Genomic DNA, 111728 nt, shown 5'->3' on the forward strand with positions numbered 1-111728 from the left:
CGTCGGGGTACTTCTTCGGTGCTGCCACGGACGACTTCCTCCCCCACGGCCATCAGACCATGGTCAAGAAGCTCCATGAAAGCGGGGGTGGCTCACGAAGAGGACAGTGGGTCAGACACGCAGGACCGTTACGGTTGGCAACATCACTGCACTGCTGCGGACTGCATTGCCATGTTGTATGAGGACTCGACTATACAACGAATCGTATGCGAGTTTCACGAGGACTATGTGGTTGAACGCGCGAACAACGACATAGAACTAGTGAGTTGCAAGCATCGAGAGGGCACCCAAGGACCGTGGAATCTTTCCGAGATTGCGGTCTCAGGGGGTATCGCGCATCTTTTTTCGCGTTGGAAGACGCTTGGAGCGACGCGAGCCCGGCTGCTTACCAACGCCGGGCTCAAGCCGGGCGCGGCGGACGCTTTGGAGCTTCATCGAGCCTGCCTGAAGGCGGCAGATGGCGTGCCCTTTGACGGGGACATGATTGCCTGTCGTGACGAACTCGCATTTGCTCTATTGGCCGCACGTCGCCGGCGAAAGTTTGAGGGTATTCCTGAAACACCCAAGCCGCCTCGCCGTAGGGCGCTGAGGCCGACACCGCCAGCAGACCTGCTGGAAGAAGTCGAGCGATTCATGCGTGTCTTGCGGATATGTTCCGACTTGCCATCCAGAATGTACATCCGCACCCAACATGTAGAAGAGGTAATGCGGCCGGTACTAGACCTCTCTGGGCACGATTCCGCCGCCTGTGGTGATTGTTACGACGGCGTCGTTACGCTCATCGCCAATCGGAATAAGGCGAACGAACTTCGCGGCCAGTACGCTATGTGGCTCACGAACCCGCAGTATGGAAGTGCGCGTGCAGTCCAAGCGGCACTGGTTGAGGCGCGAACAATCCGGCGGGCGGACCTCGAAGACGTGCTTCCTGCACCGCGTCCACGGACCCTTCTTCGCCGGTGGACGACCTCTGGACACGATCGTCTAAGGGTGAAGTTGGCTGCCGGTGGCGTGCGAAGTACTCGGATCCGCGGCGCTCTGCGGCTGAGAGAAGCTTGGCTCGCTCAATGGGAGGAGGCTCGGCACGACCTCCCCGGAGACGAGGCTGAGAGACAAGATCTTGAGGCCCAGATCTTGGAGATCGCCGGCGATGTCGAAGCGGCCGTCGCCAACTCCGGCGCAGATTGGGGCGAGCGAATGTACGAGCAACTGCGTGAAAAGCTCCGCAACGGGGATGTTGTTCCATCGCCGTCTCTCACCCTGACGCCTGAACACCTTTTCGGGCTGGCGCTGAACCTTACGGCAGAATGCGAGATCTGGTTCAGTGAGGAGTTCGATGTCGAGAAGGCACTACGGGAAGCAGCGCAGCTAAACGCACGGCCTCTGCTTGACCTAGAGGTGGGCCGATGACTACGCCTCAACTTGAGGAAGAAGCCATGAACGCCGCCCTGCAAGCGGCGGCAAGACGTCAGATCAGCGACGACCGGCTAAACGCTCACTCTCCGTCGTCAATTGACGATCGCCTAGCCAAGCGGCGGAGGGCGTCGATGCTCCGCGAGCGACGCGAAGCGGAGTACCATCAAGCCCGCGTACTTATTCTGATCCACGCGCTTTCTGGACAGCGAGGTTCTCTCGACGGACTGACAAAGCTTGCCAAGCTCGACTTTCTTCTACGATATCCTGTATTTCTTGAGCAGTTGGCCGATATGGGTGTTGAGCGCCTCGCCCTTGACGAAACAACAAGGCCTACACCAGACGAGCGTAGAGCAGTTGAGTCTCGGATGGTCCGCTACAAATACGGTCCGTGGGACGATCGCTATTACGGCATCATCGGTGCCCTGGTAGGGCGAGGTCTAGTTGAATATGTTCCGGGCAGGCAGGGAAACGTTACCCTTCGTCCTACCGAAGGTGGGCGGGCTGTCGCTGAGGTTCTCTCACTTGACCCCGCTTGGCGAAGAACCGCGGCGCGATGCGCAGTACTTCGTAAAGCCTTTGCTAGGTCAAATGGAAACCAACTCAAGAACCTCATTTACGATCGCCTGCCGGATGTAGTCGATCGGCCACATCGTACGGAGATTTGATGAGCGTCCGCTTCCGCATCAGTTCTGTAGAACTTGCCACCGACGCAGGCAACTACACCTACTCCTTCGCCGGCCCGTGCACGGTGCTAGATGGACCGGTGGGAACAGGAAAAAGCAGTCTGCTGGAGCTTATCAAACACGTCCTTGGTGGAAACGCCGTTCTGACTCCCGTTGTGAGGAGTGAGGTTAACCGTGTGCGTGCTCAGATCTCGTTGAACGGGATACCGCTAGAGTTAACACGAGGGCTGGCCGGAAAGGCCGCTACGTCTGTGGAATTTCGAGACCCTCGCGACGGCCTCTTGGTGGAGCAGGTTCCAATTCGGTCAACGGCTGATCGTGCAAACGTCAGTGAAACCTTGCTTAGCATGCTCGGCATTCCTGTCGTAGCGATGCCGAGGGCGCGAACCAAGGCTACGGCAGCCTCCGTTCCCCTTACATTCAACGACATCTTCAGCTATCTCTATGTAGAGCAGCAAGAGATCGACCGGAGCATTGTTCACCACACTGAGGTATTTCGAGAGCCGAAGCGGCGAGCGGTATTCGAGTTGATGTTCGGGCTTCTTGATCCGGAACAGTTGGACATTGAGACGGAACTGGGTCGAGTTCGAGATGCGCTGAGGGCTGCTGAAGGCCGCGCAGCAGCGGTGAGAACCTTCCTTGAGACGGCAACTGATAGGGACGAACAGAGCCTTCGCGAGCGACAGTTGATTCTGGGCGAGCAGGCCGAAGAAGCCGCCCGAGGACTTGCAGCATTGCGGACTGAGATTGCCGCGACAACGCACGCCCACGAAGATTTGCGCTCACAGGTGCTGCGAGCGGAGGAAGATGCGCAGAAGTTTGCAGAGGCATGTCAGCTTGCGTACTCAGAGGTTGCGCGAAGGGAGCACGCACTCGCGCAGCTGCACCTGAACGTTGCTCGCGAAGATAAGGCCCGTACAGCAAGCCGGCGCCTTTCACCTCTTGAATTCGTTGTCTGCCCTCGCTGTACCCAGCACCTAGACGAGGGGCGTGCGCCAGCCCATGTCTGCCCGCTCTGTCTTCAGGCTGATCCCTTAGCTGGTGTCGAGTTCGAGGCTTCACTCGGGGATAGCGAGGAGCAGGTATTGGAGTTGGAGAGTCTCCTCGCGCGCGCGATGGCGGACGCCGACAGGGCTCAGGCGGTGTTGGACGAGGCGGATCAGCGGCTCCGGCGGCTCAAGGATGAATTGGATCTTGTGACGGCTCAAGCGGTTACGCCTCGCTTTAGCGAGGTGGAGCTTCTCAGTAGCACGAGGGGGCAGGCTCTTGCTGAGTTGGAGCACACCCAGAACCTTATCCGTTTTTGGGATGAGCTCAGATCTCTTGAGTCAAGGGTCAACGAGATGGAAGCGCGGAGGAATCAATTAGAGGAGCGGCTTGCGAAATCCAAGGCTCGATTGAAGACGCGCAGATCGGTGCTTAGTGAACTGAGTGAACTCTTCGAGCAGACGGTTGGAGAGCTCCAAGTTCCGTGGGCCACTTCTGCGTCGATTGACGGTAAGACCTATCTTCCTCTTGTCAACGGTGAGCGATTCGAGTCACTTGCGGTCGCTGGTGGCACGAAGACCATCGTAACGGTTGCTTATCATCTGACGATCCTTGGGCATGCGCTTGCGCAGCGAGACACGCTGCTGCCCCAGTTCATTATCCTCGACACGCCGCGAAAGAATCTGGGCGTCAATCCCAGCGATAAGGCGATGGGTGCGCGCATCTACGATCGAGTTCGTACTTTGGTCGACGCCTATCGCGATGACGTTCAGTTCATTATCGCCGATAACGATTTTCCCGAAAAGGCAGACTGGATTAGGTCACTTCACTTCGACTACGAGCGGCCCCTGCTTCCGCACGTCGTTCACCCCGGCGAGGAAGCGGCTAAGGCTGGGATGCTCGATACTGTGGATGCTATCCGAGGCCGATGAAGTATCGCTACTAGCTAATGTCGTAGTGATCCACTACCGACTCGACTCGGGAACCTGAGCGACGGATCTCCCGGCGCGTGCGCACCCGCGCCCCCTCTGGAATATCCAGAATCTTGGCCAATTCCCTGTCTGCCACTCGTTCATGCCAGGTATTCGTAACGACGGTACTCGCACTCTGAGGGGTATTCGGCGAGACGTAGGTGCCCCGTCCATGGGCTGTTACTAACAGACCCTCGTCCCGCAGGAACGCTATGGCCTGCCGCACGGTCCCTCGACTTGCCCGAAACTCGGCGGTGAGTGCACTCTCTGGCGGCAAGAGAGCGCCCGGCGGGATAGCGCCGCTTTCGATGCGCTCCCTCAGTTCGTCGGCGATGACGCGGTAGCGGGGTAGGCCGTAGTGCGGGGTGGGCACCTGCTCACCGTACCTGGCACTTGTCTTACCAAGTGCCAACCGAGCGACACGTTTCGACGTATGGACAACACGTCCACTTGTAGGTACGTTTCCCTGTGTGCGGCCAGGGTGACGGTTCGTATCAGGGGTGGTGGCGCGCCGGCCCTGGTCGCACCTGACGCGCGGCGTCCTGTCGGACCGGGTGCGGTAGCCGCGCGTACAAGTTGGCTCGGTGATACCCGGCCGGTCTGTGTCGGACGGTGCGCCGTGCCTTCATTCGGGCCGGTGGCCGGCTGCATTCCCCCGTGGCTGGCCACCGGTCCTCGCCTACCTGTGGAGGTGCGATGTCCGGCTCTCATCGTCGGCGCGGTTGGTTCTCGTCCTGGTGGTCCGGGAGGCGTCCGCCGGCTGTGGCCACCGACAGCAACGTCTCGCCGATGCGGTGCACGCCGACCAATGCCGTCCCGACGTGTTGGTGGGGTGCGGGACCGACCCGGGAGTTGCCTACGCTGCGGTACGCGCCGTTGATGACGCTGGCGCAGTCCTACCGGGGCAATGGTGGGCGGTGGCCGCGATGAGGCGGACGAACAAGCCGACCGAGATCACGAGTCACCCGGGCTGGTGCTCGCCGGATCGCTGCGGCCACTTGGTGCCGCCGTTGATGGCGCACATGGCCCGGCGTCACCGAGGGCCGATGTTCCGGGTGGGTGACGTCCGGTCGAGCGGAGCCGTCGTCACCTACCTCATCGGTGCTGACGCGCTGGCGCCGTTGGTCGCTGTGCACTCGTGGTGCCGGACGGGGAGCGGCTGGGCAGAGTTGTCGCTGCCCCAGGTGGCCGAACTGGTCGAGCATCTGCGCGATCTGTTGAAGCGGGCCGGCGGCGACCAGGGAGCCAACGATGAGTGACGGCCTGCCCATGACCGAGAGTGCCCCGCCGTCGGTCACATGCCCGGGATGGTGCCGGGGCTGCGGACCGAACGACCCGATGCACCGCGGCTTCCTCGCCACCATCGGCCGGGAGCGGACAGGCTGGGTCAGCCTTCAGCTACTCATCGACCGGTTCGCGCGTCGGGACCTGGCCGTCAAGCTCGACGCGACCCGCTACGGCGCGACGCAAACGGTGCTCCTCTCGGCGGCGCAGCTCGACCGGCTGATTGACGAGCTGGCGCGCGCCCGTGAGGTGATGCGGGCACCCGTCAGTCAGGGCCATCGAACGGGGGAGGGGCGATGAACTCGGGCGGCCGTCGGGGCGTCGCCGTTCCCCGTGCTCCTGGCCCTCGTCGTGGGCAGCCGCCGCGAGCAGCGGTAACGGTCCCTCCGGTTCCCCCACGGCCGGCGGGCGGGACCACCTGGCAGACGTTGGAACGTCTAGGGGGTACGGTGACCGGTGTGCATGGCCGGGACTGGCGCCCTCGATACCTGCAACTCGCGGAGGAGTTGCGGGTAAAGATCATGGCCGGAGAGATGGCCCCGGGCACCCTCATGCCGAGCGAGACCGAGCTGGCCGAGTCGTCCGGCCTCTCCCGCACCAGCGTTCGCAACGCTATCCGGCAGCTCCGGGAATGGGGCTTGGTCCGGGCCGAGCAGGGGCGCGGGACCTACGTCCGGGCGCCTCGGCAGCGGGTACGCCGTCGCAACAGCGAGCGGTACCAGTGGGAGAAGGATCGGGTCCTGCTCGACGAGGCCGAGCGGTTGAAGACCGGCGCTACCGAGCACGACACCGGCCTGACCGTCGACGACCTGAAGTTCCATGCGGAGTACTCCCGGGTGGAGGCGGATGCGGAGATGGCGGCGGCCTTGCAGGTCGAGCCGGGTACGCCGCTGCTGCGCCGCGTCTACTGGACCTCCTCCCGCCGCGAGAGCGCGCCGCTGACCGTGTCGTACTCCTACCTGCCGTACGACCTGGTGGCAGCGAACCCGGACCTGCTCGACGAGAGCAAGGAACCCTGGCCCGGCGGCACACAGCACCAGCTCTACACGCTCGGCATCGAGCTGGACCGGATCGACGACGAGATCCGAGCGCGTCCGCCGTCGCCGGACGAGGCCGAACTGCTCGACATCGACCCGGGCGTCTCCGTGCTCACCGTCCGGAAGACCTCGGTCGACACCACAGGCCGGGTCGTCGAGGTCGCCGACGTGGTGATGCCGGGTGACCGGACCGAGCTTGTCTACTCCCACAAACTCCAACGGTGGAAGACTTGACGCAGCTCGTCTCGGTCATCACTCCGGTCCACGCGCCCAGCATCGAGCACCTTGCCGGCGCCTACGAGTCCTTGGCGAAGCAGGAAATGCCAACCGCGTGGGACTGGCAATGGCTCGTCCAAGAGGACGGGCAGACCGGCGCCCTGGTCGACGTGCTGCCGGATGATCCCCGGATCAGTCTCGGCACCGGCCGCCCCGGCGGGCCCGGTGTTGCCCGCACCCTCGCCCTTTCCCGGGTTGCCGGGCAACTCATCAAGGTCTTGGACGCCGACGACCAGTTGACCCCCGGCGCGCTCGCCCGGGACATCGCCGCCTTCGACGCGCACCCGCAGATCGGCTGGACCACCTCGCGGGTACTCGATCTGCTGCCGGACGGGTCAACCGCCGGATGGGACAAGGATCCAGCCGGCGGAGTCGTCGACCGCGGCGCAGTCCTCTCGTTCTGGCAAACCAACGACTACCGCGCATCGGTGCACCCGGCGACCCTGTGCCTACGGCGGGATCTCGTCTTCGCCCTGGGCGGCTGGATGGCCCTTCCGGCCTCCGAGGACACGGGCCTACTGCTCGCCGCCAACGCCGTCAGCGCCGGCTACTTCACCCGGGAGTACGGGCTGCTCTACCGCAAGTGGCCCGGCCAGGTCACCAGCCAGGCTGCACACCGGGAACCGGCCGAGTATCAGGCACGTATGAGGATCATCGAGGCCAGAGCCAACGCCCTGGCCTCGATGCTGCCTAACGGTCTACCGCTCACTCCTCTGGTGTAGCCTCGTGCCCCGGCATCCCGTGGGTACGCCGCCGCTCCTTCATCTCCGCTTCGTAGATGTGCCGCCGACCGCCGGCTAGCTTCTCCCGCGCGTCCCGCTCAATCTCCTGGAACGCGGCGTAGTAGCCGTCGTCGAACTCCTCCACGATCTGGAACGTCCAACGGCCGGGTAGCAGGTTGCGGCCCAACAATTCGTGCTCGACCCGGTCGGCCGTCTCGTCGTGCCCGGCCTCGCGGAGCAGCTTCACCACCCGATCGAGGGTGAGATCCGCGCCGCCAACGAGCTGATGCGCCGAGTACAGGTGACCACGTACGCGGTGGATCGTCTCCAGTGCCTTGCTCAGCTCGCCCAATGCCTCGACGGTCGTGTCGTCAACATGCGCGGGTCGCGAATGATCGTCATCGACTGCTGGTGTCTGCTGGCTTGACATAGCACGGCGATACCCGCCTTTTGTGGGTTGAACCAGGCACCTGGCCTGCTTCGCTAGGCGGGTGCCGGTCGTGGGGAGGAGGCCCTCCCCACGACCGCGCGAGCTACACGATGGCTGGCGTGACGCCCAGGACGAGGATGATCACTACCAGGATCTGGATCATCACGGCCTGCGGGAGCCGCAGCGAAAGAGTCATCTCGGTCAAGCTTCACCTTCTTCGGTTCGATGCACTGGACAATGAGCTGCAGAGATGGGCCTTCGACGCTGAGTCGGGCGGGCTTGCATTCCCACCCGGATCGAAGGATTCTCCTTGGCCGACGCAGATCATCGCACGAGAGGGTCGGACGCCGCAATTCACCCCCTCCCGGTTGACCAACTGAGTCCCGATCCCGTGAGCCGCTGAGTGGCTCGTTTCGGTTCACGGTGGTGACTCGGTCGGGGCGGGCTGGGTCCCAACGCGGGCCGGGCCAACTTCGCCCGTCTCTCGCGGGCGAAGTCGCAGGTCAGAGTGTTGACTCATTCCTGCATCAAACGGAGTGGAACTTGTAAGCATTAATGGAAGGATTAGTCAGCGAGGTGCTCTTCGTGGCCTATCCCGATGCTTATCGGGACGTTTTTCGGCTCGGTCGCTGACGGCCTAATTCGAAACCATTCCTGCACCCTATGGTTGCGCATACTCAAGACTTTCTTTGTGCTCGCCGAAGTACCGGAGTTTTCGAGAGATCTAGCGGTATGCCATACTCTTGGTGGCAGCTCGCAGGGCAGCGTTACTAGCCTGACCTGCGGCGATGTGCCCCTTCGGTCGGTTCAATGCACTGGACGCGCCGACAGGTCGACGGCCTCTCCGCTTGCATCGGAGGGGCCGTCGCTCGTTCTCCCCGGCTGCTGTCCGCGGTGTCCCTGATGTGCACGCTCGTGGCGTGTCGCCCGCCCGCGAGGTCATTTCCCGTTGCTGAACGTGACGCAAAGCAGCTAAAGTTCGCACCCTCAGTCATCTCGCAGTGTCCGCGGACTGTCCACTGTGGACAGCGAAAGTCTGGCGACGCTTGAAGCGGTCTTGCCGCTGTTTTCGTTCACCTCCGGCCGTGATAGCGGGGCGTGGAGAGGCAACTTGTTGACTTGTCTGCCAAGTGCCGTCTACCTTGGAGTCTCAACTTGGCAGACATGCCAACAACCTGGAGGTTGAGCGATGGCTCTGCGTGGCGGTACGAGGTTCGCCGTGCGTTGTGAGGACGTGTTCCCGGCGGGATGCGCCTTGGTCCCCGAGTCCCTGGGTGAGGTCGAGGACTACGACGAGAAGACCGGCCGGCGTAGCCCGGCGAAGGACAAGCTGACCGGCCAGCGGGTGTGGCAGGTCCGCGTGATGGACCTGGACCCGGAGCTCGGCAAGCGCTCCCGGGAAACGACGGTCAAGATCTCCGCCGACTACCAGCCGGTCCCGCCGACGGGCGCCCCGTTCGAGGCGGTGGAGTTCGAGGGCATGACGGTGACGCCGTACGTGTCGAACAACGGCCGGATGGCGTACTCGCTGCGGGCGACCGGCATGCGCGCCCCGGCGGGCGTGGCCAGCAAGGCGGCGGCGTAGCCGCATCAGGTGGGGGCGGGGCTGTCAGGTCTTGGCGGACGGCAGCCCCGCCCTCTGTCTCTTTCCCCTGCTCTGTCGAGAGAGGTAGTGACGTGTCCAAGCGTAGGCGTTCGCCTGCCCCGGTTCAGCCTCGGTGCGGCGTGTGTCAGTCCCGGTTCGACCCGGCCGGCGGTGCGGCTGACCGCTGCCCGCTCTGGGTCGGGCAGCCCGTTCTTCCGTTCCCTCCGGTCCGGGATGGGTCGGGTCGGTTCGTGTCGCTGCGGGGTGCGCGATGATGCGCCGGCCGCGTGGCGAGGTGGTGCTGACGACCGGGGATCTGCTGGTGGTCCGACCGAAGCGGTTCGTTCTGCCGATGTGGGCGGTCGTGCTCGGCCTGGTGCTGCGCTGGCTCGCCCGGGGTTGCTGGTGGTGCCTGCGCCACCCCGTCACCGTCGGCCTGGTCGTGCTCGCCGTTGTCCTCTACGCCGACTACGGCTGGGCGGGCCTGGTCGTGCCGCTGGTCCTGGCGTCGGCGGGGTCGGCTCTGTGGCGGTGGCGCGATGAGGCGTCCTGGTGGCGGTGGTGCGCCGGGCCGCTGCTCGGCCGATTCCGTCAGCTCTTCATCTACCGGCGGGCGTGGCACGAGGCCATGACCCTCTGCGGCCTGGCCGACACGTACGACCGTCGCGCCGTCCTGCCCGAACTGCTGCGCGTGCGCTCGGATCAGGCACTCGACGTACTGACCATCCGCATGGTCCGCGGGCAGACCCCGGCCGACTTCCAACAGGTCACAGCGAACCTCGCGTACGCCTTCGGTCGGCGGCACGCCCGGGTCTACTCCGAGCGGCCCGACGACCCGCCCACCCGTACCGGCTATCGGGCGCGGCTGCTGGGATGGGTGGACCGGGTGCGGTTCCGGGACCGGCCGACCGTGGTCTACCTGGTCCTCGTCCGCACCGATGCCCTGCGGCCGGTCGTAGCACCGTTCGACGCCCCGGCCGTTCCGGACCTCACCGCGCTGCCGCTGGCCCGGCGGGAAGACCTAGGCACCTGGTACCTGCACCTGCTCGCCACGCATGTCCTGATCGGCGGGGCCACCCGGTCCGGCAAAGGCTCGGTGCTCTGGTCACTGGTCCGGTCGCTGGCCGGCGGCATCACCTCCGGTCTCGTCCGGCTCTGGGTGATCGACCCCAAGGGCGGCATGGAGTTCGCCATGGGCCAGCCCCTGTTCGCCCGGTTCGCCTGCAAGTCCTTCGAGGCCATGGCCGACCTCCTCGACGAGGCCGTGGCAGTCATGCGGGAGAGGCAAGCCCGGCTCGCCGGGACGGTCCGAGTGCACACCCCGACCGAGGCTGACCCCCTGGTCGTCGTCGTCATCGACGAGATGGCCGCGCTCACCGCGTACCTGCAAGACGTCGAGCTGCGCAAGCGCATCGCCGGCTCGCTCGGGCTACTGCTGTCCCAGGGTGCCGGGGTCGGCGTCCTGGTAGTCGCCGCGTTGCAGGACCCCCGTAAGGAGGTGCTGCCGTTCCGGGACCTGTTCCCGACCCGCATCGCGCTCGGCCTCACCGAGGCGGCTCAGGTCGACCTCGTGTTGGGCGACGGCGCCCGCAATCGGGGTGCCCTGGCCGACCAGATGCCACGGTGGGCCAAGGGCGTCGGGTACGTGATCCTCGACGGCACCCCGGAACCGATGCGGGTCCGCTTCTCGTACATCACCGACGACCACATCCGCGAACTCGCCCGCGAATACCCGGCTCCGGCCAACGCGGCGGACATCCTCGCCCAGGTCGGTCGCGAGTCGACGCCGGAACCGGTCCGGTCGGCCCTGCCCCGGCAGCGTCGCGGGCCACTGCTGCCGGACGCATTGCGCGACATCCTCGACGCCGACGGGGGTGAGTCGCGGTGACCGCCCCGACCTTCTACCGGCTCCGCGCACCGAGCCCGGACGGCGCGAGCAGCACGGCGGTGTCCGTCCGCGTCGGCCCCGACCGGCCCGACCCGTACCCGATCTATCTCGCCGTCGGCGGTGGCCGGCGCCGCATGCACCTGACCCCCGACGAGGCGTGGGCGCTGTGGCGCTGCCTCTCCGAAGCGGTCGCCTCCCTCGGCGATCCGCCCGACCACATCCGTACCCGCGTCACCCCGGACCGGAGGTAGCCCCGATGTCCCTCAAGCGCTTCTTCCTCGGTACTCACCGCATCAAGCCGCTGAACATCGACCTGGACGGCTCCCCGGACCGGCTCGCCGCCGCGCTGCACGGCCTGGCGCACATGGTCCGCCGTCGGGACGACCTCGACGGGCAGCGCATCCGCATCACCGTCACCATCCGCATCCCGGAAGGCGACTTCGAATGATCCGCCACCGAGCCGAGTCCGGCGTCCGGATGCTGATCCTGCTCGCCATCGGGATCATGGCCGGCGCCGCCGCGTTCACCCACGTCCACGACCTGACCGTGGCCCACGGCCAGCCCGACTGGATCGGCTGGGCCAACGCGGTAGCCGTCGAGCTGATGGCGATCTACCTCGGCCTGGAGATCCGCGCCCGCCGTCGCGCCGGTCGCCCGGTCGGCCTGGTCGGCGTGCTCCTGGTCGCGTTCGCCCTGCTCTCCCTCGCCGCCCAGGTCGCGGAAGCCGAACCGTCCGTGTGGGGCTGGATCGTGTCCGCCGTGCCGTCGCTGGCGTTCCTTGCCCTGGTCAAGGTCGTCCTGTCCAGCGCACCCGCCCCGGCACCCGAACCGGATCAACCGCCGGTCGACTGGACCTACGAGGTACCCGAGCAAGTCGTCACCGAGCCCGAGCCCCAGCAGCCGACCGCGCCCGCTCCGGCGGTTCGCCCGGCACCGGCCGCGGTGCTGCCTCCGCTCGGCGTCGTCCAGCCGAACCGACCCCAGGTCGTCGGGATCATCCGATGACCGCTCCCACCCTGCCCGGCCTCGCTCCCGCCGCCCCGACCCCGGCTGCTCCTCGGCCGGGGTCGCGGGCGGCCCGCATGGCGCTGCCTCGTTCGGTCGACGTGCTCAAGGAGATCGCCGCCGAGTACGGCGTCTGCGTGCGCCCCCTGGCTATGCGCCGCACGGATCTCGACACCGGCCTGACCGAGGTCATCGACCTGCCCTGCGGCGCGACCCGCGAGGACAAGTGCGCGCCGTGCGCGAAGAAGAACCGCCGGCTGCGGCAGGCCCAGATCCGCGAGGGCTGGCACCGCGACGACGAACCCCTACCCGGCCCGGAACCTGCGACCGAGGCACAGAAGTCCCTGATCCTGTTCCGCGCACACCTGGAGTTCTCCCGCGACGAGGCCGTACGCGGTGCCCAGTGGGACCAGGTGACCGACCTCGACGAGGCGATCCGCGAGGTAGAGGAAGCCATCGCCGCCGAGGGCCTGCGCGGGCGCGTCGGGCCACCCCACGCCGCCGCCGACGAGGACTCCGACGACGAGCCCGGCCGCCGGCGCAAGCGCTCCACCAAGCGGCGTCAGGACGCCCCCGAGCTACCTCGGCGCAAGGTCGAGCGGCGCACCGTCGGCAAGACCTACACCGCTCCGGACGGCGCGACGTTCCGGCCGTCGATGTGGCTGACGCTCACCCTCGACTCGTACGGCCCGGTCCGCCCCGACGGCACCCCGCTCAACCCCGACCGGTACGACTACCGCCGCGCCGCCTGGGACGCCGTGCACTTTCCGCGTTTGCTCGACCGGTTCTGGCAGAACTTGCGCCGCTGTGAGGGCTGGAACGTCCAGTACGCCGGCTGCGTCGAGCCGCAACGCCGACTCGCCCCACACGCCCACTTCGCCATCCGAGGGACCATCCCTCGGGACGTGCTGCGCACCGTGGCGGCGGCGACCTATCACCAGGTGTGGTGGCCGGCGGTCGAGATCCAGCGCTACACCCTCGACCGGCTTCCCGTCTGGGACGAGCAGGCGGCGGAGTGGGTCGACCCGGACACCCAGCAGCCGCTGACCACTTGGACGGAAGCCCTCGACGCCATCGACGAGGACCCGGACGCCGAACCGGTGCACGTGGTGCGCTTCGGCGCCCAGGTCGACGCCCGCGGCGTCATGCCCGGCACCGAGGACGCCGAGAGGACCATCCGGTACGTCACGAAGTACATCACCAAGCACACCGGCGATGTCCACAAGGCGACCACCGACCGGCAACGCAAGCACCTCGACCGGCTCTGGCAGCAACTCCAGCTCACCCCCTGCACCGAGCGATGCGCCAACTGGTTGCTCTACGGCGTCCAGCCTAAGAAGGCACACGCCAAGCTCAAGCCCGGCCGCTGCAAGGGCAAGGTCCACCAGCGCGACACCCTCGGCATCGGCGGCCGGCGCATCCTCATCTCCCGTGACTGGTCCGGCAAGACCCTCGCCGACCACAAGCACGACGTACGCGCCTGGGTCCGGGCACTGCTCGGCGCCACCACCGACAGCGCCACCGCCGGGCAGCTCGTCGACGACCAGGACGCCACCGTCGAACGGGTCCGGCACGCCTGGGAACTCGCCCGACCCGACGACCCCGACGTGGGACCGCTGGCCCACCGGCTCATGCGCTCCATCAGTGAGCGTGCCCGCTGGCGGTCCGAACTGCTCGCCGCCAAGGACCGGGCCGCGCAGGGGTCGGCAGATCTTTCGGCAACTCAGCACAGCGCACAGCACGACGGGGAGGGGACGCAGTGAACGAGGAGTTGTTGACCGTGCCGGAAGTGCTCGCCGAGCTGCGCGTACCGCGTTCGACCTGGTTCTACTGGCGGCAGACCGGCAAGGGACCACGGGTGATCAAGCTTCCGAACGGGCAGCTTCGGGTCCGCCGGTCGGCGCTCGGTCGGTGGCTCGGCGAGCTGGAGCAGGACGCGGCATGAAGAGCTACGAGGTCCAGATCTGGGAGATCGGCAAGCGCGCTGACCGGAAGGCTCGGCCCTGGCGGGTCCGCTGGGCGGTGAGCGGCCAACGCTTCGAGAACATGTTCCGTACCAAGGCCCTGGCGCACTCGTTCCGCGCCGAGCTGGTCCAGGCGGCCAACGCGGGGGAGCCCTTTGACCCGGCCACCGGCCGCCCGGTCTCCGAGGCCAGAACCAAGAACCCCACCACCTGGTACGCCCACAGCCGCGCCTACGTTGAGATGAAGTGGCCCCGCGCGGCGGCCAAGACCCGCCGCTCGATCGTCGAGGCGCTGACCTCCATCACGGTGACCCTGACCCGCCCAGCGAGGCGGGGCCGACCGGCTGACGCGCTGCTTCGCGAGGCGCTGTACCTCTACGGCCTCAACCCGCGCCGCTGGTCCGACGAGATCCCCACCGAGCACGCGGCGGCGCTGGCCTGGCTGGAAACCGCGTCCCTGCCGGTCGTCGAGCTGGACTCACCCGCGATGGTCCGTCGCGTCCTCGACAGCCTCTGCGTACGCCTCGACGGCAAGCCCGCGGCTGCCTCCACCGTCCAGCGGAAGCGAGCCACCTTCTACAACGTGCTCGGGTACGCCGTCGAGCTGGAGCTGATCGACTCCAACCCGGTCGACAAGGTCCAGTGGACCGCTCCCGAGGTCGCGCAGTCCATCGACCGGCGAGTAGTGGCGAACCCGGCCCAGGTCGCCACGCTGCTGGAGGCGGTGAAATCTCTCGGCAAACGGGCCGACAAGGTCACGGCGTTCTTCGGCTGCCTCTACTACGCCGGCATGCGGCCCTCAGAAGCGGCCGACCTGCGGCGGGAAGACTGCGACCTGTCGGGCCGGTGCGCCGGCTGCGGCGCGGACTTCGACGACCTGGCGGCGGTGAAGCCCTCCCGGTCCTGTGACCACGAGAAGATCGAATATCGCTGGGGTCGCCTGGTGCTCGCCGGCACCTCGCCGCGCGCTGGGTCGCACTGGACCGACGATGGCGGCTCTCACGAGCGGCGCGGACTCAAGCACCGGGGGAGGGCCGAGACTCGTACGGTCCCGATCCCGCCCCGGCTGGTCGAGCTGCTGTGCGCGCACGTCGACAATCACGGGATCGGTCCGGACGGTCGGTTCTTCCGGGGCCTGCACGGTGGGCCGCTCTCCGAGTCGGTCTACGACCGCTGGTGGAAGCTCGCCCGCGACAAGGCGCTGACCGAATCGCAGGTTGCCTCGCCGCTCGTCCGCCGTCCGTACGACCTGCGGCACGCGGCGGCCTCGCTCTGGCTGAATGCCGGCGTCCCACCGACCGAGGTCGCCCGGCGCCTGGGCCACGGCGTCGCCGTCCTGCTCCGGGTCTACGCCAACTGCATCGACGGCGGCGACGACACCATGAACGACAAGATCGGCGAGGCTCTCGGCTGATGGCCGAACTGAGGAGAGGGCAGACCTGCGGGAAGGTGAGCCCTAGGCTAACGCGATGTTGGCAGAGCGAGGAGTGATCGATCTAGACGAAGATGGTCGCCAGTCAGCGGTGGACCGCCCTGACCGCCTGATGCGCAGGTCAAAGATGGTCGTTCGGCTGGTCGCGGTCTTCCTGATCGGTGCTGTGCTTGGCGGTGTCGGTGTCAACGAGCTGCGAAACTCGCAGGAAGAGCGAAACCGGGTCGGGTCGGTATCACTCGTCGCAATCCCTGTGTCGGCAGGAGGCGGCGGCTCGGACGTCAAAGGCGTTTTCCAGATGGATGGGCAGCTGGCGGTGATCAACACTGGCCCTGCGCCGATCACGGTTGTTGCGGTTGCCGGGGAAGGACCGGGCGTTCTGGTACGTGGTACCGGAAAGTCTGTATTGCTACGTTCCGGCGGTACCCGCTGGGTCGACGTCAAGCTGAGGTTCGAATGTGCGACTGCGTTCGGGAGTGAGCCTTTTTCGATGCGCCTGTCGGTCGAGACCGCGGACCGGCAGACGAGTGAGGTCGCCTATACCGTCGCCGTGGCGGGGAGCGTCTGGCACCTCGGCGCCGAACGACCGTGTGAGCACCTCCTTCGAGACGGTCAATCGTGACGGCAGGTGGGCAGTGTCGGGGCGTGGGCGGATGGTGGGCGCTCGTATGCGAGCGCTGCGGTCGATGTAGAGAAAGAGCAGGTCAACGCCGCTAATCGGGACAGGATCACGGACGCCCTGTAAATCCGTCGCGAAAGCTACAGAGGTTCGAATCCTCTACCCGCCACCAGGGATCGGCAAGGCCCTTGACCTGCGGAAATGCAAGGTCGGGGGCCTTCGTCGTCTCCGCGCGGTTTTACCACGGTCGACCCTGCTAGTCCGTCTGATCGGGCATGTAGCTGGCACGTACTGATGGGAGACGAGATGCCAGAGGGAAGGCCACCGATCCCCATGGCGATACAGCGGGACGTCCTGGTCGAGGCCGGCCACCGCTGCGCGATCCCGACGTGTCGCCAGGTGCCAACGGAGTTCGCTCACATTGACCCTTGGTGCAAGGTCCAAGAGCACACCTTCGCGAACATCATCGCTCTCTGCCCGACGTGTCACTCCCGTTACGATCAAGGGCACATCGATCGCAAGGCAATGTTCCAGTACAAGGCAAACCTCTCTGTTTTGAACCACCGCTACGGCGACCTTGAACGCAGGTTGTTGGAAATCTTCGCGGCGGAGCCCGAGATGTCCGTGATCCAGCTACCAGGTGGCTTCAGGATCATGCTTAGCTACCTGATCCGCGACGGTCTGCTGGTGCCGGTCGACCTGGGAGGACCGAAGGGCTTCATCATGGGGATGCCCATGATGGAGCATTTTGGCCTCACCCAGAGCGGCCGAGAGTTCGTTACGCGCTGGGCGCAAGCTCAACCGGTGGGCTGAGCCATTGCCTTGCAAGGATCAAGCCTGTTTGTCGGCTGGCGTCGACTGGTGCGGCTGACCTGCTCAACTCGTCGGTTGCCGCCGCTCGTCATCCACGCCTGTCGGCCAGCTTGGTTTTACCGGTGGCCGTACAGCCCAACGGACGTGCGGCCACGTGGGCAGCGGCCATCACCGGGATGCGGCCCGCTTGGCGTCCATCAGCTCAAGCATCTCGTCGCTGAGTCCGTGGATCGTGATGTCGTCGCGGTGGCTCTCCCACCGTTCGCGGTCGAGCACCAGGTTGATCTGCTCCTGGCGGGCACCCTCGAAAGCCCGGATTGTGGTGCCGTTCGACTGATAGCCAAGCGACCACGAGACTCCCAGCGACGGCGCGTTGGTGGACCAGGCGGCGGACTCGGCGCGCTCCGCTCCCAGCCCGGCGAACGCGAGATGCAGGATGGCGCCCCGCATCTCCTTGCCGTAACCACGCCGCTGGAACCGCCGCGCGATCCATGACCCCGTCGAGACGGTCTTGGTGATCCCGAAGCCCTGCGCGCCGATCTCCTGCACCCCGACGCAGACGCCATCGACCTTCACAGCCATTACCAGGTTCCATCTGCCCGGCCGCCAGTCCGCCAGGGACGCCCAGCAGTACCGCAGGAACGACCACTCGGCCTGGGGAGACGGCCCCGACTCCCACCCCGCTACCGGCGAACGCGCCAGAAAGCGGTCCTGCGGATCGTAGATGCCGGCTGCCGCATGAATCGCCAGTTCGGCAAGCTCGTCCTCACCCGGTACAACCAGCTCAAGCACGGACGTCGTCACCCGCACACCGCGCACGGGCCAGATATCGGCCAACGTCATCCGAGCATCATGCCCTGCCCTGCCCTCTGCCGTCGCCCAAAGGGGTTGGCGGATCTCCTTGCCGGGCAGTCGTAGACAGTCCAGCCTTCCCGAACGGGGACGCCCTACCGGACGAACGACCTTGGCCCCGTCCGGAAGGCTGGTAGCCCTTGTGGTGCCGGCCCGCCCGCTAGGCCCAGCGTCCGGGACGTGCAGTCGCTCAATCGGCAGCATCCTGCGACCTCGGCCTCCTCGATTTAGGGAGTGGCTATGGCTGTCGTTCCGGAGGTTCAGACCCGACATCTGAATCGGCTCTGCGGTGTGGTGGCGATTGGGACGCCGAGAGGCAGGAGGCCGAACCGCCGGTACAGGCTGGATCGGGGCGACGGGGGCCGGAGACGCCGACGACACCTGCGGAACTTGATCGGACCCCGCTCCGCGTACTCACACGAGGACCGCACCTCGTAGGTCCCTGACCGCACGTCGTCCCTGAGTCGGCCACTAGCCCTGCCGCTGCGCCGTCGCCCCAGGTGGGCTGTCGGACCGGCATCTGTCGGGCATGGGAGGAGAGATGAGCCGGAGAGCCCTTGACTGATGATTGACACGGTTCGTCCGGCGTGAAACCTTGCCTCAGGTATCGATGATGGTAGAGGCTGTCCGGGGAGCGGGAGGCCGAGGCGCGTGAGCCGTCACTGTGGCTGCGCGTGAGTCGGTGGAGGGCCTGATGAGGGAATCAGACGATAAGGTGCGCTTTACGCCTGAAGTCGCTGTGCGCGCCTTTCGTGGCGGCGGCCGGACTGATCGTGACCTCATCCTGGGCCGGAGGGTCGGGGCACGCCTGACGAACGGATGATTCCTCTGTTCGGGGCGTCATGGAGGCACGCGCAGCGCTTTTGTGGGTGCGTGTGGTGTGGCACGATCGTGGAACCTCCACCCTCTCTGAAATTCTCTCGACAGGAGCAATCATGTCTGGTCGAAGGCTGGGCCGGCTGCTTGGCTCACTCCTTGTGCTCGCCGCCCTCGTGGGCGGCAGTGTCGGCGGTGTCGATTTCGGCGGCATCAACGGGGGCATTCAGACCCTGGACATCGTCTGGCAGTGACCGGCTTCTCCGGTCTGCCGTCGAGCACGACGTCCGCGCGTCAGTCGGGCACGACACCAGCGCATCAGTCGGGCACGACTCGCACGCATCAGTCGGGCGACTGTCGGGGTCGACGACGGGGGCGGCGCGCCGCCAATCCGAAGGAGCGGCATGATCCGTCGCGATCAGTCACGACGCAGGTCCTCTGAGGACGCCTGGATCATCACGGCGCCGATGGCGCTCGTCGCGGTGGCGTGCGCCACGATGACCGGCCTGCTCGCCGACGATCCCTTCGGCCGCTGGCCGCAGGCGCTCCTCTTCCTGGGCCTCATGATCGTCGCCGGGCTGCCCCTGCTGAGCCTGGTCGTACGCCGGCAGACGCTCGGCGTCACCCTCACCGAGCTGCCGCTGGTCCTGGCGCTCTACTTCCTGCCGCCGCTGACTGTGGTGGTCATCTACACGCTGACGGCGGTCATCACGCACATCCGGCACCGGTTCTCGGCGCCGAAGGTCTGGTTCAACGTGGCGCGGGCTGCCGCCGGCACCTCGCTGGGGGTGCTGGTCCTCCAGGCGTTCCCGCCCATCCAGGGGGTCGGGCCACGCACCTGGGTGAGCATCGTCGCCGCCGTCAGCATGGTGCTGTTGGTGAGCGTCGTCAGCGTGGTCGCGGTGCACACCCTCCTGCACGGCTGGCAGACCGGGCGGGGCGCGCTGCGCAGCGCAAAGGCCGGTCTGCTGACGGCGGCCATCAACGTGTCCGTCGGGTTGATCGTGCTGATCCTGGTCCGCAGCACGTGGTGGTCGCTGCTGCTGCTGTCCGCCCTCGGCGCGGGGCTGGTCCTGGTCTACCGGTCGTACGCCCAGTTCTTCCGGCAGCACCGCACCCTCAGCGACCTGTACGACCTGACCCGTGCCGTGGTGGAGAGCGGGCAGAGCGGAACGCTCGCCGACGCCCTCCTCGGCCGGGTGCGGTCACTCATGCAGGCCGAGTACGCCACACTCTGGCTCCCGGCCCAGGGCCGGCACCCGGAGACGCTGCTGACCGCACGGGTCGACGACCCCGGCCTGCTCGACGAGGCACGTACGCCCCAGGCGTTGCGGGAGAAGGTGCGGTCGGCCCGTCGTACCGTGGCCGTCGGGCACGGCGTGACGACGGACGACGAGTTCCGCGCGGACCTCGCGGAGCGGCGGATCAAGGACGCGGTTGCCGTGCCGCTGCGGTCCGGGCCGGTGGTGATCGGCACCCTGGAGGTGGCCAACCGGCTCGGCGACGGCAACCACTTCACCCCGGCCGACATAGCGGTCTTCGAGACGGTGGCCGCCCACGCCGCGGTGGCCCTGGAGAACACCCGCCTGGTCGACCGGCTGCGGCACGACGCCGAGCACGACACGCTCACCAAGTTGCCCAACCGCCGGCGGATGACGGCGGCGGTGGCGGAGGCGGTCCGGATCGCGGCGCCCGGTGAGGTGGTGGCGCTGCTGCTGTTCGACGTCGACCGGCTCCGCGAGGTGAACGAGTCGCTTGGCCACGCGGCGGGCGACAAGGTGCTGGTCGAGGTGGCCGAGCGGCTGCGCGCCTGCGCGCCCTCCTCGGCGCTCGTCGGCCGGGCCGGCGGGGACGAGTTCCTGGTGACGCTCCGGCTGGAGAGCACCGAGGCGGCGCTGGACCTCGCCGCCCAGCTCCGGGAACAGATCCGCGACGAGATGGTCTTCGACGCGCTCACCCTGGACGTGGACACGGTCGTCGGCGTGGCCGTCCACCCCGACCACGGCAGTGACGCGGTGGCGCTGCTGCAACGCGTCGACCTGGCCGCCACCGCGGCCAAGTCGGTGCCGGGCAGCGTGCAGCTCTACAGTCCGGCGCTGGAGTCCCGGTCGCTGCGCCGGCTCGGCCTCGCCGGGGACCTGCAACGGGCGCTGGACGAGGGCGAGCTGGAGGTCTACTTCCAGCCCAAGGTCACGCTGCGGGACCGCCGCCTGGTGGGCGTGGAGTGCCTGGCCCGCTGGGAGCACCCGGCGCACGGCACGGTGGCGCCGGACGACTTCGTGGCGGTGGCCGAACACACCGGCCAGCTCGGCCGGCTCACCGAGTTCGTGCTCCGGGAGAGCCTGCGGCGCAGCCGCGACTGGAGCCACGGCGAACAGCCGCTGTCCGTCGCGGTCAACCTCGCCGCGCGTACGCTCACCGACCAGCACTTCCCGGCGCTGGTACGCGATCTGCTGGCCGAGTACGGCGTGCCGCCGCAGCAGCTGACGCTCGAGGTCACCGAGGCGGGCGTCCTGGACGGCACCGAACGTCCCATACCCACCCTGCGCAGCCTGCGGGACCTCGGTGTCCGGCTCTCGGTGGACGACTTCGGCACCGGTAACTCGTCGCTGGCGCAACTGCGCCGGCTGCCGGTGCACGAGGTGAAGGTGGACCGGTCGTTCGTGCAGGGCATGGCGACCGATCCGGGCGACCTGGCGATCGTCAACGCGGTGGTGACGCTGTCCCAGCAGTTCGGCCTGGCGGTGGTGGCCGAGGGTGTGGAGAGCGAGCTGACCCTGGAGCTGCTCCAGGACATCGGCTGTGAGATCGGCCAGGGCTTCCTGTTCAGCCGCCCGCTGCCGTACGAGCGGCTGGAGGCCTGGTTCGGTGCCCAGGTCGACCCGGAGACGGTGGTGGCGGGGGAGCTGCCGCGCCTGCGAGTGGTGCCCTGACCAGGGCGGACACTCACCTGGGGGATCCGATTTCACCTCCGCGACGCGGTCGTGTACTGTTTCCCCTGCGCGACACCCCCCAGGGGTGATCGGGCAGGCCCCCTTAGCTCAGTCGGCAGAGCGTCTCCATGGTAAGGAGAAGGTCTACGGTTCGATTCCGTAAGGGGGCTCAGAGGGTCCGGCTGGACCCGCCACGGCGGTGTAGCTCAGATGGCAGAGCAAGCGGCTCATAATCGCTGTGTCGCCGGTTCAAGTCCGGCCACCGCTACTCTCGTCCTCCGGGCCCAGCCCGGTGGCCGGTGGGATGGGCGCCACAGGCGCCCACTTTGCATGTCCGCGTCGTCAGCACGTAGGCTGACACGCCGTAGTTGTTATCCGTGAGCGAGGAAGGCACTCCGCCGTGGCGAAGGCGACCGATGTCCGGCCGAAGATCACTTTGGCGTGTGTGGAGTGCAAGGAGCGCAACTACATCACGCGCAAGAACCGCCGTAACGACCCGGACCGCATCGAGCTGAAGAAGTTCTGCCCCCGGGACGGCAAGCACACCGTCCACCGCGAGACCCGCTGATCGCGGCCGGCGCAGCCGGCACCGCACCAGCTTCTCGAACGCCGATCCACCTGACGGGTGGCCTCCGGGCCGCCCGACCGGGCGGATCGGCGTTCGTGTTTTCCGTGTAGGTTCGGCGGCATGTCCCTGGACCCGTCCTTCGTCGGCCGTACGTACCCGCCGACCGCCCCCTACCAGGTGGGCCGAGAAAAGATCCGCGAGTTCGCCACCGCCGTCGGCGCGACCGACCCGGCCCACCACGACCCGGAGGCGGCGCGGGCGCTCGGTCACCGCGACGTGGTGGCGCCGCCGACGTTCCCGGTGGTCGTCACCATGGCGGCCAACCGGCAGATCGTCGAGGATCCGGCGCTCGGTGTCGACTACAGCCGCGTGGTGCACGGCGACCAGCGGTTCGCGTACACCCGGCCGGTGGTGGCCGGGGACGAGCTGGTGTGCGTGAACACCATCGAGGAGGTCACCAGCCGGGGCGGGCACGGCTTCCTGACCACCCGCACGGACGTGAGCACCGTGGACGGTGAGCCGGTGGTCGCCGTCTGGTCCAAGATCGTCGTACGCGGGGAGGGCTGAGGACATGGAGCTGCCCACCCAGACGTACCGGGTGACCCGCGCGGATCTGGTCCGCTACGCGGGCGCCTCGGGCGACTTCAACCCGATCCACTGGAACGACCGCACCGCCACCGGCGTCGGGCTGCCGGGCGTCATCGCCCACGGCATGTTCACCATGGCCCTGGTCGGCCGGGCGGTGGCCGGCTGGGCCGGCGCGCCGGACGCGGTGGTCGACTTCGGCGTCCGGTTCACCCGCCCGGTGGTCGTCCCGGACACCGACGAGGGCACCGAGATCGAGGTGTCGGCGGTGGTCAAGGAGGTCACCGAAGACGGTCTGACCAGGCTGGACGTCACCGCCACCTGCCATGGTGAGAAGGTGCTGTCGCAGGCCCGGGCACTGATCCGCACGACGCGCTGAGGGTCCGCCCGACGCGCGAGGGGTAGACCGGTTGGGAAAGTCGCACGACTACCCGTACACTGGTCCGCCGTGGGGCAAGTGACCCCCGCTCGGCACAGCGTGTCCGGGTGGAGGTGAGTTGCCGCACAGGGGTGTAGCTCAATTGGCAGAGCAGCGGTCTCCAAAACCGCAGGCTGCAGGTTCAAGTCCTGTCACCCCTGCGCCTCAGGCCTGACCGTTCCGTGGGTCGCGCCGCCCTCACCGGCGGCGCTCGGCCCGTGGTGGTGGCATCGGTGGGGTGGCTCCGAGGCGTTCGGGACCTCCCGGCCGGTCCGCCGGCCGCGGCCCGTCGCGGGACGGTTGGTCCGGCCGGCGTGACCAACACGCCGCGCACGCCGCCCGGCGTGCGACCCCATATCCCGCACGGAGGGCGAAGTGGCCAAGAGCAAGCGCCGCGGCGAGGACGACGGCGACGAGCGTCTGGACGACGACGCGACCGTCGACGGCGTAGCCGACGACGACGTGGCCGACGACGACGCCACCGACGCGGACGAACCGGTCTCCCGGGGTGGCACCGCGACCCGTAAGCGGGCGCAGGCCGAGCCGGCCGAGGGCCGGAAGACCCGCAAGGACACCGAGCGGATCGGGCTGTTCGCCCGCATCGCGCGGTTCTTCCGCGAGGTCGTGGCAGAGCTGCGTAAGGTCATCTGGCCGACCCGCAAGGAGCTGCTGACCTACACGGCTGTGGTGGTCACCTTCGTCGCGGTGATGCTGGCGATCGTGGCCGGCCTGGACTACGGCTTCGCCAAGGCGGTGCTGTGGGTCTTCGGCGAGCCCAGCTGACCTGCGGACAGCGATACTGACGGAAGTGAGCGAGCGTGCCTGAGTACGACGAGACCGCCGGAACCCCGGACGAGCAGTCCACGGTGGCGACGGCGGCCAACAACGAGTCGGTCGAGGCCGCCAGCGAGCCGGAGTTCCCGACCACCGAGCCGGCCCCGGACGAGGACTTCGACCCGGTCGCCGAGCTGCGCCAGAAGCTGCGCTACGCGCCCGGCGACTGGTACGTGGTGCACTCGTACGCCGGCTACGAGAACAAGGTCAAGACCAACCTCGAGACCCGGATCACCTCCCTCGACATGGAGGACTTCATCTACCAGGTCGAGGTGCCGACCCGGGAAGAGGTCGAGGTCAAGAACGGCAAGCGGTCGCAGGTGCAGGCGAAGGTCTTTCCGGGCTACATCCTGGTCCGGATGGAGCTGACCGCCGAGTCCTACTCCTGCGTCCGGAACACCCCGGGGGTCACCGGCTTCGTCGGCGCGACCGACCGGGCCGACCGGCCGGCGCCGCTGAGCCTCGACGAGGTGCTCAAGTGGCTGGCTCCGGCGGTCGAGACCGAGCAGAAGAAGGCCAAGCCCGAGGTCAAGGTCCTCGACTTCGAGGTCGGCGACTCGGTCACCGTCACCGACGGCGCGTTCGCGTCGCTGCCGGCGACGATCAGCGAGATCAACGCCGACCAGCAGAAGCTCAAGGTGCTGGTGTCGATCTTCGGCCGGGAGACGCCGGTCGAGCTGAACTTCAACCAGGTCGCCAAGATCTGACGTACGTCGGCACCGGCGGCCCGCCCTCTCGGGGGTGGCCGCCGGTGCGCCGTTTCGCCGCCCGCCGACCTCGGCGCGGAGGGTGGCCGACGGCTGCGCTACCCTAGAACGTCGGCTGTCCGCACCGTGCTGACCGTGCGCGCCCGCGGACCGGCGAGAATCCCAGTTCCAAGCCCCAGGAAGAGACATGCCTCCGAAGAAGAAGCTCGTCAAGACGTTCACGCTTCAGCTCCCGGCGGGCCAGGCTACCCCGGCGCCGCCGGTCGGCCCCGCGCTCGGCCAGCACGGCGTGAACATCATGGAGTTCTGCAAGTCCTACAACGCGCAGACCGAGTCTCAGCGGGGCGACATCGTCCCCGCCGAGATCAGCGTCTACGAGGACCGCACGTTCACCTTCGTGCTGAAGACCCCGCCCGCCGCCCGGCTGCTGATCAAGGCCGCCGGTGTGCAGAAGGGCTCGGGCGTCCCGCACAAGGAGAAGGTCGGCTCGGTCACCCGCGCCCAGCTGCGCGAGATCGCCGAGAAGAAGATGGCGGATCTCAACGCCAACGACATCGACCAGGCCGAGAAGATCATCGCCGGCACCGCCCGGTCGATGGGCCTGACCGTCGCCGACTGACCTCGCTCCACCGCTCCACCCGATCTTTCTGTTCGTGGGAGGGCCGCGCACGCCGCGCGCCCGCCAGAGACCACAGGAGTCACCAGAAATGCAGCGCAGCAAGAGCTACCGCAAGGCCGCCGACGTCATCGACCGGTCGAAGCTCTACACCCCGGTCGAGGCCGTCAAGCTGGCCAAGGAGACCACCAACACCAAGTTCGACGCCACGGTCGAGGTCGCGATGCGCCTCGGCGTCGACCCCCGCAAGGCGGACCAGATGGTCCGCGGCACGGTCAACCTGCCGCACGGCACCGGTAAGACCGCCCGCGTGATCGTCTTCGCCGCCGGCGCGAAGGCCGAGGAGGCCGTCGCCGCGGGTGCGGACGAGGTGGGCACCGACGAGCTGGTCGCCCGTATCCAGGGTGGTTGGCTGGACTTCGACGCGGCGATCGCCACGCCCGACCAGATGGCCAAGATCGGCCGGATCGCGCGGATCCTGGGCCCGCGCGGTCTGATGCCGAACCCGAAGACCGGCACCGTGACCATGGACGTCACCAAGGCCGTCTCGGACATCAAGGGCGGCAAGATCACCTTCCGGGTGGACAAGCACTCCAACCTGCACCTGATCATCGGCAAGGCCTCCTTTTCGGAGAACCAGCTGGTGGACAACTACGCGGCGGTGCTGGACGAGGTGCTGCGGGCCAAGCCGTCCGCGGCCAAGGGCACCTACCTCAAGAAGGTCACCCTCACCACCACCATGGGCCCGGGCGTCCCGGTCGACCCGAAGGTCGTGAAGAACTTCCAGGAGGGCTCGGCCGAGGGCTGAGCACGCGTACTCCCGAACGGGGCCCCGCCACCACGCTGTGGCGGGGCCCCGTTCGTCCGTCCGGTGTGGCACTGTCGGCCGCATGAGGTTCGATGGCGTCTGGCTCCGCTACCACAGGCGCGGCCCGTGGGTGCTGCGGCAGGTCGACGTCGCGATCGGCCCGGGCGAGGCGGCTGTGGTGCTCGGCCGCAACGGCGCCGGCAAGTCCACGATCCTCCAGCTCGCCGCCGGGGTGCTGCGCCCGGGCCGGGGCCGAGTCGCCGACCGGCCGGCGGTCGTCGGCTGGGTGCCGGAGCGCTTCCCCGCCGACCAGCCGTTCACCGTCGGGGCCTACCTGTCCGGGATGGGCCGCGTCGCCGGCCTGTCCGGCGCCGCCGTCGACCGCGCGGTGCGCCACTGGGTGGAGCGGCTCGGCCTGACTCGCTTCCACGACGTGCGCCTGCCGCGGCTGTCCAAGGGCACCGCGCAGAAGGTCGGCCTGGCGCAGGCGCTGCTGCGCCCGCCCGGCCTGCTGGTGCTCGACGAGCCCTGGGAGGGGCTGGACGCCACCGCCCGCGAGTCGGTCCCCGAGATCATCGGCGAGGTGCTGGCCGACGGCGGCACGGTGCTGGTCAGCGACCACCGGGGTGAGACGGTCCGGCTGCCCGGCGCCCGGCACCTGTCGGTCGCCGACGGCTCGGTGACCGAGGCGGCGTCGTCGGGCGGCGCGGCCGTCGCCGTGGTCGAGCTGGCGGTGCCGGCCGCCGGGCTGTCCGCCGCCGTCGCCCGCCTGCGCGCCGACGGCCACCAGATCCTTCGGGTACGCGAACACGCCGTCCCGCCTCCCGCCACGCCCCCGGCGCCGGAGGTGGCCCGGTGATCGCGCTGACGCGGCTGCGGCTGACCGGCTTCGTGCGTACCGGACGGGCGCTGGCGCCGGTGCTGGCGGGTCTGCTCGTCCTCGGCGTCCTCTACGGCGGCGGCCGGGCGGAGCCGGCGGAGGCCTACGGCGTCTCCGCGGTGGTGCTGTTCCCGGTGCTGGCCTGGCAGACCAAGATCCTGCTGGACGTGGAACCCGACGTGCAGCGCCGGATGGCCCGGGTGGTGGCCGGGCCGGCCCGGGAACGGGCCGCCGGGCTGCTCGCGGCGCTGGTGGCGGGGCTCGTCGTGGTGCTCGTCGCGCTGGCGCTGCCGTGGCCGCTCGGTGGGTTGACCACGGCGGTCGAGCCGGGGGAGCGGCCGGTGCTCGTCGGGGTGGCCCTGGGGCTCTGGGCGCACCTGCTCGCGCTGCCGGCTGCGGTGGCGCTCGGCGCGCTCGCCAGCCGGGCGGTGACCCGCAGCGCCGGCTACGGGGTGGCGGTGCTGGTCACCGGCGCGGTCGGGGTCGTGGTGCTCGGGCTCTCCGGCTCGCTCGTGCCGTGGCTGGCCCCGCCGGTCATGGCGACCGCGCGGGCGGTCACCGGGCCGGTGGCGGCCGGCGAGGGGCTGCTGCTCACCGGCTGGGCGGCGCTCTGGGCGGCGGTGGCGTTGACCGGCTACGCCTGGGCACGGCGCACCCGGGCCTGAGCCGGGGTGACCGGGAGCACCCCGGGCGATTTGGTGCTGCGGCGCACGTCGCGTAACCTGGTGCGGTAGTTCCACCCAAAGACCGCTGGTCACCGTGCTCCGGCACGGTCGAAGGTCCCGCGACGACGGGCGACCCGCGCAGGGCGGTAAGCGAAACTCGGTGTCACGCACGGTCCGCCGACTGTGCCCGTGTCCCCGGCCCTCGCCCCGTGCGCCCTGCGCCGGGGCTTTTTCGTTGTCGTGATGCCTCCGCCGCCGTCGCCGAGCCCCGGCTCGCCGTCGGCGTACCAGCTCCGAGCAACGAGAGAGGAGGGACATGGCGGACAAGCCGATCCGGGCCGACAAGGCCACGGCCGTCGCCGAGCTGACCGAGAGCTTCCGCAACGCGGGAGCGACCGTGCTGACCGAGTACCGCGGGCTCACGGTCTCGCAGCTCACCCAGCTGCGGCGCTCGCTCGGCAAGGAGACCAGCTACACGGTCGCGAAGAACACGCTGGCCAAGCGTGCCGCGACCGATGCGGGCATCTCCGGCCTCGACGAGCTGTTCTCCGGTCCTACCGCGCTGACTTTCGTTTCGGGCGACGTCGTCGAGGCGGCGAAGGGGCTTCGTGACTTCGCGAAGGCCAACCCGAAGCTCGTCATCAAGGGCGGTGTCTTCGAGGGCAAGGCCATTTCCGCGGCCGAGGTCACGAAGCTCGCCGACCTGGAGTCCCGCGAGGTGCTGCTGGCCAAGCTGGCCGGCGCCATGAAGGGCAACCTGAGCAAGGCCGCGGCCCTGTTCCAGGCTCCGCTCTCCAAGGCCGCCCGCGCGGCGGCCGCCCTGGCGGACAAGAAGCGCGAGCAGGAGGGCGCCGAGGCGGCCTGAGGCCCTCCCGGCGCACCACGTTCTTAGTTTTCATTGCGAGAAAGGACGCCAGACATGGCGAAGCTCAGCACCGAAGAGCTGCTCGACGCGTTCAAGGAGATGACGCTGATCGAGCTCTCCGAGTTCGTGAAGCAGTTCGAGGACACCTTCGAGGTCACCGCCGCCGCTCCGGTCGCCGTGGCCGGCCCGGCCGGTCCGGGTGCCCCGGCCGCCGAGGCCGAGCCGGAGAAGGACGAGTTCGACGTCATCCTCGACGCCGACGGTGGCAAGAAGATCCAGGTCATCAAGGTCGTGCGTGAGCTGACCGGCCTGGGCCTCAAGGAGGCCAAGGACCTGGTCGAGGCCGCTCCGAAGGCCGTTCTGGAGAAGGCCAACAAGGAGACCGCCGAGAAGGCCAAGGCCAAGCTCGAGGGTGAGGGCGCCAAGGTCACCCTCAAGTGACCTTGCTCCACCTGACGCGCGTCCGGCTCACGTGAGCCGGGGCACACCGCGTCGCGGCGGGCGGTGATCCGGGAGACCGGGTCACCGCCCGCCGTGTTGGTGCCACCCGCGGGCGAACGGCGTGAGCAGGGCGTACAGCGTCCTCTCATCGGCCGGTCAGCGACGTCTGCCGGTAGCCCGTCGGTGGGAAAGACACCCCGAGCGGTAACCGGCCCTTGACGCGGCACCGGCCTGCCAGGCACGCTGAACATCAGCAAGACCTTCCGCGCTTGCAACGGCCGCCTCTCGGGTAAGGGCAACGGCAGCACCGCCGCCGCGGCACCCGAGCGGACCGGCAGGAGCGTCGCGTTCCGAGCGGCCCGGTCGACCCGGTTTTCCGAGGTCCCAGGGCTTGTTCCGCGACGACCTGCGGGTTGGGCTGGACAGCGGTTAGCCTCTCGGCTACACTGCTAGTTTGCGCTGCCTTCCGACTTGACCCCTGCTCGGAAATGTCCGATTGTGGATATTTCTGGTGGGGTCATTGGAGTGCACGCGTACCAGCCGTTCTGCAGCACCGGTCCTCGGAAGGACGCATCTTGGCAGCTTCCCGCCCTGCGAAGACCAGTCGTACGTCGAGCGCATTCGCGCCCCGCCGAGTTTCTTTCGGTCGGATCACCGAACACCTCGAGGTCCCCAACCTCCTCGCCATCCAGAACGAGTCCTTCGACTGGCTCGTCGGCAACGAGGCTTGGCAGGGCCGGTCGGCGGACGACCCGCACGCACGCTCGGGTCTCGCGGAGATCCTCGACGAGATCAGTCCCATTGAGGACTTCTCCGGCACCATGTCGCTCTCCTTCTCGGCTCCGCGCTTCGACGAGGTCAAGGCCTCGATCGAGGAGTGCAAGGAGAAGGACCTGACCTACTGCGCGCCGCTGTTCGTGACCGCGGAGTTCACCAACAACACCACTGGCGAGATCAAGAGCCAGACGGTGTTCATGGGTGACTTCCCGATGATGACGCCGAAGGGCACCTTCATCATCAACGGCACCGAGCGCGTCGTGGTCAGCCAGCTCGTCCGCTCGCCGGGCGTGTACTTCGACAAGCAGCCGGACAAGACCTCCGACCGCGACCTCTCCAGCGTCAAGGTCATCCCGAGCCGGGGTGCCTGGCTGGAGTTCGACATCGACAAGCGCGACACGGTCGGCGTTCGCATCGACCGCAAGCGCCGCCAGGCCGTCACCGTCCTGCTCAAGGCCATCGGGTGGTCCGCCGAGCGCATCCGTGAGAAGTTCGGCTGGTCCGAGCTCATGATGACCACGCTCGAGAAGGACCACATCGCCGGCCAGGACGAGGCCCTGCTCGACATCTACCGGAAGCTCCGCCCTGGCGAGCCGCCGACCCGTGAGAACGCCCAGACCCTGCTCGACAACCTCTTCTTCAACCCGAAGCGGTACGACGTCGCCAAGGTCGGGCGCTACAAGTTCAACAAGAAGCTCGAGCTGGACGTGCCGATCACCACCGGCACGCTCACCGAGGACGACATCGTCGCCACCGTGGAATACCTCTGCCGGCTGCACGCCGGTGAGGAGGGCTACGAGGCCGACGACATCGACCACTTCGGCAACCGTCGCCTGCGTACCGTGGGCGAGCTGATCCAGAACCAGGTCCGGGTGGGTCTCTCCCGGATGGAGCGGGTCGTCCGCGAGCGGATGACCACCCAGGACGTCGAGGCGATCACGCCGCAGACCCTGATCAACATCCGCCCGGTGGTGGCGGCGATCAAGGAGTTCTTCGGTACGTCGCAGCTGTCCCAGTTCATGGACCAGACCAACCCGCTGGCGGGCCTGACCCACCGGCGCCGGCTGAGCGCGCTCGGCCCGGGTGGTCTGTCCCGCGAGCGGGCCGGCTTCGAGGTCCGGGACGTGCACCCGTCCCACTACGGCCGGATGTGCCCGATCGAGACGCCGGAAGGCCCGAACATCGGCCTGATCGGCGCGCTGTCCACGTTCGCCCGGGTCAACCCGTTCGGCTTCATCGAGACGCCGTACCGGAAGGTCATCGACGGCCGGGTCACCGACCAGATCGACTACCTGACCGCGGACGAGGAGGACCGGTTCGTCAAGGCGCAGGCAAACGCCCCGCTGAAGTCGGACGGCACCTTCGCCGAGGATCGCGTCCTGGTCCGCCGTAAGGGCGGCGAGACCGAGGACGTCGCGCCGGGCGCCGTGGACTACATGGACGTGTCGCCGCGGCAGATGACCTCGGTCGCCACCGCGATGATCCCGTTCCTGGAGCACGACGACGCCAACCGCGCGCTCATGGGCGCGAACATGCAGCGTCAGGCGGTGCCGCTGGTCAAGGCCGAGGCCCCGCTGGTCGGTACGGGCATGGAGTACCGCGCCGCGGTGGACGCCGGCGACGTGGTCGTCGCCGAGGTCGGCGGTGTGGTCGAGGACCTGTGCGCGGACTACATCACGGTCCACCAGGACGACGGCCACCGCCGGACGTACCTGCTGCACAAGTTCCGCCGCTCCAACGCCGGCTCCTGCGTCAACCAGAAGCCGGTCGTCTTCGAGGGCGACCGCGTCGAGGCCGGCCAGGTCATCGCCGACGGTCCGTGCACCGACGAGGGCGAGATGGCGCTCGGGCGCAACCTGCTCGTGGCGTTCATGTGCTGGGAGGGCCACAACTACGAGGACGCGATCATCCTGTCGCAGCGCCTCGTGCAGCAGGACGTGCTCACCTCGATCCACATCGAGGAGCACGAGGTCGACGCCCGGGACACCAAGCTCGGCCCGGAGGAGATCACCCGCGACATCCCGAACGTCAGCGAGGAGATGCTCGCCGACCTCGACGAGCGCGGCATCATCCGGATCGGCGCCGAGGTCGTCCCCGGTGACATCCTGGTCGGCAAGGTCACCCCGAAGGGTGAGACCGAGCTGACCCCCGAGGAGCGGCTGCTCCGCGCGATCTTCGGTGAGAAGGCGCGCGAGGTCCGCGACACCTCGCTGAAGGTGCCGCACGGCGAGACCGGAACGGTCATCGGTGTGCGTACCTTCTCCCGCGAGGACGGCGACGAGCTGCCCCCGGGCGTGAACGAGCTGGTCCGGGTCTACGTGGCCCAGAAGCGCAAGATCCAGGACGGTGACAAGCTCGCGGGCCGCCACGGCAACAAGGGCGTCATCTCCAAGATCCTGCCGATCGAGGACATGCCGTTCCTGGAGGACGGCACCCCGGTCGACATCGTGCTGAACCCGCTCGGTGTGCCGTCCCGGATGAACATCGGCCAGGTCCTGGAGACCCACCTCGGGTGGGTGGCCAAGACCGGCTGGAGCGTGGACGGCGACGACGCCGAGTGGAAGCGCCAGCTCCGCTCGATCAACGCGCACGAGTCCGAGCCGGACACCAACGTGGCCACTCCGGTCTTCGACGGTGCCCGCGAGGAGGAGATCTCCGGTCTGCTGGCGTCGACCCTGCCCAACCGGGACGGCAACCAGCTCATCGGCGGCAGCGGCAAGGCGCAGCTGTTCGACGGTCGTTCCGGCGAGCCGCTGCCCGACCCGATCGCGGTCGGCTACGTCTACATCCTGAAGCTCAACCACCTGGTCGACGACAAGATCCACGCCCGGTCGACCGGCCCGTACTCGATGATCACGCAGCAGCCGCTGGGCGGTAAGGCGCAGTTCGGTGGCCAGCGCTTCGGTGAGATGGAGTGCTGGGCCATGCAGGCGTACGGCGCCGCCTACGCCCTGCAGGAGCTGCTGACCATCAAGTCCGACGACGTCCTGGGCCGGGTCAAGGTCTACGAGGCGATCGTCAAGGGCGAGAACATCCCCGAGCCGGGCATCCCGGAGTCGTTCAAGGTGCTGCTCAAGGAGCTGCAGTCGCTGTGCCTCAACGTCGAGGTGCTCTCCAGCGACGGTGTGGCCCTGGAGATGCGCGAGACCGACGACGAGGTGTTCCGGGCGGCGGAGGAGCTGGGCATCGACCTGTCCCGGCGCGAGCCGAGCTCGGTCGAAGAGGTCTGAGGTGGTGATCCGGGGCAGGGTGACCCTGCCCCGGATCCCACTCGTTAGCTAGCAGTACAGACGACGACATAGGGGACATAGTGCTCGACGTCAACTTCTTCGACGAGCTGCGCATCGGCCTCGCCACCGCTGACGACATCCGTCAGTGGTCCCACGGCGAGGTAAAGAAGCCCGAGACCATCAACTACCGCACCCTCAAGCCGGAGAAGGACGGGCTCTTCTGCGAGAAGATCTTCGGTCCGCAGCGGGACTGGGAGTGCTACTGCGGTAAGTACAAGCGGGTCCGATTCAAGGGCATCATCTGCGAGCGCTGTGGCGTCGAGGTGACCCGCTCCAAGGTTCGCCGGGAGCGGATGGGTCACATCGAGCTGGCCGCTCCGGTGACCCACATCTGGTACTTCAAGGGCGTGCCGAGCCGGCTGGGTTACCTGCTGGACCTCGCCCCGAAGGACCTCGAAAAGATCATCTACTTCGCCTCGTACGTCGTGACGAGCGTGGACGCCGAAGCGCGTCACCGCGACCTCTCGACCATCGAGAACGAGATCCTGGCCGAGAAGCGGCAGGCGGAGAACAGCCGCGACTCGGAGATCGAGAAGCGGGCCGCCAAGCTGGAGGCCGACCTGGCCGAGCTGGAGGCCGAGGGCGCGAAGGCGGACGTCCGGCGCAAGGTCAAGGAGGGCGGAGAGCGCGAGATGCGCCAGATCCGCGACCGGGCCCAGCGCGAGATCGACCGCCTCGACGAGGTCCTCGACACCTTCCGCAAGCTGGAGCCGAAGCAGCTGGTCACCGACGAGCTGCTCTACCGCGAGCTGCGCGACCGCTTCGGTGAGTACTTCACCGGCAGCATGGGCGCCGAGGCGATCAAGGCCCTGGTCCAGAACATGGACCTGGAGGCCGAGGCGGAGAACCTGCGCGAGACGATCCGCTCCGGCAAGGGCCAGCGGAAGATCCGGGCGCTCAAGCGGCTCAAGGTCGTCGCGGCGTTCCAGAACACCCGCAACTCGCCGCTCGGCATGGTGCTGGACTGCGTCCCGGTCATCCCGCCGGACCTGCGCCCGATGGTGCAGCTCGACGGTGGCCGCTTCGCGACCTCCGACCTGAACGACCTGTACCGGCGTGTGATCAACCGGAACAACCGCCTCAAGCGGCTGATCGACCTCGGCGCGCCCGAGATCATCGTCAACAACGAGAAGCGGATGCTCCAGGAGGCCGTCGACGCGCTGTTCGACAACGGCCGTCGTGGTCGTCCGGTCACCGGCCCGGGTAACCGGCCGCTGAAGTCGCTGTCCGACATGCTCAAGGGCAAGCAGGGCCGGTTCCGCCAGAACCTGCTGGGCAAGCGCGTCGACTACTCCGGCCGTTCGGTCATCGTGGTCGGCCCGAAGCTCAAGCTGCACCAGTGCGGCCTGCCCAAGCAGATGGCGCTGGAGCTGTTCAAGCCGTTCGTGATGAAGCGGCTGGTCGACCTCAACCACGCCCAGAACATCAAGTCCGCCAAGCGGATGGTCGAGCGGCAGCGGCCGGTCGTGTGGGACGTGCTGGAAGAGGTCATCGGCGAGCACCCGGTGCTGCTGAACCGCGCGCCGACCCTGCACCGTCTGGGCATCCAGGCCTTCGAGCCGCAGCTGGTCGAGGGCAAGGCCATCCAGATCCACCCGCTGGTCTGCACCGCGTTCAACGCCGACTTCGACGGTGACCAGATGGCGGTGCACGTGCCGCTGTCCGCCGAGGCCCAGGCCGAGGCGCGGATCCTGATGCTGTCGTCGAACAACATCCTCAAGCCGGCCGACGGCAAGCCGGTCACCATGCCCACCCAGGACATGGTCATCGGTCTCTACCACCTCACCCACCTCACCCCGGGTGGCAAGGGCGAGGGCCGGGCGTTCAGCTCGGACGCCGAGGCGCGGATGGCGTACGACAACGGCGAGCTGCACCTGCAGGCGCCGGTCCGGATCCGGCTGCGCGACGTGGTCGGCGTGGACAACGGCGCCGGCGCCGAGCCGTGGACCGCCCCCGAGGGGTGGACCGAGGGCGAGCCGGTGACCGTGGAGACCACGCTGGGCCGGGTCCTGTTCAACGAGACGCTGCCCCCGGGCTACCGCTTCGTGAACTACGAGATCCGCAAGGGCCAGCTCTCCGCGATCGTCAACGACCTCGCCGAGCGGTTCCCGAAGGTGGCCCTGGCGGCCACCCTGGACGGGCTCAAGGAGGCCGGTTTCCACTGGGCCACCTGGTCCGGCGTCACCATCGGCATGGAGGACGTCATCGCTCCGCCGCGCAAGCGGGAGATCCTGGAGCGGTACGAGAAGGAAGCCGACCGGATCGACAAGCAGTACCAGCGTGGTCTGATGACCGCCGAGGAGCGCCGCGGCGAGCTCATCGAGATCTGGACCAAGGCGACAAACGAGGTCGCCAAGGAGATGGACACCGCGCTGCCGCAGGAGAACCCGCTGTGGAAGATGATCAACTCGGGTGCCCGCGGTAACCTGCTCCAGCTCCGGCAGATCGCGGCGATCCGTGGTCTGGTGGCCAACCCCAAGGGCGAGATCATCCCGCGACCCATCAAGGCGTCGTACCGGGAGGGTCTGTCCGTGCTGGAGTACTTCATCTCCACGCACGGTGCCCGCAAGGGTCTCGCGGACACCGCCCTGCGTACCGCCGACTCGGGTTACCTGACCCGGCGTCTGGTGGACGTCTCGCAGGACGTCATCATCCGCGAGGAGGACTGCGGCACCGACCGCGCCATCCCGATGCAGGTCGGCGAGCGCATCGACGGCAAGCTGGTCGTGCACGAGCACGCCGAGACCAGCGTGCACGCCCGGACGCTGGCCGACGACATCAAGGGGCCGGACGGCACCGTGGTGGCGCACCGCGGCCAGGACATCAACTCGATCCTGGTGGACGCGATCGTCGCCGCCGGGACCGAGACGGTGCGGGTGCGCAGCGTGCTCACCTGCGAGTCGAAGCTGGGCGTCTGCGGTGCGTGCTACGGCCGCTCGCTGCCGACCGGCAAGACCGTGGACGTCGGCGAGGCGGTCGGCATCATCGCCGCCCAGTCGATCGGTGAGCCGGGTACGCAGCTGACGATGCGTACCTTCCACACCGGTGGTGTCGCGGGTGAGGACATCACCCAGGGTCTGCCCCGTGTCCAGGAGATCTTCGAGGCCCGGGTGCCGAAGGGTAAGGCGCCCATCGCCGACACCCCCGGCCGCATCCGGATCGAGGACGGCGAGCGGTCCCGCAAGATCGTGGTCATCCCGGACGACGGCAGCGACGAGATCGTCTACGACAAGATCTCGAAGCGGGTCCGGCTCCGGGCGCACGACGGCGACCACGTCGAGGTCGGCGAGAAGCTCACCGAGGGCACCATCGACCCGCACGAGCTGCTGCGCATCCTCGGCCCGCGCGCGGTCCAGGTCCACCTGACCCAGGAGGTCCAGGAGGTCTACCGCTCGCAGGGTGTGCTCATCCACGACAAGCACATCGAGATCATCATCCGCCAGATGCTCAAGCGGGTGACCGTGATCGACTCCGGCTCGACCGAGTTCCTGCCGGGCGTGCTTGTCGACCGGGCGCTGTTCGAGTCGGAGAACCGCCGGCTCGTCGGCGAGGGTGGCGAGCCCGCCGCCGGTCGCCCGGTGCTGATGGGTATCACCAAGGCCTCGCTGGCCACGGATTCCTGGCTGTCGGCGGCCTCCTTCCAGGAGACCACCCGGGTGCTGACGGACGCGGCGATCCACGCCCGCAGCGACTCGCTGATCGGCCTCAAGGAGAACGTGATCATCGGTAAGCTCATCCCGGCCGGTACGGGCATCAGCAAGTACCGCAACGTCCGGGTCGAGCCGACCGAGGAGGCGAAGGCCAAGGTCTACTCGATGACCGGCTACCCGGAGACCGACTACGGCTTCGGGCCGGCCAGCGGCCAGGCGGTTCCGCTGGACGACTTCGACTTCGGGTCGTACCGCTAAGCAATAGGAAACGACGAGGCCCCCGGCATCCGCCGGGGGCCTCGTCGCGTCCGCGGTGCCGGGACCGGTGCGCGGGATCCGGGGCATGATGGAGGGCATGACGACAGTGCCCGGGCCGGCGCCTGCCGTGCCGCAGGCGTACCGCCATCCGCACGATCCGGAGCCGGTCCGCTCCACCAAGGCCCGCGCCGTCTTCGCGCTCGGGCTGATCGGTGCGCTCACCGGGTTCTTCATCGGCGGCGCGGTGCCGGCGACCATCGCGCTCATGCTGGCCCGGCAGGCCCGCCGGGAGGCGTACGCCTCGGGTGGTTACCTCACCGGCGCGGACTGGCTGCGGCGCGGCGAGCAGATGGCGCGGACCGGCCTGGTGCTCACCGCCGCCGCGGTGGTCGCCGCGGTGGTGATCGGTGTGGTCCGGCACGCGGACGCCTCGTTCGGCCACGACTTCGCGCCGAACTTCGACTGACCCGGTGGGGGAGCGGGCCCGCGCCCGCCCACCCGGCCGTGATCGGCGACGGTAGCCTGGCCGGTGTCCGCCGCGCGGCGGGCGCGTGTGGACAGGAGGATCCCGTGACGGAACCGGCTGCGCCGGGAGGCGACCCGAACCGCCCCGGGCCGTACCCGCCGGGTCCCGCGTCCGCGCCCGCGCACCAACCGGCGTTCGGGGCGTACCCGGGGAGTCCGCCGGCGCACGGTGGCGGGTGGGCGGCGCCGGGGAGCGCGCCCGGCCACGGCGGCTGGGGTCCGCACGGCGGGCCGGCGCTTCCGCCGCCGCCGGCCGAGGCGCCCCGGCCGCCGAAGCGGGTCGACGCGGTGCCGGGTACGCCGTTCGGCGTGGTCCACCTCGACGTGCCGCCGGTCACCTCGGGCCTGGCCATCGGGTCGCTCGTCGCCGGGATCGCCGCGATCGGGGTGTCGCTGCTGGTGCTGTGTTTCGGCCTGGCCGGCCGAAATGTCGGCGGCGCCTGGGCGGCGGGCGCGTTCACGGTGCTCGGCGGGTTGATCGGCGTCGGTGCGGTGGTGGCCGGCCTGCTCGCCCGGCGGCAGGTCCGGCGGCAGCCGCCGCCACCGGCGGTCCGGTTCACCGGCGCCGGCCTGGCCGTGGCCGGGATCTCCTGCGGCGCGGCGGGCCTGTTGTTCGGCCTGATCGGGCTCGCGCTGGCTCTGGTGGTGCAGATCACCTGAGGTCGTGTCCGCGACGCCTGCGGCCGGTGGCCGGGGTTGAGCGGTATGTCCGGGTGCCCGAAGGCCGGGCGGTCCCGGGGCCGCCCGGCCGCGCGACGGACGAGCCGGTACACTTGTCACTGTAGGTGCCCATCACCGGCGCATCGGCGACCCGGAGGTCGGCGGCGGACCGCACAGCGGTCCTTCTCCGACCCATCCGTTTTGACCGGCGCGGCTGTGGTAGGTACTCTTTCCCCTTGTGCCCGGGCCCGCCCGGGCAATGCGTGCGTGCGCTGGAACCGGTCAGCCGGTGATCGCGCGATCGCACCACCAAGACCGAAGATCCGGTACGACGCCTCAGCGGCCGACACCGGGCCGTGACTCGGGCGACACGCCCGACCGCGGGTGCTGGGGTGCCGTCAGGCGGCCCTGGTTGGAATGTAGGAGAGCCGCCCATCCGGACGGCTGGAGCAGACGGCGCGGTCGCCTCGCAGCGGCCGAAGGGAGCGGAGAAACCCGGTGCCCACCATTCAGCAGTTGGTCCGAAAGGGCCGTCAGGCCAAGACGACCAAGACCAAGACCCCGGCGCTCAAGGGGTCTCCCCAGCGGCGCGGCGTGTGCACCCGCGTGTACACCACCACCCCGAAGAAGCCGAACTCGGCGCTGCGCAAGGTCGCTCGTGTCAAGCTCAGCAGCCAGATCGAGGTGACCGCCTACATCCCGGGCGTCGGCCACAACCTTCAGGAGCACTCGATCGTGCTCGTGCGCGGCGGTCGTGTGAAGGACCTGCCCGGCGTGCGGTACAAGATCGTGCGCGGCTCGCTGGACACCCAGGGTGTCCGCAACCGCAAGCAGGCTCGCAGCCGTTACGGCGCGAAGAAGGAGAAGAGCTGACATGCCGCGTAAGGGACCCGCTCCGCGGAAGCCGCTGGTCGCTGACCCGGTGTACAACTCGCCGCTGGTCACCCAGCTGGTGAACAAGATCCTGCTGCGCGGCAAGCGTCAGCTCGCCGAGCGCATCGTGTACGCCGCCCTGGAGGGCTGCCGCGAGAAGTCCGGCACCGACCCGGTCGTCACGCTCAAGCGCGCGATGGACAACGTCAAGCCGACCCTCGAGGTGCGCAGCCGCCGTGTCGGTGGCGCCACCTACCAGGTTCCGGTCGAGGTCCGGCCGTCCCGCGCGACCACGCTCGGTCTGCGCTGGCTGGTGACCTACTCCCGGGCCCGGCGCGAGAAGACCATGGTCGAGCGGCTGATGAACGAGCTGCTGGACGCGAGCAACGGCCTCGGCGCCGCCGTCAAGCGGCGTGAGGACACGCACAAGATGGCCGAGTCGAACAAGGCCTTCGCGCACTACCGCTGGTAACACCTGAGGTTCCGGCGCCCACCGGCGCCGGAACCGCCACCAGTTGTGTCGAGACGACGATAAGTAGGGATTGAAGTGGCCGCCGCAGACGCGCTCGCCAACGTACGCAACATCGGCATCATGGCCCACATCGATGCCGGTAAGACCACCACCACCGAGCGAATCCTGTTCTACACCGGCATCACGTACAAGATCGGTGAGGTCCACGAGGGCGCCGCCGTCATGGACTGGATGGAGCAGGAGCAGGAGCGCGGTATCACCATCACTTCCGCCGCCACCAAGTGCGAGTGGAAGGGCCACACGATCCAGATCATCGACACGCCCGGCCACGTCGACTTCACGGTCGAGGTCGAGCGGTCGCTGCGTGTTCTGGACGGTGCGGTCGCGGTCTACGACGGCGTGGCCGGCGTGGAGCCCCAGACGGAGAACGTCTGGCGGCAGGCGGACAAGTACAACGTCCCCCGGATGTGCTTCGTCAACAAGCTCGACCGGACCGGTGCCGACTTCTTCCGCTGCGTGCAGATGATGATCGACCGGCTCAACGCCACCCCGCTGGTCCTGCAGATCCCGATCGGCGCCGAGTCCGACTTCATCGGCGTGGTCGACCTGGTCGAGATGCGCGCGCTCACCTGGCGCGGCGAGACCCAGAAGGGTGAGGACTACGCGGTCGAGGAGATCCCGGCCGACCTCGCCGACTCCGCCGCCGAGTGGCGCGAGAAGCTGATGGAGACCCTCGCCGACGTCGACGACTCGGTGATGGAGAAGTACCTCGAGGGCGAGGAGATCTCGGTCGACGAGATCAAGGCCGCCATCCGCCGGGCCACCATCGCCGGCAAGGCCAACCCGGTCCTCACCGGTACCGCCTTCAAGAACAAGGGCATCCAGCCGATGCTGGACGCGGTCGTCGCGTACCTGCCCTCGCCGCTGGACATCCCGGCGATCGAGGGTACGGCCACCGACGGCGAGACCCCGCTGCAGCGGAAGCCCGCGGTCTCCGAGCCGTTCTCCGGCCTGGCCTTCAAGATCCAGACCGACAAGCACCTCGGCAAGCTGACGTACGTCCGGATCTACTCCGGCACGCTCGAGTCCGGTTCTCAGGTGATCAACTCCACCAAGGACCGCAAGGAGCGGATCGGCAAGATCTACCAGATGCACGCCAACAAGCGGGAGGAGCGCAGCTCCGCCCAGGCCGGCGACATCATCGCGGTGCAGGGTCTGAAGCAGACCACCACCGGTGACACCCTGTGCGACCCGGCGAACCCGGTCATCCTGGAGTCGATGACCTTCCCGGAGCCGGTCATCGAGGTGGCCATCGAGCCGAAGACCAAGGCCGACCAGGAGAAGCTCAGCACCGCCATCCAGCGGCTGGCCGAGGAGGACCCGACCTTCCGCGTCAAGCTGGACGACCAGACCGGTCAGACGGTCATCTCCGGCATGGGCGAGCTGCACCTGGACATCCTGGTCGACCGGATGCGCCGCGAGTTCAACGTCGAGGCGAACATCGGCAAGCCGCAGGTGGCGTACCGCGAGACCATCCGCCGCAAGGTGGAGAAGGTCGAGTACACCCACAAGAAGCAGACCGGTGGTTCCGGCCAGTACGCCCGCGTGATCATCAGCGTGGAGCCGCTGCCGCTCGGCAACGACGCCCCGACCTACGAGTTCGCCAACGCGGTGACCGGTGGCCGCATCCCCCGGGAGTTCATCCCCTCGGTGGACGCGGGTGCGCAGGACGCCATGCAGTACGGCATCCTCGCCGGCTTCCCCCTGGTGGGCGTCAAGCTCACCCTGGTGGACGGCCAGTACCACGAGGTCGACTCGTCGGAGATGGCGTTCAAGATCGCCGGCTCGATGGCGATGAAGGAGGCGGCCCGCAAGGCCGACCCCGCTCTCCTCGAGCCGATGATGGCCGTTGAAGTCACCACTCCTGAGGAGAACATGGGTGACGTCATCGGCGACCTCAACTCCCGGCGTGGCATCATCCAGGCGATGGAGGAGCGCAGCGGCGCTCGCGTCGTCCGGGCTCTGGTGCCGCTGTCGGAGATGTTCGGCTACGTCGGCGACCTGCGGTCGAAGACCCAGGGCCGGGCTAGCTACAGCATGCAGTTCGACTCCTACGCCGAGGTTCCGAACTCGGTGGCCAAGGAGATCATCGCCAAGGCGACGGGTGAGTGACACTCACCCTCGGCTGATCCGATGACACGGGGGCGGTCGCGGGAGGGTTCTCCCGCCCGCGGCCACCTCGATCGGATTGCGTGAGACCGGGCCTGTAGGCTTCATCGCCGCAGAACCCACAAAAGCTCTCCGGCCTTCCGGCCGGAAAGGCTGTCGACAGAGTCCTAAGCGCCGAACGGCGCGCCGGGGCGAACGAACCAAGAAAGTCCACAGGAGGACCCAGTGGCGAAGGCGAAGTTCGAGCGGACTAAGCCGCACGTCAACATCGGCACCATTGGTCACATCGACCACGGTAAGACGACGCTGACGGCGGCCATCACCAAGGTCCTGCACGACCAGTACCCGGACCTGAACCCGTACACGCCGTTCGACGAGATCGACAAGGCGCCGGAGGAGAAGGCCCGCGGCATCACGATCTCCATCGCGCACGTCGAGTACCAGACCGAGGCGCGTCACTACGCGCACGTCGACTGCCCCGGTCACGCCGACTACATCAAGAACATGATCACCGGTGCCGCGCAGATGGACGGCGCGATCCTGGTGGTGGCGGCGACCGACGGCCCGATGCCGCAGACCCGCGAGCACGTGCTGCTGGCCCGTCAGGTCGGTGTGCCGTACATCGTCGTGGCGCTCAACAAGAGCGACATGGTCGACGACGAGGAGCTCCTGGAGCTCGTCGAGCTCGAGGTCCGCGAGCTGCTCTCCTCGCAGGAGTACCCGGGTGACGACCTGCCGGTCGTGCGGGTCTCGGCGCTGAAGGCCCTGGAGGGCGACCCGGAGTGGACCGGGAAGCTCCTGGACCTGATGAACGCCGTGGACACCGCGATCCCGCAGCCGGAGCGCGAGACCGAGAAGCCGTTCCTCATGCCCATCGAGGACGTCTTCACGATCACCGGCCGCGGCACCGTGGTCACCGGTCGCGCCGAGCGCGGCATCCTCAAGCCGAACGAGGAGGTGGAGATCGTCGGCATCCGTGAGAAGTCGATGAAGACCACCTGCACCGGCATCGAGATGTTCCGCAAGCTGCTCGACGAGGCCCGCGCGGGTGAGAACGTCGGTCTGCTGCTGCGTGGCATCAAGCGCGAGGACGTCGAGCGCGGCATGGTCGTCATCAAGCCGGGCACCACGACCCCGCACACGGAGTTCGAGGCGACGGTCTACATCCTCTCCAAGGAGGAGGGCGGCCGGCACACCCCGTTCTTCCAGAACTACCGCCCGCAGTTCTACTTCCGGACCACGGACGTCACCGGCGTCGTCACGCTGCCCGAGGGCACCGAGATGGTCATGCCGGGCGACAACACCTCGATGACGGTGAAGCTGATCCAGCCCATCGCCATGGAGGAGAACCTGAAGTTCGCGATCCGCGAGGGTGGTCGTACGGTTGGCGCGGGTCGCGTCACCAAGATCATCAAGTGAGCTGGGTAACCCCGATTAGCGTCGCCGCCGGTAGTGCGGCATACTAGTCAGGTTGCGTAACGACAGTCGGTCGCCTGCGTCCGGTTAACGCTGGACCTCCGGGAGTCAGACTGTCTCGCGTAGGGTGGTTGATCGCCATCGGCGGTCAACCACCCTCGCGCGGCGTCCAGGTCGCGGTCCCCGCGATCGGCGCCATGACCCACCGCGTGGTCAGAGAATCGCTCCGGAGTCCCGGGGCGGAGCCTGGCCCACGGGCGCGACACGCCCGACCGCGGGGGTCGGCGGAAGTGGGCCTGTGCCAGCCGGTGCAGGCGCCCGCAACACAGCGGCATCGAGAGAAGGAACAGAAGCCACCATGGCGGGACAGAAGATCCGCATCCGGCTCAAGGCCTATGACCACGAGGTCGTCGACTCCTCGGCTCGGAAGATCGTCGAGACGGTGACGCGTACCGGGGCGCAGGTCGCTGGCCCGGTGCCGCTGCCCACGGAGATCAACCGTTTCTGCGTCATCCGCTCGCCGCACAAGTACAAGGACTCGCGCGAGCACTTCGAGATGCGTACGCACAAGCGTCTGATCGACATCATCGACCCGACCCCGAAGACGGTCGACTCGCTCATGCGCCTCGACCTGCCGGCTGGCGTCGACATCGAGATCAAGCTGTAGGGACCGGACAAATGGACAGGCAAGTCAAGGGGATCCTGGGCGCCAAGCTCGGCATGACCCAGGTCTGGGACAACAACAAGGTTGTGCCCGTGACCGTGGTTCAGGCCGGCCCGTGCGTCGTGAGCCAGGTTCGTAGCGCCGACAAGGACGGCTACTCCGCGGTCCAGCTGGCGTACGGGGTCATCGACCCGCGCAAGGTCAAGAAGCCGCTCGCCGGGCACTACGCCAAGGCGGACGTCGCGCCGCGCCGGCACATCGTCGAGCTGCGCACCTCCGACGCCGCGGACTACGCGCCGGGCCACGAGGTCACGGTCGAGGAGTTCCCGGCCGGCGTCGTGATCGACGTGACCGGAAAGACCAAGGGCAAGGGCTACGCCGGCCCGATGAAGCGGCACGGCTTCCACGGCCTGCGCGCCAGCCACGGTGTCGAGCGCAAGCACCGCTCGCCCGGCTCGATCGGCGCCTGCGCGACCCCGGGTCGCGTCTTCAAGGGCACCCGGATGGCGGGCCGGATGGGTGGCGTGCGCTACACCGTCCAGAACCTGACCGTCCAGGCGGTCGACACCGAGAACAACCTCCTGCTCGTCCGCGGTGCCATCCCCGGCCCGAAGGGCGCGCTGGTCCTGGTCCGCACCGCGGCCAAGGCGAAGGTGAAGAAGGGCGGTGCGGCCAAGTGACCACCGTTGACGTCATCAACGTCGAAGGCGCCAAGAGCGGCTCCGTCGAGCTGCCGGCCGACATCTTCGACGCGCAGGCCAACATCGCCCTGATGCACCAGGTCGTGGTGGCCCAGCTCGCGGCGGCCCGTCAGGGTACGCACAAGACGAAGACCCGCGGCGAGGTCTCCGGTGGAGGCAAGAAGCCGTACAAGCAGAAGGGCACCGGTCGTGCCCGCCAGGGCTCGACCCGCGCGCCGCAGTTCGCCGGCGGTGGCGTGGTCCACGGCCCGGTGCCGCGCGACTACAGCCAGCGCACCCCGAAGAAGATGAAGGCCGCCGCCCTGCGTGGCGCCCTCTCCGACCGGGCCCGCGCCGGCCAGGTGCACGTCGTCGAGGCGTTCGTCTCCGGCGAGAAGCCGTCCACCAAGGCGGCCCTGGCCACGCTGACCAAGCTCACCGAGGCCCGTCGGGTCCTGGTCGTGCTGAGCAGCACCGACGAGCTGAACTGGGTGTCGCTGCGGAACCTGCGCAACGCGCGGGACAGCCGGGTGCACCTGATCGAGGCCGGCCAGCTCAACACCTACGACGTGCTGGTGGCCGACGACGTGGTCTTCACGAAGGAGGCCCTGGACGAGTTCCTGGGCGTGCCCGCCGAGACCACCGAGGAGGATGGCAAGTGAGCACGATCGCCGATCCGCGTGACGTCATCGTCGCGCCGGTCGTCTCGGAGAAGAGCTACAGCGAGCTGAACCGCAACTGGTACACCTTCCTGGTGCACCCGGACGCCAACAAGACCGAGATCAAGATCGCTATCCAGCAGATCTTCAACGTCCGCGTCCTGACGGTCAACACGCTCAACCGCGAGGGCAAGCGCAAGCGGACCCGTACCGGGTTCGGCAAGCGCAAGGACACCAAGCGCGCGATGGTGAAGCTGGCTGACGGTGACCGTATCGAGGCCTTCGGCGGCCCGGTCAGCTGAGGGGTGTAGACAATGGCTATCCGTAAGTACAAGCCGACGACGCCGGGCCGGCGTGGCTCGAGCGTTGCCGACTTCGCCGAGATCACCCGGTCGACGCCGGAGAAGTCGCTGCTGGCTCCGCTGCCGAAGAAGGGCGGACGCAACGCCCACGGCCGGATCACCACGCGGCACCACGGTGGCGGCCACAAGCGCCAGTACCGTCTGATCGACTTCAAGCGGGTCGACAAGGACGGCGTGCCGGCGAAGGTCGCTCACATCGAGTACGACCCGAACCGCACCGCGCGCATCGCGCTGCTGCACTACGCCGACGGCGAGAAGCGCTACATCATCGCGCCGAAGGACCTGAAGCAGGGCGACCGCGTCGAGTCCGGTCCGGGCGCCGACATCAAGCCGGGCAACAACCTGCCGCTGCGCAACATCCCGGTCGGTACCACCATCCACAACGTGGAGCTGCGCCCGGGCGGCGGCGCCAAGCTGGCCCGCTCGGCCGGCGTCGGCATCCAGCTGCTCGGCCGTGAGGGCGCGTACGCGACCCTGCGTATGCCGTCCGGTGAGATCCGGCGTGTGGACGTGCGCTGCCGCGCCAGCATCGGCGAGATCGGCAACGCCGACCAGTCGAACATCAACTGGGGTAAGGCCGGCCGGATGCGGTGGAAGGGCAAGCGCCCGACCGTCCGTGGTGTCGCCATGAACCCGGTCGACCACCCGCACGGTGGTGGTGAGGGTAAGACCTCCGGTGGTCGCCACCCGGTCAACCCGCAGGGTAAGCCCGAGGGCCGCACCCGTCGTAAGGGCCAGCCGAGCGACCGGCTGATCGTCCGCCGCCGCTACGCCACGCGTAAGCGCGGCTGAGGGAGATAAGACATGCCTCGCAGCCTGAAGAAGGGCCCGTTCGTCGACGACCACCTGCTCAAGAAGGTGGAGACGCAGAACGACAAGGGCTCGAAGAACGTCATCAAGACCTGGTCGCGCCGCTCGACGATCATCCCGGAGATGCTGGGTCACACGATCGCCGTGCACGACGGACGTAAGCACGTCCCGGTCTTCGTGACCGAGGCCATGGTCGGGCACAAGCTCGGCGAGTTCGCGCTGACCCGCACGTTCAAGGGTCACGAGAAGGACGACCGGAAGAGCCGCCGGCGCTGACGCCGCGGGCATACGGATAGAGGAACAAGGGGTTACAGCGATGCCAGGAAAGGGCGACGCTCCGGTGCTTCCGGGCGCGCGGGCGGTTGCGCGGCACGTGCGCATCTCGCCGATGAAGGCGCGCCGGGTGGTCAACCTCGTCCGCGGCCTGCCCGCGAAGGAGGCGCTCACGGTGCTGCAGTTCGCGCCGCAGGCTGCGAGCGAGCAGGTGTACAAGGTGCTCGCGAGCGCGATCGCCAACGCGGAGAACAACGAGCGGCTGGACCCCGACGCGCTGCTCGTCAGCGAGGCGTTCGTCGACGAGGGCCCGACCATGAAGCGGTTCCGGCCGCGGGCGCAGGGCCGGGCGTACCGGATCCGCAAGCGCACGTGCCACATCACCGTGGCGGTCGAGGCGGTCGCGGCGGCCACGCCGAAGAAGTCGGCTAAGAAGGCCGCTCCGGCCAAGCCGGCGGCTGAGGAGCAGAGCACGACGGAGGGTGCCGAGTAATGGGTCAGAAGGTTCACCCGACCGGGTTCCGGCTCGGCATCTCGACCGACTGGAAGTCCCGCTGGTTCGCGGACAAGCTCTACAAGGACTACATCGGCGAGGACGTCAAGATCCGCCGGATGATGTCCAAGGGCCTTGAGCGCGCCGGCATCTCCAAGGTCGACATCGAGCGCACCCGCGACCGGGTCCGCGTCGACATCCACACCGCCCGGCCGGGCATCGTCATCGGCCGTAAGGGTGCGGAGGCCGACCGGATCCGCGGCGAGCTGGAGAAGCTCACCGGCAAGCAGGTCCAGCTGAACATCATCGAGGTCAAGAACCCCGAGTCGGACGCGCAGCTGGTCGCCCAGGGCGTCGCCGAGCAGCTCTCCAGCCGGGTCAGCTTCCGTCGGGCCATGCGCAAGGCGATGCAGTCCGCGATGAAGAACCCGGCCTGCAAGGGCATCCGGGTTCAGGTCTCGGGCCGTCTCGGCGGCGCCGAGATGAGCCGGACCGAGTTCTACCGCGAGGGCCGGGTTCCGCTGCACACGCTGCGGGCCAACATCGAGTACGGCTTCTTCGAGGCCCGTACCACCTTCGGCCGGATCGGCGTGAAGGTCTGGATCTACAAGGGCGACGCCGTCCCGGGCCGCGAGGCCCCGGCCGAGGCCGCCCCGTCGCGCGGCCCGCGCCGTGACCGTGGCGACCGGCCGGACCGGCCGCGCCGTGGCCGCTCGGGCTCGTCCGGTACGACCGCCGGTGGCACCGAGGCCGGCCGGGCTGCCGCGACCACCATCGCGCAGCAGGCGGAGACGCCGGCCGGTGACCCGGTCGACGCCGGCGCCGTGGCGGCAGCCGCGACCCAGCCGGCAGAACAGCAGCAGGAGGGCTGACAGATGCTGATGCCGCGCAAGCCCCCGAAGGGCTTCCGCAAGCCGCACCACCCGGACCGCAGTGGCGCGTCCAAGGGTGGTAACCGGGTGGTGTTCGGCGAGTTCGGGATCCAGGCTCTCGAGCCGGCGTACGTGACCAACCGCCAGATCGAGTCGGCGCGTATCGCGATGACCCGCCACATCAAGCGTGGTGGCAAGGTCTGGATCACGATCTTCCCGGACCAGGCCCTCACCAAGAAGCCGGCCGAGACCCGGATGGGTTCCGGTAAGGGTTCGCCCGAGTGGTGGGTCGCCAACGTCAAGCCGGGGCGGGTCCTCTTCGAGATGTCCTTCCCCAACGAGCAGATCGCGCGAGAGGCGATGCGTCGCGCGATCCACAAGCTCCCGATGAAGTGCCGCATTGTTACGCGCGAAGTGGGTGAATCCTGATGGCAGCGGGCGTCAAGTCCTCCGAGCTGCGTGAGCTCTCCGAAGAGGAGCTGGTCACGAAGCTGCGCGAGGCGAAGGCGGAGCTGTTCAACCTCCGCGTGCAGGCCGCAACCGGGCAGCTGGACAACAACCGGCGGCTGCAGGTCATCCGTCGGGAGATCGCCCGGATCTACACGATCATGCGTGAGCGTGAGCTGGGTCTCTCGGCCGCGCCGACTGAGGTGACTGCATCATGAGTGAGAACACCACCGCCCCCGCGCGGGCCCGCCGCAAGGTTCGTGAGGGCCTCGTGGTCAGCGACAAGATGGACAAGACCGTCGTGGTCGAGGTCGAGGACCGGGTCAAGCACGCGCTGTACGGCAAGATCATGCGTCGTACGCGCAAGCTGAAGGTCCACGACGAGCAGAACGCGGCCGGCATCGGCGACCGTGTCCTGATCATGGAGACCCGGCCGCTGTCCGCCACCAAGCGCTGGCGGATCGTGGAGATCCTCGAGAAGGCCAAGTAGCGAAGGCTCGAGCTCGGCCGGTCTCGGTCGGGCGCAGGTTCCGCCAGGCTCCGGCCGCCCCGAGCGGCCGGAGAACCGGCAGACATAGGAGATAGACGTGATTCAGCAGGAGTCGCGACTGCGCGTCGCCGACAACACGGGTGCCCGGGAGATCCTGTGCATCCGGGTGCTCGGCGGCTCCGGTCGGCGCTACGCGAGCATCGGCGACGTCATCGTGGCCACCGTCAAGGACGCGATCCCCGGTGCCGGTGTGAAGAAGGGCGACGTCGTCAAGGCCGTCGTCGTTCGGACCGCCAAGGAGAAGCGGCGGCCGGACGGGTCGTACATCCGCTTCGACGAGAACGCCGCCGTCATCATCAAGGACGGTGGGGACCCGCGCGGTACCCGCATCTTCGGCCCGGTGGGCCGGGAGCTGCGGGACAAGCGGTTCATGAAGATCATCTCTCTCGCGCCGGAGGTGTTGTGACCGTGAAGGTCAAGAAGGGCGACACGGTCGTCGTCATCGCCGGCAAGGACAAGGGTGCCAAGGGCAAGGTCATCGCGGCCTACCCGCGGCAGGACAAGGTCCTGGTCGAGGGCGTGAACCGGGTCAAGAAGCACACCCGCATCAGCACCACCCAGCGTGGCGCCAAGACCGGTGGCATCGTCACCCAGGAGGCCCCGATCCACGTCTCGAACGTGATGGTCCTGGACTCCGACGGCAAGCCGACCCGCGTCGGCTACCGGATCGACGACAACGGCCAGAAGGTCCGCATCGCGCGTAGCACCGGTAAGGACCTCTGATGACCACGGCTACCGAAACCAAGACCCTGCCGCGCCTCAAGGAGCGGTACCGCAACGAGATCGTGGGCGAGCTGCAGAAGCAGTTCGAGTTCGCCAACCCGATGCAGGTGCCGCGGCTGGTCAAGATCGTCGTCAACATGGGTGTCGGCGAGGCCGCTCGCGACGCCAAGCTGATCGACGGGGCCGTCCGCGACCTGGCCACCATCACCGGCCAGAAGCCGCAGGTCCGGCGGGCCACCAAGTCCATCGCGCAGTTCAAGCTCCGCGAGGGCATGCCGATCGGCGCGAAGGTCACCCTCCGCGGCGACCGGATGTGGGAGTTCCTGGACCGGCTGCTCTCGATCGCGCTGCCGCGTATCCGTGACTTCCGCGGCCTGGACGGGCGCAAGCTCGACGGGCACGGCAACTACACGTTCGGTCTGACCGAGCAGTCGGTGTTCCACGAGATCGACCAGGACAAGATCGATCGCCAGCGGGGCATGGACATCACGGTGGTCACGACCGCCACGACCGACGACGAGGGCCGGGCGCTGCTCAAGCTCCTGGGCTTCCCGTTCAAGGAGAACTGAGATGGCCAAGAAGGCGCTGATCCTCAAGGCGGCCGCGAAGCCGAAGTTCTCGGTTCGCGCGTACACCCGCTGCCAGCGGTGCGGGCGTCCGAAGGCGGTCTACCGCAAGTTCGGTCTCTGCCGGGTGTGCATCCGGGAGATGGCCCACCGCGGTGAGCTGCCCGGCGTGTCCAAGGCTTCCTGGTAATAGCCCGGCGCGCTCCGGCGCGTCAGCTGAACTGTCTCTTCGCCGTAGGCCCCGGGCCTGGCCCGGGGAACCCCGGCGAGAAAGGTTGACGAGTTTTCATGACGATGACCGACCCGATCGCAGACATGCTCACGCGTCTGCGTAACGCCAACCAGGCGTACCACGACCGGGTGACGATGCCGTACTCGAAGATCAAGGCGAACATCGCCGAGGTCCTCAAGGCCGAGGGCTACATCGCCACCTGGTCGGTCGAGGAGCCCGAGGAGGGCGCCGTCGGCAAGCGACTGGTCGTCGAGCTGAAGTACGGCCAGAACCGCGAGCGGAGCCTGGCCGGCATCAAGCGCGTGTCCAAGCCCGGCCTCCGGGTGTACGCCAAGTCGGACGGGCTCCCGCGGGTGCTCGGTGGACTGGGCGTGGCGATCATTTCGACGTCCCAGGGGCTGCTCACCGACCGGCAGGCCCGCAAGCGGAGCGTTGGCGGGGAAGTCCTCGCCTTCGTCTGGTAACGGGAGACAGGTAGAAATGTCGCGTATTGGACGTAAGTCGATCCCGGTACCTGCCGGCGTCGACATCACGATCGACGGCCGGACCGTCAAGGTCAAGGGCCCCAAGGGCGAGCTGAGCCACGTGCTGGCCGAGCCGATCACGGCGGAGCGGGGCGAGGACGGCGAGCTGCACGTCAACCGGCCCAACGACGAGCGCAAGGCCAAGGAGCTGCACGGCCTGAGCCGTACGCTGGTGGCCAACATGATCGTCGGGGTCACCGAGGGCTACCGCAAGAGCCTGGAGATCGCCGGCACCGGTTACCGCGTGACCGCCAAGGGCAAGGACCTGGAGTTCGCGCTCGGGTTCTCGCACCCGGTCCTCGTGCCGGCGCCGGACGGCATCACCTTCACCGTCGAGAAGCCGACGCTGTTCCACGTCGCCGGCATCGACAAGCAGCAGGTCGGTGAGGTCGCCGCCAACATCCGGAAGATCCGTCCGCCGGAGCCCTACAAGGGCAAGGGCGTGAAGTACCAGGGCGAGGTCATCCGCCGCAAGGCTGGAAAGGCAGGTAAGAAGTGAGCGCCACGCTGCTCAAGCGCCGCCGCGGCGTCGCCGCCAAGCGTGCCGTCGGGCGTGCGCGTCGGCACTTCCGGGTCCGCAAGAACGTCAGCGGCACCGCCGACCGTCCCCGCCTCGTCGTCACCCGCTCCCTGCGGCACATGGTGGCCCAGGTCGTGGACGACACCAAGGGTCACACCCTGGCGTCGGCCTCGACCATGGACGCCTCGCTGCGCGGCGCCGAGGGCGACAAGAGCGCCCTGGCCGGCAAGGTCGGCGCCCTGCTCGCCGAGCGTGCCAAGGCCGCCGGCGTCTCGAAGGTCGTCTTCGACCGCGGTGGCAACCGGTACGCGGGGCGTGTCGCCGCGCTCGCCGACGCCGCCCGCGAAGCCGGGCTCGAGTTCTAGAAACCCCGTCACGAGAGAGAAGGAAGGCTGCTGATGCCAGGTCAACAGCGCCGTGGCGGCGGGTCCGGTGGCAACGAGGGTGGTCGCCGCGACAACCGCCGTGAGGGCGGCCGCGGAAACGCGCCCGTCGAGAAGACCCCGCACCTCGAGCGGGTCGTCGCGATCAACCGCGTCGCCAAGGTCGTGAAGGGTGGTCGTCGCTTCAGCTTCACCGCCCTCGTGATCGTGGGCGACGGCGACGGCACCGTCGGTGTGGGCTACGGAAAGGCCAAGGAGGTGCCCGCGGCGATCGCCAAGGGTGTCGAGGAGGCCAAGAAGCACTTCTTCAAGGTGCCGCGGATCGGCCAGTCGATCCCGCACCCGGTCACGGGCGAGGACGCCGCCGGTGTGGTGCTGCTCAAGCCGGCCTCCGCCGGTACGGGTGTCATCGCCGGTGGCCCGGTGCGTGCCGTGCTGGAGTGCGCGGGCATCCACGACGTGCTCTCCAAGAGCCTCGGCTCGTCCAACCCGATCAACATCGTGCACGCCACGGTGGCGGCCCTGAAGGGGCTCGAGTCCCCGGAGCAGGTCGCGGCCCGTCGTGGTCTGCCGGTCGAGGACGTCGCGCCGGCCGCCATGCTGGCGTCGCGGGCGGGGGTGGCGTCCTGATGGCACGCCTGAAGGTCACCCAGGTCCGGTCCGAGATCGGGACCAAGAAGAACCAGCGTGACTCGCTGCGTTCGCTCGGTCTCAAGCGGATCAACGACGTGGTGGTCAAGGAGGACCGGCCGGAGATCCGCGGCATGATCTTCACGGTCAACCACCTCGTGAAGGTCGAGGAGGTCGAGTAATGACGATCAAGGTGCACCACCTGCGTCCGGCTCCGGGTGCCAAGACCGACAAGACCCGTGTGGGTCGCGGTGAGGGCTCGAAGGGCAAGACCGCCGGTCGCGGTACCAAGGGTTCCAAGGCCCGGAAGAACATCTCGCCGGCGTTCGAGGGTGGGCAGATGCCCATCCACATGCGCCTGCCGAAGATGAAGGGCTTCAAGAACAAGTTCAAGGTCGTGTTCCAGGTGGTCAACCTGGACCGGCTGGCCGAGCTGTTCCCGAACGGCGGCCAGGTCGGCCCGGTCGAGCTGGTCGAGGCCGGCGCGGTCCGCAAGGGTCACCCGGTCAAGGTGCTCGGCACGGGCGACCTCGGTGGCGTGTCTCTCCAGGTCTCGGCGCACGCGTTCAGCGCGTCGGCCAAGGAGAAGATCACCGCCGCCGGTGGCTCGGTCACGGAGCTGTAAGGCGATGTCCACGGCGCCCGCTCAGTTGTTCGCAACTGGGCGGGCGCCATGGTCTACCGGCCACGTGTGCGCCGGGTAACATCGGATTCGGTTTATGTAGCCGGGCACATCTGCCCGGACCGGGGCCGGGCTGTTAGAGTCCGTTCCCAGCCATGGATACCGGACACTCCGTCCGGCACCACCCCGCCCCGCCAGGGATTCGTCACCGGCGGCCCGCGTCGCGCAGGAGGAAGAAGTTGCTGTCCGCCTTTCTCAGTGCGTTCCGTACGCCTGACCTGCGCAAGAAGCTGCTGTTCACAGTAGGCATCATCGCGGTCTACCGGCTGGGCGCCACGCTGCCCAGCCCGGGCGTCTCGTACGGAAACGTGCAGAAGTGCCTCGACACGATCCAGGGCGGCAGCACTGGCGTGCTGAACCTGCTGGATCTCTTCTCCGGTGGCGCTCTGCTCCAGCTCTCGGTCTTCGCGCTGGGCATCATGCCCTACATCACCGCGTCGATCATCCTGCAGCTGCTGACGGTGGTGATCCCGCGCCTGGAGCAACTCCGCAAGGAGGGCCAGGCCGGGCAGGCCAAGATCACGCAGTACACCCGCTACCTGACGCTGGGCCTGGGCATCCTCCAGTCCTCGGCGTTCGTGGCGCTGGCCCGCTCCGGGCAGCTGTTCAACAACCAGTGCGACCAGTTCCCGATCGTGCCCAAGGGCACCGGCATCCCGGACTGGCTGACGCTGACCATCCTGGTCATGACCATGACCGCCGGCACCGGCGTGGTGATGTGGCTGGGTGAGCTGATCACCGACCGGGGCGTCGGCAACGGCATGTCCGTGCTGATCTTCACCTCGATCGCGGCCCGGCTCCCCAGCGAGGGCTGGAAGATCAAGACCACGAAGGGCTGGGGGATGTTCCTCCTGGTCATCGCCCTGGTCCTGCTGGTCATCACCGCTGTCACCTTCATCGAGCAGGCACAGCGCCGGATCCCGGTGCAGTACGCCAAGCGCATGATCGGCCGGCGGATGTACGGCGGCACGTCCACCTACATCCCGCTCAAGGTGAACCAGGCCGGCGTCATCCCGGTCATCTTCGCCTCGTCGCTGCTCTACCTGCCTCAGCTCGCGCTGCAGTTCTTCGATCAGAACGACCCGGGCAAGGTCCAGGCGTGGATCCAGAACCACATCGTGAAGGCGAGCGCGCCGGAGCACATCGCGATCTACTTCCTGCTGATCATCTTCTTCACGTACTTCTACGTGTCGATCACGTTCAACCCGACCGAGGTCGCGGACAACATGAAGAAGTACGGCGGCTTCGTGCCGGGCATCCGCCCCGGCAAGCCGACCGCCGAGTACCTCGACTTCATCCTCAGCCGGATCACCCTGCCGGGTGCGCTCTACCTGGGCATCGTCGCTATCCTGCCGAACTTCTTCTTCATCTGGCTGGACAACCAGCAGTTCCAGAACTTCCCGTTCGGCGGCACCGCTGTGCTCATCATGGTCGGCGTCGGTCTGGAGACCGTGAAGCAGATCGAGAGCCAACTCATGCAGCGGAACTACGAAGGGTTCCTGCGGTAGATGCGACTCGTTCTGGTTGGCCCGCCGGGCGCGGGCAAAGGCACACAGGCGGAGTTCATCGCCGCGCACCTCTCGGTGCCGAAGATCTCGACCGGTGACATATTCCGGGCGAACGTCTCCCAGGGCACGCCGCTGGGCGTCGAGGCCAAGCGCTACATGGACGCGGGCAAGCTGGTCCCGGACGAGGTCACCATCAACATGGTGCGGGACCGGCTCGCCGAGCCGGACGCGAGCGAGGGCTTCCTGCTCGACGGCTTCCCGCGGACCACGCCGCAGGCCGCCGCGCTGGACAAGCTCCTCGCCGACCTCGGCACCGCGCTGGACCTGGTGCTGGAGCTCGTCGTCGACGACGACGAGGTGATCCGGCGGCTGTCCGGCCGGCGTACCTGCCGGGGCTGCGGCAAGATCTGGCACGTCGAGTTTGACGCGACCAGCCGGGAGGGCATCTGCGACCGCTGCGGCGCGGAGCTGTTCCAGCGGGACGACGACAAGCCGGAGACCATCGCGGCCCGGCTGCGGGAGTACGCCGAGAAGACCGCGCCGCTGGTCGACTACTACGGCGCCCAGGGCAAGCTGGTCGGCATCGACGCGACCGGCCCGGTGGAGGACGTCACCGTCCGCGCCATCGACGCGCTGCGTTCGTACGGCGGCTGAGGTCCCACCCACCACCCGACGGATAGAGTGCGAGCAGCGGGGTACGTGCGACGTGCCCCGCTGCTCCGCGTACGCGCGACGAAAGGTAATCACCACCATGCGCCGTCCCCAGCTGGACATCCAGCTGAAGACCCCCGAGCAGATCGAGCTGATGCGGGCCGCCGGTCTGGTCGTCGCCCGTGCCCTGCGCCGGATGCGGGAGGCGGTGGCGCCGGGCGTGTCGACGGCTGACCTGGACGCGATCGCCGAGTCGACCATCCGCGAGGCGGGTGCCGTGCCCTCGTTCAAGGGCTACCACGGCTTCCCGGCGTCGATCTGCTCCTCGGTCAACCAGCAGGTGGTGCACGCCATCCCGTCGCCCCAGCAGGTGCTGCGCGAGGGCGACCTGATCTCGATCGACTGCGGGGCGGTGCTGGACGGCTGGCACGGCGACGCGGCGGTCACGGTGCCGGTCGGCGAGGTCGACCCGGCCCTGCTGCGGATGACGGCGGTGGCCGAGGACGCCATGTGGGCCGGGATCGCCGCCGCGGCGCGTGGTGCGGCCTCCGGCAAGGGGCGGCTCACCGACATCTCCCACGCGGTCGAGAGCGCGGTCCGCAAGGGCGGCCGGTACGGCATCGTCGACGGCTACGGCGGCCACGGCATCGGCACCGAGATGCACCAGGACCCGCACGTGCTCAACCACGGGCGTCCCGGCAAGGGCCCGCGCCTCGTGCCGGGCATGGCGCTCGCGATCGAGCCGATGATCACGATGGGTTCGCCGCGTACCGTCGAACTGTCCGACGGCTGGACCGTGGTGACCCGGGACGGGTCGATGGCGGTGCACGTCGAGCACTCGATGGCGTTGCTTGACGACGGCGTGTGGGTGCTGACCGCCGAGGACGGCGGCCGGGCCCGCCTGGGCGACCTGGTGACCGCGCGGCAGACCTCCGTCGACTCCCCGGCCGCCTGACCGGCGGGTTTCGCCCGCCCGCGTGGCGGGGCACGCCGTGCCTGGCTGGCGGTCGGATGCCATGCTTGCTCCCATGGAGGAGCGCAACCGGATGCGAGCGGCCGACGTGGATCGGGAGGCCACCGCGGAGCAACTCCGGGCGGCGCTTAACGAGGGCCGGCTCGACCTGCACGAGTACGACGAGCGGCTGCGCCGGACGTACGCGTCGAAGACCTACGGCGAGCTGGACGAGCTGCTGACCGATCTGCCCGGCACCGGGCCGGCGGGGCGTCCCCTGCCGGTGCCCCGCGCGGCCGGGGAGAGCGCCGTGACGCCCCCGCCGGCCGCCCCGGCCCCGGTGGACCCGGGCGGTGCGCGCGGCGCCTGGCTGCTGGGGCTCTGGGGGCCCTGGCTGAAGGTGGGCCTGATCCTCACCGCGATCTGGTTCGTGTCCCAGCTCGGTGAGGGTGAGTTCGACGACTACTGGCCGCTCTGGGTGCTCGGCCCGTGGGGCGCCGTGGTGCTCTACCAGACCGCGCAGGGGCTCGCCACCGGGGTGCCGGAGCGGGACGCCGAGCGCAGGCGGCGCAAGCGGGTCGAACGGGATGCCCGGCGAGCGGCGAAGCGGGAGCTGCCCGACGCGTGACCTGCGTCATATCTGAGTCGTCCGGGTGACCGTCGCGCCGGTCGGTTTGGCGAGCGCGTGCGGGTCGGCGTACACTTTCAGATCGGCGCACAGCGTCCACTCCGCCATGCCCACCCTGCGCTTCGGTGGGAGTCGGAGCCGCGGCTGGCGCGGGTTTTCTGATCTTGGTCAGTTCACCCGTGTAAGACGTTGTGGGCCGTCCGGAGCAACCGACGTCAGGACAGCGGAGTACATGCCGAAAAAAGACGGAGCCATCGAGATCGAGGGTCGGGTCATCGAGCCCCTGCCGAACGCCATGTTCCGGGTGGAGCTCGCGAACGGCCACAAGGTGCTGGCTCACATCAGCGGCAAGATGCGGCAGCACTACATCCGCATCCTGCCGGAGGACCGGGTCGTCGTCGAACTCTCGCCGTACGACCTGACCCGCGGGCGCATCGTCTACCGCTACAAGTAAGCCTGACGGCGGCCGGGACGTTCCCGTGTCCGTCTTCGACGTCCGGGTCGCGCTGCGTCGCGTCTCCGGGCCAGATGGGAAGTAAGGCAACCGTGAAGGTCAAGCCGAGCGTCAAGAGGATCTGCAACAAGTGCCGGGTGATCCGCCGGCACGGCCGGGTCATGGTCATCTGCACCGACCCGCGCCACAAGCAGCGCCAGGGCTGACGCCCCACACATCACCAACTCGCCCCAGCCGCGGTTGGTACGCAGTGCGTACCCCTCGTGGTTGACCCCCGGTCGGAGGCCGGGGCCCGCTCGGGCAGCGACCGGTCCCGGTCGCCGGCATCGTGGACGCCGGAAGGACAGGGACGGTCGGTAGCGGGGTGGGGCGGGTCCACACCTCCGCCACAACATCACGAGGAGTACGCCCGCACATGGCACGTCTAGTCGGCGTGGATCTCCCCCGCGAGAAGCGGATGGAGATCGCGCTCACCTACATCTTCGGGGTCGGTCGTACCCGCGCCCTGGAGACGCTCGCCGCGACCGGCATCTCGCCGGACAAGCGCGTTCGGGACCTCACGGACGAGGAGCTCGTCGAGCTCCGGAACCACATCGAGGGCAACTACAAGGTTGAGGGTGACCTGCGCCGCGAGGTCGCCGCTGACATCCGCCGCAAGGTCGAGATCGGCTGCTACGCCGGTATCCGGCACCGCCGTGGTCTGCCCGTGCGTGGCCAGCGCACCAAGACCAACGCGCGGACCCGGAAGGGCCCGAAGCGGACCGTGGCCGGCAAGAAGAAGCCCGGCAAGAAGTAACTAGGAGCGCACAGACTTATGCCACCGAAGGCTCGTGCCGGAGCCGCCGTCAAGAAGGTCCGGCGCAAGGAACGCAAGAACGTCGCCCACGGGCAGGCGCACATCAAGAGCACCTTCAACAACACCATCGTGTCCATCACGGACCCGACCGGTGCGGTCATCTCCTGGGCCTCGTCCGGCCAGGTGGGCTTCAAGGGCTCCCGCAAGTCGACTCCGTTCGCCGCGCAGCTCGCCGCCGAGGCCGCCGCGCGCCGCGCGATGGAGCACGGCATGCGCAAGGTCGACGTGTTCGTCAAGGGTCCCGGCTCCGGCCGGGAGACCGCCATCCGTTCGCTGCAGGCAGTTGGCCTCGAGGTCGGGCAGATCTCCGACGTCACGCCGCAGCCGCACAACGGTTGCCGTCCGCCGAAGCGTCGCCGGGTCTGAGAGGTTAGAGAGAGATGGCTCGTTACACCGGTGCTGACTGCCGCCGTTGCCGGCGGGAGAAGATGAAGCTGTTCCTCAAGGGCAGCAAGTGCGATGGTCCGAAGTGCCCGTTCGAGTCCCGGCCGTTCCCGCCCGGGCAGCACGGCCGCGGCCGCACGAAGGAGACGGAGTACCTGCTCCAGCTCCGTGAGAAGCAGAAGGCCCGTCGTGTCTACGGCGTGCTGGAGAAGCAGTTCCGCGGCTACTACGAAGAGGCCGTGAGCAAGGAAGCCAAGACCGGTGAGGTCCTGCTGCAGATCCTCGAGTCGCGGCTGGACAACGTGGTCTACCGGGCCGGCTACGCCAAGTCCCGGGACATGGCCCGTCAGCTGGTCAAGCACGGTCACTTCACGGTGAACGGCAAGAAGGTCGACATCCCGTCGTACCGCGTCAAGGAGCACGACATCGTCGAGGTGCGTGCGAAGAGCAAGGAGCTCACCCCGTTCCTCGTGGCGCAGGGTGAGGCCGGCTCGCGGACCGTTCCGGCGTGGCTGGAGGCGATCCCGAGCCAGATGAAGATCCTCGTGCACTCGCTCCCGGCCCGCCAGGTGATCGACACCCAGGTCCAGGAGCAGCTGATCGTCGAGCTCTACTCCAAGTAAGGGCTCGTTGCGGTGGCCCGTCCTCCGGGGCGGGCCACCGGAACAGTTGTGTCGTGGGCGTCAAATAGCGGGCGCCCCGGAAGAGAAGAGAAAAGATGCTCATCAGCCAGCGACCGTCTCTCTCCGAAGAGTCGATCAACGAGACCCGTTCCCGGTTCACCATCGAGCCGCTGGAGCCCGGCTTCGGTTACACCCTGGGCAACTCGCTGCGGCGTACGCTGCTGTCGTCCATCCCGGGTGCGGCTGTCACCTCGATCAAGATCGACGGTGTGCTGCACGAGTTCACCACGATCCCCGGGGTCAAGGAGGACGTGGTCGAGCTCGTCATGAACATCAAGGAGCTGTGCGTCAGCTCCGAGCACGACGAGCCGGTCAGCATGTACCTGCGCAAGCAGGGCCCGGGCGACGTGACCGCCGGTGACATCCAGCCCCCGGCCGGTGTCTCGGTGCACAACCCGGACCTGAAGCTCGCCACCCTCAACGGCAAGGGCCGGCTCGACATGGAGCTGACCGTCGAGCGGGGGCGCGGCTACGTCACGGCGGCGCAGAACAAGCAGGCGGGTGCCGAGATCGGCCGGATCCCGGTCGACTCGATCTACTCGCCGGTGCTCAAGGTGACGTACCGGGTCGAGGCGACCCGTGTCGAGCAGCGGACCGACTTCGACCGGCTGATCATCGACGTCGAGACCAAGCCGTCGATGGGCCCGCGTACCGCGCTGGCCTCGGCCGGCTCGACGCTGGTGGAGCTGTTCGGGCTCGCCCGCGAGCTGGACGAGACGGCCGAGGGCATCGACATCGGGCCGTCCCCGCAGGACGCCCAGCTGGCTGCGGACCTGGCCCTGCCGATCGAGGAGCTGGACCTGACCGTCCGCTCCTACAACTGCCTCAAGCGCGAGGGCATCAACTCCGTTGGTGAGCTCATCGGGCGTACCGAGGCCGACCTCCTCGACATCCGCAACTTCGGTCAGAAGTCGATCGACGAGGTCAAGATGAAGCTCGCCGGGATGGGCCTGGGGCTGAAGGACTCGGCTCCGAACTTCGACCCGGCGCACGTCGTGGACGCCTTCGGCGAGGCCGACTACGACACCGACGACTACCGCGAGACCGAGCAGCTCTAGTCCGCGCTGCCGCCACACCTGAGGAGCACCAAGCATGCCCACGCCCACCAAGGGCCCCCGCCTCGGCGGCAGCCCCGCGCACGAGCGGCTGATGCTGGCCAACCTGGCCACCGCGCTGTTCCAGCACGGCAAGATCCAGACCACCGAGACGAAGGCCCGGCGGCTGCGTCCGCTGGCCGAGCAGCTCATCACCAAGGCCAAGCGCGGCGACCTCGCCTCGCGCCGCCGGGTGCTGGGCGTCGTCAAGGACAAGGACGTGGTCTACGCCCTGTTCGACCAGATCGCGCCCCGGTACGCCAACCGCAACGGTGGCTACACCCGGATCGTGAAGACCGGTCCGCGCAAGGGTGACGCCGCTCCGATGGCGATCATCGAGCTGGTGGAGGAGCTTCAGGTCGCCGAGCCGAAGGCGAACAAGAAGACCGCCGCCCGCAAGGCCGCGCAGCAGGACAAGGTCGAGGCCCTGGCCCCGGCCGAGGAGACCCCGCGCTCCAGCGCCGGCGACCAGGACGCCGAGGCGCCGGTCTCGGCGTCCGGTGACACCGCCGCCGCCCGCGAGGACAGCGACGAGGCCACCGAGAACGACAAGGCCTGAGATCAGGCTCGACCGGGCCCGGCATCCCCTCGGGGGTGCCGGGCCCGTCGCCGTCGACAGGAGGTACGAGGTGGACGAGCGGATCCGGCTGCGGCTGGACGTCTCGTACGACGGCACGGACTTCTCCGGCTGGGCGCCCCAGCCGACCCGGCGCACCGTGGCCGGCGTGCTCATGCAGACGCTGGGCCTGGTGCTCGGCGTGGGCACGGCGACCGGGCTGACAGTGGCCGGGCGCACCGATGCCGGGGTGCACGCCACCGGGCAGGTCTGCCATCTCGACCTGCCGACTCCCGTGTGGCGGGAGCACGAGGGGCGGCTGCTGCGCCGGCTGGCCCGGCTGCTGCCGCCGGACGTCCGGGTACGCGCGATGACCGAGGTGCCGGCCGACTTCGACGCCCGGTTCTCGGCCACGTTCCGGCGCTACGAGTACCGGGTCACCGACGCCCCGTGGGGGGCCGAGCCGCTGCGCCGCGGCGACACCCTCGCCTGGCCGAAGCCCCTGGACCTGGCGGCGCTGAACGCCTCCGCCGCCGGGCTGGTGGGCGAGCACGACTTCGCCGCGTACTGCCGTCGCAAGGAGAACGCGACCACACTGCGCGAGGTGACCCGGCTGGACTGGCGGCGTGACCCGGACGGCATCCTGGTCGCCACCGTGCAGGCCGACGCGTTCTGCCAGAACATGGTGCGCAGCCTGGTCGGGGCGATGCTGGTGGCCGGCGACGGGCGGCGGCCGGTTCAGTGGCCCGCCGGTCTGCTGACCCGCCGCGAACGCTCCAGCGAGGTGACTGTGGCGCCCGCGCACGGTCTCGCCCTGGTCGCTGTGGGCTACCCGGCCGACCCGGCCGAGTACGCCCGCCGCGCCGAGGAGACCCGCCGGTTGCGGGTGCCGGTGGCCGAGGGCTGAGCGCGGCTCAGTCGGTGCCCCGCTGACCGGCGCTGTCGTCGGCCGCGTCCGCGTCGGGCTGCCCGGCCGTTCCGGCTGCCGCGCGGCGATCCAGCACACCCCGGTTCAGGTGCAGCTCGACCAGGTCGTACATGATCTCGCGGGCGGTCGCGTCGTCACTCGGGATGCGCTCGCCGTCGGCGCGGGTGACCAGGCAGTAGGCGACGTAGTGTCCGCGTACCTGCCAGGCGACCCGGGCCGCGGCCTTCTCCACCGCCTCGGTGCCGTCGCCCGCCGCCATGCCACGGAACCGTCCCTGGCGTGCGTCGAGCAGCGGCCGGATGCGGTCGCGTACCCGCTGGGCGGTGGCCACGTCGGTGAGGTTGAACAGACCGGCGGTGATCAGGTGGTCGCCGTCGGGGGAGCGGAGCGTGCCCCGCACGACCTGGTTGCAGCCGAGCCGGACCAGCAGGTCGGCGATCTCGCCGGTGGCCGCGACCTGACACTTCGTGCTGGCCTGGGTCTTCAGCACCCGGTAGGCCGGCTTCTCGTCGGCGACCACCAGGTCCTTGACCGGGAAGACCTCCTTGGCGGTGAGCGACGCCTGGTCGGTGTCCCGGGAGTCCAGGTCGGTGCCGCCGGACGGCGTGCTCGACTCGGTCGGCTGCGGGGTGGGCTGGGCGGCGGGCGGCTCGGCGGTGCGCTCGTCCAGCAGCGCGGCGACGGCGAGCCCGGTGAGCGAGAGCAGGAGCAGCACGGCGGCGCCCCCGACGAGCGTCTGCCAGAACCGGCCGCCGCCACGGCGCTCGGCGCGCCGGGTCCGGGGCGGCTCGATGGCGGCGGCGCGGGCGGTCGGGCCGACCGGGATCGGCACTGTCTGCCGGTTCGCCGCGGCCGGTACGGGCGCCGGCATCGGCGGTGCGGGCTGCGGCACCGGGGAGGGCTCCCGTGGTGGCGCGGGCCGTCCGGGTGTGGGTGCCGGGGCGGGTGGCGCCGGCATCGGGGCACGGTCGTCGGCCGCCTGCTCGTCGGGGCCGCCCTGCTCGGCCGCGCCGGCCGGCGGCAGCGCGGGTTGCGCGGTGGGGCGCGGCGGCGGGGGCAGCGACGGCGTGGGGAAGCGGGAGCGTGACGGACCCGCGGGCGGGGGCGGCACGGCTGAGGGCCCGTTCGGGGCCGACCCGGGCTTCGGGTACTCCAGGAAGGCGTCCTCATCGGACTCGTACCGGTACACCATGTGGCATAGAGTAGGACTGATTGTCCCTTTCAGGGGTAATATCGGGAAATTCTGGTGGAGTGGCGTCGAACCCTGCCTGTGACACCGTCGCCGGAACCGCTGCGGCCCGGTGCGAGAATGCCCGCGTGACCGGCGACCACTACTTCACCGCTGAGCCCTCGACCCCGGCCCGCCCGCGCGAGGTCGAGTTCACAGTCGCCGGGCGCGACTACACACTCGGCTCGGCCGGCGGCGTCTTCTCCGCCGACCGGCTCGACCCGGGCACCGCCGTGCTGCTGCGCAAGGCCGACCTGCCGGCCGCCGACGTCACCGGCGCGTTGCTCGACATCGGCTGCGGCTTCGGCCCGATCACCTGCGTCCTGGCCACCGTCGCGCCGAAGGCCACCGTCTGGGCCGTGGACGTCAACGAGCGCGCCCGCGCCCTCACCACAGCCAACGCGGCAAGGGTCGGCGCCGCCGACCGGGTACGCGCCGTCGCGCCGGACGACCTGCCGGACGACGTCACGTTCACCCAGATCTGGTCCAACCCGCCGATCCACATCGGCAAGCCGGAACTGCACGGCCTGCTGCGGCGCTGGCTGCCCCGGCTCGCCCCGGACGGCGTGGCCTGGCTCGTCGTCGCCCGTCACCTCGGCGGCGACTCGCTGCACCGCTGGCTGGTCGAGCAGGGCTGGTCGGTCGAACGGCACGCCAGCCAGAAGGGCTACCGGGTGCTACGGGTCACCCGGTAATCCGGTGTCGCCCACCGGTCCGGCTCGGGCAGGATGCCCGCGTGGGATACGTGGACGTGGCAGGGGCCGGGCACATCCTCCCGGACGGGCGTGAGCTGTTCAGCGACGTGTCGTTCCGGGTCGGTGAGGGCGCCAAGGTGGCACTCGTGGGCCCCAACGGCGCCGGCAAGACCACCCTGCTGCGGATGGTCGCCGGTGACCTGCCGGTGAAGACCGGCGCGATCGCCCGCTCCGGCGGGCTGGGCGTGATGCGCCAGTTCATCGGCATGATCGGGGACGAGTCCACGCTCGCCGACCTGGCGCTCTCCCTCGCCCCGCCGGCGCTGCGCGACGCCGGGCGGCGGCTCGCCGAGACCGAGGCGGCCATGCGGGCGGCCGAGGTTCGCGGCAAGTACAGCTCCGCCGCCGCCAAGACCCAGCTCGCGTACGCCGAGGCGCTCGCCGCCTGGGGTGAGACCGGCGGGTACGACGCGGAGGTCCTCTTCGACACCGTCGCCACCATCGTGCTCGACCTGCCGTGGGACAGCGCCCGGGAACGGCCCGTCCGCACGCTCTCCGGCGGCCAGCAGAAGCGCTTCGCGCTGGAGTTGCTGCTGCGCGGCCCCGACGAGGTGCTGCTGCTCGACGAGCCGGACAACTTCCTCGACGTACCCGGCAAACGCTGGCTGGAGGCGCGGCTGCGCGAGTCGGCCAAGTCCGTGCTCTACGTCTCGCACGACCGGGAACTGCTGGCGCAGACCGCCGACCGGGTCGTCGCGGTGGAGGGCGGCAGCGCCTGGGTGCACCCGGGCGGCTTCGCGAGCTGGCACTCCGCGCGGGTGGCCCGGCACGCCCGCCTCGACGAGCTGCGCAAACGCTGGGACGAGGAACACCAGAAGCTGCGCGAGCTGATGCTGATGTACAAGCAGAAGGCCGCGTACAACGACGGGATGGCGTCGCGCTACCAGGCCGCGCAGACCCGGTTGCGCAAGTTCGAGGAGGCCGGGCCGCCGCCCGTACCCCCGAAGGACCAGGACATCCGGATGCGCCTGACCGGCGGGCGGACCGGCAAGCGCGCGGTGATCGCCGAGCAGCTGGAGTTGGACGGCCTGACATACCCGTTCGACCTGGAACTCTGGTACGGCGACCGGGTGGCGGTGCTCGGTGCGAACGGCACCGGCAAGTCGCACTTCCTGCGGCTGCTGGCGCGCGGCGGCACCGACCCGGAGCCGGGCAACACGCCTGTCGACGGCGCGGGCGCGCTCGCGCCGGTCGCGCACGGCGGCGTGGTCCGGCTCGGCGCGCGGGTCCGGCCCGGGCACTTCTCGCAGACCCACGACCGGCCGGAGCTGATGGGCAAGACCCTCGTCGAGGTGCTGTGGCGCGGCGACGACCACCGGGCCGGCATGGACCGGCACGCCGCGATGGCGGCGCTGTCCCGGTACGAGCTGGCCGGTCAGGGCGACCAGCGGTTCGGCACGCTCTCCGGCGGGCAGCAGGCCCGCTTCCTGGTGCTGCTGCTGGAACTGTCCGGGGCGACGCTGCTGCTGCTCGACGAGCCGACGGACAACCTCGACCTGGCCTCGGCCGAGGCGTTGGAGGCCGGGCTGACCGCGTTCGAGGGAACGGTCGTCGCTGTCACCCACGACAGGTGGTTCACCCGTACCTTCGACCGGTTCGTGCTGTTCCGTGGCGACGGCGACGTGGTGGAGACACCGGAGCCGGTCTGGGACGTGGGCTGAGCTGCTACCCGAGGGTGGGCCCCGGGGAGCGGGCATAGGGTGGATCTCGTGAGTGAGATGACCTTCCGCCGGCTGGGCGACTCCGGGCTCGTGGTGTCCGTTGTCGGTATCGGCTGCAACAACTTCGGCCGCAAGCTCGACCTCGACGGCACCCGGGCGGTGGTGGACGCCGCGCTCGACGCCGGGATCAACTTCTTCGACACCGCCGACATCTACGGTGAGCCGCAGGGTGCCTCCGAGGAACTGCTCGGTCAGGCGCTCAAGGGCCGCCGCGACGACGTGGTGGTGGCCACCAAGTTCGGCATGGACATGAACGGCGCGAACGGGCCGGACCACGGCGCCCGGGGCGCTCGCCGCTACATCGCCCGCGCCGTCGAGGCGTCGCTGCGCCGGCTCGGCACCGACCACATCGACCTGTACCAGATGCACGAGCCCGACCCGGGCACCCCGATCGACGAGACGCTGGCCGCTCTGAACGACCTGGTGACCGCCGGCAAGGTGCGCTACCTGGGCAACTCCAACTTCGCCGGGTGGCAGATCGCCGACGCCGACTGGACCGCGTCGTCGCAGGGCCGTACCCGGTTCATCTCCGCGCAGAACCACTACTCGCTGCTGGAACGCGGCGTCGAGGACGAGGTCATCCCGGCCTGCGAGCGGTTCGGCCTGGGCATGCTGCCGTTCTTCCCGCTCGCAAACGGGCTGCTCACCGGCAAGTACAAGCGGGGCGAGGCGCCCCCGGCCGGTAGCCGGCTGGCCGGTGGCGGCCGGTACGCCGAACGGCTGGCCGCCGCGCGCTGGGACGTCATCGAGGCGATCGAGGCGTACGCGGCCGAGCGCGGCATCAGCATGCTCCAGGTGGCCATCGGCGGCCTGGCCGCCCGTCCCGCCGTAACGTCGGTGATCGCCGGCGCGACGACCCCAGAGCAGGTGAAGTCCAACGCCGAGGCGGGAACCTGGCAGCCCTCAGACGAGGACCTGGAGGCCCTGGACGCCATCCTCTGACGCCCGCCCCACCGTCCGCGCGTCGATCTTGCAGTTTCTGCCCCTCGGGTGCCCGTTTCGCGGCTTCTGCGGGGGCGACAACTGCAAGATCGGCGCGCGTTGGCGTGGGAGGAACGTTACGGAGGGCTTCCGTACGGGCGGGAGGCGTCGTACGGTAGGCCGCAAGTGACCCACGGGAGCCCGGTGCGGACCGGGCTGAGAGGGGGGCTGGGAGCCCCCGACCGTCGAACCTGATCCGGGTAATGCCGGCGCAGGGAGGAGCGTTGCCGTGCTGTCCCTGGGACGACTGCATCTCATCACCGACACCCGGCCGGGGCGTGACCCGCTCGCCGTGCTGCGTGCCGCCCTGCCCGTAGCGGGCGCCGACCTCGTCGTACAGGTGCGTGTGGAGGACGACGCCACCGACCGGGAGGCGTACGAGCTGGCCCGGCTGGTGGTCGACGCCTGCCGGCCGTACGGGGCGCGGTGCCTGGTGAACGACCGGCTGCACGTGGCGCTCGCGGTGGACGCCGCCGGGGGCCACGTCGGCGCGGACGACCTGCCGGTCGCAGCCGCGCGCCGGGTGCTCGGCCCGGACGCCGTGCTCGGCGCGACCGCCCGCGAGCCGGCCGGCGCCCGCGTGGCGGTGGACGCGGGCGCGACCTACCTGGGCGTGGGCCCGTGCCACGTCACCACCACCAAGGCCGGCCTGCCGGATCCGATCGGCCCCGAGGGGATACGCGCGGTCGCCGAGGCGGTGAGCGTGCCGGTGATCGCGATCGGTGGGGTCACCGCCGGGACCGTGCCGACGTTGCGGGCCGCCGGGGCGTACGGGGTGGCGGTGGTCGGCGCGCTCAGCCTGGCCGCCGATCCCGCACACGCCACCGCCGAGCTGATGCGGGCGCTGACGTGTTAAAAGGGGGCCCTTCCTCTACCGGAGGCGTTAAAAGGGGGCCCTTCCTTACCGACGTGGCGGTGGTGGGGGGCGGGCCGATCGGGTGGGCGATCGCGTGGCGGTGCGCGCAGCGCGGACTGCGCGTGGTGGTGCACGACGACCGGCCCGGGTCGGGCGCCTCGTCGGTGGCCGCCGGGATGCTGTCGCCGGTCGCCGAGGTGTACTTCGGTGAGCACGAGCTGACCGCGCTGCTCGTCGAGTCCGCCGCCCGCTGGCCCGGTTTCGCAGCCGAGCTGGCCGGGGCGAGCGGCGTCGACATCGGGTACCGCACCGAGGGCACGCTCGTCGTCGGGCTCACCGCCGACGACCTGGCCGAGGCGGGGCGGCTGTGGTCGTACCAACAGGGTCTGGAACTGCCGATCACGCTGCTGCGGCCGTCGGAGCTGCGCGACCGCGAACCGGCGCTGGCGCCGCGCGTGCGCGGCGGCGCGGTGGCCCCCGGCGACCACCAGGTCGACCCGCGGCGGCTGGTCGCCGCGCTGCGCACTGCCGCCGAACGCGCCGGTGCGGAGCTGCGCCCCGCCCGCGTCGGCGCGCTGTCCGACGTGGACGCCCGCGTCACGGTGGTCGCGGCCGGCTGCGGCGCGGCGGCGCTGACCAGCCTGCCGGTCCGCCCGGTGAAGGGCCAGGTGCTGCGGCTGCGCGCGCCGGGCGGCGGCCCGCCGGGCTTCCGGCACGTGATCCGGGGGTACGCGGACAGCGAGTCGGTCTACCTGGTGCCCCGGGACAGCGGTGAGGTCGTCGTCGGGGCGACAGTCGAGGAGCGCGCCGACACCGCTGTCACCGCCGGTGGGGTGCTGACGCTGCTGCGCGCCGCCGCCGAGCTGGTGCCGGAACTCGTCGAGTACGAGCTGGCGGAGGCCGTGGCCGGGTTGCGTCCCGGTACGCCGGACAACGCGCCGATCATCGGGCCGCTGCCCGGGCGGCCGGGCGTGCTCGCGGCCACCGGGCACCACCGGCACGGCATCGTGCTCACCCCGGTCACCGCCGACCTGGTCACCGAACTGATCGTCACCGGCGAGCCGGATCCCGCGCTCGCCCCCTTCACCCCGGATCGCTTCGGGAAGGAGCGCACGTGGAACTGATCGTCAACGGCACCGGCCGGACGCTGCCCGACGGTGTCACAGTCGCCGAGGTGGTCCGCGCGGTCACCGACCGGGAGCGCGGGCTCGCGGTGGCGGTGAACGGTGAGGTGGTGCCGCGCGGCGGCTGGTCGGCGAGCGTGCTGCGCGACGGCGACCGGGTCGAGGTGCTCAGCGCCACCCAGGGCGGGTGAGCGGATGTCCACGCTTGAGATCGGTGGGGTCACGTTCGGCTCCCGGCTCGTCCTCGGCACCGGCGGCGCGGCCAACCTGCACGTGCTGGAGCAGGCGATCCGGGCCTCCGGCACCGAGCTGGTGACGTTGGCGCTGCGCCGGGTGGACACCACGCCCGGTGGGTCGGGCGGCCTGCTCGACCTGGTGGAGCGGTGCGGCGTACGGCTGCTGCCGAACACGGCCGGCTGCCGTACCGCCGTGGAGGCGGTGAAGACGGCGCACCTGGCGCGGGAGGCGTTCGACACCGACTGGGTGAAGCTTGAGGTGATCGGCGACGAGCGCACGCTCCTGCCCGACGGGGTGGAGCTGCTGCGCGCCGCCGAGGAACTGGTGGCGGACGGGTTCACGGTGCTGCCGTACACGTCGGACGATCCGGTGCTCGCGCGGCGGCTGGCCGACGTGGGCTGCGCGGCGGTGATGCCGGCCGGGTCGCCGATCGGTTCCGGACTGGGCATCGGCAACCCGCACCACATCCGGCTGATCCGGCAGTCGGTCGACGTGCCGGTGGTGCTCGACGCGGGCATCGGCACCGCGTCCGACGCGGCGCTCGCGATGGAGCTGGGCTGCGACGCGGTGCTGCTGGCGAGCGCCGTGACCCGGGCCGCCGACCCGGTGGCGATGGCCACGGCGATGCGGTACGCGGTCGAGGCCGGGCGCCTGGCGTACGGCGCGGGCCGCATCGCCCGCCGCTTCCACGCCCAGGCGTCCACCCCCGACGAGGGACGGCCCGACCTGTGACCGCCCTACGCGTCGCGGATCTTGGTACGGACACGCCCCCGCAGGGGCGGCCGCGTACCAAGAACTACACCGGCTCGACCGGGGTCGTGCTGTTGACCGATCGTCGGGTGGCGCGGAGGCGGCTCGTTGACGTGGTGGCGGGGGCCGTGGGTGGGGGAGTGCGGTGGGTGGTGCTGCGGGAGAAGGACCTGCCCCGCGCCGAACGCCTCGCGCTCGCCGTCGACCTGCGCGCGATCCTCGCCGAGGCGGGCGGCACGCTGATCGTCGCCGGACCCGACCCGCTCGACGGGGACGCGGTGCACCTGCCCGCCGCCGGCCCGTACCCGCCGCCCGCCGTCGGACTCGTCGGCCGCTCCTGCCACGACGCCGCCGAGTTGGCCCGGCTCACCACCGAGCACTACGCGACGCTGTCCCCGGTCTACGAGACAAAGACCAAACCCGGCTACGGCCCGCCGCTACGGGCGGCCGGACTCGCCGCGCTGGTGAAAGCCAGCCCGCTCCCGGTGCTGGCACTAGGCGGCATCGAAACCCCGGACCAGGTCCACGCATGCGTAGCGGCAGGGGCAACAGGAGTAGCAGTGCTCGGCGCGATCATGCGTGCCCAGGACCCCACCGAAACCGCCACCACGCTGGGCAGAGCCTTCCAGGAGGCGACCACCCGTGTGGCGCACACCCACCCCGCGCGATCCGACGAAGGCCCACACGAGAAGGGCTGCGGCCGACCGTGACCACGGAGGGATCAAGCCTGACCGCCCGGAGTGGGCACGGTCGGCCGCAGCCCTGAACCGCAACCACCGGAGAAGACAAGTGACGCCGAAAACAGTTCTCAGCATCGCCGGATCCGACTCCGGAGCAGGAGCGGGCATCCAGGCCGACCTCAAGACGTTCGCCGCGCTCGGGGCGTACGGCACGAGCGTGCTCACCGCCGTCACCGCGCAGAGCACCAGGGGTGTTGACGCCGTCCTGCCGCTGCCACCGCAGACAGTGCGCGACCAGATGGACAGCGTGCTCGGCGACTTCGACGTGCGGGCCGTGAAGACGGGAATGCTCGGCACCCCGGCGGTCGCCGACGCGGTGGCCGAGGCGGCCCGGGCCGGGCGGCTGCCGCACCTGGTCGTCGACCCGGTACTCGTCGCCACGAGCGGGCACCGGCTCGGCGTGGTGGAGGCGGTCGAGCGGCTGCTGCCGTACGCGGAGGTGGCGACACCCAATTGCGCGGAGGCCGCGGCCCTCACCGGAGGCCCGGTGGGCACCGTGGAGGAGATGGTCGCGGCGGCCGAGGCGCTCGCCGCGCGCGGACCGGCCTTCGTGGTGGTGACCGGCGGCGACGTGGACGCCGACGGCGAGTCGGTGGACGTGCTCGCTGGTGGCGGGACCACCCGGCTGCTGCGCGCGCCCCGGGTGGACACCCGGCACAACCACGGCACCGGCTGTTCGTTCTCGGCCGCCGTCGCGGTCCGGCTCGCCGCGGGCGACGCGGTGCCGGTCGCGGTGGAGGCCGCCAAGGAGTACGTCACCCGCGCGCTGACCGGCGCGCGGACCTGGGAGCTGGGCGCGGGACGCGGCCCGCTGGACCACTTCGGCTGGTCCGCATGAGCGACAGGGAGGCTGTCATGCAGGCACGTCGCAAGGTGTACGTGGAAGGGTCACGCCCGGACATCCGGGTGCCGTTCGCCGAGGTGACGCTGACCGGGGACAACCCACCGGTACGGCTCTACGACACCTCCGGTCCCGGCTCCGACCCGGAGGCGGGGCTGCCCGCGCTGCGTGGGGCGTGGATCGCCGAGCGGGGCGACGTCGCCCCGGTACGCGGCGCCGGCACGCCGCTGGCGGGCACCCGTCCGACTCAGCTCGCCTACGCCCGGGCCGGGATCGTCACGCCGGAGATGGAGTTCGTGGCGATCCGGGAGTCGGTGACGCCGGAGTTCGTCCGGGACGAGATCGCGGCCGGCCGGGCGGTGCTGCCGCTGAACGTCAACCACCCGGAGTGCGAGCCGGCAATCATCGGCAAGGCGTTCCTGGTGAAGGTCAACGCCAACATCGGCACCTCGGCTGTCACCTCGTCGGTGGCCGAGGAGGTGGAGAAGCTGACCTGGGCCACCCGGTGGGGCGCGGACACCGTGATGGACCTGTCCACCGGCAGGCGCATCCACGAGACCCGCGAGGCGATCGTGCGGAACGCGCCGGTGCCGATCGGCACGGTGCCGATCTACCAGGCGCTGGAGAAGGTCGGCGGTGACCCGGTGAAGCTGAGCTGGGAGGTGTTCCGCGAGACGGTCATCGAGCAGGCGGAGCAGGGCGTCGACTACATGACTGTGCACGCGGGTGTGCTGCTGCCGTACGTGCCGCTGGCGGTGGACCGGGTCACCGGGATCGTGTCCCGGGGCGGCTCGATCATGGCGGCCTGGTGCCTGGCGCACCACGAGGAGAACTTCCTCTACACCAACTTCCGGGAGCTGTGTTCGCTGCTCGCGAAGTACGACGTGACGTTCTCCCTGGGCGACGGCCTGCGTCCCGGCTCCATCGCGGACGCCAACGACGAGGCGCAGTTCGCCGAGCTGCGCACGCTCGGTGAGCTGACGAAGATCGCCTGGGAGTACGACGTCCAGGTGATGATCGAGGGCCCCGGGCACGTGCCGATGCACAAGATCAAGGAGAACGTGGACCTCCAGCAGGAGTGGTGCCACGAGGCGCCGTTCTACACGCTCGGGCCGCTGACCACCGACGTCGCACCCGCGTACGACCACATCACCTCGGCGATCGGCGCGGCGATGATCGGCATGTTCGGCACCGCGATGCTCTGCTACGTCACCCCGAAGGAGCACCTCGGGCTGCCCGACCGCGACGACGTGAAGGCGGGCGTGATCGCGTACAAGATCGCCGCGCACGCGGCCGACCTGGCCAAGGGGCACCCGGGCGCGCAGGCGTGGGACGACGCGCTGTCGAAGGCCCGGTTCGAGTTCCGGTGGTCCGATCAGTTCAACCTGGCGCTCGACCCGGAGACCGCGAGGGCGTACCACGACGCGACGCTGCCCGCCGAGCCGGCGAAGACCGCGCACTTCTGCTCGATGTGCGGGCCGAAGTTCTGCTCCATGAAGATCACGCAGGAGCTGAAGGACTATGCCGCGCGGGGTATGCGCGGCAAGTCGGAGGAGTTCGTCGCCTCCGGCTCACGGGTGTACCTGCCGCTGGCGTGAGCGAGGCCGGGGCGGGCGTGTCGATCCGGCCCGCCCCGGGTCGCCGTTCAGTCGCGGTGGTGCCGCCCGGTACGCAGCGAGCGGGCGTCGGCGGCGTTGTCGTCCGAGGCGAGACCGGCGACCCAGTCGACGTACTCGTCGTCGGTAGCGGCGTCCGGCTCGGCCGCACGGTCGGGCGGCTCCGGGTCGGCCTTGGGCCGGTTACGCCGGAACAGGCCGCGCCGGGTCTTCGTCTTCCCGGCGGGCGTGTCGGCGTCCGCCGGGCCGGCGTGCCGCCCGCGCCGGAGGTCCGGCTCGCCCGTCTCCGGCGCGGTGGCCTCGGGCAGCGCGGTGCCGGCACCGGCCTCGGCCGGTACGGCGGTCGTCGGCTCCGGTCGGGCGACAGGCAGTGCGGCCTTCTCCTCCGGCCGGGAAACCGGCCCGGCGGGACGGGCGTTCGTGGTGAGCGCGTCCCAGCCGGCGCTCGCGCCCGGCTCGGGCAGACCCCGACGGCGGGGACGCGGTGCCGGCTCGGCCGGGGTGACCGCCTCCACGCTGTCCCCTGCCGGCGCGTCCGGTTCGGCGGTGGCGCGCTGCGGGCGGCTCGCCGGGGTGATCGGCCAGGCCGGGCGTACCTCGCCGGGCGCGCCGGCGACCTCCTCGAACATCGGGAACCGGGGCCGGGGCGACGGGGCCGGCGCCGGGCCGTCGTCGAAGAAGAAACTACGTCGGGTACGACCGGGCGGTGCGTCCTCGCCGGCCGGGGAGCCCGTGCGGGGAGCCGGGCCGTCGAGGGAACCGCCGGGCGTGCCGGGGTCCACACTGCCGGGCGTCGAGGCCGCGCTCGCGTCGTCCCGGGCCGGGTTCGCGGCCGGTGGGATCGGGTCGGCGTTCGCCGCCGGGCCGCCCTGCCCGACCGGCGTCGTCGGCGTGGCGTCGGCCGGGGCGGAGTCGGGTGCGGCCGGGCCGGTGGCGCGTGGTCCGGCCTTCGGGGTGCGGCCACGCCGCGAGCGGGTGGGGCGGCCGGTCCCGGCAGTGGGCTCGGCCGGTGGCGCGGCGGCGCTGTCCGCGTCGGCCCGGTCCGGTCCGGTCAGGTCGCCGCCGTCCGTCCGGGGGCCGGGGACGTGGTTCTCGGGGGTGCCGCCGGTGAGCGGCGAGGCGTCCTCGGCGGCGGTGCCCGGGGAGGTGGCATCCGCGGCGCGGGGTGCGGTGGGACCGTCGGCGGGTGACCCTGGTCCGCCGGTGGACCGGCCGGCGCGGGTACGGCGGGGCCGGGTGACCCGTGGCGTGGCCGCCGTCGTTTCCTGAGCCGGTGCCGCATCGTCCGACCCGGCGGCCGGGGCAGCGGGGGCGGCGCTCTCGCCGCCGGCGGATGCGGAGGCGGCGGCCGGGGTGACGCTCGACTCTGGAACCGTGCCCGGACCCGTGCCCGGACCCGTGCCCGGACCCGTGCCCGGACCCGTGCCCGGACCCGTGCCCGGGGCCGGGATCGGGTCGGGGCGGCCCGCGGCGAGCACGTCGATGGCCGAGGTCCGGCGCCCCGGGGGCAGCAGGCCCGGCATGGGCTGGCCGTGGGTCGTCGTGTCAACGGTGGCCGGACGGTCGCCCGCCGGCTGATCAGCGGTGGGCAGACCGGGGACGGCAGGCGGGTCGGCGGCGGGAAGGTCGGCACCGGTGGGCGCCGACGTCGTGGTCGAGCCGCCGGGCTCGGGCCAGCTCCAGTGAGCGGGTGCGGCGGCGCCGCTCGTCACCGGAGGCGTGGGCGGGACGGTGGCGGCGGCCGGGGCGGACGAGTGCGGCAGCGGCGCGAGGATGTCGGTGGCCTCGACCGCGTCGGGGTCACCGCTGGCGGTGACCGGCCGGGGCAGCATCGTGGTGGCGGTCGAGCCGAGCGCACCGGCGATCACGGCGATCAGCGCGCCGTAGTAGGGCGCGACCTGGTAGCGGTCGGTGGCCGAGCCGGGACCGGCGGTCAGGTAGGCGAACGCGACGAGCACGGGACCGGCCGCCCCGGCCGCCCCGCCGACCAGCGGCGGCCATTCGGCCCGGCGGGCGAGCACGCCGACCGCCCCGCCGGCCAGCAGGGCGAGCACCGGCAGCAGCAGCATGGACAGGCGTTGCGCCGCCTCCGCATCCAGCCAGGAGGGTTCGAGCACGCCGAGCCGTACGGTGGCCAGCGGGCGGCTGGAGAGGATCGTGGGCGCGACGGAGAGCAGCGCGAACAGCCAGACGATCCCGGCGGTGATCGCCACTCCCCAGCCGAACGGCGGCTTGAGCAGCACGGCGATCGCGGCACCCGCCCCGACCACGGCCCCGAGCGCGGCGCAGATGCCGGCGGCCCAGGCCGCGTCGACGGATCCGCCCAGCTCGGCAGCGCGGGCCGGCTGCATGCACAGCGGGGCGACCACCATCGCGCCGAGCGCGCTGACGCCGGCGACGGAGAGCAGTTCGGTGGTGCCGCCGGGACCGTCGTCGCGGCGGGCGATGCGCTCGGTGAGGACGGCTCCGGCGACCGTGGCGACAGCGGCGAACCAGCCCACCCAGACGAGCTGGGCGGGCCACCGGTTGACCGAGACGTCGACGAACGCGCCGTCGAGGCGTACGACTCCGAAGCCGTACGCGATGCCCAACTGGCCGGCCCCGGCCAGCACGCTCACGCCGAGCGCCGTGAGCAGCAGCCTGCCCCACGTCCGAAAGGCCATGTCCGGCACGTTACGGCCCGGTGACCCCGATCGCCACCTTGCCGCCGCGCGGCGCGGCGAACCTCCCGGCGTGGCTACTTCAGCTCGACCAGGCGCGCGAGGTAGGTGGTGTCGCCGACGTTTGTGAGCATGTGCACCGCGCCCGGATCCCGGTAGACCACGCCGCCGGTCGGCTCGTCGGCGTCGATGGTGGCGCCGTCGATGGTCTGCACCACGTTCTTCGCGCCCTGGATCGCTACCACCAGATAGGGGTGGTCGTGGCGGTGCAGCGGCTGCCGCTCACCCGGCTCGAGCCGGATGTGCCAGACGCGTACCCGGTCGTTCTCGTACACGATCTCCTGGCCCACCGGGCCGAGTTCGAGGTCGGTGGAGAGTTCGGTCATCGTGGTCCGTCCAGTCGGGGGAGCACCTCGGCGGCGATGAGCTCCACGTGGTCGAGGTCGTCGAAGTCGATCAGGCGCAGGTGCACCCGGGTGGCCCCGATCGCGGCGAACTCGCCGATCCGGTCGACCAGCTGGGCGGGGGAGCCGACCACCGGGTCCTCCGGCGGCAGCGCGCTGGTGACGTGCAGCGGCGCGGCCCGGCGCTGCGCCTCGGCGTCGGTGCGCCCGATCGCCACCACGATGCCGGCCGAGAGCGTCAGCGGCGCGCGGCCGGAGTCGGCCCGCCCGGCGCGGTCACACGCCTCCCGCACCCGGTCGTACGCGGCGGCGGTCTCGGCGACGCTCTTGAACGGCATGTTGAACTCGTCGGCGTAGCGGGCGGCCAGCTCGGGTGTGCGCTTCGGTCCCCGGCCGCCGACGATCACCGGCGGGCCGGGCCGCTGCACCGGCTTGGGCAGCGCGGGCGCGTCGACCAGCCGGTAGTGCTCACCGGTGAAGCTGTACGTCTCGTCGGACGGGGTGCGCCACAGCCCGGTGACGATCTCCAGCTGCTCGGCGAGCCGGTCGAAGCGTTCGGCGACGGGCGGGAACGGGATGCCGTACGCGGTGTGCTCGCGCTCGTACCAGCCGGCACCGATGCCCAGCTCGACCCGGCCGCCGCTCATCCGGTCGACCTGGGCGACCATGACGGCGAGCGGCCCGGGGAGCCGGAACGTGGCGGACGTGACGAGCGTGCCGAGCCGGATCCGGGAGGTCTCCCGGGCCAGCGCGGCGAGCGTCAGCCAGGCGTCGGTGGGGCCGGGCGGCGCCGGCTCGTCCCCCATGGCCCGGTAGTGGTCGGCCCGGAAGAAGCCCTCGAAGCCGGTCTCCTCGACCAGCCGGGCGAACCGGAGCTGGTCGTCGTAGTCCGCACCGCGGTGGGGTTCGGTGAACACCGAGACCCGCATGGTCACCGGCCTCCGACGGGTACGCCGGGGGCGTCCCGCTCCATCAGCAGTTCGTGCAGCTCGGCGCTGATCCGCGCGACGTCTTCCAGGTGTTCGTGGCGGCCCAGCGTGCGGGGCCGGGGCACGTTCACCTCGACCACCTCGCGGATGCGCCCGGGGCGCGGGCTGAGCACGACGACCCGGTCGGCGAGCAGCACCGCCTCGTCGATCGAGTGGGTGACGAAGACGATCGTCGCACTGGTCTCCATGTGCACCCGCTGGAGTTCGCCGGAGAGTTCCTCGCGGGTGAGCGCGTCGAGCGCGGAGAACGGCTCGTCCATGAGCATCACCCGGGGCGAGCCGATCAGCGACCGGCACAGCGACACGCGCTGCTGCATGCCGCCGGACAGCTCGTGCGGGAGGCGCTTCTCGAAGCCGCCCAGCCCGGCCATCTCCAGCAACTGGCGGGCCCGGTCGCGGTGCTCGGCCCGGCGCCAGCCGAAGATCTCCACCGGCAGCAGCACGTTGTCCAGCACCGAGCGCCAGGGCAGCAGCGCCGGTCGCTGGAACAGCATGGCCACGTCGCGGCGGGGCTTCGTGATCGGCGTACCGGCCACGGTGATCTCGCCGCCGGTGACCGGCAGCAGGCCGGCGATCATGCGCAGCAGCGTGGACTTGCCGCAGCCGGACCGGCCGAGGACGGCGACGAACTCGCCTTCGGCGACGTCGAGGTCGATGCCGCGCAGCGCCTCCACCCGCCCCGAACGGCCGTCGAAGGTGCGGGACACCCCGGACAGTCGGATCATGTCCTGCCGGCTCCCTTCCACGTCGTCTCGGCCACGTCGTCTCCGACGCGAGCCGGGCTAGCGTAGCGGGGGACTGTGCTTATAGCACCGTCCGGGGTGGACGTCAGTCCGCTTTCCGTCACGCAACTTCGTTTCCGTTCCGCAACCGGGACGGCGGCGGCAGGTCATCTGGCTTCTCGTACGCTGTTGCGCGCGAAGAGTCCCCTCACGACGGTCCAGTCGGCCGAACCACCTGCCGACCCCGTCGGACCCACGACCCGACCGGCGAAGAAGTCCTGGTCGGAAAGGACATGGTGCACTGATGAGAAGGCTGACCCGTACGGTCGCCGCCGCGGCTCTGGCCACCGCCCTCGCCCTGGTGGGCGGCTGCAGCAGCGACTCGGACAAGTCCGAGAGCGGCGGCGGCAACGGCGCGGCGCTGGAGAAGGTGACGTACCTCACCTCGTTCGGCAACTTCGGGCGTGACTCCTACGCCTGGGTGGCGAAGGACAAGGGCTTCTTCAAGGAGGCCGGCTTCGACGTCGACATCAAGCCCGGTCAGGGCACCGGCTCCGTCATCCAGACCATCACCGGCGGTCAGGCCGACTTCGGCCCGATCGACCTGACCGGTGGCATCCTCCAGCTCGGCAACGGCCAGGCCAAGGACTTCGTGGCGGTGGCCGCGATCCAGCAGCGCACCATGGCCGCGATCGTCACGGTCGAGGGCAAGAACATCGCCACCCCGAAGGACCTCGAGGGCAAGAAGCTCGCCGACACCCCGACGTCCGTCGTGCGCAACCTCTTCCCGACGTACGCGCGGCTCGCCGGCATCGACGGCAGCAAGGTGACCTGGGTCAACGGTGAGGCGCAGGGCCTGATCGGCATGCTCGGCTCGGGGTCGGTGGACGGCATCGGCCAGTTCGTCGTCGGCCAGCCGACGGTGGAGACGGTGACCAAGAAGAAGCCGGTCGTCCTGCCGTACAGCAACGTGATGCAGGACCTCTACGGCAACGCGCTGATCACCTCCTCGAAGATTGCCAAGGAGAAGCCGGAGATGGTGAAGAAGTTCACCGCCGCGCTGCTCAAGGGCCTGGAGTACTCGCTGGCGAACCCCGACGAGGCGGCCGAGATCCTGAAGAAGAACGTGCCGGCCGCCGTGCCGGCCGCTGCCTCCGCCGAGCTTCAGCTGATGGCCGCGTACGTCCGGTCGAGCAACTCCGGCACCGCGATCGGCACGCTGGACAGCGGCCGGGTGGCCAAGAGCATCGCGCTGCTCCAGGGCGCAGGTGCGCTCAAGCAGAACCTCACCCCGGACCAGATCATCGACTTCAACCTCGCGCCGAAGGCCTGACCGGTCCGCTCGGGCCAACGGGGGTGCGACCCGCCGGACACCCCGGTGGGGCGCACCCCCTTCGCGTGCCGGTCACGCCGACCGGCGCAGAGAGGAGCACACGTTGACACAGTCGACCGAGGCCCGGCCGGAGACGCCGCCGCGCCCGGCGGTCGTCCGGCGCGGGATCGCCGTACGCCCGGCGGCGGTGGGACTGCCGGCGCTCGGCCTGGTGATCGCGGTGGCGGCCTGGTGGCTCGTCACCTCGGGGCTGAACCTGGTGCACCCGGCCGCGCTGCCCCCGCCGCAGGCGGTGGGGAGGTCCCTCGCCGGCACCACCGAGGTGCTGCTGCCCGCGCTGGGCATCACCACCTGGATGACAGTGCTCGGCTTCCTGCTCTCGTCGGTGGCGGGGGTGCTGATCGGGATGGCGCTGGCCGCCTCCCGCCGGGTGGAGCGGATGTTCGCGCCGCTGCTGGTGGCGGTGAACGCGGTCCCGAAGATCGCGTTCGGGCCGCTGCTGGTGGTGGCCGTGGGCTGGGGGCAGAAGCCCATCCTGACCATGGTGTTCCTGCTCTGCTTCTTCCCGATCGTGCTCTCCACCGCGACCGGGCTGACCACCACCCCGGCGGATCTGGCGGAACTGGGCCGGTCGCTGAACGCGTCGTGGTGGCAGTCGTTCCGCAAGGTGCGCTTCCCGGCGGCGCTGCCGCAGATCTTCGTCGGCCTCAAGGTGGCCATGCCGCTGGCCGCGATCGGCGCCGTGATCGGGGAGTTCTACTCGGACCGTCCGGGCCTGGGCTACCAGATCCTGCAGTACAACGGTGTCGGCGACACCGCGACCGCGTGGGCGGCGATCGTGCTGGTGGCCCTGATGAGCATCGTGCTCTACGCCGCCCTCAGCCTCATCGAGCGCCTGGCCCTGCCCTGGGTCCGCGCCACCACCTCAGCCCGCTAGCCACTGACCCGAGAACCCGACGTCGACCGAGCACCCAGAAGGTAAACCTCAACCCACGGATGGCGGCCGACCACGACAGGCGTGGCCCCACCGCAACCGGCGCAGGGATCAAGCCTGACCGCCCGGAGCCGGTTGCGGTGGGGCCACGCCCCCAACAGTGACTAGCCGGCGAGCCGCCAACGCCCACCACGAGCAACGAGCGTCGTCAACGCCTGCGGCATCAGCCCGGAGTGGTTGTCCGGCGTCATCCGGATCGGCCCGGACAGCCCGTCGAGCTGGGCGGTCTCCAGCACGTCGCGCAGCGCGTCCCGGTCGACCTTGCCGGGCTCGCCGCCGGCCCGCTGCTCGGCGTCGGCGATCAGCTGGACCGCGTCCGCGGCGAACGAGGAGAAGCCGTTGTAGCCGCCGAACCGGGCGGTGTAGTCCTGGAACCACTGCCGCCGCGCGGCCTTGGCCGGGGTGGTGGCGATCACGTCGTCGATCACCATGGTCTGGGTGAAGATCAGCGTCGCCTCCTCGGTGGATCGGGCCGACGGGCCCAGGAAGAGGTCACCGGCGGCCGAGGCGTCGAAGAACAGCGACCCGCGGAACTTGCTCTGCCGGGCGGTGGTGGCGGCGAGCGTCGCCTGCTCCGGCGTGGTCCACAGGACCAGCGCCTGCGGCTTGCCCTCGATCAGCTCGTTGATCTGCGTGGTCACCTCGGTGTCGGTGGACCGCACCGACTCGTTGCCGACCAGTTTCACGCTGGTCTTGCTCAGCTCGCGGCGCAGGGCGGTGAGCCCTTCCTGGCCGTAGCCCTCGGCGCTGTGCAGCAGCGCCACCTTGCGGACGTTGCGCCGGTCCAGTTCGGCGGCGAGCGCGGCGGCGCTGTCCGCGGCGTTCGGGGCGAGCTTGAAGACATATCGCCGCTCGGCCACCGGCTCGGTGACGGCGCTCGACGACGCCAGTGCGATCGTCGGAATGCGCTTCTCGCCGATCGTACGGGCCGCACCGACGGCGCATTCGTTGCAGCCGCCCATGATGACGGCGCTCACCCGCGAGTCACCGCTGAAATCATTGATGTTCCGCAAGGATTCCGCGGCGTCCGAGCGGTTGTCCTTGATCCTCAGATCGATCTTCCGGCCGCCCAGTGCGCCGGAGGCGTTCAACTGCTCGACCTTCAGTTCCAGGGCCCGTTGGTAGACCTTGCCGACGGGCGCCGAGGCGCCGGAGAGCTCCAGATCGGCGGCGATCACGATGGGGCTGGTGTCCTGCGGTTCCCCGCCGATCCCGCAGCCGGTGAGCGTGGTGGCCAGCACGGCCGATGCGAGCGCCGCGATGCTCGCGGAGCGGATGGGGCTCAACTCAGTCCTCCAGGTGCGGCGCGGGCCGACGCCCGATCACCGCCGCTAGTCCGTCCTCAGTGGAGGAACGGGATTGGTGTGCCGTACGGTGTGCGCGAAGCCTGCAAAACCTTGCCAATGCCGGGGCCTGTGGTCAAGCCGGGATCCGGAGTCCTGTTTCGGGACGGCTATCCCACATGCTGGGGACACGGAACATTAACCGACAATTACTGCACAGAAGCGTATGACCACTCTGGAGTGACATCCCCTGTTCAGGGGGTTGGAGAAAAGAAGGTATTAGGTGATCGGATCCCGGGTTGCGCCACCCCCGACCGTTTCCTGCCCCACTGCGGCTTCCCAAACACGATCTCGTCTGATGAAATCGCGGCCGTGCCGCGTGCGGCGCTGGCCGCTGCACCAGGCACGGGTCAGTGGGTCGCGCGTGGAAGAAACGACGGAGGCGATGTCGTGAGCACCGGACCTACGACCCTGCCCGGGAGCCCAAACGCCGAACAGCGGAACCGCCGTCGGCGCCTGCCCAGGCTGCGCGACGCGCGGATCCGCTCCAAGCTCGCCCTCATCCTGGTCGTCCCGGTGGCAGCCGTCATCGCACTGGCAACTATCCGACTCATCTCGGTGGGCCAGGGCGCGTACGAGGCGGACCGGATCCGGTCGCTGAGCGCGGTGTCTGTCGACATCTCGGCGCTCACCCAGGACCTGCACAAGGAGCGAATGGCGGCGGCGGTCTTCCTGGCCGACCCGAACCAGAAGCCGGACGCGTACAACCTGCGCGTGCGTCAGACCGACGAGCGCATCGACGCGTACCAGAAGGGGCGCGCCGACCTCGGTGACCTGCCGGCGGCGATCAGCAACCAGCTCAAGGTGATCGACGCCCACCTGGCCACGTTGAACGGCACCCGGCAGGAGGTGCTGGACCGGCTCCAGATGCCGGTGGCCGAGGCCAGCCTGCGCTACGGGATCGTCCTGGGCGACCTGGTCGCGTACAGCGACGCGCTGGCCCAGCAGCCGGGCGCGGAGAGCCTGGCCGACGCCCGCCGCGCGGTGGCCGCGTTCGCCCACGCCAAGGCCGCGGTGGCCGAGGAACAGGCGGTGGCCTTCACCGCCCTCGGTGGCAGCCGGATCGACGGCGAGCAGTTCTCCTCCTTCGTGGCCACGCTCACCGGCCAGCAGGAGGCGCTGCTGACCTTCTCCCGGACCGCGACGCCGAGCCAGCGGGCCCTGGTGGACCGCACGGTCTCCGGTGACGCCGTCCAGCTCGCCGACCGCGTCGCCGGCGACATCTCCCGCTCCGTCGAACGATCCTCGCTGGTCACCCGCGACGAGGCGTCCGCCGCCATCGGTGCGGTCGACGACCTGATGCGGTGGGCCGAGATCCAGCTGCTGGACGAGATGCTGGCCGACGCCGACGAGGTACGCGCCGACGTGATCCGGCAGGCGATCGTGGAGAGCCTGCTCGTGCTGCTCACGCTCGCCATCGCGGTGACGCTCGCCGTGGTGCTCGCCCGCTCGCTCAACGACTCGCTGCGCCGGCTGCGTGAAGGCGCGCTCGCCGTGGCCAACCACGACCTGCCGGACGCGGTGAGCCGGCTGCAGAACGTCAACGCCATCGGCGACGGCGGCGTGGACGAGATCGTCCAGCAGGTACGGGACCCGATCAAGCTCAGCAACCGCGACGAGGTCGGCCAGGTCGCGGTGGCCTTCAACGTGGTCCACCGCGAGGCGGTCCGGGTCGCGGCCGAGCAGGCCGCGCTGCGGACCAGCGTCTCGGCGATGTTCCTCAACCTGGCCCGCCGTTCGCAGAGCCTGGTCGACCGCATGATCGGCGAACTGGACGCGATCGAGCGTTCCGAGGAGGACCCGAAGCGGCTGGCGCAGCTCTTCGAGCTGGACCACCTGGCCACCCGGATGCGCCGTAACGACGAGAACCTGCTGGTGCTGGCCGGTGCCGACTCGGCCGTGCCGCGTCGCGACGACGCGCTCCTTGTCGACGTGCTGCGCGCCGCCCAGTCCGAGGTGGAGCTCTACAACCGGATCGAGTTCGGCACCGTCGACACCGACATCTCGGTCGCCGCGCACGCCGTCAACGACGTCGTCCGGCTGGTCGCCGAGCTGCTCGACAACGCCACCCGGTTCTCGCCGCCGAACACCTCGGTGGTGGCCGACGGCCGCCGGATCCGCGACTACGTGCTGATCCAGATCGAGGACCGCGGCCTGGGGCTCAGCGACGACCAGCTCGACTCGCTCAACCGGCGCCTGGCCGCGCCGCCGACAGTCGACGTGGCCGCGTTCCGGCTGATGGGTCTGGCCGTGGTGAGCCGGCTCGCCTCCCGCTACGGGATCCGCGTCGAACTGCGCCGCAACGTCGAGGGCGGCACCGTCGCCCAGGTCACGCTGCCGAACTCGACTGTGGTGCTGCCGGCCAACCGGGGTCAGGCCCCGCTGACCCGGCCGCGTCAGCCGCTCGCCGTGGAGCAGTCGCCGCTCAGCCAGGTCGGTGCCGCCGACGCGCTGGCCGGCGCCGGGCGGGGCGCGGCCACCGCCACGCTCGCCGACCAGTGGCGCGGGGCGACCACCGCCCCGCCGTCCCGGTGGCAGACGCCCGCCGAGACCCGCGACACCACACCCGCCGTACAACTGGGTGGAGCGACCGGCGCGCTGCCCACCGTGGCGGCGCCCGCCCCGGTGGCGGCGGCGCCCGCCCCCGCCGCGCCGGCACCGGTCTCCGGCGCGGGCTGGTCGGCCGGCCCGACCGTGGCGTATCCCGCGCTCGACCCGCTGCCCAAGCGGACGCCGGGTGTCGATGCGGCGCAACCCGCTACCCAGGCCGCACCTCCGGCCTACCAGCCGCTCGCCGCGGCGCCGGCGGTGGAGAGCACCCCGGCGACGCCCGTGGTGGCCCGGCCCGAGCAGCGGGCCGAGGCGCCGATATTCCGCGAGATGGAGGCGGTCTGGTTCCGTTCGCACGGAGAGGACGAGACCACCATCTTCACCCGTCCCACGTTCGACGAGCCGCCCGCGCCGGCACAGCCGGCCGTGGCGCCCCCCGCGGCGTCGGCACGTCCGAAGCTGCCCACCCGTACCCCGGGCGCCCAGGCGTCGGGGCTGACCACGCCGCCGGCGTACAGCCCGCCGGAGGTCCCGTCCACGCCTCCGGCAGCCGCGACGCCGCCCCCGGCGCCGCCCGCCGCCGAGCCCGCGTCCGCGCCGTCGATCGACCCGGAGGCCTGGCGTACGGCGGCCGACGAGGGCTGGTCGCGGGCCAGCCGTGCCGCGGAGCCCACCACCGGCGGCACCACCCGTTCCGGCCTGCCCAAGCGGGTGCCGCAGGCCCAGCTCGTGCCCGGCGGCATCGAGCCGAAGAGCGGCCGGGACCGCAGCCGGCGCACGCCGGACGAGGTACGCGGCCTGCTCTCCGCCTACCACCGTGGCGTCCAGCGGGGCCGTACGGCCGGCGCCGACCTGAACAGCACCTCGAACAAGGAGACGAACCGATGAACAGGCCGGCGGCCATGCAGGACATGGGGTGGCTTCTCACCAACTTCGCCGACAGCGTCGCGGGCATCGCGCACGTGGTGGCGGTGTCCGCGGACGGACTTCTGCTCGCCTCCTCGCGGGATCTGCCCGGCGACCGGGCCGACCAGCTCGCCGCCATCACCTCCGGCGTGGTGAGCCTTACCGAGGGCGCGGCGCGGATGTTCAGCGCCGGCGGGGTGCTGCAGACCGTGATCGAGATGGACAGCGGCTACCTGTTCCTGATGTCCATCAGCGACGGCTCGTCGATGGCCGTGCTCGCGGCCCGCAGCTGCGACGTCGGCCAGGTGGGCTACGAGATGGCGCTGCTGGTGGAGCGGGTCGGCCAGGCACTGGTCCCGCTGCCGAGGGACGCGGTCCGGTCCTGATCGGCCCGGGGTGCTGACGACCGGAGCCGGTGCGGCTCCGTACGAGGGGAGGTGATCGCGAATTGGAACCGCGACGTGATCCACGTGGCGCGCTGGTAAGGCCGTACGCGGTCACCCGGGGCCGCACCGAGCCGTTGCAGAACATCGCGCTCGAAGCGGTGCTGTCGAGCACGCCGACGCAGTCGGCCGAGGCGCGCTTCGCCGGGCACGACAAGTACCGCATCTCCTCGGTCTGTGAGGGCCGGGCGCAGTCGCTTGCGGAAATCGCCGCTTACACCCGGATGCCGCTGGGCGTCACCCGGGTGCTGGTCGCCGACATGGTGGCCGAGGGCCTGCTGACGCTACACACTGCCGCTCCCGCGACGGGTTTCGCGGCGCGGATGAACCTGCTTGGAAGGGTGCTAAGTGGACTTCGCGAACTATGACCCCGACGGGGTGAACCGCGGCCGGGAGATCATCTCCGCGAAGATCGTGATCGCGGGTGGCTTCGGCGTGGGAAAGACCACGCTCGTCGGGGCGATCTCCGAGATCCAGCCGCTGACCACCGAGGCGTTGATGACCGCGGCCGGCGTGGGCATCGACGACGCGTCGAAGGTGCCGGGCAAGGAGACCACAACGGTCGCCATGGACTTCGGCCGTATCACAATGGCCGAGGACCTGATCCTCTATCTGTTCGGCACGCCCGGCCAGACGCGCTTCTGGTTCATGTGGGACGAGATCATCAGGGGCGCGGTGGGCGCGGCGGTGCTCGTGGACACCCGCCGGATCACCGACGCGTTCGCGCCGCTGGACTACTTCGAGAACCGCAAGCTGCCGTACGTCGTGGCGTTGAACCGCTTCGAAGACGCGCCGCACTACGAGCTGGAGGAGATCCGGGAGGCGCTCGCCATCTCCCCGGACGTGCCGATGGTGCTGTGCGACGCCCGGCGGCGCGACTCGGTCAAGCAGGTGCTGGTGACTGTGGTCGAGCACGCCATGCTCCGCCTCCAGGCCGAGCACGGCTACCCGGCCTCGGTGGGCTGACCGCCTGCGGGTCAGTCGACCCGCAGGCGGTAGCCCCGCTTGACCACCGTCTGCACCACGCGGGGCGCCTTCAGGCCGGCCCGCAGGCGGGCGACAGCCATCTCCACGGCGTGCTCGTCGGCGCCGCGCGGCAGCGTACGCAGCAGCGCGGTGCGGGAGAGCACCTTCCCGGGCGAGGCGGCGAGCGCCCGCAGCACCGCCATCGGGGCCGGCGCCAGCTGGCGCAGTTCCCCGTCCACCACAGCGGCGTGCCCGCGCAGCGTCAGCACGTGCCCGGCCGCCTTCACCGAGACGGTACGCCGGGGCAGTTCCTCGACGATGGTGCGCACGAGCGCGCCCAGCCGGGCCCGGCTGGGCGCGCTCACCGGCACGCCGCGCCGTACCAGCGGCTCGGCGGTGACAGTGCCGACGCATCCGGCCAGCACGTCGCCGCGCAGCGCCTCCAGCACCGTCTCGGTACGGTCCCCGGCCGCCCGCAGCAGCGCCTCGGCCGCCGGGGCCGAGGTGAACGTGACCGCGTCGACGAGCCGCCCGGCCACCAGGTCGATGAGCCGGTGCAGCGGCGCCGGGTCGGCCGGCGGCGCCCACCGGTAGACCGGCACCTCGATCACCGTGGCCCCGGCCGCCACCAGCGCGTCGGCGCACTCGGGCTGCCGCTCGCCGTGCAGTTGCATCGCCACGACCTGGCCGGCCACACCGCGCCGGACCAGATGCTCGATCACCTCGTCGCAGCTCTCCGACTCCGGGGACCAGTGCTCGCGCAGCCCGGCGGCGCGGATCGCCCCGGTCGCCTTCGGACCCCGGGACACCACGTACGCCCCGGCGAGCGTGGTGCGCAGCGGCTCGGCCAGCCCCCAGCCCTCGGCCGCCTCCAGCCAGCCGCGCATGCCGATGCCGGTGTTCGCCATCAGCACGTCCGGCGGGTGTTCCAGGCAGGCCCGGGTGGCCTCACGCAGGTCGCTGTCGTCGGCCAGCGGGACGATCCGCAGCGCCGGGGCGAGCACCACCCGCGCCCCACGCCGCTGGAACAGCGCGGCGAGTTCGTCGCGCCGCCGGTCGGCGGTGACCCCGATGGTGAAGCCGGCCAGCTCGTCCCGCATCATTCCTCCTGCCGTAACCGCACCTCGACCAGGCCGTCCCGGCAGCGCACCGGATGCCGGCGCAGCGTCACTCCCGGAAGGTCCAGGCACCGCCCCGTGGTGAGGTCGTAGACCTGCTTGTGCAGCGGCGAGGCGAGCGTGGGCACCCCGCCCCGGCTGCCGACCAGCCCCCGGGACATGACGTACGCGCCGCCGACCGGGTCGAGGTTGTCCACCGCGTACAGCCCGTTGGCGGTGCGGAAGACGGCCACCTGGACGCCGTCGACGAGCGCGGCCACACCCCGGTCGGGGTCGAGCCGGTCCAGCGGGCAGACCGGTGTCCAGTCCAGCGTGACGACGGGGCTCATCGGCGTACCTCCGGCAGGCCCAGAACGACGGGCTGGCGGCGGTGTCCGCCGTCCGGGGGCGCGCCCCGGGCCGGCACCGGCTGGCCCCGCTCCTGGGTGAACGTGATGGACGGGTCGGGCACGTCTGGCGCGTTGACGAAGGAGGTGAAGCGGCGCAGCCGGTCCGGGTCCTCCAGGACGTCGCGCCACTCGTCGGAGTAGCTCGTGACGTGCCGGGCCATCGCCGCGTCGAGGTCGGCGCAGAGGCCGAGCGAGTCGTCCACGATCACCGACCGGAGGTGGTCCAGGCCGCCGTCCATCGCCTCGATCCAGGCGGCGGTGCGCTGCAACCGGTCGGCGGTGCGGATGTAGTACATGAGGAACCTGTCGATCAGGGTGACCAGCTCGGCTGTGCTCAGGTCGGTGGCGAACAGGTCGGCGTGCCGGGGCCGGAAACCGCCGTTGCCGCCGACGTACAGGTTCCAGCCGGTCTCGGTGGCGATGATCCCGAAGTCCTTGCTCCGGGCCTCGGCGCACTCCCGGGCGCAGCCCGAGACCGCCGACTTGAGCTTGTGCGGCGCGCGCAGCCCTCGGTAGCGCAGCTCCAGCGCCACCGCGAGCCCGACCGAGTCCTGCACCCCGTAGCGGCACCAGGTGTCGCCCACGCACGACTTGACCGTGCGCAGCGCCTTGCCGTACGCGTGGCCCGACTCGAAGCCCGCGTCGACCAGCCGCCGCCAGATCTGCGGCAGCTGGTCGACCCGCGCGCCGAACAGGTCGATCCGCTGCCCGCCGGTGATCTTCGTGTACAGCCGGAAGTCGCGCGCCACCTCGCCGATCGCGATCAGCTTCTCCGGGGTGATCTCGCCGCCGGGTATCCGGGGCACCACCGAGTAGCTGCCGTCGCGTTGCAGGTTGGCCAGGAAGTGGTCGTTCGTGTCCTGAAGCGACGCCCGCTCACCGTCGAGCACGTGCCCGGTGCCCAGCGACGCCAGGATCGAGGCCACCACCGGCTTGCAGATGTCGCATCCGCTCCCGCGCCCGTGCTCGGCGACGAGCCGGGAGAACGTGCCGATGCCGCGTACCCGGATCAGGTCGAACAGCTCCTGCCGGCTGTGGTCGAAGTGCTCGCACAACGCCGTGGACTGGCGCACCCCGGCGGCGTCCAGCAACTGCTTCAGCATCGGCACGCAGGAGCCGCAGCTCGTACCGGCCCGGGTGCACGCCTTCAGCGCCGGCACGTCGGTCGCCCCGCCGGCGATCGCCGCGTCCAGGTCGGCGCGGGTCACCGCGTTGCAGGAGCAGACCTGCGCGGTGGCGGGCAACGCGCCCGCACCGGCGCCCGCGCCGCCGGCCGGCGCCAGCAACGCCAGCGGGGGAGCGGGCAGCGGCCCGCCCACACTGGCGCGCAACGCCGGGTAGGCGCTCGCGTCCCCAACCAGCACGCCGCCGAGCAGCGTCCGCGCGTCGTCGGAGAGGACCAGCTTCGCGTACGACCGGGTGGCCGGGTCGGTGAACGTCACGTCGAGACAGCCCTCGGTGACGCCGTGCGTGTCACCGAACGAGGCCACGTCCACGCCGAGCAGCTTGAGTTTCGTCGCGGTGTCCGCGCCGGGGAAGGTGGCCGCGCCGCCGAGCAGCCGGTCCGCGACCACCTCGGCGGTGGCGTACCCGGGCGCGACCAGGCCGTGGCAGACCCCGTCGACAGCCGCGCACTCGCCGACCGCCCAGATCCGTTCGTCGGCGGTCCGGCAGGCCGGGTCCACCAGCACGCCGCCGCGCGGGCCGAGCGGCAGCCCGGCCGCGCGGGCCAGCTCGTCCCGGGGCCGGATCCCGGCGGCCACCACCACCAGGTCCGCGTCGACGGTGCGGCCGTCGGCCAGGTCGAGCGCGGTCACCGTGCCGTCCGGCCCGGAACGCAGGGCCGTGGTGGCCACCCCGAGGTACGGCGTGACGCCCAGCTCCTCCACGTACCGCCGGAGCATCGCCCCGCCCGCCTCGTCCACCTGCACCGGCATGAGCCGGGGCGCGAACTCGACAACGCTCGTGGCGAGCCCGAGCAGCCGCAGCGCGTTCGCCGCCTCCAGCCCGAGCAGCCCGCCGCCGATCACCGCGCCGGTGCGGCGGCCCCGGGCGTGTTCCCGGATCGCGGCCAGGTCGTCAAGCGTCCGGTAGACGAAGACGCCGGGCAGATCAGCGCCGTCGACCGGCGGCACGAACGCGTACGAGCCGGTGGCCAGCACCAGCGCGTCGTACGGGTACTCACCGGCCGCGGTGGTCACCACCCGCCGCGCCCGGTCGACGCCGGTGGCCGGCTCACCCAGGCGCAGGTCCACACCGGCGTCGGGGGTGTGCAGGTTCAGCTCGTCGGCGTCCACCCCGTCGAAGACGGCGGAGAGCCGCACCCGGTCGTACGCCGGACGCCGTTCCTCGGCCAGGACCGTGACATGCCACCGCCCGTCGGTGTCCCGGGCCCGCAGCGCCTCGACGAAGCGCTGCCCCACCATGCCGTTCCCGACGACGACCAGCTCCCTGATCGGCTCGCTCATGACGCCACCTCCACCGTCTCGCGTTCCTCGTCGGTCGTCAGCGGGTCGGCCTCGGCGAGCCAGGCGGCGATGCCGGCCACCGCCTCCCGGCAACTGCCGCAGCCGGTGGCGGCCCGGGTCGCCGTGGACAGCGCCGCCGCCGTCCGGGCGCCCGCCCGCCAGCACGCCACCAGCGCGCCCTTGCTCACGTCGTTGCACCGGCACACGGTCGCGGCGTCCGGCATCAGCGCCGGCGACGCGGCCGGCTCGGCCGGTGCGTCACCGAACGTCCGGCCGAGCAGCAGCGAACGCCGGTCCGCCGGCACCGGCGCGCCCCTGTCGAACAGCTGCACCACGGTGCCGACCGCCGGGTTGTCGCCGAGCAGGATCGCGCCGGTCAGCCGCTCGTCCCGGATGCGCAGCCGGGCGTACGTGCCCCGGGCCGGGTCGGCGAAGGTCAGCTCCTCGACCGGGCCGCCCGGGTCGCCGGGCCCGGCCACGTCGCCCATCGCGGCCAGGTCGATGCCGGCCGCCTTGAGCCGGGTCACCGCCGGCCGGGGCCGGTAGCGGGCCAGCGGATCGGCGCCGGTCAGCACGTCGGCCACCACCCGGGCCTGGGCCCAGGCCGGCGCGACGAGCCCGGTCAGCGTCCCGTCGTGCTGGGCGCAGTCGCCGATCGCGGAGATGTGTCTGTCGCTGGTACGCATCCGGTCGTCCACCACCACACCCCGGTCGACGGCGAGCCCGGCCGCCTCGGCGAGCGCGGCGTCGGGGCGTACCCCGCAGCAGAGCACCAGCAGGTCGGCGTCGAGCGGTTCGGCGTCGGCCAGGTGCAGGCGGACGCCGTCGGTGCCGGCGCTCACGGCGGTCGCCGGCGCCCCGAGCCGGGACCGGACGCCCAGGCCGGCGAGCGTGCCCGCGAGGACCGCGCCGGCCGGCGGGTCGAGCTGGCGTTCCATCAGGTGCCCGACCGGGTGGACCACAGTCACGTCGAGCCCTCGGGCGGCCAGCCCACGGGCCGCCTCCAGACCCAGCAGCCCGCCGCCGAGCACGGTCACGCGCCGCGCGCCCTCGGCGGCGGCGAGGATCCGCCGGCAGTCGCCGAGCGTGCGGAACGGGACGACCCGCTCGGGCAGCGGGGCGAGGCCCGGCAGCGGTGGCACGACGGCCCGGCTGCCGGTGGCGAGCACCAGGTGGTCGTACCCGTGCCGGTCGCCGTCGGCGGTGACCACCTGGCGGGCGGCCCGGTCCACGGCGGTGACGGCCGCGCCGGTGCGGACCTCGATGCCCGGCCCGACGGCTTCGACAAGCTCCACGTCCGGCTCGCCGATGCGCCCGGCGAGCAGCGTGGAGAGCATGATCCGGTTGTACGCGCGGTGCGGCTCCGCCCCGAGCACGGTGATCCGCCGGTCCCCGCCGCGAGCGTGCAGCTCGGCGGCGAGCCGGGCGCCGGCCATGCCGTAGCCGACGACGACTATGCGCTCGTTCATGCCGGCTCCACCCGGACCGCGCAGATCTTGAACTCGGGCATCCCGGAGACCGGGTCGAGCGCGTCGTTCGTGACCGAGTTGGCGCGTTGCGCGCCGGGCCAGTGGAACGGCGCGAAGACGGTGTCCGGCCGGATCGCCGTGCTGAGCCGGGCCGGTGCGCGCAGCTCACCCCGGCGGGAGACCACCCGTACCGGCGCCCCCTCGGTCACGCCGATCCGGGCCGCCAGGTCCGGGTGCAGCTCGACGAAGCCGCCGGGCGCGGCGCGGCGCAGCGCGGCCACCCGCCGGGTCTGCGCGCCGGACTGGTACTGAGCCAGCACCCGGCCGGTGGTGAAGTGCAGCGGGTAGTCGGCGCAGACCGGCTCGGCGGCCGGCCGGTGGGTCACCGGATGGAACCGGGCCCGGCCGTCAGGGGTGGGGAAGCGGTGGGCGAACAGCCGGGGCGTGTCCGGGCCGTTCCGGTCCGGGCAGGGCCAGAAGACGCCGGTGTCGGCGTCGATCCGGTCCCAGGTGATCCCGGCGTAGTCGGCCGGCCCGCCGGCCGAGGCCCGGCCCAGCTCCGCGAAGACCTCGCGGGGGTCGGTCGGCAGCGGCGTACCGCCCTCGGTCAGCCGTCCGGCGAGCGCGGCGAGGATCGCCAGCTCGGTACGGACTCCGGCGGGTGGTTCGCGCAGCGCCCGGCGGCGCAGTACCCGGCCCTCCAGGTTGGTCATCGTCCCGTTTTCCTCGGCCCACTGGGCGACCGGCAGCACCACGTCGGCCAGCTCGGCCGTCTCGGAGCGGACGAAGTCCGCCACCACCAGCAGGTCCAGGGCGCGCAGCCGGGACTCGACCCGGGCGGCGCGGGGCGCTGACACGACCGGGTTGGACCCGAAGACAAGCAGCGCCCGCGCGCCGGACGGCGTGCCGAGCGCGTCCAGGAGCTGGTACGCCGGCACCCCCGGCCCGGGTAGCGCGTCCGGTTCGACGCCCCACACCCCGGCGACGTGCGTACGGGCCGCCGGGTCGTCGATGCGCCGGTAGCCGGGGAGCTGGTCGGACTTCTGCCCGTGTTCCCGGCCGCCCTGCCCGTTGCCCTGCCCGGTCAGGCAGCCGTAGCCGGAGCCGGGGCGGCCGGGCAGGCCCAGGGCGAGCGCCAGGTTGATGAAGGCGGTCACCGTGTCGACGCCCTTGGCGTGCTGCTCGGCGCCCCGCGCGGTGAGAATGACCGCGCGATCCACTGTGGCCAGCGCACGGGCTGTCGCGTACAGGTCGGCCACCGGCACGCCGGAGAGCCGTTCCACCTCCGCCGGCCAGTAGCCGGCAACCGTCCGCCGTACCTCGTCGAAGCCGGCGGTCCGCTCCGCCACGTATGCCCGGTCCAGCCAGCCCTCGGTGAGCGCGATGTGCAGCAGCGCGTTCGCCACCGCCAGGTCGGTGCCGGGCAGGGGTTGCAGGTGCAGGTCGGCCTGCCGGGCCGTGGCGGTGGCGCGGGGGTCGACCACGATCACCCGGCCGCCGCGTTCCCGCAGGTCGGCGACGTGCCGCATCAGCGGCGGCATGGTCTCGGCCGGGTTCGCGCCGACGAGCAGCAGCGTGTCCGCGTGCCCCAGGTCGGCGAGCGGAAACGGCAGTCCACGGTCGACCCCGAAGGCCCGGCTGCCGGCCGCGGCGGCCGACGACATGCACCAGCGTCCGTTGTAGTCGATGTGCCGGGTCCGCAGCGTCACCCGGGCGAAGCGGCCCAGCGCGTACGCCTTCTCGTTTGTGAGGCCGCCGCCGCCGAAGACGGCGACCGCGTCCGGCCCGTGGCGGTGCTGCACGTCCCGGATCCCGGCGGCGACGCGGTCGAGTGCCTCGTCCCAGGTCGCCGGGCGCAGCTCGCCGCCGGGCCGGTCGCGCAGCAGCGGGGTGGTGAGCCGATCCGGGTGGTCGAGCAGGTCGGCCGCGGTCCAGCCCTTCTGGCACAAGCCGCCGCGGTTGGTGGGGAAGTCACGGGCGCCTACCTCGACGCCGTCGCCGGTGGCGCGCAGGATCATGCCGCACTGCAGGGCGCAGTACGGGCAGTGCGTGGCAATCTCGACGGAGCGTTGCTCCGTTCGCGTCGCCGTGCGCGCACCGTCTGTCATGTCGGAAAAGCGTGCCGTCGGGCGGTTTCCGGTCCGGGTCTGCTCTGTTTCGGTCCTGTCACGAGCGCTTCACACCGCACGCACGTGACGGGACGGCCCGCAAGGCCTAGAATGTGGGACAACAATCTCATATTTCGGGAGGCATCATGAGCGTGACGGACGCGTTCGACGCGGTGGCCGGCACCTACGACCAGGCTCGACGTCGCCTGGTGCCCTGCTTCGACGCCTTCTACGGCACCGCCGTCGAGGTGGCCGCGCCGCCGCTGCGCGTCGCGCTCGCCGCCGGGCGTACCCCCGAGGTGCTGGACCTGGGCGCGGGCACCGGCCTGCTGTCCATGCTGCTGGCCGCGGCCGTCCCCGGCGTCCGCCTGACGCTCGTGGACGGCGCCCCCGGCATGCTCGCCGTGGCCGCCGGGCACCTGGGCGAACGCGGCGTGCCCCATCGCACGGTCCACGCCGACCTGGCCGACCCGCTGCCCGCCGGGCGGTACGACGCGGTGGTGTCCGCGCTGGCCATCCACCACCTCGACGACGAGGGCAAGCGGGCGCTGTACCGGCGGGCCGCCGACGCGCTGGTCCCGGGCGGGGTGTTCGTCAACGCCGAGCAGGTGGCCGGGCCGACCCCGGCGCTGGACCGCCGCTACGACGAGGTGTGGACGGCGCGTCTCACCGAGCTGGGCTCCGACGCCGAGGAGATCGCCGGCGCCCGTGAACGGATGCGGCACGACCGGCCGGCCACGGTGGCAGACCAGTGCCGGTGGCTGGCCGAGGCGGGCCTGGCGGACGTGGACTGCTTCTTCAAGGAATGGCGTTTCGCGGTCTTCGGCGGTCAGCGGCCGGACGGATCGGCGAGGTGATTCTCAAGCCGCTCGGCGAACCGGGGTGCGCCGGCCTTCCGTAGGTGGGCGAGCAATTCGATCGCATCCTTGTCCTCGGCGACCAGGCTGCGCCGGTAGTAGTCGATCTGCCGCGCCAACGTCCTCATGACCAGAGGCATCGAACGGTCGGCCACCCAGTTGAGGAACTCGTCGCCGGTGCGGACCGACAGCGATTCCCGTACGCATTCCGGCGGAAAGGCGCGCCGGTCGTCGGTCACCAGGATGTCGGCGCGGCCGTGGACGGCGGCGGCCAGTACGTGCCGGTCGTCCGGGTCCGGTGGGCACGGGACGTCGTGCGGCGAATAGCCGGTGACGAGGCCGTACGGAAACGCCTGGACGCCTCCTGGCCGGGGCCGGAACTACACGTCGTCGGTGAAACCCAGCGCGTCGGACTCCCACATCAGCGCCTCGTACGACTTCCGTCGCTCGTCCATCTGCCGTTGCCGGAATGCGAGGACGTCGCGGAGGAAGAGACGCCGGTGGCTGCCGACCCGGTGGGACGCGACCGCCCCGTTCTCCAGGAGGCGGACGAGCGTGGGGCGGGACATGCCGAGCAGCTTCGCCGCCTCGGTCGTCGTCAGTTCGCGGGAGACCGCGCTGATCGCGACGCCGTCGCCGCGGGCGAGCATCGCCGAGATCTGACGGAGAACGTCGAACATCTGCGCGGGAACCTCGACCTCGTCACCGTTCGCGGAGACGAGGCGGGCGGCGCCCGCGTCCGCGCCTGCGGCGAGGGGGTGCCGCACGAGGAACTCCTCCATGGCGGCCGCCTTCTGGCGCTCCACTCCCTCGGTGGGCATGACCGAGGCGGCCATGCCGGTGCTGAGGCTCATGACGGCTCCCTGTGGCAGATGGGGCTTGCGTCGTCCCAACCGTTCGGACCTGGTCCATCGTCGCCCTCAAGTGCAATATCCGCAACTGGCTTCGTTTGTTTCACCTGCTGGTGTCCGATTCAGCGATCGGCGGGCACGAGGATGACTGGCGGTCATACCGCTGGGTAGTCTTCCTGGCATGACCGCCAAGGTGACCCTGTCGTTCTCCGACGAGACGATCGAGGAGGCGCGCCGGTTCGCCAAGCGGGAAGGGCTCTCCCTCTCCGCCTGGATGGACCAGGCTGCCCGGGAGAAGGCGCTGCGCGAGGTCTTCACCGCGCACGCCGACGCGGTCGGCCGTGCCGGCTTCGACCTGGAGGCCGCCTCCCTGGCCGACGCCCAGGAGGCCGCGCTCGTCGACGACGCCCTCTTCGGCGGGCGCCCGCGTGCTGCGTAGGGGTGAGGTCTGGCGCATCTCCGGCGCCCGGGAACGCTTCGGTCTGGTGATCAGCTCGGACGTCTACAACGCCACGGCGGTGCCCATCGTGATCGTGGCCGAGGTGGTCGAGGAGACGCTGCTGCGCGACTCGCCGCTCGCCGTGCGGATGGGCGCGTACGTGGTGATGCCCGACCGGATCTCCTCACCGATGAAGAAGTGGTTCGCCGAGTGCGTGGACGTGGCCGACACCGAGACCATGCAGCGGGTCGGCCGGGCGCTGCGGATCCTCCAGGAGCTGTGACCGTCTCACCGGCGCTGTCCGGCGGACGTGCGGTCTCCGTTGCCGGGCCGACGCGCGCGGGGCACGCCGGGGAAATCAGCGGCTGAGAGCGTCGCCTCGTCGTCGACGAGGAGGAGTCGCCCGTGAGCACGCTCGTTTCCGCACCCACCACGCCGCCGGCCACCGACGCCGGCCGGCTCACCGAATGGCGGCCGGAGGACCGGGCGTTCTGGGCCGCCGGTGGCGCCCGGGTGGCGCGGCGCAACCTGTACGTCTCGATCTTCGCCGAGCACGTCGGCTTCTCGGTGTGGAGCCTCTGGTCGGTCATGGTGCTGTTCCTCGGCCCCGGGTACGGCATCGATCCGGCCGGGAAGTTCCTGCTCACCGCCGTGCCGGCCGCGTTGGGGGCGGTGCTGCGGCTGCCGTACACGCTGGCCGTGGCGCGCTTCGGCGGCCGGAACTGGACCATCGTGAGCGCCCTGCTGCTGCTGGTGCCGGCGGTGCCGATGGCACTGCTGATCGAGCCCGGGGTGTCGTACGCCACGCTGATGGTGCTCGCCTGCCTGTCCGGCGTCGGCGGCGGCAACTTCGCCTCGTCGATGGCGAACATCAACCTCTTCTTCCCGGAGCGGCTCAAGGGCCGGGCGCTGGGGCTCAACGCCGGTGGCGGCAACCTGGGCGTACCGGCGGTGCAACTGGTGGGGCTGGCGGTGCTGGCGACCGCCGGCGCCGCGTACCCCCGGCTCGTGCCGGCGGTCTACCTGCCGCTGATCGTGCTCGCCGCGCTGGCCGCGGCCCGGTGGCTGGACAACGTGCCGGGGGCGCGCAACGAGCCGGGCGCGCTGCGCGCGGCGGCCCGCGAGCCGCACACCTGGGTGATGTCGCTGCTCTACGTCGGCACGTTCGGCTCGTTCATCGGCTTCGGGTTCGCCTTCGGCCAGGTGCTCCAGCTCCAGTTCCACGACCGGTTCCCGACGCCGGTGGACGCGGCCTGGCTGACCTTCCTCGGGCCGCTGATCGGCTCGCTGATCCGGCCGGTGGGCGGCCAGCTCGCCGACCGGCTGGGCGGGGCCCGCGTCACGTTCTGGAACTTCGTGGCGATGGCCGCCGGTGCCGGACTGGTGCTGTACGCCGCCCGGGACCGGTCGTTCCCGCTCTACCTGGCCGGGTTCCTGGCGCTGTTCGTGTTCTCCGGGATCGGCAACGGCTCGACGTACAAGATGATCCCGGCGATCTTCCGGGCCCGGGCCGTCGCGGAGGGTGAGCTGACCGGCGACCCGGAGGCGGCGCAGCGGCGGGCCCGGCGGCTGGCCGGCGCGGTGATCGGCATCGCCGGTGCGGTCGGCGCCTCCGGCGGGGTGCTGGTGAACGTGGCGTTCCGGCAGTCGTTCCTGACCTCCGGCACCGCCGACGCCGCCTACCTGGCGTTCATCGGCTGGTACGCGCTCTGCTTCCTGGTGACCTGGGTGGTCTACCTGCGTCCCGGGTCGCGTACGCTGGCCGGCGTGTGACCTGTGCCATGACGGACCCGCAGGCCACGCACGGCGCGACCCCGTTTTGACCTGCCGCCGGGCGGCCGGGTATCGTTGCCTGCTGTTGTACGACATTCTTAGGCGTGCCGCATCAGGTACGCTTGGTCGTTCGTGCGCGCTGGTCCGGCTGGGAACTCCCGGTCACCTCGGCGCGCGACCCCAGACCGACGACGAGACAAGGTAGACCTGTGCGTACGTACAGCCCGAAGCCGGGTGAGATCGAGCGTCAGTGGCACGTCATCGACGCCTCTGATGTCGTGCTGGGCCGCCTGGCGACCCACGCCGCCACGCTCCTGCGTGGCAAGCACAAGCCGACTTTCGCGCCGCACGTCGACACGGGCGACTTCGTCGTCATCGTGAACGCGGGCAAGGTCGCGCTGACCGGCAACAAGCGCCAGACCAAGGTCGCTTACCGCCACTCCGGTTACCCGGGTGGCCTGAAGCGGGTCGGCTACGACGAGCTGCTGACCAAGCGGCCCGAGCGGGCCATCGAGCTGGCCGTGAAGGGCATGCTTCCGCACAACAAGCTGGGCCGTCAGCTCATCAAGAAGCTGAAGGTCTACGCCGGTGCCGAGCACCCGCACACCGCGCAGCAGCCGGTGCCGTTCGAGATCAAGCAGATCGCGCAGTGAGCGCGGGCGAAGGAAGCAGCATGACCGACATCACCGCCACCGAGGTCGCCCCCGAGGCCACCGAGGCGCCGGCGCCCGTCGCGCGCGCGCCCCGTGGTGACCGCCCGATCCAGACCGTGGGTCGGCGCAAGGAAGCCATCGTCCGGGTCCGGATCGTCCCGGGCAGCGGCAAGATCACCTGCAACGGCCGCGACCTCGAGGCCTACTTCCCGAGCAAGGTGCACCAGCAGCTCATCAAGGACCCGCTGGTCACCGCCGAGAAGCCCGAGGCGTTCGACGTGATCGCCAACCTGCGTGGCGGCGGCACCACCGGCCAGGCCGGCGCGCTGCGGCTCGCCATCGCCCGGGCGCTGATCGTCAGCGAGCCCGACGACCGCCCGGCCCTGAAGAAGGCCGGCTTCCTGACCCGTGACGCCCGGGTCAAGGAGAGCAAGAAGTACGGCCTCAAGAAGGCCCGTAAGGCTCCTCAGTACTCGAAGCGCTGATCACAAGCGTCTTGTACTTCTGACGGACGGCCGGTTCGCCTCCCCTTCCCGGGAGGCGGACCGGCCGTTCCGCGTTTCTCCTCTCATCGGCAGTTCCACGGAGGTTGGCGGGTATGGGCCGGTTGTTCGGCACGGACGGCGTACGCGGGCGGGCGAACGCGGATCTCACCCCGGAGTTGGCGCTGGCGGTCGCGGTCGCCGCGGCCCACACGCTGGCCGAGACCGACAAGAGCCATCCGCCGCTCGCGGTGGTCGGCCGGGACACCCGGGCCAGCGGCGAGATGCTGGAGGCGGCGGTGGTCGCCGGGCTCACCAGCGCCGGCGCCAACGTGGTCCGGGTCGGCGTGCTGCCCACCCCGGCGGTGGCGTTCCTCACCGCCGAGATCAAGGCCGACCTGGGCGTGATGCTCTCCGCCTCGCACAACCCGATGCCGGACAACGGCATCAAACTGTTCGCCGCCGGCGGCCACAAGCTGCCCGACGAGATCGAGATGCGGATCGAGGAGGCGGTGAAGGCGAACGCCACCACCGCCTGGAAGCGCCCGATCGGCGCCGGCGTGGGCCGGGTCAACGACCTGCTCGACGGCGCCGACCACTACGTGCAGCACCTGGTCGGCACCGTGCCGCACCGCCTCGACGGGATCAAGGTCGTGGTGGACTGCGCCAACGGCGCGGCGGCCGACGTCGCCCCGGTCGCCTACCAGGAGGCCGGCGCCGAAGTGATCGCCATCCACGCCGAGCCGGACGGGCTCAACATCAACGACGGGTGCGGCTCCAACCACATCGACGCGCTGCGCGCCGCGGTGGTCGAGCACGGCGCCCACCTCGGCATCGCCCACGACGGCGACGCCGACCGCTGCGTCGCGGTCACCGCCGACGGGGACGAGGTCGACGGCGACCAGGTCATGGCGATCCTCGCGCTGGCCATGCGGGACGCCGGCGAGCTGACCCAGGACACCCTCGTCGCCACCGTGATGAGCAACCTCGGCCTGCGGCTCGCCATGTCCGAACACGGCATCCGGCTGGTCGAGACGAAGGTCGGCGACCGGTACGTGCTGGAGGAGCTGCGCGCCTCCGGCCTGGCGCTCGGCGGCGAGCAGAGCGGCCACATCGTGCTGCCCGCCTACGCCACCACCGGCGACGGCGTGCTGACCGGTCTGCACCTGATGGCGCGGATGGCCGCCACCGGCACCTCGCTGGCCGAGCTGGCCTCGGTGGTCACCAAGCTGCCCCAGGTGCTGATCAACGTGCCGGTCGGCGACCGTACCGTCGGTGCCGCCGCGCCCGCCGTCCGGGCCGAGGTGGAGCGCGCCGAGGCGGAGCTGGGCGAGACCGGCCGGGTGCTGCTGCGCCCCTCCGGCACCGAGCCGCTGGTGCGGGTCATGGTCGAGGCGGCCACCGAGGACACCGCGCGCGAGGTCGCCGAGCGCATCGCCGAGCAGGTCCGCACCGCCAGCCCGGTCGCCTGAACCACGCCGCCCGCCGAGGGCTCCCTCGGCGGGCGGCGTGGTTCAGTCCGTGCGCAGGCGGTGCAGGCGGGTCACCGCCTCGGCCAGCACCTCAGGTCGCTTGCAGAACGCGAACCGGATCAGCCGGCGGCCGGCCTCCACGTCGTCGTAGAACACCTGCGTCGGCACCGCCACCACGCCGCAGCGCTCCGGCAGCGCCCGGCAGAACTCCACCCCGTCCCGGCCGCGCAGCGGCGTGACGTCGGCGGTGACGAAATAGGTGCCCTCCGGCGCGAGCACGCCGAACCCGGCGTCGGCCAGCCCCGCGGCGAGCTGGTCCCGGCGGCGTTGCATGTCGTCCCGGAACCCGGAGAAGTAGGCGCCCGGCAGCCCGAGCGCCACCGCCACCGCGGGTTGCAGCGGCCCGGCGTTGACGAACGTCAGAAACTGCTTCACCCGCAGTACGGCTGCCACCAGCGGCGCGGGCCCGCTGACCCAGCCGACCTTCCAGCCGGTGCAGGAGAACGTCTTGCCGGCCGACGAGATGCGCAGCGTCCGCTCCCGCATGCCCGGCAGCGTGGCCAGCGGTACGTGCGGCGCGGCGGCGTCGGTGAACACCAGGTGTTCGTAGACCTCGTCGGTGACCGCGTACACGTCGTGTTCCCGGCACAGCTCGGCCACAGTGGCCAGCTCGTCGGCGGTGAAGACCTTGCCGGTCGGGTTGTGCGGCGAGTTCAGCAGCACCAGCCGGGTACGCGGCCCGAACGCGGCCCGCAGTTCGTCCGGGTCGAACGCGTACCTGCCGTCGGGGCCGGGCCGCAGCGTCACCGGGCGGCGGACCGCGCCGGCGAGCGCGATCGAGGCGGCGTACGAGTCGTAGTACGGCTCGAAGCAGACCACCTCGTCGCCCGGCTCGCAGAGCGCGAGGATGCTCGCCGCGATCGCCTCGGTCGCCCCGGCGGTCACCACGATCTCGCCGTCCGGGTCGTACTCCAGGCCCCAGAACCGGCGCTGGTGCTCGGCGACGGCGGCGCGCAGCGCGGGGATCCCCGGGCCGGGCGGGTACTGGTTGTGGCCGGTACGCAGCGCCTCGGCGGCGGCGGCGAGCATCTCCGGCGGGCCGTCGGTGTCCGGGAAGCCCTGCCCGAGGTTGACCGCGCCGGTACGCACGGCGAGAGCGGACATCTCGGCGAAGACGGTGGTGCCGAACGGCCGCATCCGGGCCACCAGGGGATCGGTCGTCGTCACGGCGGCCAGCCTACGGCCCGCCGCCGAGTGCTCACCAGCCGAAGCAGGTCGCGCCGTACTCGCCCGAGTCCTTGGAGACGACCTTGCCGTTGACGGTGATCCGGCAGGTCACGTCGCCGGACTCGACCGGGCTGGCGATGATCTGCACCCGCTCGCGGTCGTTCGCCGTGAAGCTCAGCCGCCAGGGCGTGTCCACGGCACCGGGCTGGTGGAAGTTCGCGTCCGCGTCGTAGAACTGCACCTCGGCCTCGCCGTCGGTGGCGGTCACCTCGTACAGCACGGTGAACTTGCCGGGCCCGCCGGACGGGGTGGTGGCCGGCCGGGCCGGGGCGCGGCTGGGCTCGTCGGCCCACCCGGGCGGCCCGTCGGGCTCGCCGTACAGCGGCCCGTCGTACCGCTCGCCGGAGGCTCCCGTGCTGTCCATCCCCCGGCCGAGGAAGGACAGCCCGACGCAGCAGCACACGATGAGTGCCAGAACGGTGACGATGCCGACCACCAGACCGGCTACCCAGCCGCCGGCGCTGCGGCGGGGAAGCCCGCCGGGGTGCGCGTACGGCGGCGGGTAGGGCGCGGGCGGATAGGGGCCCGGCGGGTAGGAGCCGGGCGGGTAGGCGCCCGGTGTCCAGCCCGGCTGCGCCGACGAGCCGGGTACGCCCGGCTGGGCCGGCCACCCGGGCCCGCCCGGCACGCCTGACGACTGGGGATCGCCGGGGGCCGGCGGGGCTGCCGGGTCGGCCGGAGCCGCCCACCCCGGTCCGCCCACCGGCCGGCCCGCGCCGCTCGGGGACGTGGCCGGGTCGGTCCCGGACGCGCTCTCCGGGCCGGGGGCCGCCCAGGGGCTGGGTGCCGGGGACGGCGACCAGGGCTCGGGTGGCGTCCACGGCTGCGGGGCGGCCAGCGGGTCCGGTGGCGTCCAGGAGGAGGGCTGCGGCGTGGCCGGCGCGGCGGTCGGGTCGGCCGGTCCGGGGGCCGGTTCGGGGGAGGGGGTCGTCTCGGACATGGGCTCAGCTCACAGGGGTACGGCGCGGACGACCGCGGAACGACGGGGCCGGGGGACGGCGCCCGGCCTCAATGTAGGCGGTGACGGCCAGCCACGCGGTCCCGGCCGGCGGTCCGCGTGCCGCGTCCCGAACCGGTCCGGGCGGTCCGAACGACCCCTATGGTGCTTTGTCCGGCAATGGCCACCTCGGCGTTCGGTTCGCTCAAAATCAGTGATCGTTAACCGGCCTTCCGAGCACGCGCGATGAGCGAAACTCGGTTAGGCTGCGGACCATGTGTGGAATCGTGGGTTACGCCGGTGCCCGCCCGGCGCTCGGCATCGTGCTCGACGGACTGCGGCGTCTCGAATACCGCGGCTACGACTCGGCCGGTGTCGCAGTGGTCTGCGAGGACGAGCTGCTGACCGAGAAGAAGGCCGGCAAGCTCGCCAACCTGGAGAAGGTCCTCTCCGAGCGGGCGGCGGACAACCCCGAGGACTGCGCCGCCAGCCCGATCGGCATCGGCGACGGCACCACCGGCATCGGCCACACCCGCTGGGCCACGCACGGCGGCCCGACCGACCGCAACGCCCACCCGCACCTCTCCCCGGACGGCCGCGTCGCGGTGATCCACAACGGCATTATCGAGAACTTCGCGAAGCTCCGCGCCGAGCTGGAGGACGAGGGCGTCGAGTTCACCAGCGACACCGACACCGAGTGCGCCGCGCACCTGATCGCCCGTGCGCTGGCCGACCTGCGCTCGGCCGGCGAGCCCGACAGCCCGCAGCTTCTCGCCGCCGCCATGCGCGTGGTCTGCGGGCGCCTGGAGGGCGCGTTCACGCTGCTCGCCGTCGACGCCGGCATCCCCGGCGCGGTGGTCGGCGCCCGGCGCAACTCGCCGCTGGTGGTCGGCCGGGGCGACGGCGAGAACTACCTGGCAAGCGACGTCGCCGCGTTCATCGAGCACACCCGGGACGCGGTCGAGCTGGGGCAGGACCAGATCGTCCTGATCACCCCGGACAGCATCGACATCACCGACTTCCACGGTCAGCCGGCGAGCGGCACTGACTTCCACATCGACTGGGACTCGTCGGCCGCCGAGAAGGGCGGCTACGACTGGTTCATGCTCAAGGAGATCGAGGAGCAGCCGCAGGCCATCGCCGACACGCTGCTGGGCCGGCTCACCGAGACCGGCGAGATCGCCCTCGACGAGGTCCGCCTCAGCGAGCAGGACCTGCGCGACGTCGACAAGATCTTCATCGTCGCCTGCGGCACCTCCTACCATGCCGGCCTGGTCGCCAAGTACGCCATCGAGCACTGGACCCGCATCCCCTGCGAGGTGGAGCTGGCCAGCGAGTTCCGCTACCGCGACCCGGTGCTGGACCGGTCCACCCTGATCGTGGTGATCTCGCAGTCCGGCGAGACCATGGACACGCTGATGGCGCTGCGCCACGCCAAGGAGCAGAAGGCCCGCGTGCTGGCGATCTGCAACACCAACGGCTCGACCATCCCGCGCGAGTCCGACGCCGTGCTCTACACCCACGGCGGGCCGGAGATCGCCGTCGCCTCCACCAAGGCGTTCCTCACCCAGGTCGTCGCCTGCTACCTGATCGGCCTGCACCTGGCCCAGGTGCGCGGCATCAAGTTCGCCGACGAGGTGGGCGCCGTGGTGGCCCAGCTCCAGGAGATGCCGGGCAAGCTGCGGGAGCTGCTGGACCGCATCGAGCCGGTCCGCGAGCTGGGCCGCGAGCTGAAGTCCGAGCCGACGGTGTTGTTCATCGGCCGGCACGTGGGCTACCCGGTGGCGCTGGAGGGCGCGCTGAAGCTCAAGGAGCTGGCGTACATGCACGCCGAGGGCTTCGCCGCCGGCGAGCTGAAGCACGGCCCGATCTCGCTGATCGACAAGGGCACCCCGGTGATCTGCATCGTGCCCTCCCCGGTCGGCCGGGGCATGCTGCACGACAAGGTCGTCTCCAACATCCAGGAGGTACGCGCCCGCGGCGCCCGCACCATCGTGATCGCCGAGGAGGGCGACCAGGCCGTGGTCCGGTACGCCGACCACCTGATCTACGTGCCGCGTACGCCGACGCTGCTGGCGCCGCTGGTGACCACGGTGCCGTTGCAGGTGCTGGCCGCCGAGATCGCCGCCGCCCGCGGGCACGACGTCGACCAGCCCCGGAACCTGGCCAAGTCGGTCACCGTCGAGTAGTTCCGGCTCGTCCACGGTCCCTCCGCTCGTCCACCGGGTGGAGGGACCGCGCCGTTTCCGGCCTGCCACGCGAGCGGTCGTCGGGCGGTTCCGGGCCGCCGCCGGAGGGCGCTGGTCACCGGCCCAGCACGATCCGGGCCATGCCGTCCAGCGCCGGGTTGTCCGGATCCCAGTAGCCGGTGTGGCCGTGCGGGGCGCTCGGGAAGCGCCGGCCGCCGAAGCCCGGCGCGCTCGGGTCGGCGCCGAACCAGAGGCGTTCGCCGTGCCCGTCCAGCGCGGCGAGCGCCGGACCGAGCGGCGTACCCGCCAGCAGCGCGCGGCGGGCCAGCTCGTCCGGCGGGCGGGTCAGCCGGATCACGTCGTCCGGCGCTGTCGACGACCAGACCTGCCCGGCGGGCATGCGCAGGTCGGCGGCGTGGTCCACGCCGACTCCCGGGGAGCCCACGAAGACCAGCGCGTCGGCGCTCAACCCGTGGTCGCGGGCGGCCGCGCCGACCACCAGCGAGCCGTAGCTGTGCCCGAGCACCGTCTGCCGGGCCGGCGGGCCCTCGTGCGCGGCCCGCAACCCCTCCTGAAACCGGTGCAGCGCCGGGCCGGCGTCCTCGGCCTGCCGGGTGCCGGCCGCCTCGGTGAGGAAGTCCGGCGCGTCGTAGTCCAGCCAGAGCACCGCCGCCGTCTCGTCGCCGGGCCCGAGCGCCGCGCACCGCCGCAACACCCGGGCCGCCCGGTCCAGCTCGGCCGGGGCGTCGGCGAGATCCGAGGTCATGCCCGGGACGTAGGTGAGCACCGAGGCGGCGCGGTCCGGGTTGCCGAGCGCCACCACCGCGCGGCCGTCGCCGGCCGGGTCGAGCCCCAGCAGGTACGCCCGCGGCGCCCCGCCCGACGCCAGCCGCTCACCGAGCCCGTCCAGCCCGCGTAACGCCGCCTCGACACCTGCCAGCCGGACCCGCCGGGACACCTCCGACGGGCCGGCCGGAAGCGGGCGCAGCAGGGCGAGCCGCCGGACGAGCAGCTGTTCCCGCCGCCGGCCGAGCAGCAGCCGGTTGGCCTGGTCCCGCGCGGCGGCCGGCAGCCCGTCGAGACGGCCGATCCGGCCCGGTTCCCGCCCCACCAGCCAGCGCCGCTCGGCCGGGCTCAGCGCCGCCCACCAGCGGCTCACCTCGGCCGGCCCGGCGCCGGGGCCGGGCCGCCACGCGGGCGGGACACTGACCCAGCCGCGTACCGCCGCGGTGGTCAGCTCCGCCAGCCGGGCGGCGGCCTCCCGGTCGGCGGCTCCGGCGAGCGTGAGCGCACGCCGGATCCCGGTCCGCGCGTCGGCCACCGCCGGCCCCGCCTGCGCCATCGGCCGGGCCGGATCGGGCCGGACCGCTCCGGTGCGGTCCACGAGCAGGCCGCCGGACTCGGCGCGGGCCACCTCGGCGCCGAGCCGGGCCTTCGCCGCGCCCAGCCGCGCGCCGAACTCGGCGAGCACCTGGTCGACCTCGAACAACGCCGGCAGCACGTCGGTGAGCTCGGTGCGCAGGCCCTCGATCCGCCGCTGCGCCGCCGTCGAGGCCGTACCCGACCACCCGGGGCGGAGCGCGCCGATCCGGGCGGTCAGCGCGTCGGCGCGCTGCCGTACCGGCCCGGCGAGACCACGCCACGCCGTCGCGGCGGTGCACCAGGAGCCCGGGTCGGCCCGCCAGAGCTGCGCGTAGCCGGCCGGCACGTCGGTGGTGCCGCCGTTCACCGGAGCACCCCGGCGAGGCGGCGGGCGGCTCGCTCGTCCACCGCCTCGTAGCCGTCCGCCCCGCGACGTATCGCCTCGGCGGTGTCGGCCACCCGGGCACCGAGCGCGCCGGACCAGCGGCAAACCGCCGACTCAAGGTCGGCCAGCGCCGTACCGGTGCGCCAGCCGTCCGGTGCCGCCACCAGCAACGACTCCGGCGCCGCGCCCGGCCCGCGAGCCAGTCGGTAGGCGTCGTCGCCCAGCTCGCGCGCCACAGTGCGCAGCAGCCCCGGGTCGACGTCGAACGGTTTCTCCACCACGTGCCCTCCCTCGCCCGGCGCCACCGGCCGGCTCCGGACACCGGGACGCTAGGCGGCACTCGACAGCGTCCGCCGACCCCTGTGGACAACGTCCGGGGTTATCCACAGGGGCGCTCCGTCAGCCGGTCCGCGCCGCGTACCGCCGGTAGGGTGAGGCCGTGATCGGGGGAGCCGCGGGCGGAAGCTGAGCCGGCGCGACCGGACGGGGTGGGGTGGCATGAGACGGGTGTGGCGGGTCGCTGACGTTCGCGCGGCGGAAGCGGGCCTGATGGCCGCCCTCCCGCCCGGCACGCTGATGCAGCGGGCCGCGGCCGGGCTGGCCCGCCGCTGCGCGTTGCTGCTCGGCGGCCGGGGCGGCGTCTACGGCGCCCGGGTGCTGCTGCTCGTCGGCTCCGGCGACAACGGTGGTGACGCCCTCTTCGCGGGCGCGCACCTGGCCCGCCGGGGTGCGGCGGTGACAGCGCTGCTCCTCACGCCGGGCCGGGCGCACGCCGAGGGCCTGGCCGCCCTGCGCGCCGCCGGTGGCCGGCTGGCCGACCGGCCGCCCGAGGTGGTCGACCTGGTGCTCGACGGCATCGTCGGCATCGGCGGCACCGGCGGGCTGCGGGAGACGGCCGAGCAGTTGGCCGCGAGCCTGACCGGGCAGCGTGGACGCGACGGCACGCCCGCCACAGTGGTCGCTGTCGACGTGCCGAGCGGCGTCGCTGTCGACACCGGCCACGTCCCGCTCACCGACGCCGGTCGGCCCCGCGCGGTCCGGGCCGACGTGACTGTCGCCTTCGGCGCGCTCAAGCCCGCACTGGTCGTCGGCCCGGCCGCCGAGCTGGCCGGAGAGGTCGAGCTGGTCGACATCGGGCTGACGCCCTGGCTGCGCGGCACTCCGGCGCTCCAGGTGATCGAGCGGGCGGACGTGGCCGACTGGTGGCCGGCGCTCGGCGCGTCGTCGGAGAAATACTCCCGGGGCGTGGTCGGCGTCGCCACGGGCTCGGCCACCTACCCGGGCGCGGCGGTGCTCTCGGTCGCCGGGGCGCTCGCCGGCCCCACCGGCCTGGTCCGCTACGCCGGGGGCGCCAAGGGCGAGGTGCTGCACCAGCACCCGTCGGTGATCGCCACCGGCAGGGTCGCCGACGCGGGCCGGGTGCAGGCGTGGGTCTGCGGCTCCGGGCTCGGCACCGGCGAGGAGTCCGCCGCCGAACTGCGCGCGGTGCTGGCCGCGCCGGTGCCGGTGGTGCTCGACGCGGACGCGCTGACGCTCCTGGTGGACGGCAAGCTGGCTGACCGGCTGCGCGGGCGGGACGCGCCGATAGTGGTGACGCCGCACGACCGGGAGTTCGCCCGGCTCTGCGGCGAGATGCCGGGGGAGGACCGGGTCGCCGCCGCGCTGCGGCTGGCCGCCTGGATGAACGCGGTGGTGCTGCTCAAGGGCGATCGCACGGTCATCGGTACGCCCGACGGTCGCGCGTACGTGAATCCGACCGGCACCCCGGCACTGGCCACCGGCGGCACCGGCGACGTGCTGGCCGGGTTGCTCGGCTCGCTGCTCGCCGCCGGGCTGGCGCCGGAGCGGGCCGCCGCCGCGGCGGCGTACCTGCACGGGCTGGCCGGGCGGGAGGCGGCGCGTGGCGGTCCGGTGACCGCGCCCGACGTGGCCGCCGCGTTGCGTCCGGTACTGGCCCGGCTGGGCTGATCCGGGCGGCGACGCCAGGTAGCGAGGGGCACCGCCCACCCGGCTCACCGCTCTGATGATCACTGACGGAAGTAGGCTGAGGACATGTGGCAGTCGGAGGTGCGCGTCGACCTGGACGCGATCCGGGAGAACGTGACCCGGCTCAAGGCCGGCACCAGCGCCGAGCTGATGGCGGTGGTCAAGGGCGACGGGTACGGCCACGGCATGGTGCCGGCCGCCCGCGCGGCGCTCGACGCGGGCGCGGACCAGCTCGGCGTCTGCACGCTGGACGAGGCGCTGCGCCTGCGCGAGGCGGGCATCACCGCGCCGGTGCTGGCCTGGCTGCTCGACCCGGGCCTGCCGTTGCACGACGGGATCACCGTCGGCGTCGACCTCGGCTGCGCCAGCCTCACCCAGCTCGACGAGATGGTCGAGGCGAGCCGCCGGGCGGGCCGCGCGGCCCGGCTGCACCTCAAGATCGACACTGGGCTGGCCCGGGGCGGCGCCACCGTCGCCGACTGGCCGGCGCTGCTGGAGGCCGCCGCGAAGGCCCAGGCCGAGGGCGTGGTCGAGGTGGTCGGCGTGTGGAGCCACTTCGTGTACGCGGACTCGCCCGGTCACCCCACCACCAACCGTCAGCTCGCCGTCTTCCAGGAAGGGCTGGAGATGGTGGCCCGCGCCGGTCTGCGTCCGCGCTACCGGCACCTGGCCAACTCGGCCGCCACGCTCACCCGGCCCGACACCCATTTCGACCTGGTCCGTCCCGGTATCGCCGTCTACGGCCTGTCGCCGGTGGCGGGCGAGCAGTTCGGTCTGCGTCCCGCCATGACCGCCCGCGCCCGGGTGATGCTCACCAAACGCGTGTCGGCCGGCACCGGTGTCTCCTACGGGCACACCTACCTCACCGAGCAGGAGACCAACCTCGCCGTGGTGCCCCTCGGCTACGCCGACGGGGTGCCCCGGCACGCCTCCAACACCGGCCCGGTGCAGCTCGCCGGCAAGCGCCGGACCATCTCCGGCCGGGTCTGCATGGACCAGTTCGTGATCGACTGCGGCGACGACGAGGTGGCCGCCGGAGACGTGGCGACGCTGTTCGGCAGCGGCGCGGACGGCGAGCCCACCGCCGACGACTGGGCCGAGGCGGTCGGCACCATCAACTACGAGATCGTGACCCGCTTCGGCGGCGTGCGGGTGCCCCGCGTCTACGACGGCGAGCGCGCGTGAACGTCCGGTTGCCGCGTCCGCGTACCGCCGCCGGGAAGGTCGCCGGGCTGGTCGGCGTGGCCGCCGCCGGGCTCGCGGCGGGCGTGGTCGGCGAGCGGGTGCTGGTCCGCCGGCTCAAGAACGACCCGACCGACAGGTACGCCGGCGAGGTCTTCGGCGAGCAGCGCTACGACGAGGCGTACCGGCTGGAGATGCCGGACGGCACCGACATCCACGTGGAGGTGGTCGAGCCGACCCGACCGGTCGCCGGGCACCCGACGGTGGTGCTGGTGCACGGGTTCTGCCTGGACATGGGCACGTTCCACTTCCAGCGCAAGCGGCTCACCGAGCGCGGCGACTACCGGGTGGTCGCGTACGACCAGCCGGGGCACGGCCGCTCCGGCCGGCTGGAGAGCGGCGAGTACGACCTGACCGCGCTGGGTCACACGCTGCGCCGGGTGCTCGACGAGGTGGCCCCGGACGGCCCGCTGGTGCTGGTCGGGCACTCGATGGGCGGCATGACGATCATGGCGCTGGCCGAGCTGTACCCGGAGCTGTTCGGTGACCGCGTGGTCGGCACCGTGCTGATGGCCACCTCGGGCGGCCTGGCGGCGGAGACCAAGCTGGTGGCGCCCGCGCTGCTCGGGCGCGTCGGTTCGCCGGTGCTCTACATGATGAGCAACGCCACCCGGTACGGCGGCACCGTGATCGACCGGGCCCGCCGGTCGACGGCGAACGTGGCCTGGCTGCTCACCCGCAAGTACGGCTTCGGCACCTCGAAGCCGAGCCCGGCCCTGGTGTCGTACGTCGAGATGATGAACTCGCGCACCTCGGCCGACACGGTCACCCGCTACCTGCGCACGATCGCCACCCACTCCCGGTTCCCGGCGCTGGCCGCGCTGGCCGGCACGCCGGTGCTGGTGATAGTGGGTGACAAGGACATGATCACGCCGGTGACGCACTCCGAGGAGATCGTCCGCCGGCTGCCGGACGCCGAGTTCGTGAAGATCCACGACAGCGGGCACGTGGTGATGCTGGAGCACGCCGACGAGGTCAACGCGGCGCTGGAGAGGTTCCTGGATTCGCTATGACGGTGCTCGTGGAGCTGAAGACGGTCGACGACACCCACGGGTTCGGGCGGCGGCTTGCAGGTGTGCTGCGCGCCGGCGACCTGCTGCTGCTCAGCGGGCCGCTCGGGGCCGGCAAGACCGCGCTGACCCAGGGCATCGGCGCCGGTCTGGGCGTACGCGGGGACATCACCTCGCCCACCTTCGTCATCGCCCGGGTGCACCGGCCCGACCCGGCCCGGGGCGGCCGGGTGACGCTCGTGCACGCCGACGCGTACCGCCTGGGCGAGGCCGCCGATCCGCGAGCGGAGATCGACGACCTCGACCTGGACGCCTCGGTGGACGAGGCGGTCACCGTGGTGGAGTGGGGCGAGGGCATGGTCGAGCAGTTGACCGACGCGCACCTGCGGGTACGCATCGACCGCCGGGACGACGACACCCGGGCGGTCACGCTGGAGCCGGTCGGCGGCGACTGGGCCGCCCGGGTCGCCGGACTGTCCTAGGGCTGGAGCGGCATCGTCCAGCAGTTGGAGTAGGCCGTGCGACCGGCGAGCCGGTCGGTCAGCCAGGCCACCGCGTCACCCTGGTCGGTGATGAGCGGCGCCAGGTGATTGGTGAGGAGCTTGTCCCCGAGGTTGGGCAGGCTGACGGCCTGGTAGGTCACGTCGGCGCCCTTGCGGCACCAGTCGACAGCCAGTTGGCGGGCCTGCCGGTGCGGCACGATGTCGTCCTGGACGCCGGTGGCCACGCGTACCGGGCCGGCCGGCTTGAGGGTGCCGATGCGCTGGCGGTCGAGCACGGCGCTCGCCTCGGGGGAGGCGGCGATGACGGCGGTGAGGGACCGGCCGCCGGTGATCCATCTGCTGCTCCTGGTGAACGCGTAGCGCAGGATCGCGTCCCCGACGCACATTGTCGAGGTGTCCTTCAGCGCCGCCCGGCCGGCCTCGTTGACGTTCGCCTCGATGACGTCCCGCACCGCCGGGTCGGACTGGGCGAAGCCGTTCAGTGACCAGCCCAGCGCTCCCGCCAGCGCGCTGCCGTCGATGCCGCCGATGACGGCGGTCAGATCGGCCGGCGGCGCACCGACGTAGGTGCCGGCCAGCGGCACGTCGGGTGCGTACGTGGGCTGGAGTTCGGCGGCCGCGGCGCTGGCGCCGCCGCC

General features: G+C 70.8%; 119 protein-coding genes, 3 tRNA genes, 2 pseudogenes and 1 riboswitch (1 of these 125 running past the window's edge). Of the genes and pseudogenes, 103 read left to right on the forward strand and 21 right to left on the reverse strand.

Features of this window, described 5'->3' with window-relative positions; translation table 11 throughout:
• Window positions 1–75: 75 nt before the first annotated feature.
• The 4 genes and pseudogenes from AB0C17_RS20070 to AB0C17_RS20085 form a co-directional block, all read left to right on the forward strand.
• A pseudogene (locus tag AB0C17_RS20070) lies at window positions 76–309 on the forward strand (dsDNA nuclease domain-containing protein); the annotation flags it as partial.
• 678 nt (window positions 310–987) lie between these two features.
• Window positions 988–1407 carry a hypothetical protein gene (locus AB0C17_RS20075; protein WP_357479959.1) on the forward strand — a complete coding sequence of 140 codons (420 nt, stop codon included), beginning with the start codon at window positions 988–990 and terminating at the stop codon, window positions 1405–1407.
• Window positions 1404–2078: a hypothetical protein gene (locus tag AB0C17_RS20080; protein WP_357479820.1), complete on the forward strand. Its 675-nt coding sequence runs from the start codon at window positions 1404–1406 to the stop codon at window positions 2076–2078. The genes AB0C17_RS20075 and AB0C17_RS20080 overlap by 4 nt, the downstream gene beginning before the upstream one ends.
• A complete protein-coding gene (locus tag AB0C17_RS20085; RefSeq protein WP_357479823.1) occupies window positions 2078–4015 on the forward strand; it encodes a hypothetical protein in 1938 nt (645 codons plus the stop codon). Before AB0C17_RS20080 ends, AB0C17_RS20085 begins: the two co-directional genes overlap by 1 nt.
• A 10-nt stretch (window positions 4016–4025) precedes the next feature.
• Here the strand turns inward: AB0C17_RS20085 and AB0C17_RS20090 are convergent, their stop codons facing one another.
• Window positions 4026–4427, reverse strand: a complete 402-nt coding sequence (locus AB0C17_RS20090) for a GntR family transcriptional regulator (RefSeq protein ID WP_357479826.1) — start codon at window positions 4425–4427, stop codon at window positions 4026–4028.
• A gap of 349 nt (window positions 4428–4776) precedes the next feature.
• Here AB0C17_RS20090 and AB0C17_RS20095 point away from each other — a divergent pair, with 349 nt between their 5' ends.
• The 4 genes from AB0C17_RS20095 to AB0C17_RS20110 all read left to right on the forward strand — a co-directional run bounded on the left by AB0C17_RS20095 (window position 4777) and on the right by AB0C17_RS20110 (window position 7373).
• A complete protein-coding gene (locus tag AB0C17_RS20095; RefSeq protein ID WP_357479829.1) occupies window positions 4777–5313 on the forward strand; it encodes a hypothetical protein in 537 nt (178 codons plus the stop codon).
• Window positions 5306–5638: a precorrin-4 C11-methyltransferase gene (locus AB0C17_RS20100; protein WP_357479832.1), complete on the forward strand. Its 333-nt coding sequence runs from the start codon at window positions 5306–5308 to the stop codon at window positions 5636–5638. Before AB0C17_RS20095 ends, AB0C17_RS20100 begins: the two co-directional genes overlap by 8 nt.
• 149 nt (window positions 5639–5787) lie before the next feature.
• Window positions 5788–6609 carry a GntR family transcriptional regulator gene (locus AB0C17_RS20105; RefSeq protein ID WP_357479835.1) on the forward strand — a complete coding sequence of 274 codons (822 nt, stop codon included), beginning with the start codon at window positions 5788–5790 and terminating at the stop codon, window positions 6607–6609.
• Window positions 6597–7373 (forward strand): glycosyltransferase, encoded by a 777-nt coding sequence (locus AB0C17_RS20110; RefSeq protein ID WP_357479838.1) that lies wholly within the window; start codon window positions 6597–6599, stop codon window positions 7371–7373. Before AB0C17_RS20105 ends, AB0C17_RS20110 begins: the two co-directional genes overlap by 13 nt.
• On the opposite strand, the gene AB0C17_RS20115 is transcribed toward AB0C17_RS20110, so the two are convergent.
• Window positions 7357–7803, reverse strand: coding sequence for a hypothetical protein (locus AB0C17_RS20115; RefSeq protein ID WP_357479841.1), 447 nt, complete (start codon window positions 7801–7803; stop codon window positions 7357–7359). The genes AB0C17_RS20110 and AB0C17_RS20115 overlap by 17 nt on opposite strands.
• A 1189-nt stretch (window positions 7804–8992) precedes the next feature.
• On the opposite strand from AB0C17_RS20115, the gene AB0C17_RS20120 reads away from it, so the two are divergent.
• The 10 genes from AB0C17_RS20120 to AB0C17_RS20165 all read left to right on the forward strand — a co-directional run bounded on the left by AB0C17_RS20120 (window position 8993) and on the right by AB0C17_RS20165 (window position 17109).
• The gene (locus tag AB0C17_RS20120; RefSeq protein ID WP_357479844.1) at window positions 8993–9388 is read left to right on the forward strand and encodes a transcriptional regulator; all 396 of its coding nucleotides are present in this window, start codon (window positions 8993–8995) and stop codon (window positions 9386–9388) included.
• A gap of 274 nt (window positions 9389–9662) precedes the next feature.
• Window positions 9663–11276 (forward strand): FtsK/SpoIIIE domain-containing protein, encoded by a 1614-nt coding sequence (locus AB0C17_RS20125; RefSeq protein WP_357479846.1) that lies wholly within the window; start codon window positions 9663–9665, stop codon window positions 11274–11276.
• Window positions 11273–11527 carry a hypothetical protein gene (locus AB0C17_RS20130; RefSeq protein WP_357479849.1) on the forward strand — a complete coding sequence of 85 codons (255 nt, stop codon included), beginning with the start codon at window positions 11273–11275 and terminating at the stop codon, window positions 11525–11527. Before AB0C17_RS20125 ends, AB0C17_RS20130 begins: the two co-directional genes overlap by 4 nt.
• Before the next feature lie 5 nt (window positions 11528–11532).
• Window positions 11533–11724, forward strand: a complete 192-nt coding sequence (locus AB0C17_RS20135; protein ID WP_013473706.1) for a hypothetical protein — start codon at window positions 11533–11535, stop codon at window positions 11722–11724.
• Complete coding sequence (locus tag AB0C17_RS20140; RefSeq protein ID WP_357479852.1) at window positions 11721–12281, forward strand: DUF2637 domain-containing protein; 561 nt, start codon at window positions 11721–11723, stop codon at window positions 12279–12281. The genes AB0C17_RS20135 and AB0C17_RS20140 overlap by 4 nt, the downstream gene beginning before the upstream one ends.
• Entirely contained in the window at window positions 12278–14044 is a 1767-nt protein-coding gene (locus tag AB0C17_RS20145; protein WP_357479855.1) for a replication initiator, read from the forward strand. Before AB0C17_RS20140 ends, AB0C17_RS20145 begins: the two co-directional genes overlap by 4 nt.
• The gene (locus tag AB0C17_RS20150; RefSeq protein WP_018784531.1) at window positions 14041–14226 is read left to right on the forward strand and encodes a helix-turn-helix domain-containing protein; all 186 of its coding nucleotides are present in this window, start codon (window positions 14041–14043) and stop codon (window positions 14224–14226) included. The genes AB0C17_RS20145 and AB0C17_RS20150 overlap by 4 nt, the downstream gene beginning before the upstream one ends.
• Window positions 14223–15659 carry a tyrosine-type recombinase/integrase gene (locus AB0C17_RS20155; protein ID WP_357479859.1) on the forward strand — a complete coding sequence of 479 codons (1437 nt, stop codon included), beginning with the start codon at window positions 14223–14225 and terminating at the stop codon, window positions 15657–15659. The genes AB0C17_RS20150 and AB0C17_RS20155 overlap by 4 nt, the downstream gene beginning before the upstream one ends.
• Window positions 15660–15714: 55 nt before the next feature.
• Window positions 15715–16299: a hypothetical protein gene (locus AB0C17_RS20160; RefSeq protein ID WP_357479862.1), complete on the forward strand. Its 585-nt coding sequence runs from the start codon at window positions 15715–15717 to the stop codon at window positions 16297–16299.
• Between the two features lie 291 nt (window positions 16300–16590).
• Window positions 16591–17109, forward strand: a complete 519-nt coding sequence (locus tag AB0C17_RS20165; protein ID WP_357383508.1) for an HNH endonuclease signature motif containing protein — start codon at window positions 16591–16593, stop codon at window positions 17107–17109.
• A gap of 168 nt (window positions 17110–17277) precedes the next feature.
• Here AB0C17_RS20165 and AB0C17_RS20170 read toward each other — a convergent pair whose 3' ends face one another.
• The gene (locus AB0C17_RS20170) at window positions 17278–17952 is read right to left on the reverse strand and encodes a GNAT family N-acetyltransferase (RefSeq protein WP_357479865.1); all 675 of its coding nucleotides are present in this window, start codon (window positions 17950–17952) and stop codon (window positions 17278–17280) included.
• A 944-nt stretch (window positions 17953–18896) separates the two neighbouring features.
• Between AB0C17_RS20170 and AB0C17_RS20175 the strand changes: the two genes are divergently transcribed.
• The 57 genes from AB0C17_RS20175 (at window position 18897) to truA (ending at window position 61930) form a co-directional block, all read left to right on the forward strand.
• Window positions 18897–19031, forward strand: a complete 135-nt coding sequence (locus AB0C17_RS20175) for a hypothetical protein (protein ID WP_357383512.1) — start codon at window positions 18897–18899, stop codon at window positions 19029–19031.
• Between the two features lie 150 nt (window positions 19032–19181).
• Window positions 19182–21710 carry a bifunctional diguanylate cyclase/phosphodiesterase gene (locus tag AB0C17_RS20180; RefSeq protein ID WP_357383514.1) on the forward strand — a complete coding sequence of 843 codons (2529 nt, stop codon included), beginning with the start codon at window positions 19182–19184 and terminating at the stop codon, window positions 21708–21710.
• 97 nt (window positions 21711–21807) lie between these two features.
• Window positions 21808–21880, forward strand: a tRNA-Thr gene (locus AB0C17_RS20185).
• A 25-nt stretch (window positions 21881–21905) separates the two neighbouring features.
• Window positions 21906–21978, forward strand: a tRNA-Met gene (locus tag AB0C17_RS20190).
• Window positions 21979–22110: 132 nt separating this feature from the next.
• Window positions 22111–22278, forward strand: coding sequence for a 50S ribosomal protein L33 (rpmG, locus tag AB0C17_RS20195; RefSeq protein ID WP_013288652.1), 168 nt, complete (start codon window positions 22111–22113; stop codon window positions 22276–22278).
• Window positions 22279–22398: 120 nt separating this feature from the next.
• Window positions 22399–22845, forward strand: a complete 447-nt coding sequence (locus tag AB0C17_RS20200; RefSeq protein ID WP_357383516.1) for a MaoC family dehydratase N-terminal domain-containing protein — start codon at window positions 22399–22401, stop codon at window positions 22843–22845.
• Window positions 22846–22849: 4 nt separating this feature from the next.
• Window positions 22850–23242 carry a MaoC family dehydratase gene (locus AB0C17_RS20205; RefSeq protein ID WP_357383518.1) on the forward strand — a complete coding sequence of 131 codons (393 nt, stop codon included), beginning with the start codon at window positions 22850–22852 and terminating at the stop codon, window positions 23240–23242.
• Between the two features lie 127 nt (window positions 23243–23369).
• A tRNA-Trp gene (locus tag AB0C17_RS20210) sits at window positions 23370–23442 on the forward strand.
• A gap of 214 nt (window positions 23443–23656) precedes the next feature.
• A complete protein-coding gene (gene secE, locus AB0C17_RS20215; protein WP_357383520.1) occupies window positions 23657–24064 on the forward strand; it encodes a preprotein translocase subunit SecE in 408 nt (135 codons plus the stop codon).
• Between the two features lie 35 nt (window positions 24065–24099).
• Window positions 24100–24822 carry a transcription termination/antitermination protein NusG gene (gene nusG / locus AB0C17_RS20220; protein ID WP_073828961.1) on the forward strand — a complete coding sequence of 241 codons (723 nt, stop codon included), beginning with the start codon at window positions 24100–24102 and terminating at the stop codon, window positions 24820–24822.
• A gap of 187 nt (window positions 24823–25009) precedes the next feature.
• The gene (rplK, locus tag AB0C17_RS20225) at window positions 25010–25441 is read left to right on the forward strand and encodes a 50S ribosomal protein L11 (protein ID WP_013288647.1); all 432 of its coding nucleotides are present in this window, start codon (window positions 25010–25012) and stop codon (window positions 25439–25441) included.
• An 88-nt stretch (window positions 25442–25529) separates the two neighbouring features.
• On the forward strand, window positions 25530–26246 hold the full coding sequence (gene rplA / locus AB0C17_RS20230) for a 50S ribosomal protein L1 (RefSeq protein WP_357383523.1): 717 nt from the start codon (window positions 25530–25532) through the stop codon (window positions 26244–26246).
• Between the two features lie 82 nt (window positions 26247–26328).
• Window positions 26329–27105, forward strand: coding sequence for an ATP-binding cassette domain-containing protein (locus AB0C17_RS20235; RefSeq protein WP_357383525.1), 777 nt, complete (start codon window positions 26329–26331; stop codon window positions 27103–27105).
• Window positions 27102–27791 (forward strand): hypothetical protein, encoded by a 690-nt coding sequence (locus AB0C17_RS20240; protein ID WP_357383527.1) that lies wholly within the window; start codon window positions 27102–27104, stop codon window positions 27789–27791. Before AB0C17_RS20235 ends, AB0C17_RS20240 begins: the two co-directional genes overlap by 4 nt.
• Before the next feature lie 316 nt (window positions 27792–28107).
• A complete protein-coding gene (gene rplJ / locus AB0C17_RS20245) occupies window positions 28108–28656 on the forward strand; it encodes a 50S ribosomal protein L10 (protein ID WP_120573081.1) in 549 nt (182 codons plus the stop codon).
• Between the two features lie 54 nt (window positions 28657–28710).
• Complete coding sequence (gene rplL, locus AB0C17_RS20250) at window positions 28711–29097, forward strand: 50S ribosomal protein L7/L12 (protein WP_357383530.1); 387 nt, start codon at window positions 28711–28713, stop codon at window positions 29095–29097.
• Between the two features lie 575 nt (window positions 29098–29672).
• Window positions 29673–33104, forward strand: coding sequence for a DNA-directed RNA polymerase subunit beta (locus tag AB0C17_RS20255; RefSeq protein WP_013288641.1), 3432 nt, complete (start codon window positions 29673–29675; stop codon window positions 33102–33104).
• 80 nt (window positions 33105–33184) lie between these two features.
• Window positions 33185–37072: a DNA-directed RNA polymerase subunit beta' gene (locus tag AB0C17_RS20260; RefSeq protein ID WP_043328234.1), complete on the forward strand. Its 3888-nt coding sequence runs from the start codon at window positions 33185–33187 to the stop codon at window positions 37070–37072.
• Between the two features lie 97 nt (window positions 37073–37169).
• On the forward strand, window positions 37170–37538 hold the full coding sequence (locus AB0C17_RS20265; RefSeq protein WP_357383532.1) for a hypothetical protein: 369 nt from the start codon (window positions 37170–37172) through the stop codon (window positions 37536–37538).
• A gap of 347 nt (window positions 37539–37885) precedes the next feature.
• Window positions 37886–38257, forward strand: a complete 372-nt coding sequence (locus tag AB0C17_RS20270) for a hypothetical protein (protein ID WP_357383579.1) — start codon at window positions 37886–37888, stop codon at window positions 38255–38257.
• Between the two features lie 498 nt (window positions 38258–38755).
• Complete coding sequence (gene rpsL, locus AB0C17_RS20275) at window positions 38756–39130, forward strand: 30S ribosomal protein S12 (RefSeq protein ID WP_007465318.1); 375 nt, start codon at window positions 38756–38758, stop codon at window positions 39128–39130.
• A 1-nt stretch (window position 39131) separates the two neighbouring features.
• Window positions 39132–39602 carry a 30S ribosomal protein S7 gene (gene rpsG, locus AB0C17_RS20280; protein WP_013288637.1) on the forward strand — a complete coding sequence of 157 codons (471 nt, stop codon included), beginning with the start codon at window positions 39132–39134 and terminating at the stop codon, window positions 39600–39602.
• A 75-nt stretch (window positions 39603–39677) separates the two neighbouring features.
• Window positions 39678–41774, forward strand: coding sequence for an elongation factor G (gene fusA, locus AB0C17_RS20285; protein ID WP_357383535.1), 2097 nt, complete (start codon window positions 39678–39680; stop codon window positions 41772–41774).
• 222 nt (window positions 41775–41996) lie between these two features.
• Window positions 41997–43190 carry an elongation factor Tu gene (gene tuf, locus AB0C17_RS20290; protein ID WP_013288635.1) on the forward strand — a complete coding sequence of 398 codons (1194 nt, stop codon included), beginning with the start codon at window positions 41997–41999 and terminating at the stop codon, window positions 43188–43190.
• A gap of 355 nt (window positions 43191–43545) precedes the next feature.
• Complete coding sequence (gene rpsJ, locus AB0C17_RS20295) at window positions 43546–43854, forward strand: 30S ribosomal protein S10 (RefSeq protein WP_007073037.1); 309 nt, start codon at window positions 43546–43548, stop codon at window positions 43852–43854.
• 11 nt (window positions 43855–43865) lie between these two features.
• Window positions 43866–44531, forward strand: a complete 666-nt coding sequence (rplC, locus tag AB0C17_RS20300; RefSeq protein WP_357383537.1) for a 50S ribosomal protein L3 — start codon at window positions 43866–43868, stop codon at window positions 44529–44531.
• Window positions 44528–45193, forward strand: a complete 666-nt coding sequence (gene rplD, locus AB0C17_RS20305; protein ID WP_135242074.1) for a 50S ribosomal protein L4 — start codon at window positions 44528–44530, stop codon at window positions 45191–45193. The genes rplC and rplD overlap by 4 nt, the downstream gene beginning before the upstream one ends.
• A complete protein-coding gene (rplW, locus tag AB0C17_RS20310; protein WP_013288632.1) occupies window positions 45190–45492 on the forward strand; it encodes a 50S ribosomal protein L23 in 303 nt (100 codons plus the stop codon). Before rplD ends, rplW begins: the two co-directional genes overlap by 4 nt.
• A gap of 12 nt (window positions 45493–45504) precedes the next feature.
• On the forward strand, window positions 45505–46344 hold the full coding sequence (gene rplB, locus AB0C17_RS20315; protein ID WP_013288631.1) for a 50S ribosomal protein L2: 840 nt from the start codon (window positions 45505–45507) through the stop codon (window positions 46342–46344).
• 12 nt (window positions 46345–46356) lie between these two features.
• A complete protein-coding gene (rpsS, locus tag AB0C17_RS20320; RefSeq protein ID WP_007073032.1) occupies window positions 46357–46638 on the forward strand; it encodes a 30S ribosomal protein S19 in 282 nt (93 codons plus the stop codon).
• A gap of 40 nt (window positions 46639–46678) precedes the next feature.
• Window positions 46679–47128 (forward strand): 50S ribosomal protein L22, encoded by a 450-nt coding sequence (gene rplV / locus AB0C17_RS20325; protein WP_013288630.1) that lies wholly within the window; start codon window positions 46679–46681, stop codon window positions 47126–47128.
• Entirely contained in the window at window positions 47128–48000 is an 873-nt protein-coding gene (gene rpsC / locus AB0C17_RS20330; protein ID WP_318335719.1) for a 30S ribosomal protein S3, read from the forward strand. Before rplV ends, rpsC begins: the two co-directional genes overlap by 1 nt.
• A 3-nt stretch (window positions 48001–48003) precedes the next feature.
• On the forward strand, window positions 48004–48429 hold the full coding sequence (gene rplP / locus AB0C17_RS20335) for a 50S ribosomal protein L16 (protein ID WP_007465292.1): 426 nt from the start codon (window positions 48004–48006) through the stop codon (window positions 48427–48429).
• Window positions 48429–48665, forward strand: coding sequence for a 50S ribosomal protein L29 (gene rpmC / locus AB0C17_RS20340; protein ID WP_357383541.1), 237 nt, complete (start codon window positions 48429–48431; stop codon window positions 48663–48665). Before rplP ends, rpmC begins: the two co-directional genes overlap by 1 nt.
• Window positions 48662–48937 (forward strand): 30S ribosomal protein S17, encoded by a 276-nt coding sequence (gene rpsQ / locus AB0C17_RS20345; RefSeq protein WP_357383543.1) that lies wholly within the window; start codon window positions 48662–48664, stop codon window positions 48935–48937. Before rpmC ends, rpsQ begins: the two co-directional genes overlap by 4 nt.
• 97 nt (window positions 48938–49034) lie before the next feature.
• Entirely contained in the window at window positions 49035–49403 is a 369-nt protein-coding gene (rplN, locus tag AB0C17_RS20350) for a 50S ribosomal protein L14 (RefSeq protein ID WP_007073026.1), read from the forward strand.
• Window positions 49400–49720, forward strand: a complete 321-nt coding sequence (rplX, locus tag AB0C17_RS20355; RefSeq protein WP_013288626.1) for a 50S ribosomal protein L24 — start codon at window positions 49400–49402, stop codon at window positions 49718–49720. Before rplN ends, rplX begins: the two co-directional genes overlap by 4 nt.
• Complete coding sequence (rplE, locus tag AB0C17_RS20360) at window positions 49720–50289, forward strand: 50S ribosomal protein L5 (RefSeq protein ID WP_013288625.1); 570 nt, start codon at window positions 49720–49722, stop codon at window positions 50287–50289. Before rplX ends, rplE begins: the two co-directional genes overlap by 1 nt.
• Window position 50290: 1 nt before the next feature.
• Window positions 50291–50476, forward strand: coding sequence for a type Z 30S ribosomal protein S14 (locus AB0C17_RS20365; protein WP_007073023.1), 186 nt, complete (start codon window positions 50291–50293; stop codon window positions 50474–50476).
• Window positions 50477–50574: 98 nt separating this feature from the next.
• The gene (gene rpsH / locus AB0C17_RS20370; protein WP_013288624.1) at window positions 50575–50982 is read left to right on the forward strand and encodes a 30S ribosomal protein S8; all 408 of its coding nucleotides are present in this window, start codon (window positions 50575–50577) and stop codon (window positions 50980–50982) included.
• A gap of 16 nt (window positions 50983–50998) precedes the next feature.
• Window positions 50999–51541: a 50S ribosomal protein L6 gene (rplF, locus tag AB0C17_RS20375; RefSeq protein ID WP_018784558.1), complete on the forward strand. Its 543-nt coding sequence runs from the start codon at window positions 50999–51001 to the stop codon at window positions 51539–51541.
• Window positions 51538–51927, forward strand: a complete 390-nt coding sequence (gene rplR / locus AB0C17_RS20380) for a 50S ribosomal protein L18 (RefSeq protein ID WP_357383547.1) — start codon at window positions 51538–51540, stop codon at window positions 51925–51927. The genes rplF and rplR overlap by 4 nt, the downstream gene beginning before the upstream one ends.
• A 33-nt stretch (window positions 51928–51960) precedes the next feature.
• Window positions 51961–52575, forward strand: a complete 615-nt coding sequence (gene rpsE / locus AB0C17_RS20385; protein WP_013288621.1) for a 30S ribosomal protein S5 — start codon at window positions 51961–51963, stop codon at window positions 52573–52575.
• Window positions 52575–52757 (forward strand): 50S ribosomal protein L30, encoded by a 183-nt coding sequence (gene rpmD / locus AB0C17_RS20390; RefSeq protein ID WP_013473693.1) that lies wholly within the window; start codon window positions 52575–52577, stop codon window positions 52755–52757. The genes rpsE and rpmD overlap by 1 nt, the downstream gene beginning before the upstream one ends.
• Window positions 52757–53200 carry a 50S ribosomal protein L15 gene (gene rplO, locus AB0C17_RS20395; protein ID WP_018784561.1) on the forward strand — a complete coding sequence of 148 codons (444 nt, stop codon included), beginning with the start codon at window positions 52757–52759 and terminating at the stop codon, window positions 53198–53200. The genes rpmD and rplO overlap by 1 nt, the downstream gene beginning before the upstream one ends.
• A 236-nt stretch (window positions 53201–53436) precedes the next feature.
• Window positions 53437–54765: a preprotein translocase subunit SecY gene (gene secY, locus AB0C17_RS20400; protein WP_357383550.1), complete on the forward strand. Its 1329-nt coding sequence runs from the start codon at window positions 53437–53439 to the stop codon at window positions 54763–54765.
• Entirely contained in the window at window positions 54766–55419 is a 654-nt protein-coding gene (locus AB0C17_RS20405; RefSeq protein ID WP_030501603.1) for an adenylate kinase, read from the forward strand.
• Window positions 55420–55516: 97 nt separating this feature from the next.
• Complete coding sequence (gene map, locus AB0C17_RS20410; protein WP_357383552.1) at window positions 55517–56371, forward strand: type I methionyl aminopeptidase; 855 nt, start codon at window positions 55517–55519, stop codon at window positions 56369–56371.
• Between the two features lie 91 nt (window positions 56372–56462).
• Window positions 56463–56996 (forward strand): DUF1707 domain-containing protein, encoded by a 534-nt coding sequence (locus tag AB0C17_RS20415; RefSeq protein WP_357383581.1) that lies wholly within the window; start codon window positions 56463–56465, stop codon window positions 56994–56996.
• 232 nt (window positions 56997–57228) lie between these two features.
• Window positions 57229–57450 carry a translation initiation factor IF-1 gene (gene infA, locus AB0C17_RS20420; RefSeq protein WP_007073013.1) on the forward strand — a complete coding sequence of 74 codons (222 nt, stop codon included), beginning with the start codon at window positions 57229–57231 and terminating at the stop codon, window positions 57448–57450.
• A 92-nt stretch (window positions 57451–57542) separates the two neighbouring features.
• Window positions 57543–57656 carry a 50S ribosomal protein L36 gene (gene rpmJ, locus AB0C17_RS20425; protein ID WP_012184307.1) on the forward strand — a complete coding sequence of 38 codons (114 nt, stop codon included), beginning with the start codon at window positions 57543–57545 and terminating at the stop codon, window positions 57654–57656.
• Window positions 57657–57865: 209 nt separating this feature from the next.
• Complete coding sequence (rpsM, locus tag AB0C17_RS20430) at window positions 57866–58246, forward strand: 30S ribosomal protein S13 (protein ID WP_013288614.1); 381 nt, start codon at window positions 57866–57868, stop codon at window positions 58244–58246.
• An 18-nt stretch (window positions 58247–58264) separates the two neighbouring features.
• Window positions 58265–58672 (forward strand): 30S ribosomal protein S11, encoded by a 408-nt coding sequence (gene rpsK, locus AB0C17_RS20435; protein WP_013288613.1) that lies wholly within the window; start codon window positions 58265–58267, stop codon window positions 58670–58672.
• A 14-nt stretch (window positions 58673–58686) separates the two neighbouring features.
• A complete protein-coding gene (rpsD, locus tag AB0C17_RS20440; RefSeq protein ID WP_073828936.1) occupies window positions 58687–59313 on the forward strand; it encodes a 30S ribosomal protein S4 in 627 nt (208 codons plus the stop codon).
• A gap of 95 nt (window positions 59314–59408) precedes the next feature.
• Complete coding sequence (locus tag AB0C17_RS20445; protein WP_007073009.1) at window positions 59409–60431, forward strand: DNA-directed RNA polymerase subunit alpha; 1023 nt, start codon at window positions 59409–59411, stop codon at window positions 60429–60431.
• 34 nt (window positions 60432–60465) lie between these two features.
• Window positions 60466–61026, forward strand: a complete 561-nt coding sequence (rplQ, locus tag AB0C17_RS20450; RefSeq protein ID WP_013288611.1) for a 50S ribosomal protein L17 — start codon at window positions 60466–60468, stop codon at window positions 61024–61026.
• 70 nt (window positions 61027–61096) lie between these two features.
• Entirely contained in the window at window positions 61097–61930 is an 834-nt protein-coding gene (gene truA, locus AB0C17_RS20455; protein WP_357479868.1) for a tRNA pseudouridine(38-40) synthase TruA, read from the forward strand.
• 7 nt (window positions 61931–61937) lie between these two features.
• On the opposite strand, the gene AB0C17_RS20460 is transcribed toward truA, so the two are convergent.
• Complete coding sequence (locus AB0C17_RS20460) at window positions 61938–63143, reverse strand: hypothetical protein (RefSeq protein ID WP_357479871.1); 1206 nt, start codon at window positions 63141–63143, stop codon at window positions 61938–61940.
• Window positions 63144–63268: 125 nt separating this feature from the next.
• On the opposite strand from AB0C17_RS20460, the gene AB0C17_RS20465 reads away from it, so the two are divergent.
• From AB0C17_RS20465 to thiC, 10 genes are all read left to right on the forward strand, one after another.
• The gene (locus AB0C17_RS20465; protein ID WP_357383560.1) at window positions 63269–63874 is read left to right on the forward strand and encodes a methyltransferase; all 606 of its coding nucleotides are present in this window, start codon (window positions 63269–63271) and stop codon (window positions 63872–63874) included.
• A 41-nt stretch (window positions 63875–63915) separates the two neighbouring features.
• Window positions 63916–65595 (forward strand): ATP-binding cassette domain-containing protein, encoded by a 1680-nt coding sequence (locus AB0C17_RS20470; RefSeq protein WP_357471897.1) that lies wholly within the window; start codon window positions 63916–63918, stop codon window positions 65593–65595.
• Between the two features lie 39 nt (window positions 65596–65634).
• The gene (locus AB0C17_RS20475; protein ID WP_357471900.1) at window positions 65635–66597 is read left to right on the forward strand and encodes an aldo/keto reductase; all 963 of its coding nucleotides are present in this window, start codon (window positions 65635–65637) and stop codon (window positions 66595–66597) included.
• 162 nt (window positions 66598–66759) lie between these two features.
• Window positions 66760–66871, forward strand: a riboswitch (TPP riboswitch).
• Entirely contained in the window at window positions 66866–67492 is a 627-nt protein-coding gene (thiE, locus tag AB0C17_RS20480) for a thiamine phosphate synthase (RefSeq protein WP_357388983.1), read from the forward strand. It overlaps the preceding riboswitch by 6 nt.
• Window positions 67486–68616, forward strand: coding sequence for a glycine oxidase ThiO (thiO, locus tag AB0C17_RS20485; protein WP_357479874.1), 1131 nt, complete (start codon window positions 67486–67488; stop codon window positions 68614–68616). The genes thiE and thiO overlap by 7 nt, the downstream gene beginning before the upstream one ends.
• Window positions 68607–68807: a sulfur carrier protein ThiS gene (thiS, locus tag AB0C17_RS20490; protein WP_354870441.1), complete on the forward strand. Its 201-nt coding sequence runs from the start codon at window positions 68607–68609 to the stop codon at window positions 68805–68807. The genes thiO and thiS overlap by 10 nt, the downstream gene beginning before the upstream one ends.
• 4 nt (window positions 68808–68811) lie before the next feature.
• The gene (locus AB0C17_RS20495; protein WP_357388988.1) at window positions 68812–69585 is read left to right on the forward strand and encodes a thiazole synthase; all 774 of its coding nucleotides are present in this window, start codon (window positions 68812–68814) and stop codon (window positions 69583–69585) included.
• Between the two features lie 86 nt (window positions 69586–69671).
• Window positions 69672–70313: a thiamine phosphate synthase gene (locus tag AB0C17_RS20500; protein WP_357479953.1), complete on the forward strand. Its 642-nt coding sequence runs from the start codon at window positions 69672–69674 to the stop codon at window positions 70311–70313.
• 79 nt (window positions 70314–70392) lie between these two features.
• Window positions 70393–71181: a bifunctional hydroxymethylpyrimidine kinase/phosphomethylpyrimidine kinase gene (thiD, locus tag AB0C17_RS20505; RefSeq protein ID WP_357388990.1), complete on the forward strand. Its 789-nt coding sequence runs from the start codon at window positions 70393–70395 to the stop codon at window positions 71179–71181.
• Between the two features lie 17 nt (window positions 71182–71198).
• Entirely contained in the window at window positions 71199–72782 is a 1584-nt protein-coding gene (gene thiC, locus AB0C17_RS20510) for a phosphomethylpyrimidine synthase ThiC (RefSeq protein ID WP_357471903.1), read from the forward strand.
• A gap of 47 nt (window positions 72783–72829) precedes the next feature.
• On the opposite strand, the gene AB0C17_RS20515 is transcribed toward thiC, so the two are convergent.
• The 4 genes from AB0C17_RS20515 to AB0C17_RS20530 all read right to left on the reverse strand — a co-directional run bounded on the left by AB0C17_RS20515 (window position 72830) and on the right by AB0C17_RS20530 (window position 77578).
• Complete coding sequence (locus AB0C17_RS20515; protein WP_357471906.1) at window positions 72830–75463, reverse strand: hypothetical protein; 2634 nt, start codon at window positions 75461–75463, stop codon at window positions 72830–72832.
• Between the two features lie 74 nt (window positions 75464–75537).
• Window positions 75538–75846 (reverse strand): cupin, encoded by a 309-nt coding sequence (locus AB0C17_RS20520; RefSeq protein WP_357479877.1) that lies wholly within the window; start codon window positions 75844–75846, stop codon window positions 75538–75540.
• Entirely contained in the window at window positions 75843–76793 is a 951-nt protein-coding gene (locus AB0C17_RS20525) for an LLM class F420-dependent oxidoreductase (RefSeq protein ID WP_357479956.1), read from the reverse strand. Before AB0C17_RS20525 ends, AB0C17_RS20520 begins: the two co-directional genes overlap by 4 nt.
• A 2-nt stretch (window positions 76794–76795) precedes the next feature.
• Window positions 76796–77578: an ABC transporter ATP-binding protein gene (locus tag AB0C17_RS20530; RefSeq protein ID WP_357471909.1), complete on the reverse strand. Its 783-nt coding sequence runs from the start codon at window positions 77576–77578 to the stop codon at window positions 76796–76798.
• A gap of 301 nt (window positions 77579–77879) precedes the next feature.
• Between AB0C17_RS20530 and AB0C17_RS20535 the strand changes: the two genes are divergently transcribed.
• Both AB0C17_RS20535 and AB0C17_RS20540 read left to right on the forward strand, forming a co-directional pair.
• Entirely contained in the window at window positions 77880–78908 is a 1029-nt protein-coding gene (locus AB0C17_RS20535; protein ID WP_135242057.1) for an ABC transporter substrate-binding protein, read from the forward strand.
• 103 nt (window positions 78909–79011) lie between these two features.
• Window positions 79012–79845, forward strand: coding sequence for an ABC transporter permease (locus AB0C17_RS20540; RefSeq protein ID WP_357388998.1), 834 nt, complete (start codon window positions 79012–79014; stop codon window positions 79843–79845).
• 161 nt (window positions 79846–80006) lie between these two features.
• Here AB0C17_RS20540 and AB0C17_RS20545 read toward each other — a convergent pair whose 3' ends face one another.
• A complete protein-coding gene (locus AB0C17_RS20545) occupies window positions 80007–81188 on the reverse strand; it encodes an ABC transporter substrate-binding protein (protein WP_357471912.1) in 1182 nt (393 codons plus the stop codon).
• A gap of 447 nt (window positions 81189–81635) precedes the next feature.
• Here AB0C17_RS20545 and AB0C17_RS20550 point away from each other — a divergent pair, with 447 nt between their 5' ends.
• The 4 genes from AB0C17_RS20550 (at window position 81636) to AB0C17_RS20565 (ending at window position 86110) form a co-directional block, all read left to right on the forward strand.
• Window positions 81636–84683, forward strand: a complete 3048-nt coding sequence (locus AB0C17_RS20550; RefSeq protein WP_357389002.1) for a sensor histidine kinase — start codon at window positions 81636–81638, stop codon at window positions 84681–84683.
• Entirely contained in the window at window positions 84680–85087 is a 408-nt protein-coding gene (locus AB0C17_RS20555; RefSeq protein WP_013288588.1) for a roadblock/LC7 domain-containing protein, read from the forward strand. Before AB0C17_RS20550 ends, AB0C17_RS20555 begins: the two co-directional genes overlap by 4 nt.
• 62 nt (window positions 85088–85149) lie before the next feature.
• A complete protein-coding gene (locus tag AB0C17_RS20560; protein WP_030501578.1) occupies window positions 85150–85512 on the forward strand; it encodes a DUF742 domain-containing protein in 363 nt (120 codons plus the stop codon).
• Window positions 85493–86110, forward strand: coding sequence for an ATP/GTP-binding protein (locus AB0C17_RS20565; RefSeq protein WP_354870472.1), 618 nt, complete (start codon window positions 85493–85495; stop codon window positions 86108–86110). Before AB0C17_RS20560 ends, AB0C17_RS20565 begins: the two co-directional genes overlap by 20 nt.
• 11 nt (window positions 86111–86121) lie before the next feature.
• On the opposite strand, the gene AB0C17_RS20570 is transcribed toward AB0C17_RS20565, so the two are convergent.
• Genes AB0C17_RS20570 through AB0C17_RS20590 form a run of 5 tightly spaced genes read right to left on the reverse strand, consistent with a single transcriptional unit; the run spans window position 86122 to window position 93662 of the window.
• Window positions 86122–87210: a uroporphyrinogen-III synthase gene (locus tag AB0C17_RS20570; protein WP_357389005.1), complete on the reverse strand. Its 1089-nt coding sequence runs from the start codon at window positions 87208–87210 to the stop codon at window positions 86122–86124.
• Entirely contained in the window at window positions 87210–87557 is a 348-nt protein-coding gene (gene nirD, locus AB0C17_RS20575) for a nitrite reductase small subunit NirD (protein ID WP_013288584.1), read from the reverse strand. The genes AB0C17_RS20570 and nirD overlap by 1 nt, the downstream gene beginning before the upstream one ends.
• A complete protein-coding gene (gene nirB, locus AB0C17_RS20580) occupies window positions 87554–90085 on the reverse strand; it encodes a nitrite reductase large subunit NirB (RefSeq protein WP_357479880.1) in 2532 nt (843 codons plus the stop codon). The genes nirD and nirB overlap by 4 nt, the downstream gene beginning before the upstream one ends.
• Window positions 90082–91554, reverse strand: a complete 1473-nt coding sequence (locus AB0C17_RS20585) for an FAD-dependent oxidoreductase (RefSeq protein ID WP_357479882.1) — start codon at window positions 91552–91554, stop codon at window positions 90082–90084. Before AB0C17_RS20585 ends, nirB begins: the two co-directional genes overlap by 4 nt.
• Window positions 91551–93662 (reverse strand): molybdopterin oxidoreductase family protein, encoded by a 2112-nt coding sequence (locus tag AB0C17_RS20590; protein WP_357479885.1) that lies wholly within the window; start codon window positions 93660–93662, stop codon window positions 91551–91553. Before AB0C17_RS20590 ends, AB0C17_RS20585 begins: the two co-directional genes overlap by 4 nt.
• Window positions 93663–93808: 146 nt before the next feature.
• Between AB0C17_RS20590 and AB0C17_RS20595 the strand changes: the two genes are divergently transcribed.
• Window positions 93809–94519 (forward strand): class I SAM-dependent methyltransferase, encoded by a 711-nt coding sequence (locus AB0C17_RS20595; protein WP_357479887.1) that lies wholly within the window; start codon window positions 93809–93811, stop codon window positions 94517–94519.
• Here AB0C17_RS20595 and AB0C17_RS20600 read toward each other — a convergent pair.
• A pseudogene (locus tag AB0C17_RS20600) lies at window positions 94492–94815 on the reverse strand (hypothetical protein); the annotation flags it as partial. The gene AB0C17_RS20595 and the pseudogene AB0C17_RS20600 sit on opposite strands and share 28 nt — an antisense overlap.
• Window positions 94816–94899: 84 nt before the next feature.
• The gene (locus AB0C17_RS20605; protein ID WP_357471933.1) at window positions 94900–95373 is read right to left on the reverse strand and encodes a helix-turn-helix domain-containing protein; all 474 of its coding nucleotides are present in this window, start codon (window positions 95371–95373) and stop codon (window positions 94900–94902) included.
• Window positions 95374–95551: 178 nt separating this feature from the next.
• Between AB0C17_RS20605 and AB0C17_RS20610 the strand changes: the two genes are divergently transcribed.
• The 6 genes from AB0C17_RS20610 to glmM all read left to right on the forward strand — a co-directional run bounded on the left by AB0C17_RS20610 (window position 95552) and on the right by glmM (window position 100189).
• A complete protein-coding gene (locus tag AB0C17_RS20610; protein WP_357479889.1) occupies window positions 95552–95809 on the forward strand; it encodes a DUF6364 family protein in 258 nt (85 codons plus the stop codon).
• Window positions 95799–96092, forward strand: coding sequence for a type II toxin-antitoxin system PemK/MazF family toxin (locus AB0C17_RS20615; RefSeq protein ID WP_357389021.1), 294 nt, complete (start codon window positions 95799–95801; stop codon window positions 96090–96092). Before AB0C17_RS20610 ends, AB0C17_RS20615 begins: the two co-directional genes overlap by 11 nt.
• Before the next feature lie 122 nt (window positions 96093–96214).
• Window positions 96215–97582: a nitrate/nitrite transporter gene (locus tag AB0C17_RS20620; protein WP_357389023.1), complete on the forward strand. Its 1368-nt coding sequence runs from the start codon at window positions 96215–96217 to the stop codon at window positions 97580–97582.
• A 209-nt stretch (window positions 97583–97791) separates the two neighbouring features.
• A complete protein-coding gene (gene rplM, locus AB0C17_RS20625; RefSeq protein WP_354870501.1) occupies window positions 97792–98235 on the forward strand; it encodes a 50S ribosomal protein L13 in 444 nt (147 codons plus the stop codon).
• Window positions 98236–98255: 20 nt separating this feature from the next.
• Entirely contained in the window at window positions 98256–98720 is a 465-nt protein-coding gene (rpsI, locus tag AB0C17_RS20630; RefSeq protein ID WP_088991922.1) for a 30S ribosomal protein S9, read from the forward strand.
• A gap of 113 nt (window positions 98721–98833) precedes the next feature.
• On the forward strand, window positions 98834–100189 hold the full coding sequence (gene glmM, locus AB0C17_RS20635) for a phosphoglucosamine mutase (protein WP_357389025.1): 1356 nt from the start codon (window positions 98834–98836) through the stop codon (window positions 100187–100189).
• A gap of 42 nt (window positions 100190–100231) precedes the next feature.
• Here the strand turns inward: glmM and AB0C17_RS20640 are convergent, their stop codons facing one another.
• Both AB0C17_RS20640 and AB0C17_RS20645 read right to left on the reverse strand, forming a co-directional pair.
• On the reverse strand, window positions 100232–101416 hold the full coding sequence (locus AB0C17_RS20640) for a pyridoxal phosphate-dependent aminotransferase (RefSeq protein WP_357389027.1): 1185 nt from the start codon (window positions 101414–101416) through the stop codon (window positions 100232–100234).
• A 31-nt stretch (window positions 101417–101447) separates the two neighbouring features.
• Window positions 101448–102416, reverse strand: a complete 969-nt coding sequence (locus AB0C17_RS20645; RefSeq protein WP_357389029.1) for an MmpS family transport accessory protein — start codon at window positions 102414–102416, stop codon at window positions 101448–101450.
• A 272-nt stretch (window positions 102417–102688) separates the two neighbouring features.
• Between AB0C17_RS20645 and glmS the strand changes: the two genes are divergently transcribed.
• On the forward strand, window positions 102689–104602 hold the full coding sequence (gene glmS, locus AB0C17_RS20650) for a glutamine--fructose-6-phosphate transaminase (isomerizing) (RefSeq protein ID WP_357389031.1): 1914 nt from the start codon (window positions 102689–102691) through the stop codon (window positions 104600–104602).
• 115 nt (window positions 104603–104717) lie between these two features.
• On the opposite strand, the gene AB0C17_RS20655 is transcribed toward glmS, so the two are convergent.
• Both AB0C17_RS20655 and AB0C17_RS20660 read right to left on the reverse strand, forming a co-directional pair.
• Window positions 104718–106331 carry an alpha/beta hydrolase gene (locus AB0C17_RS20655; RefSeq protein ID WP_357389033.1) on the reverse strand — a complete coding sequence of 538 codons (1614 nt, stop codon included), beginning with the start codon at window positions 106329–106331 and terminating at the stop codon, window positions 104718–104720.
• Window positions 106328–106630 carry a type VII secretion target gene (locus tag AB0C17_RS20660; protein ID WP_357479891.1) on the reverse strand — a complete coding sequence of 101 codons (303 nt, stop codon included), beginning with the start codon at window positions 106628–106630 and terminating at the stop codon, window positions 106328–106330. The genes AB0C17_RS20655 and AB0C17_RS20660 overlap by 4 nt, the downstream gene beginning before the upstream one ends.
• Before the next feature lie 217 nt (window positions 106631–106847).
• Here AB0C17_RS20660 and AB0C17_RS20665 point away from each other — a divergent pair, with 217 nt between their 5' ends.
• The 4 genes from AB0C17_RS20665 to tsaE all read left to right on the forward strand — a co-directional run bounded on the left by AB0C17_RS20665 (window position 106848) and on the right by tsaE (window position 111069).
• Window positions 106848–108317 (forward strand): NAD(P)H-hydrate dehydratase, encoded by a 1470-nt coding sequence (locus AB0C17_RS20665; RefSeq protein WP_357479893.1) that lies wholly within the window; start codon window positions 106848–106850, stop codon window positions 108315–108317.
• An 84-nt stretch (window positions 108318–108401) separates the two neighbouring features.
• Window positions 108402–109520, forward strand: coding sequence for an alanine racemase (alr, locus tag AB0C17_RS20670; protein ID WP_357389039.1), 1119 nt, complete (start codon window positions 108402–108404; stop codon window positions 109518–109520).
• Window positions 109517–110590: an alpha/beta hydrolase gene (locus AB0C17_RS20675; RefSeq protein WP_357389041.1), complete on the forward strand. Its 1074-nt coding sequence runs from the start codon at window positions 109517–109519 to the stop codon at window positions 110588–110590. Before alr ends, AB0C17_RS20675 begins: the two co-directional genes overlap by 4 nt.
• Window positions 110587–111069, forward strand: coding sequence for a tRNA (adenosine(37)-N6)-threonylcarbamoyltransferase complex ATPase subunit type 1 TsaE (gene tsaE, locus AB0C17_RS20680; RefSeq protein ID WP_357479896.1), 483 nt, complete (start codon window positions 110587–110589; stop codon window positions 111067–111069). Before AB0C17_RS20675 ends, tsaE begins: the two co-directional genes overlap by 4 nt.
• On the opposite strand, the gene AB0C17_RS20685 is transcribed toward tsaE, so the two are convergent.
• Window positions 111066–111728, reverse strand: the end of a protein-coding gene (locus tag AB0C17_RS20685; RefSeq protein WP_357479900.1) for a lipase family protein. The gene runs 720 nt beyond the window's last position; 663 of the gene's 1383 nt are visible here — the last part of the coding sequence; its start codon lies beyond the right edge, outside the window; its stop codon occupies window positions 111066–111068. The two genes, tsaE and AB0C17_RS20685, sit on opposite strands and share 4 nt — an antisense overlap.

Origin of the sequence: Micromonospora sp. NPDC048887, assembly GCF_040649715.1 — a bacterium.
In the GTDB taxonomy this organism is placed as follows: Bacteria; Actinomycetota; Actinomycetes; order Mycobacteriales; family Micromonosporaceae; genus Micromonospora.

Coding starts and splice junctions, on each gene's coding strand:
- AB0C17_RS20610 (WP_357479889.1), top strand. CDS start 95,552: ATGACCGCCAAGGTGACCCTGTCGTTCTCCGACGAGACGATCGAGGAG.
- AB0C17_RS20605 (WP_357471933.1), bottom strand. CDS start 95,373: ATGAGCCTCAGCACCGGCATGGCCGCCTCGGTCATGCCCACCGAGGGA.
- AB0C17_RS20365 (WP_007073023.1), top strand. CDS start 50,291: ATGGCCAAGAAGGCGCTGATCCTCAAGGCGGCCGCGAAGCCGAAGTTC.
- rpsJ (WP_007073037.1), top strand. CDS start 43,546: ATGGCGGGACAGAAGATCCGCATCCGGCTCAAGGCCTATGACCACGAG.
- map (WP_357383552.1), top strand. CDS start 55,517: ATGCGCCGTCCCCAGCTGGACATCCAGCTGAAGACCCCCGAGCAGATC.
- AB0C17_RS20445 (WP_007073009.1), top strand. CDS start 59,409: ATGCTCATCAGCCAGCGACCGTCTCTCTCCGAAGAGTCGATCAACGAG.
- rpsH (WP_013288624.1), top strand. CDS start 50,575: ATGACGATGACCGACCCGATCGCAGACATGCTCACGCGTCTGCGTAAC.
- AB0C17_RS20595 (WP_357479887.1), top strand. CDS start 93,809: ATGAGCGTGACGGACGCGTTCGACGCGGTGGCCGGCACCTACGACCAG.
- AB0C17_RS20645 (WP_357389029.1), bottom strand. CDS start 102,416: ATGTCCGAGACGACCCCCTCCCCCGAACCGGCCCCCGGACCGGCCGAC.
- rplJ (WP_120573081.1), top strand. CDS start 28,108: ATGGCGGACAAGCCGATCCGGGCCGACAAGGCCACGGCCGTCGCCGAG.
- rpsS (WP_007073032.1), top strand. CDS start 46,357: ATGCCTCGCAGCCTGAAGAAGGGCCCGTTCGTCGACGACCACCTGCTC.
- AB0C17_RS20515 (WP_357471906.1), bottom strand. CDS start 75,463: ATGGCCTTTCGGACGTGGGGCAGGCTGCTGCTCACGGCGCTCGGCGTG.
- AB0C17_RS20170 (WP_357479865.1), bottom strand. CDS start 17,952: ATGACGTTGGCCGATATCTGGCCCGTGCGCGGTGTGCGGGTGACGACG.
- thiC (WP_357471903.1), top strand. CDS start 71,199: ATGCAGGCACGTCGCAAGGTGTACGTGGAAGGGTCACGCCCGGACATC.
- AB0C17_RS20590 (WP_357479885.1), bottom strand. CDS start 93,662: ATGACAGACGGTGCGCGCACGGCGACGCGAACGGAGCAACGCTCCGTC.
- rpsI (WP_088991922.1), top strand. CDS start 98,256: ATGACCGACATCACCGCCACCGAGGTCGCCCCCGAGGCCACCGAGGCG.
- rpsQ (WP_357383543.1), top strand. CDS start 48,662: ATGAGTGAGAACACCACCGCCCCCGCGCGGGCCCGCCGCAAGGTTCGT.
- AB0C17_RS20165 (WP_357383508.1), top strand. CDS start 16,591: ATGGGAGACGAGATGCCAGAGGGAAGGCCACCGATCCCCATGGCGATA.
- AB0C17_RS20530 (WP_357471909.1), bottom strand. CDS start 77,578: ATGATCCGACTGTCCGGGGTGTCCCGCACCTTCGACGGCCGTTCGGGG.
- rplE (WP_013288625.1), top strand. CDS start 49,720: ATGACCACGGCTACCGAAACCAAGACCCTGCCGCGCCTCAAGGAGCGG.
- rpsC (WP_318335719.1), top strand. CDS start 47,128: ATGGGTCAGAAGGTTCACCCGACCGGGTTCCGGCTCGGCATCTCGACC.
- rpsG (WP_013288637.1), top strand. CDS start 39,132: ATGCCGCGTAAGGGACCCGCTCCGCGGAAGCCGCTGGTCGCTGACCCG.
- AB0C17_RS20460 (WP_357479871.1), bottom strand. CDS start 63,143: ATGGTGTACCGGTACGAGTCCGATGAGGACGCCTTCCTGGAGTACCCG.
- alr (WP_357389039.1), top strand. CDS start 108,402: ATGTGGCAGTCGGAGGTGCGCGTCGACCTGGACGCGATCCGGGAGAAC.
- AB0C17_RS20205 (WP_357383518.1), top strand. CDS start 22,850: ATGGAGCTGCCCACCCAGACGTACCGGGTGACCCGCGCGGATCTGGTC.
- tsaE (WP_357479896.1), top strand. CDS start 110,587: ATGACGGTGCTCGTGGAGCTGAAGACGGTCGACGACACCCACGGGTTC.
- glmS (WP_357389031.1), top strand. CDS start 102,689: ATGTGTGGAATCGTGGGTTACGCCGGTGCCCGCCCGGCGCTCGGCATC.
- AB0C17_RS20145 (WP_357479855.1), top strand. CDS start 12,278: ATGACCGCTCCCACCCTGCCCGGCCTCGCTCCCGCCGCCCCGACCCCG.
- nirD (WP_013288584.1), bottom strand. CDS start 87,557: ATGAGCCCCGTCGTCACGCTGGACTGGACACCGGTCTGCCCGCTGGAC.
- AB0C17_RS20120 (WP_357479844.1), top strand. CDS start 8,993: ATGGCTCTGCGTGGCGGTACGAGGTTCGCCGTGCGTTGTGAGGACGTG.
- rplQ (WP_013288611.1), top strand. CDS start 60,466: ATGCCCACGCCCACCAAGGGCCCCCGCCTCGGCGGCAGCCCCGCGCAC.
- AB0C17_RS20405 (WP_030501603.1), top strand. CDS start 54,766: ATGCGACTCGTTCTGGTTGGCCCGCCGGGCGCGGGCAAAGGCACACAG.
- AB0C17_RS20160 (WP_357479862.1), top strand. CDS start 15,715: ATGTTGGCAGAGCGAGGAGTGATCGATCTAGACGAAGATGGTCGCCAG.
- nirB (WP_357479880.1), bottom strand. CDS start 90,085: ATGAGCGAGCCGATCAGGGAGCTGGTCGTCGTCGGGAACGGCATGGTG.
- AB0C17_RS20155 (WP_357479859.1), top strand. CDS start 14,223: ATGAAGAGCTACGAGGTCCAGATCTGGGAGATCGGCAAGCGCGCTGAC.
- AB0C17_RS20665 (WP_357479893.1), top strand. CDS start 106,848: ATGAGACGGGTGTGGCGGGTCGCTGACGTTCGCGCGGCGGAAGCGGGC.
- AB0C17_RS20085 (WP_357479823.1), top strand. CDS start 2,078: ATGAGCGTCCGCTTCCGCATCAGTTCTGTAGAACTTGCCACCGACGCA.
- rpsK (WP_013288613.1), top strand. CDS start 58,265: ATGCCACCGAAGGCTCGTGCCGGAGCCGCCGTCAAGAAGGTCCGGCGC.
- AB0C17_RS20140 (WP_357479852.1), top strand. CDS start 11,721: ATGATCCGCCACCGAGCCGAGTCCGGCGTCCGGATGCTGATCCTGCTC.
- AB0C17_RS20535 (WP_135242057.1), top strand. CDS start 77,880: ATGAGAAGGCTGACCCGTACGGTCGCCGCCGCGGCTCTGGCCACCGCC.
- AB0C17_RS20415 (WP_357383581.1), top strand. CDS start 56,463: ATGCGAGCGGCCGACGTGGATCGGGAGGCCACCGCGGAGCAACTCCGG.
- AB0C17_RS20585 (WP_357479882.1), bottom strand. CDS start 91,554: ATGAACGAGCGCATAGTCGTCGTCGGCTACGGCATGGCCGGCGCCCGG.
- AB0C17_RS20525 (WP_357479956.1), bottom strand. CDS start 76,793: ATGCGGGTCTCGGTGTTCACCGAACCCCACCGCGGTGCGGACTACGAC.
- rplO (WP_018784561.1), top strand. CDS start 52,757: ATGACGATCAAGGTGCACCACCTGCGTCCGGCTCCGGGTGCCAAGACC.
- rplA (WP_357383523.1), top strand. CDS start 25,530: ATGCAGCGCAGCAAGAGCTACCGCAAGGCCGCCGACGTCATCGACCGG.
- AB0C17_RS20080 (WP_357479820.1), top strand. CDS start 1,404: ATGACTACGCCTCAACTTGAGGAAGAAGCCATGAACGCCGCCCTGCAA.
- rpsE (WP_013288621.1), top strand. CDS start 51,961: ATGCCAGGTCAACAGCGCCGTGGCGGCGGGTCCGGTGGCAACGAGGGT.
- AB0C17_RS20495 (WP_357388988.1), top strand. CDS start 68,812: ATGTCCACGCTTGAGATCGGTGGGGTCACGTTCGGCTCCCGGCTCGTC.
- rplB (WP_013288631.1), top strand. CDS start 45,505: ATGGCTATCCGTAAGTACAAGCCGACGACGCCGGGCCGGCGTGGCTCG.
- rplC (WP_357383537.1), top strand. CDS start 43,866: ATGGACAGGCAAGTCAAGGGGATCCTGGGCGCCAAGCTCGGCATGACC.
- AB0C17_RS20520 (WP_357479877.1), bottom strand. CDS start 75,846: ATGACCGAACTCTCCACCGACCTCGAACTCGGCCCGGTGGGCCAGGAG.
- AB0C17_RS20135 (WP_013473706.1), top strand. CDS start 11,533: ATGTCCCTCAAGCGCTTCTTCCTCGGTACTCACCGCATCAAGCCGCTG.
- rplV (WP_013288630.1), top strand. CDS start 46,679: ATGCCAGGAAAGGGCGACGCTCCGGTGCTTCCGGGCGCGCGGGCGGTT.
- rplP (WP_007465292.1), top strand. CDS start 48,004: ATGCTGATGCCGCGCAAGCCCCCGAAGGGCTTCCGCAAGCCGCACCAC.
- AB0C17_RS20175 (WP_357383512.1), top strand. CDS start 18,897: ATGTCTGGTCGAAGGCTGGGCCGGCTGCTTGGCTCACTCCTTGTGCTC.
- rplL (WP_357383530.1), top strand. CDS start 28,711: ATGGCGAAGCTCAGCACCGAAGAGCTGCTCGACGCGTTCAAGGAGATG.
- rpmD (WP_013473693.1), top strand. CDS start 52,575: ATGGCACGCCTGAAGGTCACCCAGGTCCGGTCCGAGATCGGGACCAAG.
- rpmC (WP_357383541.1), top strand. CDS start 48,429: ATGGCAGCGGGCGTCAAGTCCTCCGAGCTGCGTGAGCTCTCCGAAGAG.
- AB0C17_RS20100 (WP_357479832.1), top strand. CDS start 5,306: ATGAGTGACGGCCTGCCCATGACCGAGAGTGCCCCGCCGTCGGTCACA.
- glmM (WP_357389025.1), top strand. CDS start 98,834: ATGGGCCGGTTGTTCGGCACGGACGGCGTACGCGGGCGGGCGAACGCG.
- rplF (WP_018784558.1), top strand. CDS start 50,999: ATGTCGCGTATTGGACGTAAGTCGATCCCGGTACCTGCCGGCGTCGAC.
- rpsM (WP_013288614.1), top strand. CDS start 57,866: ATGGCACGTCTAGTCGGCGTGGATCTCCCCCGCGAGAAGCGGATGGAG.
- AB0C17_RS20180 (WP_357383514.1), top strand. CDS start 19,182: ATGATCCGTCGCGATCAGTCACGACGCAGGTCCTCTGAGGACGCCTGG.
- AB0C17_RS20555 (WP_013288588.1), top strand. CDS start 84,680: ATGAACAGGCCGGCGGCCATGCAGGACATGGGGTGGCTTCTCACCAAC.
- rplK (WP_013288647.1), top strand. CDS start 25,010: ATGCCTCCGAAGAAGAAGCTCGTCAAGACGTTCACGCTTCAGCTCCCG.
- rpsD (WP_073828936.1), top strand. CDS start 58,687: ATGGCTCGTTACACCGGTGCTGACTGCCGCCGTTGCCGGCGGGAGAAG.
- AB0C17_RS20570 (WP_357389005.1), bottom strand. CDS start 87,210: ATGCGGGACGAGCTGGCCGGCTTCACCATCGGGGTCACCGCCGACCGG.
- AB0C17_RS20115 (WP_357479841.1), bottom strand. CDS start 7,803: ATGTCAAGCCAGCAGACACCAGCAGTCGATGACGATCATTCGCGACCC.
- infA (WP_007073013.1), top strand. CDS start 57,229: ATGCCGAAAAAAGACGGAGCCATCGAGATCGAGGGTCGGGTCATCGAG.
- AB0C17_RS20125 (WP_357479846.1), top strand. CDS start 9,663: ATGCGCCGGCCGCGTGGCGAGGTGGTGCTGACGACCGGGGATCTGCTG.
- AB0C17_RS20200 (WP_357383516.1), top strand. CDS start 22,399: ATGTCCCTGGACCCGTCCTTCGTCGGCCGTACGTACCCGCCGACCGCC.
- AB0C17_RS20265 (WP_357383532.1), top strand. CDS start 37,170: ATGACGACAGTGCCCGGGCCGGCGCCTGCCGTGCCGCAGGCGTACCGC.
- AB0C17_RS20235 (WP_357383525.1), top strand. CDS start 26,329: ATGAGGTTCGATGGCGTCTGGCTCCGCTACCACAGGCGCGGCCCGTGG.